At 32.2% G+C, this 115343-nt stretch carries 92 protein-coding genes and 1 pseudogene (2 of these 93 cut by a window edge); 57 read left to right on the top strand and 36 right to left on the bottom strand.

Annotated elements, in window-relative coordinates:
- The 4 genes from D3P13_RS09930 to tig all read left to right on the top strand — a co-directional run.
- Positions 1–266 carry the 3' end of a pyridoxine 5'-phosphate synthase gene (locus tag D3P13_RS09930; RefSeq protein ID WP_117881885.1) on the top strand. The gene continues 448 nt to the left of window position 1, outside the view, so 266 of the gene's 714 nt are visible here — the last part of the coding sequence; its start codon lies beyond the left edge, outside the window; it ends in the stop codon at positions 264–266.
- Positions 266–1033: an alpha/beta fold hydrolase gene (locus D3P13_RS09925; RefSeq protein WP_117881883.1), complete on the top strand. Its 768-nt coding sequence runs from the start codon at positions 266–268 to the stop codon at positions 1031–1033. Before D3P13_RS09930 ends, D3P13_RS09925 begins: the two co-directional genes overlap by 1 nt.
- A 155-nt stretch (positions 1034–1188) precedes the next feature.
- A complete protein-coding gene (locus D3P13_RS09920) occupies positions 1189–1548 on the top strand; it encodes a phage holin family protein (RefSeq protein ID WP_117881881.1) in 360 nt (119 codons plus the stop codon).
- 84 nt (positions 1549–1632) lie between these two features.
- Positions 1633–2955 carry a trigger factor gene (gene tig, locus D3P13_RS09915; RefSeq protein WP_117881879.1) on the top strand — a complete coding sequence of 441 codons (1323 nt, stop codon included), beginning with the start codon at positions 1633–1635 and terminating at the stop codon, positions 2953–2955.
- A gap of 63 nt (positions 2956–3018) precedes the next feature.
- Here tig and D3P13_RS09910 read toward each other — a convergent pair whose 3' ends face one another.
- Positions 3019–3348 (bottom strand): hypothetical protein, encoded by a 330-nt coding sequence (locus tag D3P13_RS09910; protein WP_117881877.1) that lies wholly within the window; start codon positions 3346–3348, stop codon positions 3019–3021.
- A gap of 296 nt (positions 3349–3644) precedes the next feature.
- Between D3P13_RS09910 and clpP the strand changes: the two genes are divergently transcribed.
- The 3 genes from clpP (at position 3645) to dnaG (ending at position 7661) form a co-directional block, all read left to right on the top strand.
- Positions 3645–4322: an ATP-dependent Clp endopeptidase proteolytic subunit ClpP gene (clpP, locus tag D3P13_RS09905; protein WP_117881875.1), complete on the top strand. Its 678-nt coding sequence runs from the start codon at positions 3645–3647 to the stop codon at positions 4320–4322.
- Between the two features lie 53 nt (positions 4323–4375).
- Entirely contained in the window at positions 4376–5617 is a 1242-nt protein-coding gene (gene clpX, locus D3P13_RS09900) for an ATP-dependent Clp protease ATP-binding subunit ClpX (RefSeq protein ID WP_117881873.1), read from the top strand.
- A 67-nt stretch (positions 5618–5684) separates the two neighbouring features.
- Positions 5685–7661 (top strand): DNA primase, encoded by a 1977-nt coding sequence (gene dnaG, locus D3P13_RS09895; protein ID WP_117881871.1) that lies wholly within the window; start codon positions 5685–5687, stop codon positions 7659–7661.
- Here the strand turns inward: dnaG and nadE are convergent.
- On the bottom strand, positions 7658–8449 hold the full coding sequence (gene nadE / locus D3P13_RS09890; protein WP_117881868.1) for an NAD(+) synthase: 792 nt from the start codon (positions 8447–8449) through the stop codon (positions 7658–7660). The genes dnaG and nadE overlap by 4 nt on opposite strands.
- 87 nt (positions 8450–8536) lie before the next feature.
- Here nadE and gldB point away from each other — a divergent pair, with 87 nt between their 5' ends.
- Positions 8537–9496 (top strand): gliding motility lipoprotein GldB, encoded by a 960-nt coding sequence (gene gldB, locus D3P13_RS09885; protein ID WP_117881866.1) that lies wholly within the window; start codon positions 8537–8539, stop codon positions 9494–9496.
- An 81-nt stretch (positions 9497–9577) separates the two neighbouring features.
- Positions 9578–9913: a gliding motility protein GldC gene (gene gldC / locus D3P13_RS09880; protein ID WP_117881864.1), complete on the top strand. Its 336-nt coding sequence runs from the start codon at positions 9578–9580 to the stop codon at positions 9911–9913.
- A gap of 53 nt (positions 9914–9966) precedes the next feature.
- Here gldC and folK read toward each other — a convergent pair whose 3' ends face one another.
- The gene (folK, locus tag D3P13_RS09875) at positions 9967–11109 is read right to left on the bottom strand and encodes a 2-amino-4-hydroxy-6-hydroxymethyldihydropteridine diphosphokinase (protein WP_117881862.1); all 1143 of its coding nucleotides are present in this window, start codon (positions 11107–11109) and stop codon (positions 9967–9969) included.
- Between the two features lie 255 nt (positions 11110–11364).
- On the opposite strand from folK, the gene sppA reads away from it, so the two are divergent.
- A complete protein-coding gene (gene sppA / locus D3P13_RS09870) occupies positions 11365–13125 on the top strand; it encodes a signal peptide peptidase SppA (protein ID WP_117881860.1) in 1761 nt (586 codons plus the stop codon).
- On the opposite strand, the gene D3P13_RS09865 is transcribed toward sppA, so the two are convergent.
- Complete coding sequence (locus tag D3P13_RS09865) at positions 13126–14004, bottom strand: AraC family transcriptional regulator (RefSeq protein ID WP_117881858.1); 879 nt, start codon at positions 14002–14004, stop codon at positions 13126–13128.
- Between the two features lie 209 nt (positions 14005–14213).
- Between D3P13_RS09865 and D3P13_RS09860 the strand changes: the two genes are divergently transcribed.
- From D3P13_RS09860 to D3P13_RS09850, 3 genes are all read left to right on the top strand, one after another.
- Positions 14214–14795: a hypothetical protein gene (locus D3P13_RS09860; RefSeq protein WP_117881856.1), complete on the top strand. Its 582-nt coding sequence runs from the start codon at positions 14214–14216 to the stop codon at positions 14793–14795.
- Positions 14796–15132: 337 nt separating this feature from the next.
- On the top strand, positions 15133–15714 hold the full coding sequence (locus D3P13_RS09855) for a hypothetical protein (RefSeq protein ID WP_117881854.1): 582 nt from the start codon (positions 15133–15135) through the stop codon (positions 15712–15714).
- Between the two features lie 339 nt (positions 15715–16053).
- Complete coding sequence (locus D3P13_RS09850) at positions 16054–16632, top strand: hypothetical protein (protein ID WP_117881852.1); 579 nt, start codon at positions 16054–16056, stop codon at positions 16630–16632.
- Positions 16633–16716: 84 nt separating this feature from the next.
- On the opposite strand, the gene D3P13_RS09845 is transcribed toward D3P13_RS09850, so the two are convergent.
- The 4 genes from D3P13_RS09845 to D3P13_RS09835 all read right to left on the bottom strand — a co-directional run bounded on the left by D3P13_RS09845 (position 16717) and on the right by D3P13_RS09835 (position 18147).
- Complete coding sequence (locus D3P13_RS09845) at positions 16717–17202, bottom strand: dihydrofolate reductase (RefSeq protein WP_117881850.1); 486 nt, start codon at positions 17200–17202, stop codon at positions 16717–16719.
- Positions 17199–17582: a 2TM domain-containing protein gene (locus D3P13_RS09840; protein ID WP_117881847.1), complete on the bottom strand. Its 384-nt coding sequence runs from the start codon at positions 17580–17582 to the stop codon at positions 17199–17201. Before D3P13_RS09840 ends, D3P13_RS09845 begins: the two co-directional genes overlap by 4 nt.
- 131 nt (positions 17583–17713) lie before the next feature.
- Positions 17714–17863, bottom strand: a complete 150-nt coding sequence (locus tag D3P13_RS21915) for a hypothetical protein (RefSeq protein ID WP_157972881.1) — start codon at positions 17861–17863, stop codon at positions 17714–17716.
- 92 nt (positions 17864–17955) lie between these two features.
- Positions 17956–18147, bottom strand: coding sequence for a hypothetical protein (locus tag D3P13_RS09835; RefSeq protein ID WP_117881845.1), 192 nt, complete (start codon positions 18145–18147; stop codon positions 17956–17958).
- 302 nt (positions 18148–18449) lie between these two features.
- Between D3P13_RS09835 and D3P13_RS09830 the strand changes: the two genes are divergently transcribed.
- Complete coding sequence (locus tag D3P13_RS09830) at positions 18450–18749, top strand: isoamylase early set domain-containing protein (protein ID WP_117881843.1); 300 nt, start codon at positions 18450–18452, stop codon at positions 18747–18749.
- Positions 18750–18810: 61 nt separating this feature from the next.
- Here the strand turns inward: D3P13_RS09830 and D3P13_RS09825 are convergent, their stop codons facing one another.
- From D3P13_RS09825 to D3P13_RS09805, 5 genes are all read right to left on the bottom strand, one after another.
- The gene (locus D3P13_RS09825) at positions 18811–19635 is read right to left on the bottom strand and encodes a thymidylate synthase (protein WP_117881841.1); all 825 of its coding nucleotides are present in this window, start codon (positions 19633–19635) and stop codon (positions 18811–18813) included.
- 102 nt (positions 19636–19737) lie between these two features.
- Positions 19738–21105 (bottom strand): NupC/NupG family nucleoside CNT transporter, encoded by a 1368-nt coding sequence (locus D3P13_RS09820; protein ID WP_198680011.1) that lies wholly within the window; start codon positions 21103–21105, stop codon positions 19738–19740.
- A gap of 438 nt (positions 21106–21543) precedes the next feature.
- Complete coding sequence (locus D3P13_RS09815) at positions 21544–22146, bottom strand: bifunctional nuclease family protein (RefSeq protein ID WP_117881839.1); 603 nt, start codon at positions 22144–22146, stop codon at positions 21544–21546.
- A gap of 84 nt (positions 22147–22230) precedes the next feature.
- A complete protein-coding gene (locus tag D3P13_RS09810) occupies positions 22231–23199 on the bottom strand; it encodes an electron transfer flavoprotein subunit alpha/FixB family protein (RefSeq protein ID WP_117881837.1) in 969 nt (322 codons plus the stop codon).
- 43 nt (positions 23200–23242) lie between these two features.
- A complete protein-coding gene (locus D3P13_RS09805) occupies positions 23243–23989 on the bottom strand; it encodes an electron transfer flavoprotein subunit beta/FixA family protein (protein ID WP_117881835.1) in 747 nt (248 codons plus the stop codon).
- Positions 23990–24129: 140 nt separating this feature from the next.
- Here D3P13_RS09805 and D3P13_RS09800 point away from each other — a divergent pair, with 140 nt between their 5' ends.
- The 3 genes from D3P13_RS09800 (at position 24130) to D3P13_RS09790 (ending at position 30784) form a co-directional block, all read left to right on the top strand.
- Positions 24130–25110, top strand: coding sequence for a pyruvate dehydrogenase complex E1 component subunit beta (locus tag D3P13_RS09800; RefSeq protein ID WP_117881833.1), 981 nt, complete (start codon positions 24130–24132; stop codon positions 25108–25110).
- A gap of 80 nt (positions 25111–25190) precedes the next feature.
- Entirely contained in the window at positions 25191–27674 is a 2484-nt protein-coding gene (locus D3P13_RS09795; RefSeq protein WP_117881830.1) for a DUF5686 and carboxypeptidase-like regulatory domain-containing protein, read from the top strand.
- 152 nt (positions 27675–27826) lie between these two features.
- The gene (locus D3P13_RS09790; protein ID WP_117881828.1) at positions 27827–30784 is read left to right on the top strand and encodes a DUF5107 domain-containing protein; all 2958 of its coding nucleotides are present in this window, start codon (positions 27827–27829) and stop codon (positions 30782–30784) included.
- A 76-nt stretch (positions 30785–30860) separates the two neighbouring features.
- Here D3P13_RS09790 and D3P13_RS09785 read toward each other — a convergent pair whose 3' ends face one another.
- Positions 30861–34856 carry a hybrid sensor histidine kinase/response regulator transcription factor gene (locus D3P13_RS09785; RefSeq protein ID WP_157972880.1) on the bottom strand — a complete coding sequence of 1332 codons (3996 nt, stop codon included), beginning with the start codon at positions 34854–34856 and terminating at the stop codon, positions 30861–30863.
- 315 nt (positions 34857–35171) lie between these two features.
- On the opposite strand from D3P13_RS09785, the gene D3P13_RS09780 reads away from it, so the two are divergent.
- The 7 genes from D3P13_RS09780 to D3P13_RS09750 all read left to right on the top strand — a co-directional run bounded on the left by D3P13_RS09780 (position 35172) and on the right by D3P13_RS09750 (position 45880).
- Positions 35172–36527 (top strand): Gfo/Idh/MocA family protein, encoded by a 1356-nt coding sequence (locus tag D3P13_RS09780; RefSeq protein WP_117881824.1) that lies wholly within the window; start codon positions 35172–35174, stop codon positions 36525–36527.
- Between the two features lie 37 nt (positions 36528–36564).
- Complete coding sequence (locus tag D3P13_RS09775) at positions 36565–39759, top strand: SusC/RagA family TonB-linked outer membrane protein (RefSeq protein WP_117881822.1); 3195 nt, start codon at positions 36565–36567, stop codon at positions 39757–39759.
- 16 nt (positions 39760–39775) lie between these two features.
- Positions 39776–41317: a RagB/SusD family nutrient uptake outer membrane protein gene (locus D3P13_RS09770; RefSeq protein WP_198680005.1), complete on the top strand. Its 1542-nt coding sequence runs from the start codon at positions 39776–39778 to the stop codon at positions 41315–41317.
- A 29-nt stretch (positions 41318–41346) separates the two neighbouring features.
- A complete protein-coding gene (locus D3P13_RS09765) occupies positions 41347–42018 on the top strand; it encodes a fasciclin domain-containing protein (protein WP_117881818.1) in 672 nt (223 codons plus the stop codon).
- 49 nt (positions 42019–42067) lie between these two features.
- Positions 42068–43150 carry a DUF5007 domain-containing protein gene (locus tag D3P13_RS09760; protein ID WP_117881816.1) on the top strand — a complete coding sequence of 361 codons (1083 nt, stop codon included), beginning with the start codon at positions 42068–42070 and terminating at the stop codon, positions 43148–43150.
- Positions 43151–43214: 64 nt separating this feature from the next.
- A complete protein-coding gene (locus tag D3P13_RS09755; RefSeq protein WP_157972879.1) occupies positions 43215–44549 on the top strand; it encodes a hypothetical protein in 1335 nt (444 codons plus the stop codon).
- A gap of 23 nt (positions 44550–44572) precedes the next feature.
- Positions 44573–45880 (top strand): DUF3472 domain-containing protein, encoded by a 1308-nt coding sequence (locus D3P13_RS09750; RefSeq protein WP_117881812.1) that lies wholly within the window; start codon positions 44573–44575, stop codon positions 45878–45880.
- Positions 45881–45935: 55 nt separating this feature from the next.
- Here D3P13_RS09750 and D3P13_RS09745 read toward each other — a convergent pair whose 3' ends face one another.
- The 14 genes from D3P13_RS09745 to queG form a co-directional block, all read right to left on the bottom strand.
- Positions 45936–46676, bottom strand: a complete 741-nt coding sequence (locus D3P13_RS09745; protein WP_117881810.1) for a head GIN domain-containing protein — start codon at positions 46674–46676, stop codon at positions 45936–45938.
- Positions 46677–46759: 83 nt separating this feature from the next.
- Positions 46760–47878 (bottom strand): acyloxyacyl hydrolase, encoded by a 1119-nt coding sequence (locus D3P13_RS09740; RefSeq protein WP_117881808.1) that lies wholly within the window; start codon positions 47876–47878, stop codon positions 46760–46762.
- A 1-nt stretch (position 47879) separates the two neighbouring features.
- The gene (locus D3P13_RS09735) at positions 47880–49994 is read right to left on the bottom strand and encodes an energy transducer TonB (RefSeq protein WP_117881806.1); all 2115 of its coding nucleotides are present in this window, start codon (positions 49992–49994) and stop codon (positions 47880–47882) included.
- Between the two features lie 122 nt (positions 49995–50116).
- Entirely contained in the window at positions 50117–50698 is a 582-nt protein-coding gene (locus tag D3P13_RS09730; protein WP_117881804.1) for an acyltransferase, read from the bottom strand.
- 3 nt (positions 50699–50701) lie between these two features.
- Complete coding sequence (gene deoC / locus D3P13_RS09725; RefSeq protein WP_117881802.1) at positions 50702–51445, bottom strand: deoxyribose-phosphate aldolase; 744 nt, start codon at positions 51443–51445, stop codon at positions 50702–50704.
- A gap of 95 nt (positions 51446–51540) precedes the next feature.
- Complete coding sequence (locus D3P13_RS09720; RefSeq protein ID WP_117881800.1) at positions 51541–52290, bottom strand: energy transducer TonB; 750 nt, start codon at positions 52288–52290, stop codon at positions 51541–51543.
- Positions 52291–52369: 79 nt separating this feature from the next.
- On the bottom strand, positions 52370–53098 hold the full coding sequence (locus tag D3P13_RS09715) for an energy transducer TonB (RefSeq protein ID WP_117881798.1): 729 nt from the start codon (positions 53096–53098) through the stop codon (positions 52370–52372).
- Between the two features lie 406 nt (positions 53099–53504).
- Complete coding sequence (locus D3P13_RS09710) at positions 53505–54224, bottom strand: energy transducer TonB (protein ID WP_117881796.1); 720 nt, start codon at positions 54222–54224, stop codon at positions 53505–53507.
- 63 nt (positions 54225–54287) lie between these two features.
- Entirely contained in the window at positions 54288–54665 is a 378-nt protein-coding gene (locus D3P13_RS09705; RefSeq protein ID WP_117881794.1) for a VanZ family protein, read from the bottom strand.
- Entirely contained in the window at positions 54631–55011 is a 381-nt protein-coding gene (gene gcvH, locus D3P13_RS09700; protein ID WP_117881793.1) for a glycine cleavage system protein GcvH, read from the bottom strand. The genes D3P13_RS09705 and gcvH overlap by 35 nt, the downstream gene beginning before the upstream one ends.
- A gap of 253 nt (positions 55012–55264) precedes the next feature.
- Positions 55265–62431: a T9SS outer membrane translocon Sov/SprA gene (gene sov / locus D3P13_RS09695; RefSeq protein ID WP_232829167.1), complete on the bottom strand. Its 7167-nt coding sequence runs from the start codon at positions 62429–62431 to the stop codon at positions 55265–55267.
- A gap of 4 nt (positions 62432–62435) precedes the next feature.
- Positions 62436–63017, bottom strand: coding sequence for a Holliday junction branch migration protein RuvA (gene ruvA, locus D3P13_RS09690; RefSeq protein WP_117881791.1), 582 nt, complete (start codon positions 63015–63017; stop codon positions 62436–62438).
- A gap of 259 nt (positions 63018–63276) precedes the next feature.
- Complete coding sequence (locus D3P13_RS09685) at positions 63277–65556, bottom strand: NADP-dependent malic enzyme (RefSeq protein WP_117881789.1); 2280 nt, start codon at positions 65554–65556, stop codon at positions 63277–63279.
- Positions 65557–65623: 67 nt separating this feature from the next.
- Positions 65624–66559, bottom strand: coding sequence for a tRNA epoxyqueuosine(34) reductase QueG (gene queG, locus D3P13_RS09680; RefSeq protein WP_394336457.1), 936 nt, complete (start codon positions 66557–66559; stop codon positions 65624–65626).
- 400 nt (positions 66560–66959) lie between these two features.
- On the opposite strand from queG, the gene D3P13_RS09675 reads away from it, so the two are divergent.
- Complete coding sequence (locus D3P13_RS09675; protein ID WP_117881787.1) at positions 66960–67376, top strand: DUF2141 domain-containing protein; 417 nt, start codon at positions 66960–66962, stop codon at positions 67374–67376.
- A gap of 92 nt (positions 67377–67468) precedes the next feature.
- Here the strand turns inward: D3P13_RS09675 and D3P13_RS09670 are convergent, their stop codons facing one another.
- The 3 genes from D3P13_RS09670 to D3P13_RS09660 all read right to left on the bottom strand — a co-directional run bounded on the left by D3P13_RS09670 (position 67469) and on the right by D3P13_RS09660 (position 69333).
- A complete protein-coding gene (locus D3P13_RS09670) occupies positions 67469–67696 on the bottom strand; it encodes a hypothetical protein (protein WP_117881785.1) in 228 nt (75 codons plus the stop codon).
- Between the two features lie 108 nt (positions 67697–67804).
- Positions 67805–68827 carry a Holliday junction branch migration DNA helicase RuvB gene (gene ruvB, locus D3P13_RS09665; RefSeq protein WP_117881783.1) on the bottom strand — a complete coding sequence of 341 codons (1023 nt, stop codon included), beginning with the start codon at positions 68825–68827 and terminating at the stop codon, positions 67805–67807.
- Between the two features lie 98 nt (positions 68828–68925).
- Positions 68926–69333, bottom strand: a complete 408-nt coding sequence (locus tag D3P13_RS09660) for an SPOR domain-containing protein (RefSeq protein ID WP_157972878.1) — start codon at positions 69331–69333, stop codon at positions 68926–68928.
- A 148-nt stretch (positions 69334–69481) separates the two neighbouring features.
- Here D3P13_RS09660 and D3P13_RS22500 point away from each other — a divergent pair.
- The 10 genes and pseudogenes from D3P13_RS22500 to D3P13_RS09615 all read left to right on the top strand — a co-directional run.
- A pseudogene (locus D3P13_RS22500) lies at positions 69482–69895 on the top strand (c-type cytochrome); the annotation flags it as partial.
- Positions 69887–71077, top strand: coding sequence for a c-type cytochrome (locus tag D3P13_RS09655; protein WP_232829171.1), 1191 nt, complete (start codon positions 69887–69889; stop codon positions 71075–71077). The pseudogene D3P13_RS22500 and the gene D3P13_RS09655, both read left to right, overlap by 9 nt.
- 153 nt (positions 71078–71230) lie before the next feature.
- Positions 71231–74323 (top strand): TAT-variant-translocated molybdopterin oxidoreductase, encoded by a 3093-nt coding sequence (locus D3P13_RS09650; protein ID WP_117881779.1) that lies wholly within the window; start codon positions 71231–71233, stop codon positions 74321–74323.
- 22 nt (positions 74324–74345) lie between these two features.
- Positions 74346–76097 (top strand): NrfD/PsrC family molybdoenzyme membrane anchor subunit, encoded by a 1752-nt coding sequence (nrfD, locus tag D3P13_RS09645; protein WP_117881777.1) that lies wholly within the window; start codon positions 74346–74348, stop codon positions 76095–76097.
- 2 nt (positions 76098–76099) lie between these two features.
- Positions 76100–76624 (top strand): DUF3341 domain-containing protein, encoded by a 525-nt coding sequence (locus tag D3P13_RS09640; RefSeq protein ID WP_117881775.1) that lies wholly within the window; start codon positions 76100–76102, stop codon positions 76622–76624.
- A 96-nt stretch (positions 76625–76720) separates the two neighbouring features.
- Positions 76721–77314: a c-type cytochrome gene (locus D3P13_RS09635; protein ID WP_117881773.1), complete on the top strand. Its 594-nt coding sequence runs from the start codon at positions 76721–76723 to the stop codon at positions 77312–77314.
- A 26-nt stretch (positions 77315–77340) separates the two neighbouring features.
- Positions 77341–78738: a quinol:cytochrome C oxidoreductase gene (locus D3P13_RS09630; protein ID WP_117881771.1), complete on the top strand. Its 1398-nt coding sequence runs from the start codon at positions 77341–77343 to the stop codon at positions 78736–78738.
- Between the two features lie 19 nt (positions 78739–78757).
- Positions 78758–79804: a cytochrome c oxidase subunit II gene (locus D3P13_RS09625; protein WP_117881769.1), complete on the top strand. Its 1047-nt coding sequence runs from the start codon at positions 78758–78760 to the stop codon at positions 79802–79804.
- Between the two features lie 22 nt (positions 79805–79826).
- Positions 79827–81596, top strand: coding sequence for a cytochrome c oxidase subunit I (locus tag D3P13_RS09620; RefSeq protein WP_117881767.1), 1770 nt, complete (start codon positions 79827–79829; stop codon positions 81594–81596).
- 77 nt (positions 81597–81673) lie between these two features.
- Positions 81674–85429, top strand: a complete 3756-nt coding sequence (locus D3P13_RS09615; protein WP_198680004.1) for a transglutaminase domain-containing protein — start codon at positions 81674–81676, stop codon at positions 85427–85429.
- A gap of 218 nt (positions 85430–85647) precedes the next feature.
- On the opposite strand, the gene D3P13_RS09610 is transcribed toward D3P13_RS09615, so the two are convergent.
- Positions 85648–86340 carry a hypothetical protein gene (locus tag D3P13_RS09610; RefSeq protein WP_117881763.1) on the bottom strand — a complete coding sequence of 231 codons (693 nt, stop codon included), beginning with the start codon at positions 86338–86340 and terminating at the stop codon, positions 85648–85650.
- A gap of 161 nt (positions 86341–86501) precedes the next feature.
- On the opposite strand from D3P13_RS09610, the gene D3P13_RS09605 reads away from it, so the two are divergent.
- The 8 genes from D3P13_RS09605 to D3P13_RS09570 all read left to right on the top strand — a co-directional run bounded on the left by D3P13_RS09605 (position 86502) and on the right by D3P13_RS09570 (position 98868).
- Positions 86502–88883, top strand: coding sequence for a penicillin acylase family protein (locus D3P13_RS09605; RefSeq protein WP_117881762.1), 2382 nt, complete (start codon positions 86502–86504; stop codon positions 88881–88883).
- A gap of 355 nt (positions 88884–89238) precedes the next feature.
- Positions 89239–90912 carry a dihydroxy-acid dehydratase gene (ilvD, locus tag D3P13_RS09600; protein WP_117881760.1) on the top strand — a complete coding sequence of 558 codons (1674 nt, stop codon included), beginning with the start codon at positions 89239–89241 and terminating at the stop codon, positions 90910–90912.
- A 10-nt stretch (positions 90913–90922) separates the two neighbouring features.
- Positions 90923–92662, top strand: coding sequence for a biosynthetic-type acetolactate synthase large subunit (gene ilvB, locus D3P13_RS09595; protein ID WP_117881758.1), 1740 nt, complete (start codon positions 90923–90925; stop codon positions 92660–92662).
- A gap of 12 nt (positions 92663–92674) precedes the next feature.
- Positions 92675–93196, top strand: coding sequence for an acetolactate synthase small subunit (gene ilvN / locus D3P13_RS09590; RefSeq protein WP_117881756.1), 522 nt, complete (start codon positions 92675–92677; stop codon positions 93194–93196).
- 175 nt (positions 93197–93371) lie between these two features.
- Positions 93372–94847 (top strand): ketol-acid reductoisomerase, encoded by a 1476-nt coding sequence (gene ilvC / locus D3P13_RS09585; protein ID WP_117881754.1) that lies wholly within the window; start codon positions 93372–93374, stop codon positions 94845–94847.
- Positions 94848–95009: 162 nt separating this feature from the next.
- The gene (gene ilvA / locus D3P13_RS09580) at positions 95010–96272 is read left to right on the top strand and encodes a threonine ammonia-lyase (RefSeq protein ID WP_117881753.1); all 1263 of its coding nucleotides are present in this window, start codon (positions 95010–95012) and stop codon (positions 96270–96272) included.
- A 105-nt stretch (positions 96273–96377) separates the two neighbouring features.
- Positions 96378–97955, top strand: a complete 1578-nt coding sequence (locus tag D3P13_RS09575) for an NADP-dependent glyceraldehyde-3-phosphate dehydrogenase (RefSeq protein ID WP_198680003.1) — start codon at positions 96378–96380, stop codon at positions 97953–97955.
- A gap of 43 nt (positions 97956–97998) precedes the next feature.
- Entirely contained in the window at positions 97999–98868 is an 870-nt protein-coding gene (locus D3P13_RS09570) for a cation diffusion facilitator family transporter (protein WP_117881749.1), read from the top strand.
- 135 nt (positions 98869–99003) lie between these two features.
- On the opposite strand, the gene D3P13_RS09565 is transcribed toward D3P13_RS09570, so the two are convergent.
- The gene (locus D3P13_RS09565; RefSeq protein WP_117881747.1) at positions 99004–99450 is read right to left on the bottom strand and encodes an FKBP-type peptidyl-prolyl cis-trans isomerase; all 447 of its coding nucleotides are present in this window, start codon (positions 99448–99450) and stop codon (positions 99004–99006) included.
- A 545-nt stretch (positions 99451–99995) separates the two neighbouring features.
- Here D3P13_RS09565 and D3P13_RS09560 point away from each other — a divergent pair.
- From D3P13_RS09560 to D3P13_RS09550, 3 genes are all read left to right on the top strand, one after another.
- Positions 99996–100613: a class I SAM-dependent methyltransferase gene (locus tag D3P13_RS09560; RefSeq protein ID WP_117881745.1), complete on the top strand. Its 618-nt coding sequence runs from the start codon at positions 99996–99998 to the stop codon at positions 100611–100613.
- A gap of 136 nt (positions 100614–100749) precedes the next feature.
- Positions 100750–101169 (top strand): hypothetical protein, encoded by a 420-nt coding sequence (locus D3P13_RS09555; protein WP_117881743.1) that lies wholly within the window; start codon positions 100750–100752, stop codon positions 101167–101169.
- An 11-nt stretch (positions 101170–101180) separates the two neighbouring features.
- The gene (locus D3P13_RS09550; protein WP_117881741.1) at positions 101181–101747 is read left to right on the top strand and encodes a DinB family protein; all 567 of its coding nucleotides are present in this window, start codon (positions 101181–101183) and stop codon (positions 101745–101747) included.
- A 6-nt stretch (positions 101748–101753) separates the two neighbouring features.
- Here the strand turns inward: D3P13_RS09550 and D3P13_RS09545 are convergent, their stop codons facing one another.
- Together D3P13_RS09545 and D3P13_RS09540 are read right to left on the bottom strand one after the other, a co-directional pair.
- A complete protein-coding gene (locus D3P13_RS09545) occupies positions 101754–104264 on the bottom strand; it encodes a hypothetical protein (protein WP_117881739.1) in 2511 nt (836 codons plus the stop codon).
- Between the two features lie 28 nt (positions 104265–104292).
- On the bottom strand, positions 104293–105276 hold the full coding sequence (locus D3P13_RS09540; RefSeq protein WP_117881737.1) for a hypothetical protein: 984 nt from the start codon (positions 105274–105276) through the stop codon (positions 104293–104295).
- A 96-nt stretch (positions 105277–105372) separates the two neighbouring features.
- Here D3P13_RS09540 and D3P13_RS09535 point away from each other — a divergent pair, with 96 nt between their 5' ends.
- From D3P13_RS09535 to D3P13_RS09485, 11 genes are all read left to right on the top strand, one after another.
- On the top strand, positions 105373–106146 hold the full coding sequence (locus tag D3P13_RS09535) for a creatininase family protein (protein WP_198680002.1): 774 nt from the start codon (positions 105373–105375) through the stop codon (positions 106144–106146).
- Positions 106147–106277: 131 nt separating this feature from the next.
- Positions 106278–106733, top strand: a complete 456-nt coding sequence (locus D3P13_RS09530; protein ID WP_117881735.1) for an FKBP-type peptidyl-prolyl cis-trans isomerase — start codon at positions 106278–106280, stop codon at positions 106731–106733.
- Between the two features lie 6 nt (positions 106734–106739).
- Complete coding sequence (locus tag D3P13_RS09525; RefSeq protein WP_117881733.1) at positions 106740–107186, top strand: hypothetical protein; 447 nt, start codon at positions 106740–106742, stop codon at positions 107184–107186.
- Positions 107187–107280: 94 nt separating this feature from the next.
- Positions 107281–107817, top strand: a complete 537-nt coding sequence (locus D3P13_RS09520) for a DUF1697 domain-containing protein (RefSeq protein WP_117881731.1) — start codon at positions 107281–107283, stop codon at positions 107815–107817.
- A 139-nt stretch (positions 107818–107956) separates the two neighbouring features.
- Entirely contained in the window at positions 107957–108637 is a 681-nt protein-coding gene (locus D3P13_RS09515; RefSeq protein ID WP_117881729.1) for a head GIN domain-containing protein, read from the top strand.
- Positions 108638–108935: 298 nt separating this feature from the next.
- On the top strand, positions 108936–109661 hold the full coding sequence (locus D3P13_RS09510; RefSeq protein WP_198680001.1) for a sterol desaturase family protein: 726 nt from the start codon (positions 108936–108938) through the stop codon (positions 109659–109661).
- A gap of 1 nt (position 109662) precedes the next feature.
- Positions 109663–111519, top strand: coding sequence for a beta-ketoacyl-ACP synthase III (locus tag D3P13_RS09505; RefSeq protein ID WP_117881727.1), 1857 nt, complete (start codon positions 109663–109665; stop codon positions 111517–111519).
- 128 nt (positions 111520–111647) lie between these two features.
- The gene (locus D3P13_RS09500) at positions 111648–112544 is read left to right on the top strand and encodes a DUF6999 family protein (protein WP_117881725.1); all 897 of its coding nucleotides are present in this window, start codon (positions 111648–111650) and stop codon (positions 112542–112544) included.
- 12 nt (positions 112545–112556) lie between these two features.
- Positions 112557–113087, top strand: coding sequence for a hypothetical protein (locus tag D3P13_RS09495; protein ID WP_117881723.1), 531 nt, complete (start codon positions 112557–112559; stop codon positions 113085–113087).
- A gap of 6 nt (positions 113088–113093) precedes the next feature.
- Positions 113094–113726 carry a hypothetical protein gene (locus D3P13_RS09490; protein WP_157972877.1) on the top strand — a complete coding sequence of 211 codons (633 nt, stop codon included), beginning with the start codon at positions 113094–113096 and terminating at the stop codon, positions 113724–113726.
- A 7-nt stretch (positions 113727–113733) separates the two neighbouring features.
- Entirely contained in the window at positions 113734–114135 is a 402-nt protein-coding gene (locus tag D3P13_RS09485; protein WP_117881719.1) for a hypothetical protein, read from the top strand.
- A gap of 116 nt (positions 114136–114251) precedes the next feature.
- Here D3P13_RS09485 and D3P13_RS09480 read toward each other — a convergent pair whose 3' ends face one another.
- A protein-coding gene (locus D3P13_RS09480) for an efflux RND transporter periplasmic adaptor subunit (protein ID WP_117881717.1) crosses the window boundary here: on the bottom strand, positions 114252–115343 show its 3' portion. 15 nt of this gene lie beyond the right edge of the window; only the last 1092 of its 1107 coding nucleotides appear in the window; its start codon lies off the right edge, out of view; its stop codon occupies positions 114252–114254.

Raw genomic sequence — 115343 nt, 5'->3', positions numbered from 1 at the left:
TAGAACTTTATACAGAAGCGTTTGCAACGGAATATGAATTGGGAAATAAAGAAGCAATAAAGCCATATGTAGCATCTGCAAATTTAGCTACAGAATTAGGTTTAGGGATAAATGCGGGTCATGATTTAAGTCTAGATAATATTCAGTTTTTTGCTAAAAACATACCTAATTTATTAGAAGTATCAATTGGGCATGCTCTAATTTCTGAAGCCTTATATTTAGGATTAGAGAATGTGGTAAACTTATATTTACATAAATTAAAATAATGGAAGTATTGTATTCTAAAATTCAAGGCCAGGGAGCACCATTAATTATATTGCATGGTCTTTTAGGGATGAGTGATAATTGGAAAACCTTAGCAAATAAGTTTGCAGAAAATTATGAAGTTCATTTAATAGATCAGCGTAATCATGGTAGAAGTTTTCACTCAGATAACTTTAACTATGAAGTAATGGTTGAAGATTTATCGAGTTATATTGAATATCACAAACTTAGTCGAGTAAATTTAATTGGACATTCCATGGGCGGAAAAGTGGCTATGTTATTTGCGGTAACCTATCCCGAAAAAATGAATAAATTGATTGTTGCTGATATTGGTCCCAAGTTTTATCCTAGGCATCATGATGTGATTTTTGACGGATTGTTGGCGATTGATTTTTCAAAACAAAAAACGAGAGGTGCCGTTGAGGAAGTTTTAAAAAAATATATTTCAGATTGGGGCACACGTCAGTTTTTACTTAAGAATGTGTACTGGATAACAAAAGAGCAACTTGCATTTAGATTTAATTTGGAAGGGCTAATTGAGAATATTGATGAAATAGGGGCTCCTTTACCCTCTTTATCTGTATTTGAAGGTGATACCTTATTTTTAAAAGGAGAAAATTCGGGTTATATTGCAGATAGTGATATTTCATTAATCACAGCTCATTTCCCCAAAGCAGCAGTAAAAACTGTCAAAAATGCAGGACATTGGCTACATGCAGAGAATCCTAATGATTTTTACAGCTATGTTGTCAGTTTTTTAAACGAATAGTGTTTTGGCATATATGTTGACTGTTTAGTTTGTTCTCGTTAGGAGATTTTAGGGTGCACATAGATTTGGTTTTATAGGACTCTTTTTTTAAAAATTAATTAAGAAATGGAAAAACGAATGGTGTACTTTTATATAAATATAAAAAACAAATCAATATGAAATTAGTTTTAAAAATGTTACTGACAGCTATTGCTGTCGTTATTTTAGCAAAAATTTTACCAGGCATTTATGTAGATTCGTATTCAACGGCTGTAATTGTAGCGATAGTGTTGGGGCTTTTACGTGTTTTTGTAAAACCGTTAATTATACTTTTTACACTACCCTTAACAATATTAACTCTTGGTGTTTTTCTATTTGTAATAAATGCAGGTATTATATTATTGGCTGATAAGTTGGTGGATGGTTTTGCAGTATCAGGTTTTTGGTACGCTTTACTATTTAGTTTACTGTTATCCTTTTTTCAATCAATACTTTATTCCTTTTTAAAGGAAGATCAACAAAAACAGATGTCTTAACTTGTTATATAGTAGAAATTTACTAATTTTGCACTCGCTAAAGCGATTTTGCATTATTCCAACATTAAAGAAAAGAAATATAAGATGAATATTACCAAAGAAAATATTGATGATTTAAATGCTGTTGTAAAAATTAATATTACAGAGGAAGATTATCAAAACAAAGTAGCAGAAATTTTACAAGATTATCGTAAAAAAGCAAATATTCCAGGTTTCAGAAAGGGGCACGTGCCAATGAGCTTGGTTAAAAAGCAATATGAAAAGCCTGTTCTTATTGATGAGGTAAATAAATTATTGCAAGAATCTTTAAGTAAATTTTTGGTTGAAGAAAAATTAGATATTTTAGGAAATCCATTGCCTAAGACTCAAGAAGATTTTTCTTGGGATGCTGACCAGTTTTCTTTTGAATTTGAATTGGGTCTAGCACCTCAGTTTGAGGTGAATTTACAACCTAAAAAAGCGATAACAAGTTATAAGATTATTGCTGATAAAAAGATGTTGAATGATCAAATAGAGAATATTCAAGAACGTTATGGTAAAATGATCTCTCAAACTGAAATAGCTGAGAATTCAAATATAACAGGTACGTTTGTTAATGAAGAAAAAGAGATTGAGAAAAAATCAACTTTTAAATTAGATAAAGTAAAAGGTAAAACCAATAAGAAATTATTTGTTGGAGCAAAAGTAAGTGATGTTATTACTTTAAAAACAAAAGGACTTTTTACTGATGATCATTTATTGCAAAACCATTTAGGTGTAGCTCATGATGATGCTCATGGATTAGATATTGAAGTTCAATTTACAGTTGAAGAAATTTCTGAAACGGAACCAGCGGATTTGAATCAAGAATTATATGATAAATTATTCGGAGAAGGAGTAGTTAAAGATGAAAAAGAATTCAAAAGTCGTTTAAAAGAAGATGCTGAAAAGCAATTTGAACAACAATCAGATCAGCAATTACTAAATGCAGTAACTGAAGGTTTAATTGAAAGCACAAAATTTGATTTACCTGCTGAATTTTTACAAAAATGGATTGCAGTAGCTGGTGAAAAACAATTAACTGAGCAAGAAGCTGAAGAAGAATATACGCGTTCTGAAAAAGGATTACGTTACCAACTTATTGAAGGTAAAATTAGTAAAGAGAATAATTTACAAGTAACTTTTGAAGAATTAAAGGAGTTTGCTAAAGGCTTTATTAAAAGTCAAATGGCACAGTATGGTAATGCAAATCCTGAAGAAAAAGAATTAGATGAAATTGCAGGTAGAATTTTGGGTAATCAAGAGGAAGCTAAACGTTTATCTGAACAATTGATGAGTCAGAAATTATTGACTTTCTATAAAGAGAATGTAAAGTTAAAAGCGAAAGAAGTAAGTTTTGACGACTTTGTAAAAGAGGTTTATAAATAAACACAGTAGCTTATAAAAATAAAAAATCCCGAAATTTTAATTTCGGGATTTTTTTTATGCTTATTATTTTTTTATGGGTACTTCAGTCATTGTAACGATGTGTTTGCCCGCTTGAGTTTCCCCAGTAGGGTCACCGTTTTCGTCGGTTAATTCTATAGTTATGTCTTTCCATGTTATTTCAAACTTTTTACCAATAGCTTGCTCGTCAAACAAGTCAACTGTAACTTCATTATCTATTTCGTTAAAAACAGTCATTTTATTGTTATTGTCTTTAAATTCAAAATAGTAATCTTCAGTTAAACCAGAAAAGGTTCCAGTAAAATTATGAATATCTTGTGCGAAACTGTTGGTATAGGATACTAGTGCAAAAACTAGAATTGCAATTTTTTTCATCTTTTTAATATTTTATGTTAAATTTTTTCAGGTAAATTTTTTTCGAAAACATGCTGTAACTACAGTCATGTTAAAAGCTATAAAAAAGACTTTTGTTCAAAGTTAAATAGCTTCGTGCGGAAGTGTTAAAATTAGTCCTTCATAAATATTAAAATTTGCTATAGTAAAAGTAATTAAATTTATAATTCAAAAAACATTCAGTGTAAAATATTTTTAGAGCCTATAACTATTAAATAAATTCGTAATTAGTTAGTATATTTACCGTCTTATTCAAGAACCATTTAAAATAAAGCATAATGAATTACGGAGAAGAATTTAAAAAATTTGCTATAAAGGACCAAGGAATTAATAGCATGTACTATGATAAGATGATTAGTGCAATGTATCCTACGAACCTTACCCCAAATATTATTGAGGAACGTAAAATGAATATTGCCATTTTTGACGTTTTTTCACGTTTAATGATGGATAGAATCATCTTTTTAGGAACAGGTATTGACGATTATGTTGCTAATGTTATTCAGGCTCAATTGTTATTTTTAGAAAGTACTGATGCCTCAAAAGATATTTCAATTTACATAAACTCACCAGGTGGAGGTGTGTATGCAGGATTAGGTATTTACGATACTATGCAGTTTATTAAGCCAGATGTATCTACAATTTGTACTGGTATTGCAGCTTCTATGGCAGCCGTATTAATGTGTGCAGGTGCAAAAGGGAAGCGTTCAGCTTTAACACACTCACGTATTATGATTCATCAACCTTTAGGTGGAGCTCAAGGGCAAGCATCTGATATTGAGATTACTGCAAGAGAGATTTTGAAATTAAAAGATGAATTGTATCAAATAATTGCAAGTCATTCAGGACAAGACATTAAAAAAGTGCATGACGATTCTGATAGAGATTATTGGATGAAAGCAGACGAGGCAAAAAAATATGGTATGATAGATGAGGTTTTAATTAGAAATTCATAACAGATCCTATTTAAAGCTGTTTAGTAAAAAGATTTGAAGTAAGTAAAAAGATTATGGCAGAGAAGAAAGAGTTAGAGTGTTCATTTTGTGGGCGTAAAGAATCGGAAACCGATATGCTGATTGCAGGGTTAGAAGGTCATATATGTGATAGATGTATAGAGCAGGCACATGGTTTAGTAGTAAAAGAACTTTCTGAATCTAAAAATTCAGGATTGTCGGCTGAATTAATACTAAAAAAGCCACAAGAAATAAAAAGTTTTTTAGATCAATATATAATTGGACAAAATCAGGCAAAAAGAGTTTTGTCGGTTGCTGTATATAATCACTATAAACGATTGTTACAACCAGCTTCAAAAAATGAAGATGATATTGAGATAGAAAAAAGTAATATAATGTTGGTGGGTGAAACAGGTACAGGAAAAACATTAATGGCTAGAACCATTGCTAAAATGTTAAATGTACCCTTTGCTATTGTAGACGCAACTGTGTTAACAGAAGCAGGATATGTTGGTGAAGATGTAGAAACTATTTTAACACGTTTATTACAAGCTGCAGATTATAATGTTCAAAAAGCAGAAAGAGGCATTGTTTTTATTGATGAAATTGATAAAATTGCTAGAAAAAGCGACAATCCTTCAATAACTAGAGACGTTTCTGGTGAAGGTGTTCAACAGGCTCTACTTAAATTGTTAGAAGGAACAATAGTTAATGTACCACCAAAAGGGGGTAGAAAACATCCAGATCAAAAATTTGTAGAGGTTAACACTCGTAACATTTTATTTGTTGCTGGTGGAGCATTTGATGGTGTAGACAGAATCATAAGTAAGCGTTTAAATATGCAAGCTGTAGGTTACAGTGCGTCGAAAAATGAAGAACGTGTAGATGATAAAAATTTGTTGCAATATGTAATTCCAAAAGATTTAAAAGATTTTGGGTTAATTCCTGAAATTATAGGTCGTTTACCAGTGTTAACTTATTTGAATCCGTTAGACGCTAAAACTTTAAGAGCTATTTTAACAGAGCCTAAAAATGCCATAATTAAGCAATATGAAAAGCTTTTTGAAATGGATGGTATTGATTTTTCTATAGATGAAAAAGCGTTAGATTATATTGTTCAAAAAGCTGTTGATTATAAACTTGGAGCACGTGGTTTACGTTCTTTGTGTGAAGCTATTTTAACCGACGCCATGTTTGAATTGCCTGGTGGCGATGAAAAAAAATTAAGAGTGACCAGAAGTTATGCCGAAGGTAAAATGGAAAAATCTACCTTAAGTAAATTAAAAGCGGTTTCTTAATCATATCAAGACCTCACAGATTTAAAATTTGTGAGGTTTCTTTTACTTATTATCTACCCAAACTTATATGATAACGCAAAACACCATAGACAAAGTTTTTGAAACGGCTCGGGTCGAGGAGGTTATTGGTGATTTTGTTCAGCTAAAAAAAGCGGGAAGTAACTTTAAAGGGTTAAGCCCTTTTGTTAATGAAAAATCGCCATCTTTTATGGTGTCTCCTGTAAAGCAAATCTGGAAAGATTTTAGTTCTGGTAAAGGCGGAAATGCTATTTCCTTTATAATGGAACATGAGCATTATACCTATCCGGAGGCCATACGTTACTTGGCAAAAAAATACAATATAGAAATTGATGAAACGGAGCAGTCTGACGAGCAAAAAGTGCAGGCAAGTGAACGTGAAAGTATGTATTTGGTTTCTGAATATGCACGTAATTATTTTCACGATGTTTTATTAAATACGCAAAAAGGAAAGGCTATTGGGTTAAGTTACTTTAAAGAACGTGGCTTTACCGATGAAACCATTAAAAAATTTGAATTGGGTTATGCTTTAGATGAATGGTCTGCTTTTACGGATGCTGCTTTAAAGAAAGGATATCAATTAGATTTTTTAGAAAAAACAGGACTAACCATTGTTAAAGAAAATCAATTAGACCCTACACAAAGCAAAAAATTTGACCGTTTTAAAGGACGTGTACTTTTTCCGATACACAGTATGGCAGGTCGTGTGCTAGGTTTTGGAGGTAGAATTTTAACTTCCGATAAAAAAGCAGCTAAATACCTTAATTCACCAGAAAGCGAGCTATACCATAAAAGTAAAGTTCTTTACGGTATATTTAATGCCAAGCAAAGTATTGCCAAAAAAGACAACTGTTATTTGGTGGAGGGATATACAGATGTTATTTCTTTTTATCAAAGAGGAATACATAATGTAGTGGCTTCTTCTGGTACGGCATTAACGTCAGATCAGATTCGTTTGGTAAATAGATTAACGCCTAATATCACGGTGCTGTTTGATGGTGATGCAGCAGGTCTGAGAGCCTCAATTCGAGGTATTGATTTGATTTTAGAGCAAGGCATGAATGTTAAGGTAGTCATGTTTCCTGATGGCGAAGATCCTGATAGTTTTGCAAAGAAAAATTCTTTAGAAAAATTAGAAGCCTATTTAGATGCGAATGCTCAAGATTTTATTCGTTTTAAGGTATCTATACTGATGGATGAAGTTAAAGATGATCCGGTAAAAAAAGCAGGATTGATTAGAGACATTGTCGCTACTATTTCAAAAATTCCGAATCAGATTCAACGAGAAATATATGTCCAAGAATGTGCTAAGATTATGGACATTTCTGAACGTGTTTTGTTTAGTGAATTGGCACAGTTATCAAAAAATGAAGAACGAGAAGCCTCCAAGCGTCCTAAAGATAATCAACAAGAATCTTTTACGGTTGTAAAGACGGAAGCTGTAGCTTTTAAAAAAACAGATCAATTAAATAAATTAGAAAGGCAATTGATAGAAATTCTCTTGCTTTATGGTAATAAAGAAATTGATTTTGAGGATTATGTAGAGGTTGAAGATGAAGAGGGTAGAATAAAATTGGTTAAAGAGAATTATCAAAACAAGATAGCGAGTGAAATCTATTTGCATTTACAAGATGATGAGATTGAGTTTAGCAATGCTACTTTTAAAAAAATATATTTTGACGTTATTCATCAGTTGAATCAAGATGAAAAGATAAGTTCAGACGGGTTTATAAATCACGAAGACCCTGAATTGGGTAGAGTGGTTACTGATATTTTAATGGACGATGAGAAATATGCATTAAGCGATTGGGAAAGTAAAGAAATATACGTTCGTACAAAAGAGAAAAGCCTTTCTAAATTGGTTATGGATGCCATTTTAAATTTGCGTCGCATCTTAATTGAATTAAAAATTAAGGAGCTTATCGAGGAAACTCCTGATGACGACCGACATTCTATGTTAGAGATGATCGTGAATTATACAAAGCTTAAAAAGCTTCTTTACGACAGGTTGAATAGGGTAGTTTAATCCATTAACTCCTCAGGGATCTCGCAAACTGGTATTGCCACCATTTTATGTTTATTAGCTCTGTGGCGTTGTAAGTAAATTTCAACAACTCGTTTTGCTCGTCCGTCAAAATCCTTTAACGTTTTACCTTGAGCAATCATTTTCATAGCCCATTCTAATTCATCATAACTCGCTCCAATTTGGTCTTCATCAGTTCTAGAGTCGCCAAATAAACCGTCTGTAGGTTTTGCAATTAAAATAGATTCAGGTACTTTTAAATGTGCTCCAATTTTATAAACTTCAGATTTCATTAAATCAGCTATTGGACTTAAATCTACACCACCATCACCATATTTTGTAAAGAAGCCTACACCAAAATCTTCTACTTTGTTACCTGTACCACATACCAAAAGACCATGTATACCTGCAAAATAATAAAGTGTACTCATTCTTAATCGTGCTCTAGTGTTTGCCATAGATAAATCCACTTTATCATTAGCGGCTTCATCAGGTAGTAAATCATCAAAAGCATCAAAAACAGAGGATAGGTTTATGTTCTTAGAACGTACTTTTGGGTAACGTACTTTAAGTTGTGCAATGTGCTCTTGAGCTCTTGTAACTTGACTTTCAGCTTGGTGTATGGGCATTTCTAAGCAAAGTAACTCTAAACCCGTTTCGGCACAAAGTGTAGAGGTAACAGCAGAGTCAATTCCACCAGAAATTCCGATTACAAATCCTTTAACTCCAGCTTTAGTCGCATAATCCTTTAGCCAATTAACAATATGTTTTGTTACTTTTTCTGTTTGCATTGTAAAACAATTTAGTAGTTTTGTCGCACGTAAATCCTTACGCTATAATGATAAAAACGTTTTAGCGAAAATACTAAATTTTAATAAATGTATAAATACGTTTCTTTCTTAATCTTACTATTAACTTTAATAAACTGTACAAAAAAAGAGAAGTCAGACATTGACGTTTCTGATATTTCAGTTAAAGTTGATGTAAACCGCTTTGATCAAGAGTTTTACACATTAACTTCAGAAAAGTTACCTCAGTTAAAAAGTAAATATCCTTATTTGTTCCCAGCTCAAAACCATGATAGTATTTGGTTACATAAAATTGAAGATAAAGATGAGCAGGAATTATATACAGAAACGCAGAAAGTATTTAGTGATTTTTCAACTGAAAAAGAACAAATAGTGGAGTTATTCAAGCATATTAAATATTATTATCCAAATTTTAAATCACCCAAAGTAATAACTTTACTATCTAATGTTGATTATGAAACTAAAGTAGTTTATGCAGATAGTTTGTTATTTGTTTCGTTAGATGTTTATCTAGGAGAGGATAGTGAAATATATCAGGATTATCCTAGTTATATAAAACAAAATTTCACAAAAGAGCATTTAATTGTTGATGTAGCAAATGCAATTACAAATGTTCAAATAATGTTTTCAACAGATAGAACTTTTGTTTCTAGAATGGTACAGCAAGGTAAAAAGTTGTATTTGCTTGATGCGTATGTACCAGAAGTTAATGATGCTGAAAAGATAGGTTATACCCAAGAACAAATAGAGTGGGCGGAGTATAATGATGAAGAGGTTTGGAAATATTTTATTGAAAACAAAATATTATTTAGTACTGAGCAAGAACTCTCTCGACGGTTTATTGATAATGCTCCATTTTCAAAATTTTATAGAGCCAATGATAATGAAACACCCGGAAGTATTGGAGTGTGGTTTGGCTGGCAAATTGTAAGAGCATTTATGCAAAATACGGACACGTCTTTACAAGATATGTTAAAAATGAAAAACGAAGAGATATTTAAAAAATCGAAATATAAGCCAAGTAAATAGTATTCATTTGGGTGTTTTTAATTACCTAAACGTAATAGATCATAAATACTATTAAATTACTTTCACTAATATACTAATCCTATGTCAAAACATAATTCCGAAATAAAATTTACTGTAGAACTAGACGAAAATAAAATTCCTGAAAAATTATCTTGGGATGCCAAAGATGGAGGAATTGATAATGAACCTACAAAGGCGGTTTTAATTTCTGTTTGGGATGATAAAAAGAAGGAAACTTTGAAAATGGACTTATGGACAAAAGATATGCCTCTTGATGAAATGCAACACTTTTTTCATCAGACATTACTTTCTATGTCAGATACATTTTATCGTGCTACTAATGATGAAAAAATGACAGCAACAATGCGAGATTTTTGCGACTATTTCGCTGAGAAATTGGAGTTATTAGAGAAATAGTATCCTTTTTATGATACTTACGTCTTATTTTTTTGAGATAGTAAACGGTATGTTTATTCTTTGACAGTGCTTTTGTCATTATTGATTATATCAATAACGGTGTGGTAATCTTCACTGTTTTTCTCAAAATTCATTTCAGAGACATCAATTATTAATGTGTTTAAATTTTGCTCTGTTTTAATAAAGTTAACATAGCCCTGATGTATTTGTTCTAAATATTCAGGTTTTATGTTTTGCTCATATGCTCGTCCTCTTTTTTTAATATTTTCTAGCAGGCTATCAATACTCTGGTAAAGATAAACATACAAATCGGGCTTGGTAATTTCTTTATACATTACATCAAAAATGCGTCTATATAATTTATATTCTTCGTTAGATAAAGAAACTTGTGCAAAAATGAGAGATTTGAAAATATAATAGTCGGAAACAATAAAGTTTTTAAATAAGTCAAACTGAGCTAAATCATCTGAAAGTTGTTGATATCTATCTGCCAAAAAACTCATTTCTAAAGGAAAAGCATATTTTTCCATGTCTTCGTAATACTTGGGTAAAAACGGATTGTCAGCAAAACGTTCTAATACTAGTTTTGCATTAAAGTCATCACCAATCATTTTTGCTAATGTTGTTTTACCAGCACCAATATTTCCTTCAATAGCTATGTAATTGTATTTTTCAATAATTGATATAGGTCGTGTTAGAGTTAGATTGGTCTTTTTAATTTCCAAGGCATCATCACAATGGGCCAAACATTTAGTTATTGTTTCTTTGGCTATAGGGTGTTTAAGTAACGGAGCAATTTCAGCCAAAGGCACTAAAACAAATTTACGTTCTAACATACGTGGATGCGGTACCGTCAAATTGTTGTAAAAAATGACTTCATCATCAAATAGTAGCACGTCAATGTCAATTATCCTAGCTTTATATGCTGTTGAGGTACCTCTATTTCTACCAAGTTCTGTTTCAATTGTTAAAACACGTTCTAATAAATTTTCAGGATTTAAGTGACTAGAAACTGCAATACAAATATTTAGAAAATCATCACTATCAAAACCCCACGAAGCTGTTTTGTAAACAGAAGATATTTTGGTAACTCTACCTACGTTTTTAGCAATTGAATTAATCGCTAATTGTAGATTTTCTATGGGATTTCCAACGTTACTACCCAATGATAAATATGTGGTTCTTTGAATTTTCATGAAAGTGGTACAAAGAAAAATAAAATCATTAGATAAAAGATTATCTTTGCCGCTCAATTTATAAACATTTTAAAATGTTAATAGTATTTTGTTGTAACATTTTAAATAATAACAAGACCTATTAGGGAAGTAAAATAGTTCATTTGGTTTCGATGTAATTAAGAAAAATGAACCAGCATGTTGAAAATTATGATTTCATGAGAATGATAAATTGTAAAGCACATGTTATAATTGAAAAAATAAATATATAGATACATGAAATTTTTAAGGGAATTATTAGCAGCAATATTAGGAGTTTTTATTGCAGTAGGTTTAATGTTTGTAATATTGGTTGTTATTATATCGGCCTCTACCGAGGATACAGCTGTTTCGGTTAAAAACAACTCTGTGTTGGAGTTAAATTTAGAAAGTCAAATATTAGATTATGCACCTAAAAGTAGTGATCCATTTGCTGAAATATTTGATATGGAAGAAGGGAAAATTGGTTTGCAAGAAATTTTAAACGCTATTGAAAATGCTGAAACAGATGACAAAATTAAGGGAATAAATATTAATACATTATTTGTAAATGCGGGGACAGCTCAAATACAAGCCATAAGAGATAAATTATTAGATTTTAAAAAATCAGGTAAATTTATAACAGCCTATGCTGATTATTATTTACAAAGTAATTATTATTTAAGTTCAGTGGCAGATTCTATTTTTGTAAACCCTGTTGGGGAAGTTGATTTTAGAGGGTTGTCAACGGAGATTTTATATTATAAAGACTTACAAGAAAAGTCAGGAGTTAAAATGGAGGTTATTCGTCATGGTAAATATAAAAGTGCAGTTGAACCATTTTTAGCCAATGAAATGAGTGAAGCAAACAGAGAACAGGTTTCCTCTTTTTTGAACTCTATTTGGAATGAAATCGTCGTAGATATTGCCGAAAGTAGAAATAAAACAGAAGAAGAAATAAATGCTATTGCTGATGACTTATTAGCAAGAACTCCACAACTGGCCATAGAAAATAACATGATTGACGGTGAGCTATACAATGATGAATATACAGATAAATTGAAGAGTTTGGTTGGAATTGAAAAAGATAAGAAACTAAATAGCTTGTCTATTTCTGATTATATATCAACAGGAAAGGGGAGGATAAAATCATCAGCATCTGATAAAATTGCCATAATCTACGCACAGGGTGAAATAATATACGGTAAAGGAACACTAGAGGTTGTTGGACAAGAAAAAATTATTGAAGCCTTAACAAAAGCAAGAAAAGATGATAAAATTAAAGCGATCGTTTTAAGGGTGAATTCGCCAGGTGGTAGTGCTTTAGCCTCTGATTTAATGTGGAGAGAGTTAGAATTAACCAAAAAAGAAAAGCCTCTTGTGGTTTCTATGGGTAATTATGCTGCATCTGGAGGATATTATATAGCTTGTAATGCTAATGAAATTTTTGCAGAGCCCACTACAATTACAGGGTCTATAGGTGTCTTTGGAATTATACCCAATTTTAGTGAATTAACAAAGAAAATTGGTGTTAATGCAGAACAAGTTGGTACTAATAAAAATTCGTTTGCTTACAGTCCTTTTAAACCGATGACTGACGAATTTTATAAAGTTGCTAAGGAGGGTGTAGAAGGTATTTACAAAACTTTTGTAAGCCGTGTTGCTCAAGGTAGAAATATGACAGAAGCAAAAGTTGATAGTATTGCTCAAGGAAGAGTTTGGACAGGGGTAGAAGCTTTAGAAAATGGTTTAGTAGATAAGTTAGGAAGTTTAAATGATGCCGTTAATAGGGCGGCAGAGTTGGCAGATATAACTGATTTTGGTATTACCAATTACCCACGTTATAAAACTGATTTTAAAGATGCATTTAATCCACTTTCATTTATTAGAATGAGTAAAGAAAGTATTTTAAAAGAAGAATTGGGAGTTGAAAATTACCAAATTTATAAAAACATAAAAGCGTTTTCAACTCTAAAAGGTGTACAAGCGAGAATGCCATTTGAGCTAAAAATTAAATAATTAGCCTTGCTTGATTAAGTGTTTTATCTCACTTCTATATTTAGAAGCACTTTTTCCTGTAATCTCATTAAATAATTTGTTGAAGTGTGAAAAATTATTAAAACCACATTCAAAACAGATATCTGTTATGCTTGACTGACTTTCTGAGAGTAATTTGGTTGCGTGTACAACGCGATATTCATTAACTAGCTTTGTAAAAGTCTTACCCGTGGCTTTTTTAAAATATCTACAAAATGCGGGTACAGTCATACTTACTTTATCTGCTATTTCGTCTAATGGAATCGGCCGTTGAAAATTGGTGTTGATATGCTTAAAAATCATATCAATTTTCGCACTGTCTTGAGCTTCTGTTTCAAAAGAGAAGCCATCTACATTTAATAATGTATAATCTTCTGCTTTGGCTAAATCATTTAAGATTTCAAGCAATAGGCTTATCCTCTCAAACCCTTTTAAATCAATTAAGTGTTGAATTTTGGGACCAACAACCTCTTTTGTTTCCGGTCTGTATAGCAATCCTTTTTTAGCTTTTTCTAGCAATAAATCAATCGCATTCATTTCTGGAATCTTAAAGAAGTTTTCTCCTAAGAAATCAGGCTTAAATTGCACAATTGTTTCTGTACCTCTGGTGGTAAGACGATCTGCAAATCCGTTATGTGGTAGGTTAGATCCAATTAATATGAGTTGACTGTTATTGAAATATGACAAATGGTTACCTATATGTCTCTTTCCTTTTCCTTTATCAACATATACTAATTCTATTTCTGGGTGAAAGTGCCAAAATGCGGAGTTCTTGTTTTTTATCTTTTTAGTATGCTGCATTACCAAAACAGAACTTCCAAAATTTGGACTTATCTTTTCAAAAGTTGGTTTCTTAATCATTGTCATATTATATATTATTGTTACAAAATTACGAGATATTATCCGGTAAACCTATAGACATTTAACAACTTTATGTTCTAAATTAACATTTTTAAATGGTGTGTGGATTAATTGTGTTAATATACTATATAAATGTATTAAAATTGATGTTTTCTAGAGTCAAAGGTAGCTATACATTTGTAGCATAAATATTTCTAAAAAAAGAAAAGATGAAACAAGTAATAAAAAACAGTTTAGTAATAGTAGTATTATTCGCTACTATGATTAGTTATGCAAATGAAATTGCAACTAACGAAAATGATGATGTAACTAACGTAACATTAAATGATGTAACAGAAGGTTCTGTATTGAGTATAAAAGATGTTCATGGTTTAATTCTTTACAAAGAAACTATAAAAATTAATGGTGATTATTCAAAGAAGTTTGATTTAACTTCATTACCTGATGGAAAATATATTTTTGAGTTGGATAAAGATTTTGAAATTAATTCTATACCCTTTAATGTAAAGCGTAATGTAGTAGATCTTAATATTGAAAATAAGTCTGTCGTTTTTAAACCAGCTATGGTTCTTGAGAATAATATGTTAAGAATTCAAAAAACCATTCTTAATTCTGAAAAAGGATTGAACATAAAAATTTATTTTGAAAATGGAGACTTAGTACATTCAGAGAAATTTAACAATGAAAAGTTAGTAAATAAGACGTATGATTTTTCGAAAAGTTTAAAAGGTAAGTATAAAGTGTTGTTATCAACTGAAGATAGAACATTTGTAAAAGAGATAGATCTTTAAAAGACATTTGTGATATAAAATTCATAAATATTTAATTAGTTAGTTTGAGTAAAAAGTGAGTGTTGTGGCTCACTTTTTTTTTTGTTTTAGAATTAACTAATTATTTTATTGAATAGGATCATGTTTTAGGTATAGTAGTGTATATGAATCTATTTCTATTCAAGTCTAGTTTTATGAAACTACAGAAAGTTAACCAAAATATACACTTAATTAACCCTGTTATCAGTTTGGTAATTATATTTTGTTAATATAACATATATATGTATTAATATTGATGTTTTCTAAAAGTAGAAGTCCCCATACATTTGTAGTATAAATAATTCAAAAAAAAGAAAAGATGAAACAAGTAATAAAAAACAGTTTAGTATTAGTAGTATTATTCACTACTATGATTAGTTATGCAAATGAAATTGTAACTAACGAAAATGATGATGCTACTAGCGTAACATTAAATGATGTAACAGAAGGTTCTGTATTGAGTATAAAAGATGTTAATGGCATAATTCTTTATAAAGAAACTATAAAAGTAAGTGGTGATTATTCAAAGAAGTTTGATTTAACTTCATTACCTGATGGAAATTATATTTTTGAATTGGATAAAGATTTCGAAATTAAATCTATACCCTTTAATGTAAAGCGTAATGTAGTAGATCTTAATATTGAAAATAAGTCTGTAATTTTTAAACCAGCTATGGTTCTTGAAAATAATAGGTTAAGAATCCAAAAAACGATTCTTAATTCTGAAAAGGGATTGAACATAAAAATTTATTTTGAAAATGGAGACTTAGTGCATTCAGAGAAATTTAACAACGAAGAGTTAATAAATAAGACGTATGATTTTTCGAAAAGTTTAAAAGGTAAGTATAAAGTGTTGTTATCAACTGAAGATAGAACATTTGTAAAAGAAATAAATCTATAAATGACATTTGTGATATAAAATTCATAAATATTTAATTAGTTAGTTTGAGTAAAAAGTGAGTGTTGTGGCTCACTTTTTTTTTGTTTAAAAGTCAACACTTTGGTTTAATAGAATTTGAATATGCTTTAGGTTGAGTAATGCATAATAACCTATTTCTATTCAGGTCATAATTTTATAAAACTACGGAAAGTTAACCTAAATATATTCTAAATTAACCGGTAAAATTAGCTGTTAATTGTATTTTGTTAATATACTATATATATGTATTAATATTGATGTTTTCTGAAAGTAGAAGTCCTCATACATTTGTAGTGTAATTAATTCTAAAAAAATAAAAACATGAAAAATGTGATCAAAAAAAGTTTAGTATTAGTAGTATTATGTACTACGATGATTAGTTATGCAAATGAAATTGTAACTAACGAAAATGATGATGTTACTAACGTAACATTAAATGATGTAACAGAAGGTTCTGTATTGAGTATAAAAGACATTAATGGTTTGATTCTGTACAAAGAGACGATTCAAATTAATGGAAATTATTCAAAGAAATTTGATTTAACAGCATTACCAGACGGTAATTATATTTTTGAATTAGATAAGGAGTATCAAGTTAAATTAATTCCTTTTGATGTAAATAAGAATAAGGTTGTTTTTGATAAAGAAAATGAATCTATCTTTTTTAAGCCTTCAGTAGTAAATAAAGATGGACTCCTAACAATTCATAAAACAATTCTAGACTCTGAGTTTTTAGGCTTAAGTATTTTTTATGAGAATGGAGATTTGGTTTATTCTGAGAAAATTGAAAATGACCAAATATTTAATAAAGTATATGACTTTTCTTCAAGTATGGCTGGGAAATATAGAGTTATACTCTCCAATAAGGATATGTCATTTGAAAAAGAAATTAAAATATAAAGACATTTATGATAAGTTAAATCATAGATATTTGATTAGTTAGTTTGAGTAAAAAGTGAGTGTAGTGGCTCACTTTTTTTTTGTTTATAATTTTTTTCTTTTATAAAGAATAAAGCTATAATTGAATTCATGTTTATCATCTGCTAAAAAATCTTCACGATGTTTTTCTTTCCAAATATTAGCGTCTATTTTAGGGAAAAAGGCATCGGCTTCAAATGAAGCATCCACAAATGTCAAATCTAGTTCATCTGCTATTTTTATAGCTTGAGAATATATTTGAGCTCCACCTAGAATATAAGGATTAGTATCAGAAGTACTTTTAATAGCTTCTTCTAATGAGTGAACAATTACACAATTTTCCGCTTTGTAACCCTTGTTTCTAGTAATTACAATATTGGTTCTATTAGGTAAGGCTTTACCTAAAGATTCAAAAGTTTTTCTACCCATAATTACATCATGTCCAGTGGTAACTTTCTTAAAACGTTTTAAATCGTCGGGTAAGTGCCAAATAAGTTCATTATTTTTACCTAGTTCACGGTTCTTGCCAATGGCAGCAATAATAGTAATCAATGGTTTAAAGTTTTTTTTTCTGAACCAGAAATTTTATCATTTGGAGTGATAACTCCTTTTTTAATAAGTTCTCTTTCTAATTTATCAGATTTCAGTTCGTGTTTGTCCATTAATTTCTCAGTTTCAATACGTTCCCATTCTTTACCAAAGAATTTATTGGTAACAAAAACATTAATAAAATGAAATATCCAAATTAAAAGCCAAAAAGCAACGGCATATTTAAACCATTCGCCATACTGATTTCCCACCTTAAAAAAGGTGTTTAACACTATTAAAAAAAATGAACCCACTAAAAAAACAATAAAATGGTAGTATAACCTCTTTTTTTGTTTTACGCGTTTTCGTGCTTTTTCATATATTTCAATTTGTTCCTTTTCCATTAATTTTGATTAAGCTTTTTGGCTGGTTTATCAACCAACAAAGTAATTGGTATTGTGTATTTTACTCCTACAGGTTTACCTTTGAGGTTTCCAGAAGTCATTTTCGGTAAAGAATTAATTACTCTAATAATCTACCTTTCTAACATCTCATGTTCCCCTCTGGCCTTAACATCTATTATATTACCATCGTTTTCAATTTCAAAAATAACAAATAATTTTGTTTTGTCTAATTTTTCACATTCAGGAAAAATTGGCACATTTTCAATAATCTCTAATGGCATAGTTTCTGATACTACCTTCTCTTCTTGTTAGAATACAATAGACGAGCAAAAATCATATACTAAAATTATTAGTTAATTCTCCATACTTTTAATTACATGCTTTTTAACCATTCTTTAATATAACCACCAAAATCTTCAGGCTCTAAGGCGTTGTTTTTATTGTCAAATTCAATGTGTTCACTTTCAAGTGTATTCAAAATCGTCTGAATGGCGGTCAGCTTATTTTCATCATCAATTTGATTGATACGGTCAATTAAATCTTTTTTTAAATCTTCTTTTTTCATGATACTTTATTATTTAGAGTTTTTCTTATGCAATTATTTAATGCCTTATTTATCAAATAGGTAGGTTATAACTATTTAATAAGGGCATTTTTATAGTAAAATGTTTATAAATTTACAATTTTTATTCAAAAAAAAGAATTTAAAAATAATAATTATATAATATTTAACGATGAATTTTGAGTTTTTCATTTTTTTGTTATTTAAAATTAAATTATTGTTAAATCGACTTAATAATCAGTGGATTAGCGATGAGATGTAGAAAAACTTAATTAATTTTGCTCTAATTTAAAAAACACAAAATTATGGCAATTACTAAGAATTATTTAAAAACAAAACCAGTTTGTAAGGTAACATTTACTTTACCTGAAGCTGACGCTGAAAAAGTTGCAGTTGTTGGAGATTTCAACAATTGGAAACCTGCAAAAAAATATGAGCTAAAAAAACTAAAAAATGGTAACTTCAAAGGAACTATCGATTTAGAAAAAGGTACTTCATATCAATTTAGATATTTAGTTGATGGAGCTTACAAAAATGATGAGCAAGCAGATAGTTATGCATTTAACGAATTTGCCGGTACTGAAAATTCTGTTTTAGAATTATAGTAAGTAACTATTAAAAATAATAAATCCCAAAATCCTTCGATGGATTTTGGGATTTATTATTTTATACAGCTACGGCACCTTTTATATGCGGATGGGGATTATAATTTAATAATTCAAAATCTTCAAATTTAAAGTTAAAAATACTTTTTACTGCGGAGTTTATTTTCATTTTTGGAAGCGGTCTCACATCTCTAGATAATTGTAATTCTAGTTGTTCAACATGGTTATTGTAAATGTGTGCATCTCCAAATGTATGAATAAATTCTCCCGCTTCATATCCGCAAACTTGTGCAATCATCATCGTAAATAAAGCATAAGAAGCAATGTTAAAGGGTACGCCTAAAAAAATATCAGCACTTCTTTGATAAAGTTGACAAGACAATTTACCATCGGCTACATAAAATTGAAAGAACGCATGGCAAGGCGGTAAAGCGGCTTTTCCATTAGCTACATTTTCGCTAAATGATTTTGATGTATCTGGTAAAACGGAAGGGTTCCAAGCGGAAACCATCATTCTTCTACTGTTAGGGTTATTTTTTAATGTGTCTATTACATCAGTAAGTTGATCAATTTCATCACTATTCCAATTCCTCCATTGATGTCCGTAAACAGGTCCTAAATCACCTTTGTCATCCGCCCAAGCATTCCAGATTCGCACACCGTTTTCTTGTAAGTATTTTATGTTAGTATCTCCATTTATAAACCAAAGTAATTCATAAATAATCGATTTTAAATGCAATTTTTTAGTAGTCACCATTGGAAAGCCATCTGATAAATCAAATCGCATTTGGTGACCAAAAACACTTTTAGTACCCGTACCCGTGCGATCACCTTTTTCGTATCCATTTTCTAAAACATGTGTTACTAAATCGTGGTATTGCTTCATTTTTATCTATTAATTTGAATCAGCAAAATACTGAAAAGTGTTATAATTAAATGTAATTGAATTTCTATTTTATTAAAAGTTTATTAACGAAGGTTTGGTTTACTATCCAATAATCATCCCTGCAATGGTAGCAGAAATTAAGGAAGCTATGGAACCTCCAATTAAGGCTTTCATACCGAATTCAGACAATGTTTTACGTTGTCCTGGGGCCAATGAACCAATACCACCAATTTGAATCCCAATAGAAGCAAAGTTAGCAAAGCCACAAAGCATATATGTAGCCATAATTATTGACTTTTGATAAGTTAAATGTGTTGCATTAGCAATATTTTTTAAATCTGCTAATTGAATATAACCAACAAATTCACTTGCTGCTAATTTAATACCCAAAAGCTGACCCATTAACATCATGTCTTCTTTGGCAACGCCTATTAACCACATTAATGGGGCAAAAACGGTACCCAAAACAGCTTCTAAAGAAAATTTAGGGTAAGGGGTATTTACAGCCATCCAATTATTAAGTGAAGTAATATCACCTAACCATCCAAACACACCATTAATCATTGCAATAAAGGCTACAAAAACTAAAAGCATTGCTCCGACATTTACGGCTAACCTTAAGCCTTCTGTTGTACCATTTGCAATAGCATCTAATATATTAGAACCTATTTTTTCTGAAGACACTTGTACGTCAGTATTTATAGCTTCAGTTTGTGGATACAATATTTTTGAAACAACGATGGCTCCTGGAGCTGCCATTACTGAAGCTGCCAAAAGGTGCTTGGCATACATTAATCGTAACACGGGATCATCACCACCTAAAAAGCCAATGTAGGCTGCTAACACAGCACCAGCAACAGTGGCCATACCACCAATCATAACAAGCAGCATTTCAGATTTATTCATTTTTTCTAAATAAGCTTTTATAAGAAGCGGAGCTTCTGTTTGACCTAGAAAAATATTACCTGCCACCGATAAGCTTTCAGCACCAGAAATGCCCAAAAACTTCGTTAAAAGCATGGCCATTAATTTTACAACCTTCTGTATAATGCCTAAATAGAATAATACAGAAGTAAGTGCAGAAAAGAATATAATTGTTGGAAGCACTTGAAAAGCAAAAATAAATCCGAAAGTATCCATATCAACCACGAGGCCTTCAAATAAAAATTTACTACCTGCTCTGGTAAAATCTAAAATACTTACAAAAATTCCGCCTACAAATTCAAATCCTTTTTGAATAAAGGGAACTTTCAATACACCTATAGCTATAATCAATTGAAAAAGGAGTCCAATACCGACTGTTTTCCATTTAATTCCTTTTTTGTTAATGCTAAAAAGGTAGGCGATAAATAGTAAAACTATCATTCCAAGAACTCCCCTCCATAAAGAGTTTATAGAAAACCCTTGGCTTGGAATTAATTTATCTTCGGTTACTTGTTGGTTGATAAAATTGTTATGTGTATCAGCAATAAAAGTAAAAACCTCATTACCGTTTTTTAGCTTTAAATGATTGTCAGAATTTTCTATAATTTGATAATAAAAATCAACTTTTGATGGTGTTTTCTGCTGGAATAATAATAAGTCTTGATTTATTAACCAAAAACCGGAACCAGAACTGTTGTTTAATTTTGAAGTATATTCACCACTTTCATTTAAAGACAAAAACTCTTTACTCTTTATAAATTCAACATCTGATTTTATACTATCAGGATATTTTTGATATAGAATATGACTAGATAATTGCCAGTATTTTATAATAGAATCTTGTTTGGGTTCAGCACTTTTTGTTTCCGCGAGTGAAATTGAATCTGTTAGTGTTTCTTGAGCTGATATATTAGTATTTAAACTAAATAAGACTAAAATAAAAATAACGAAATTACGAGTCATATGCTAGTGCGGGTTGGTCTTTTATTTTTGTCTTTTAGAGATTTCATCTCTTAATTTGGCTGCCAATTCATAATCTTCATTTGCAACGGCCTCATTCAACTGTTTATTCAATTCTTTTATGGAAATTTCTTTTAAGGAAGATTCTTCGGCAAGTTCAATAGCCATTTCTTCAACTTCTATTTTAGTTTGTGTTAATTTAGGCTCATCTTTTATTTTTAAAAAGATACCTGCTTTGTCTAAAATATTTTCGTAAGTAAAAATTGGTGCATTAAAACGAGTTGCCAATGCTATGGCATCAGAAGTTCTAGCATCAATAATTTCTTCAATTTTATCACGTTCACAGATAAGGCTAGAATAAAACACGCCATCAACTAATTTATGAATGATAACTTGTTTCACTTTAATGTGAAAACGGTCAGAAAAAGTTTTGAAGAGGTCATGTGTTAGCGGTCTAGGTGGTTTTATTTCCTTTTCTAGAGCTATGGCTATAGATTGTGCTTCAAAAGCACCTATAATAATAGGTAAGGTGCGTTCGCCTTCTACTTCACTCAAAACCAATGCATAAGCACCGCTTTGTGTCTGACTATATGATATACCTTTTATGTTAAGGCGGACTAAACTCATAAATTATAATATAAAAAAACTGTCTAATAAAGGACTTATGTATCCAAAATATAGACAGCCTTTGAGTGGCACAATTTACTAAAATTATGCGTTTTGAGCCTTAAATTCTTTTAACTTTTCTATTAATTTTGGTACAACTTCAAATGCATCACCAACAATACCATAATCGGCAGCCTTAAAAAACGGTGCTTCTGGGTCAGTATTAATAACAACTTTTACCTTTGAAGAATTGATTCCGGCCAAATGTTGTATCGCACCTGAAATTCCTATAGCAATATATAAATTGGCGGCTACGGGCTTTCCTGTTTGACCAACATGTTCGCTATGTGGTCTCCAACCTAAATCGGAAACTGGTTTAGAGCATGCCGTAGCTGCACCTAAAATATCAGCTAATTCTTCTATCATTCCCCAGTTCTCAGGACCTTTTAATCCACGACCACCAGAAACAACAATATCTGCATCTGCAATTGTAACTTTACCTTTTGCTTTATCAATTGAGGTAGAAGTGATGTTAAAATCTCCTTCAGCAAGAGTCGGAGTGAAATCTTCTTCAGTTGCAGAAGTTTTACTTTCTACCAAACCAAAAGAATTTTTTGCCAATCCAATTAGTTTTCTAGCCGTTTTAATTTCTGTATTATCAAAAGCTTTATTAGAAAAAGCTTTTCTTTTTACTGTGAATGGTGAAATAGAGCTGGGTGCGTCGACAACATTTGAAGCATACCCTGCTTCTAAATTTACTGCCAATAGTGGAGCTAGGTAAATACCATCATTACTTGAGTCAATAATGATAACATCAGCATTTTCTTTTTCTACCCCTTGCTTTATTACATCAGCGTAGGCTTTTGCATTGAAATTACTGAGTTTTTCATTGTTTACTTTTAAAATTTTTTCAGCACCATAGTCTGACAACATTGAAGCGTTCTCAGCATTTATAGTAAGCACACATAAATTGGTTCCTAATAGTTCGGCAACTTTTTTACCATAAGAAACTGCTTCAAAAGCGATTTTTTTAAATTTTCCTTCAGAGGATTCTGCGTATACGAGTACAGACATATTTTTTTATATTAGATATTAGACTTTTCTTGATTCCGTGACCTTAAATCACTTTAGCTTCATTGTGTAATAAATCAACCAACTCACCAACATTGTCGGCATCAATTAATTTAACAGCACCCTTTGCTTCTGGTTTTTCAAAACTTTTTGATTCTGTTGTTGCCTCAAATGAGATCGGTTCTACAACAGTTAATGGTTTTTTTCTAGCCATCATAATTCCTCTCATATTCGGAATTCGCAGATCTTTTTCTTCTACAACTCCCTTTTGACCTCCAATTACTAATGGTAAGCTTGTGCTTAATGTTTCTTTACCACCATCAATTTCTCTTATAACTGTTGCCTTATCACCTTCAACTTCTAAACCAATACAAGCATTTACGAAGTTAAAATCTAAAATACCAGCCAACATACCGGGAACCATCCCTCCATTATAATCAATAGATTCTCTACCAGCGAGTATTAGGTCATAATTGCCATTATTTGCTACTTCAGCCAATTGCTTAGCGACGAAATAACCGTCAGATGCATCAGCATTAATACGAATAGCTTCATCGGCTCCTATGGCCAAGGCTTTACGCAAAGTTGGTTCCGTAGAGGGATTACCTACACTAACAACAGTTACAGATGCTCCCTGTTTTTCCTTAAACCACATGGCTCTTGTTAAAACAAATTCATCGTATGGATTAATTACAAACTGAACACCATTAGAGTCAAATTTAGAATTACCATCGGTAAAATTAATCTTTGAGGTTGTATCAGGAACGTGACTTATACACACTAATATTTTCATTTTTTAAACTATTTTAATTATTTAAGGCGAAGTTACTACTTTTTTTTCATTTTACTATGCACGCATAGTAAAATATTTGATTGATAATCTTATAAACTAGCCTTAATTTTCTATTTTTGCATAGTAATTTTATAACCAATATGAGAACAATTCAATTTAGAGAAGCTATTTGCGAAGCAATGAGCGAAGAAATGCGTAGAGACGAATCTATTTATTTAATGGGTGAGGAGGTCGCAGAATATAATGGTGCTTACAAAGCTTCCAAAGGTATGTTAGATGAATTCGGTGCTAAACGTGTTATAGACACACCAATTGCTGAGCTTGGTTTTGCAGGGATTGCTATTGGTTCAGCGATGAATGGAAACAGGCCTATTGTAGAATATATGACCTTTAATTTCTCTTTGGTTGGTATAGACCAAATTATAAACAATGCGGCAAAAATCAGACAAATGTCTGGTGGCCAGTTTAATTGCCCTATAGTTTTTAGAGGACCAACGGCTTCAGCAGGTCAGTTAGGTGCAACACACTCTCAAGCTTTTGAGAACTGGTTTGCAAATACTCCTGGTTTGAAAGTAGTTGTGCCATCAAATGTATATGATGCTAAAGGTTTATTAAAAGCTGCCATTAGAGATGATGATCCTGTAATTTTTATGGAATCTGAACAAATGTATGGTGATAAAGGTGAAGTGCCTGATGGTGAATATGTTTTGCCAATTGGTGTTGCTGAAATTAAAAGAGAAGGTACAGATGTTACGATTGTTTCTTTTGGAAAAATCATAAAAGAAGCTTATAAAGCTGCAGAAGAATTAGAAAAAGAAAATATTTCAGTAGAAATTATTGATTTACGTACGGTAAGACCGATGGATCATGAGACAATTATAAAATCTGTAAAGAAAACAAATAGATTAGTAATTTTAGAGGAGGCTTGGCCTTTTGCTAGTGTGTCATCAGAAATTACATATCAAGTACAAGAACAAGCATTTGACTATTTAGATGCTCCAATACAAAGAATAACTACTGCAGATACACCAGCTGCATATTCACCTGTCCTATTAAAAGAGTGGATACCTAACTCGGAAGATGTGATTAAAGCAGTTAAGTATGTTCTTTATGTAAAATAATGGCATTAAATTTGTAATAATCAAACCTTTTACAACAAGTTGTAAAAGGTTTTTTTTATTAATACTCTAAATTTTAACTATTGAAATATTTAATAATATTTTTTTTATTAATCACCTCGTTCGCTTTTTCGCAAGTTAAAGTAGGTGGTAATATTGTAGATGAGCAAGGGGAACCTATACCGTTTGCTAATATCATTTTTAAAGGCTCCACAGAAGGTGGTGTATCTGATGAGAATGGAAAGTTCTATATTGAATCAGAAAATACGTATACAGAATTAATGATTTCTTTTCTTGGTTTTGAAACCAAAATAATCCCGCTAAAAGCGAGAAATTTTGATCTTATAATCGTACTGAAAGAAGATGCTGCTGCCTTAGATGAGGTGCTGCTTTATTCTGGTAAAACAAAGAAAAAAGGAAACCCAGCAGTTGAAATACTAAAGAAAATATGGGCAAAAAAACGTCAAAACGGATTACGTTTATATAAGCAATATGAGTATGACAAGTACGAGAAAATAGAGTTTGACTTAAACAATATTGATGAAAAGTTTAAGAAAAAACGACTTTTTAAAGGAATGGAGTTTGTTTTTGAGAAAATTGATACCTCTAACATCACAGGGAAGCCTTATTTACCCATTTTTATAAATGAAGCCTTATATAAGGTATATGGTAAAAATAAACCTTCTCAAAAATCAAATGAAACCTTAATTGCAAATAAAAACTCAGGTTTTGATAGTAACCAAGAACTAATTGAGTTTGTAAAACAATTATATGTAGACTATAATATTTACGACAATTATCTGAAATTTTTCGATAAAAGCTTTACCAGTCCAATTTCAAGAACAGGGGTTTCGGTTTATAATTATGTATTGGCTGATAGTGCTTATCTTGGTAATAAATGGTGTTACAATATTGTTTTTTATCCAAGACGGAAAAATGAACTTACTTTTAAAGGTGACTTTTGGGTGAACGATACCACGTTTGCTATTCAAGAAATTGAAATGAATGCAAGCCGAAGTGCAAATATAAATTGGGTAAAAGAAATTTATGTAGCTCAAGAATTTGAAGTGTTAAGTGATTCTGTTTTTCTATTAAAACGAGATCATATGATGTCTGACTTTTCTTTTAATTCTAAGGATAAGTCAAAAGGAGTTTATGGTCGAAGAACCACACTATATAACAATTACGAATTCGAAAAAGAACGCGATGATGATGTATATAAAGCAAAAGTAAGTTCTTACGAAGAAGAAATATATAATAAGCCTGATGATTTTTGGAGTGAAAATCGAATGGAGAAACTGAATAAAGATGAGGTAGGGGTATATAAGATGTTAGATACCTTAAAAACGGTTCGAAAATTTAAACAGTTATATAATGTTGGGGCCACATTAGCCACTGGGTATTGGCAAATTTTTGATGGGTTTGACTATGGGCCACTTTTTTCCTCTTTTGGTAGTAATGATATAGAAGGTTTTAGGGTTAGAGTAGGAGGGAGAACCTATTTTAGCCAGAATGATACATGGCGTATTCAAGGATATGCAGCTTATGGCTTTAAAGATGATAAAGTAAAGTATGGTATATCAGGTAAGTGGTTAGTTGATAAAAGAAATAGAATAATTTTATCGCTGGGTAATAGGCGAGATATAGAACAAACAGGGGTAAGTTTAACAACGGCAAATGATGTTCTTAGTCGTAGTTTTGCCTCATCCTCATTCTTTTCTAGAGGCGATAATTATAGTTTAACCAATGTAAATCTTACCAATTTAGCTGTTGATGTTGAACCCATAAAGAATTTAAACTTTAGACTTGGAGCAACTTACAAAACATTGAGTTCTGCTGCACCAGACTCCTTATTTAATGTTAGCTATTTTGATAAAAATGGTTTTGAACAAGCTAAAATAAAACAAACAGAATTGGATGTCGGTATTACTTATACTCCTGGACGTAAGACAGCGGGATTCGGAGTGGAACGAAATGTAAGTAATGAAGGTAGATATCCTACCGTATATTTGAGTTATACCAAAGGCTTAAAAGGATTTTTAGACAGTGATTTTGATTATGATAAGCTCCAGTTGTATTATAGACATAGGGTTTTGATGGGTGGTTTTGGTAAGTTAAAGTATTTTCTAGAAGTGGGTAAAACTTTTGGAGAGGTGCCATTGACCATGTTAGATGTAGTTCCTGGAAATCAAGCCATATTTACAGCACCACGAACTTTTGATTTACTTAATTATTATGATTTTGTAACAGATGAATATGCTGCATTGCACATAGAGCATAATTTTAATGGTAGAATCTTTTCGAGAATACCATTACTACGTAAACTTAATTGGAGAGAAATAGCGGGAGCTAGAGCCGTTATAGGAAATTTATCTGACAAAAACGTTGCCTTAAGTGCGTTTGATTTACAAGGTAAGGCACCAACAAAACCGTATTACGAATATTTCGTTGGTGTAGATAATATTTTTAAGTTTATAAGAATTGACTTCGTCTTTAGAGGAAATTATTTAGACATGCCCGGAGCAACGAAGTTTGCTGTAAAAGGAGGGTTTGGATTTTATTTTTAATGAGGGGCTTCGAATAAAGAATCATTTTAAGATTTCATGAGCTTTCTCCAATTGTAAGAACGTAGTTATACTAATAATTATATTTTTAGTTAATAAACTATTATATTTAACAAAATTAATTTTTTTGAATTAATGTTAATTATATAATAGCCATGTTTAAAATTTGCCTCTTTATTAGTGCATCCTTATTTTCCAATCTTGTTTTAAGTCAAGAAATTGCTACAGTTAAGGAAACTACAAAAAGCTATATTACGTATCCATTTTCTGATCCGAATCCAATTCCTGAAGACAATAAAATTTATCCATATTTTCGTTTTGACGGATTTTCTGATAAGGGGTTGAAAAAAGAATGGAAAGTAGTTGAACTTGAGAATGAATATATAAAAGTCCAAATTATGCCGGAAATAGGGGGTAAAATTTGGACGGCCTATGATAAGAAAACTAGTAAGGATTTTTTATATAATAATGGCGTAGTAAAATTTAGAGATATTGCGATGCGTGGGCCATGGGTAAGTGGAGGTATAGAAATGAATTATGGAGTTATTGGTCATACTCCAAATAGTGCTACTCCGGTTGATTACTTAGTGAAAAATAACGGTGATGGTAGTGTCAGTTGCTATGTATCTACATTAGATTTGCTAACTCGAACCCGTTGGGTTGTTGAGACTAAACTAGAAAAAGATAAAGCCTATTTTACCACAAGGTCCTATTGGTTTAATGCAACAGGTGTTGAACAACCTTATTATACATGGATGAATGCAGGGATTCCTGTTGGGCAAAAATTAGAATTTTTATATCCTGGAAATCATTATATCGGTCATGATGGAAGTAAGCACAATTGGCCAATAGATAGTAAAGGACGCAATCTATCTAATTATGAGGAAAATAATTTTGGATCTTCAAAATCATATCATATTATAGGTTCTCAGCGTAATTATTTTGGAGCTCTATGGAAAAAAGATGATTTTGGTATGATTCATTTTGCGAATAGAGATGATAAATTGGGGAAGAAAATATTTCTTTGGGCACAATCAGATTCGGGTAAAATTTGGGAAGAATTGCTTACCAATGATAGTGGGCAGTATGTAGAAATACAGAGTGGTAGATTATTTAATCAAAATGTAGTTGAAAGTAGTTTAACCCCTTTTAAACAAGTTGGCTTTATGCCATACAATAGTGATCAATGGATGGAATATTGGTACCCCTTCAATGGATTGGGTGGATTTAGCCATGCCAACAAAACGGGTGCGTTTAAAATTGAAACGCTACCAGACAATGTGCTTTCAGTAAAGATAAGTCCTGTACAATCTATTAGGGATACGTTACGTGTTTATAATGCTAATAGATTACAGATTGGAAGTGCAGTTGTAAATGCTAATCCTTTAGAGCTTGTTCGGATTGATATAAAATTGCCTACTGATGAGGTGGTTGCTAGTATCAATTTAAATGAAGAAAATATTGATTTTGTTTTGGAAGTAGCCGAAAAAAACATAAGCAGACCCATGCAAATTCCTGAAAATTTTGATAGAGAAAGCTCCTTTGGACTTTATTTACAAGGACGCGATTTGAATAGGTTTCGCCAATACGGTGAATCTGAGGTGACAATCAAAAAATCTCTAACAAAAGATGCTTTGTTTCTTCCTTCTTTAGTAGAGATGACCAAATTAAAAATTTTCAGAATGGATTATGATTCTGCATTTTATTATGGAAAAAAGGCGTTGAGCATTGATACTTATAATGGAGAGGCAAATTATTATTATGGATTGACAGCGTCAAAACTTGCGAACCATATTGATGCCATAGATGGGTTTGAAGTTGCTGCTTTAACGCCAAACTATCGCGTTGCTGCATATACAGCTTTGGCACATTTATATTTATCTAAACATGATTATTTAAAAGCTAATGAATATGCATTGCTGAGCGTAACAAGTGATTCAAACAATATTGAAGGATTTCAGATTTTACATGTTTTAGCAAGGATACAGAAAAATGACGAACAAATAAAAGTAACCCGAAATAAAATTGAAAAATTGAATCCATTAAACCATTTTATTCGGTTTGAGGATTTTTATAGGTCGCCAACTGATACTAATCTTGAAAAATTTCAATCGCTTATAAAAAATGAGCTACCCATAGAATCATACTTAGAATTAGCAATTTGGTATGCCAATAATAATAGATTTAAGGAAAGTATTGAGGTGTTAAAATTATCACCTAAAAATAGCGAGGTGTTCTTTTGGTTAGCATGGTTGAATAAGGGTATAAATAAATCTGACTCCGATTTATATTTAGATAAAGCAGAAAATTCAGATCTATCGTTTGTTTTTCCATTTAGGGAAGAAACAGCAGAAATTTTAGAATGGGCTAACGTTCAAAAAGAGTCATGGAAAGTACATTACTTATTAGCATTAATTCATAATTTTAGAGGTAATAAAGAGAAGGCATTAGATTTGTTAAACAAATCTCTTGGCCCTAATAATTTTGCTCCTTTCCATTTTTTGAAGGCTAAACTGGACATTAATGGAAGTGTTGATAAAAAGATAAAGTTGATAGAAAAGGCAATTCAAATAGAGCCTAAAGAGTGGCGTTATTACCGGATGGCTGCAAAATTAAATATTCAATTAAAGCATTACAAAGACGCTGTAAAAATATTGGAAAAATGTTATAAAAATAATACTAAAAATTACATTGTTGGATTAGATTTAACTAAGTCTTATATGTTAAATAGCCAATACAAAAAAGCGGAACATATATTGTCTAATATTAATGTATTACCATTTGAGGGAGCTACAGATTCGTATCGATACTATAGACAAACGAAGTTAATGTTAGCATATAATTTAATGAATAAGAAAAAATACACCCAAGCATTAAGTAAGATAGATGAGGCGGAAATACGTCCTAGAAATCTCGGAGTAGGTAAGCCTTTTGAGGAACTGATTAATAATGATTTAGAAAATCGAATGAGAGCGAGTGTTTACAAACAAATGGGTGACGAAAACAGGTATCAAAAATATACTGATAGCATTAAGCGTGAAGTTAAACTTGGTCAAACATTATTAGAAGCGATTAACGATATATCATTCAAGTCTGACCAAAGAATGTTTTAATAGTGTATTTGCTGGGTTTTTAATGGATAAATTATAATGTGTAATTTTCAAAATAAATTAATTAAACAATTTAGAGTTAACCTATGTTTTCTAATTTATAATTTTTTAAGAAACTATCAATTCCAGTCTTATTTGCTTCTTTTTTAAAAACACCTGGTGTTTTTTTAAAGTAGGCTTTAAAACATTTAGAAAAATATTTAGGATCATTAAAGCCAGTAAGGTAGGCTGTTTCGTTTATTGAATATCCGTATTTAGCAATTAAAACTGCCGCCTTTTTCATTCGTAAGATACGTACAAAATCAACTAAACTATGCCCCGTAAGTGTTTGACATTTTCTGTATAAACTAGAATAGCCCATATTTAGTGATTCAGCTAATTCTTCAACTTTAAAATCTGTATTATCTAAATTCTGATTTATCGTTTTTACAAGACTTTCTAAAAACAGTTCATCCTTTGTCTTTTCAATCTTTATTTCTGGAGAGCTCAAGACTTCTTTTCTATATTTAGAAATAATTTGTTCTTTAGAAGCAAGAATGTTTTTTATTTTTAATAATAACTCTGACGTGTTAAAGGGTTTATTGATATATTCAATAGCACCTGACGAGAGGCCCTCAATTTTTGCACTGATTGAATTTTTTGCGGTAAGTAATATTATCGGTATATGGGCGGTTGAAGTATTTTTTTGTAATTTTTGACACATCTCAACACCTCCTAATTTAGGCATCATTACATCGCTTAATATGATGTCTGGTAATTTGTTTTTTGCAATATCATATCCTTCTTCTCCATTACTGGCAATAATAATAGTGTAGGTTTCATATAGTAAGTCCTTTAAAAGTTGTTGTAATTCAACGTTATCTTCAACAACTAAAATTGTTTTATGATGAAAATTAAGGTTAGAGGGGTCAATTATATCCTGTTTTTTTGTTATTAATTTTGGTTCATCCTCCTTATCAGTGGTTATTCTATCATTTTTATCATAGGCATCTTCGGTAATAGGTATCAGCACATTAAATGTAGTACCTTTATTGGGTGTGGAGTCTACGCTGATTTTTCCATTATGTAGGTTTACCAATTCTTTAGTTAGTGCCAAGCCTATACCTGTACCTTTGTATTTTTGTGTAGAATGTGATTGATAAAAGAGTTCGAATATTTTTGTCAACTCCGCTTTTGGCATTCCAGAACCTGAGTCAGAAATGGATAGTTTTATAGATGTATCAGATTCAATATAAACAACATTAAGATTAATAGCTCCACTATCTGGGGTAAATTTAAATGCATTGGATAATAAATTATAAATAACATGCTCTATTTTATCTTTATCATACCAAGCATAATATAATTGATTAGGGCAATTTATGTTAAAATCAATATGTTTAATCCTCGCCATTTCTTTAAATGATACAGCAATATCACTAATATGTTTGCACAAAATATTTTCTGAAACATTAAGTTTAAGTTTACCTAATTCTTTGTTTCTTACCAACGTTAATTCTCTTGCAATTTTGGATAATCTTTCTGTGTTATTCGAAATGATATCTAGTCGTTGTTTTAGTAAAAGATTACCGTCATCTGATGCCCTTTTCTTCATGTTATCAAGTGGACCTAAGATTAAAGTGAGTGGCGTTTGGATTTCATGTGACATTTTGGTGAAAAAATCCATTTTTAGTCGATGTAAATCTTGTTCTTTTTTGTGTATTACTTTTTCTAAAAATAATCTTTTCCTCAAGTTAAACCACCTTTTAATAGCTAATGCGATAATACATAAAAAAAGAGCATAGATAATATATGCCAAACTTGAATTCCAAATAGGGGGTGTTATTTTTATATCAATTTGTTTTGGAGCGATGTCCCAAATTCCTTTTTTTGTGCCTGATTTTACCTCAAAGGTGTATTCACCTGGTGGTATGTTAGTGTATGTAGCAGTACGTTCAGAGTGGCTTATGATCCAATCTTTATCAAATCCTTTAAGTCTATAAGCATAAGAAAACGCGGGGTTTAAAATGTTATCTATAGCAGAAAATTTAAAAGAAAAAGAAGATTGATCATTTTTTAGTTCTAAGGATTTTATATTAAAAATACCTGATGTTGTTTGATCAGGAACAATTGTTTCAACGGGTTTATTAAGAACTTCAATAGAATTAATAAATAAATTGGGATTTGATTTTTTCTCAGTTAAATTCTTAGGGTTGAAATAATTAAACCCTTTGATTCCACCAAAGTACAACAATCCATCTTTGTCCTTATAAGCACTTCTTGCTAAAAACATATTATCTTGTAATCCATCGGTACTATAATATGTTTTTATAGAATCATTTTTTAAGTTTAAATGATAAAGACCATTGTTTGAACCCATCCAAATATTGTCTTTATCTTCAGCAACTAGACTTACAAAACGATGCTCTAAGCTATTTTTTAGTTGTTCATAGTCCGTAGAAGTATTATCTTTTATATTGTAATTTATAAGCCTCCCGTCCGCGTTAATTAACCATATGTTGTCTTGTGTAGTTACAGTTGCTGATCTGATTGAGAATAATTTATGACTTTCTTTGGTGGGAAGATTGGTATGTCCAATAAATGTCGAAAACTTGATATTTGAAGTGTTTTCACTGAATTCAGTTAGATCATTTTTAAACATACCTAACCAAATAGTACCCTCTTTATCTTCGTTGATACTTTCTGCAATTGTACCTTTTAGCCCATTAGAATTATTCTCAAAAGAAGCAATCAATTCAAACGCTGCGTTATAAACATTTAAAGAAACATTAGAGCTAACCCAAATTCTGTTTTTAGAATCGTTAAAAACAGTTCTTACATCGGTGGCTTCATGTTTTTTGGAATTGAAAATATTTATTTTTTTGAAACGATTACTTTTTGGTTTATACATCCAAAGCCCATTTTTATAGGTACCAAACCAAATATTTCCATTGCTATCTTCAGTAATAGATTGAATATAAAAACCTTTGGTTAACTTGTTTTTTTTGAAGTACTGACTTTCCTCGGTAGACCCATCTGTATTAAACTTAATTTTTGTGAGTCCGAACCCATCTGTTCCTACCCATAGCGTATTTAGAGAGCTTTTGAATATGCTCAAAACTCTTACGGGTTTATTATTCTCTGATCCAGAATGATAGTTTATATTTTCACTTGTATGCGGCAACACATTCAGTTTACCATAATTTGTCGAAACCCAAATGTTTTTATGGCTGTCTTCACTAATATTTAAAACGGTGTTACTACTTAGTGAAAATTCATTAGCATCTTGTTTTGTAAAAACATCTATTTTACCATTTACTGGATTTATTTTATATAAGCCAGCACCATCCGTTCCAGCCCATATAATACCGTCGCTATCCTTAAAAAATGTAAAGAAGAGTTCTTGGTCAATATTATAAGTATTGCCTTTAAAAAGAGATTCTTGAATAAATTGTTTCTTCTGTAAGTCATATACAAATAACCCGAAAGTCTCTGTTCCAATCCAAAGTCTATTAAGTGCATCGGTGGTTAAAATGAGGGCTCCTGGGAAATTTGAAAAGGGACCAACTAATTCACTTGACCTTTTGCTTTCTAAGTTGTAATTATAAATTTTACCATCATCTGTGCTTATATACAATTGATTTTCTGTTATTACTTCGATGTCAAACACATTTTTAACTGCAATACCGTTATTGTTAACAGTAGTAATACTATCAAGAGTTGAATTTCTATATCTAAAAATACTTCCATTTTTAGAAGCCATCCAAACGCTATTCTGAGTAGTGATAATAGCAGAGATCATATTGTTTTTTAATACACTAGTAGTTACATTTTGATAGTTACACTTATCGTATCGATATTTTGTTACCAATCCTAAATTTGATAAGATCCATATGCTATTATCGGCATCTTTTACAATTGTTTTTATGCGATCATTTTTACTTCGTCCAGGAAAAATAATTTCATTTTTTACAAGAGTATAATCATACCCGTCGTAAAGTAAAACTCCACTATTACAAACCATCCATATTGTACCCAAAGGGTCTTGAATGGTCTCTGAAACATTTATTGAGCTGTTGTCAATAGCAGGTGACAAGTGTTTGAAGTTTGCGTTGTTTTGAGCTACTGTTGAACCCAGAGAAAATAAAAGAGAACAAATTAATATTGGGAGTTTTAATCTTATCAAATTTTTTTAATTATTAAAGTCTATCGAAGTATAGTTTCTATAAAGGTAAATATATATAAAATTCAATCAAAGTGTAAATTTTCTGCAAAAAAGTGTAAAAATTGAGCTTAGTACATGTTTTAATCTTAATAATGGAGCTATTTGCTTAAAATTTCCACCAAAAATGGTTTTGAAATCCTAATATTTGACAATGTTAAAAAAAGGTTAAAATAACTTTACAATATTATGAATTCAAGAAGAAACTTTATCAAAAAAACAGCCATAGTAGGTGCCGGAATTTCCGTATTACCAAATATGACATATGGTTTTAGTCTAAAAAAAGACAAACTAAAAGTTGCATTAATAGGTGTTGGACTGAGAGGTACCAACCACTTAAATAATTTACTGCAACGAGAAGATGTTATAGTTACAGCTATATGTGATATAGACCCCAATAGAATAAAAATTGCGGAAGAGCAGATAAAGAAACATAACCATCCAAAAGTGAAAGTTTTTGGTAAAAATGATAATGATTATAAAAATTTATTGGACTTAAAAGAAGTTGATGCAGTGATTATTGCGACCCCTTGGTTATGGCATACACGCATGGCAGTTGATGCTATGAAAGCAGGTAAGTATACAGGGGTAGAAGTGTCAGCAGCCAACACAATGGAAGAATGCTGGGATTTGGTAAACACCCATGAGCAAACAGGCTCGCATTTAATGATTTTAGAAAATGTAAACTATCGTAGAGATGTGTTAGCAGTACTTAATATGGTAAAGCAAAATGTCTTTGGCGAAATGGTACATTTTAGATGTGGTTATCAGCATGACTTGCGTTTTGTAATGCTAAATGATGGAAAATCTGCTTATGGTAAAGGGGTAGAGTTTGGAGATAAAGGAATTTCAGAAGCAGCTTGGAGAACACAACATTCTGTGTTAAGAAATGCAGATGTCTATCCTACACATGGTGTTGGGCCAATAGCGGTTATGTGTGATGTCAATAGAGGTAATCGACTTGTTTCACTGACTTCTCATGCTACCAAAAGTAGAGGGATGCATAATTATATAGTAGAAAATGGAGGAGAAAATCACCCGAATGCAAAAGTAAATTTTAAAATGGGTGATGTAATTACATCAACCATCGAAACTGCCAATGGCGAAACTATTATCGTAACACATGATGTGCACTTACCTAGACCCTATTCATTAGGGTTTAGGGTGCAAGGAACAAAAGGACTTTGGGAAAAAGATGGAGACAGAATCTATATAGAAGGACAAGCAAAAACACCTCATGCCTGGGATGATTCAAAAGAATGGTTAGAAAAATATGACCATCCATTATGGAAAAAATATGGTGAACATGCCTTAGGAGCTGGTCATGGTGGTATGGACTTTTTTGTGATCAATTCATTTATTGAATCTGCAAAAGAAAATATTGCACCACCAATGGATGCTTATGATGCAGCAGCATGGAGTGCTATTACACCACTTTCAGAATTGTCAATTGAAAATAATGGAGAACCACAAGACTTTCCAGATTTTACAAGAGGAAATTGGATTAAAAGAAAACCATATAACTGGATTAAAGATACTTATTAACTAACCTTAAAATGAATACTAACTTAAAAACAAACTTATGAAGAAACTATTATTTTCCTTATTCTTATCGCTGTTTCTCGTTTCTGCTTATGCACAGCAAGCTAAAATAGAGGTGACTGGAACAGTAACAGATGCCGATACCGGAGATTTAGTTCTCGGAGCGACTATTTTAGAAAAGGGTACTTCTAATGGAGTAGTGTCTGATTTTGATGGAAATTTTTCCATTAAAGTGGCAGGGCCAGAATCTATTTTACACATTACTTTTATTGGTTTTAAAGACCAAGAGATAAAAGTTGGCGATAAAACTGAATTTAAAATTGTATTAGCATCAGAAGCTACAACTTTAGATGATATTGTATTAATTGGTTACCAGAGTGTTCGTAAAGAAGATGTTACTGGGGCTATAACTAGTATAAGTGCCGAAAAAATTGAAGGTATACCAGTAGTAACGGTTTCCGCTTTATTAGCAACACAATCTACAGGTATTCAAAATGTTCAAATGAGTGGGGCTCCTGGGTCTAGACAATCGCTGGTAATACGTGGAAATACGAGTATTGGAGGCAATTTAGATGCAAATACCGCATTTAGTAACCCTTTATATGTAATTGATGGTGTACAAACTTCTTTAGAAGATTTAGCGGGATATAATGTTTCGAATGTCGATTTTTTGGCGTCGTTAAATCCTAGTGATATTCAAAGTATAGATATTTTGAAAGATGCCTCTGCCGCCGCCATTTATGGTTCACGTGGTGCTAATGGAGTAATTATCATTACTACTAAAGGGGGTAAAGCAATGGATAAACCTGAATTTTCATTTTCAGCAAGTGTTGGTGTGCAACCTAAACCAGAATTAGTACCTATGTTGGTCGGTGCCGCTGAGCGAAGAGAAAAATGGAATATGATTGACCGATGGTGGCAGCCAGCAGAAGTACAAAATGGTAATGTACCTATGGTACTTTCAGATAGTTTAAACCCTGCTTTTAATAATAATGTAGATTATCAAGGTATGTTTTATAAGGCGGCCATAACACAACATTATAATATGAGTGTTCGTGGTGGTAGTGAGGAATCTAATTATAGATTGTCATTAGGTTATTCTGATAATGAGGGTGTAATAAAAGGTACCGGTTTTACAAGGTATACATTGTCTGCAAATATGAACTTTAAAGTAGGCTCTAGATTTAAAAATCAATTTAGAATCAATGCTTTTTTTACTGACAATCAAACGGGGCAAGGTAATCCCTACCAAGGTTCCTTCAGTTTAAACTCTGCTCTACCCGTTGATCCAGGTTCTTTGAACTCTTCCTTATTTTATATTAGTGATGACAAGATAAAATCTTTAAGTGGTGAATTAACAGACAAATTGAATACAGATAAAGCTTTCTCTACTACTTTTTCAAATTTTGCAACCTTGGATCTTATTGACGGCTTAACGTTAAATTCACAATTAACCTTTGTGTATAGTAGTAATAAAAAGAATTTTTATGAACCGTCCACTATTCGTTCTAATAGTGATGGTTTTGCAAGTTATGCACTGTATACTAGAAAAAATTTATCTTCTGATTTATACCTAAGTTATTTTAAAAATTTTGGAGAAGACCATGAAGTAACAGCAATTTTAGGAAACAAGGTAGATTATAATCAGTATGAAGATATGGGTATATCTGCGATTGGTTTTGGTAGTGATGCTATTCAAGTCATTAATGGTAGATATAGTCAAGAAGAAACTTCGGGTTATACCGATATAAGTGCTAATGCATTGTTATCTTATTTTGCACGAGCCAGTTATAAATATAAAGACAGGTACATATTTAGTGGTAATTTTAGTATTGATGGTTCTTCAAGATTTGGTACAGATGTACGTTGGGCAAAGTTTCCTGCCTTATCAGCGGCATGGATATTTTCAAAAGAACCGTTTTTAGAATCTATCATTGGTGACTTTGTAGATTTTGGTAAGCTTAAATTTACGTGGGGTATCAATGGGAAACAATTTCCTGAAAACTATTTAAGATTTGGTTCTTATAATTTAGGTTATGGTGGTGCTTCACCAAATTGGTATTGGACTAATCAGATGAACGTTTCTTCATATGGTGGTGTTACGGGTGTTATACCAAATTACGATGCTATAGGTAATGATAAGTTATCATGGGAGAATTCTGAACAATGGGATATTGGGTTCGAATTAGATATGTTTAAACGACGTTTAAGTATTAGTTTTGACGCTTACCATAAACAAACGGATAAATTATTTTTTGATGTTTTATTTCCAGGATATTCTGGTTATAATGCCGCAAAAACCAATGTAGCAGGTATTTTAAATTATGGTTGGGAAACTTTTTTAACCTATCATGTTTTTCCTAGAACGAACGACTTTCGTTTATCATTTGATGTTGGTTTTAGTCAAAACAAGAATTATGTTACCAAATTACCTAATGGAAATAGAGATTATACTGGGGCAGGGTATGGTTACGTAGTAGGTAAACCAATTAACATTTACCAATTATTTATTAATGACTATATCATAGATGATTTAAGCCAACTGCCTGTTAATCCATATACAGGTGAAGCCTTAGCAGGTAAAAGTGCATGGGCAAATATACGACCAGGCTTTCCTATTTGGAAAGATTTAAATGGTGATTATATTTTAAATGAGACCCACGATCTTCAATTGGCAAGAGATTTTTCTCCAACACCAGATGTACAGGGTTCGTTTAACTTAAACGTAAAGTATAAAGGATGGTATTTACAAGCCTATAGTCAATTTTCTTTCGGTGCAGATATTTTAAATACTGTACTAAATAGTTATATGGATTCTTATGATAGAGGTGGTGATGGATGGGCAACACAAGGATTGGCTGATTTAAGTGGTTATTCTTTTTGGGATCAACCGGGTGATGGTGCTGCTGGAGCACGTTATCCAGCATTATATCCTTCAGTAGGTAGCTTAGGTGCATTTTACGGATTTAGAGGCAATCAGTCCCTGTGGATAGAAAGTGGTGATTATTGGAAAGTGACCAATGCATCAGTTGGTTACACTTTTGATAAAGGCACCTTTTTAAAGAACATCGGGTTGAGTAGATTACGTGTGTATGGTTCTGTATTAAACCCATGGATGTGGCAACGCTCTAAAGCTGTTGTTGATGCTTCTTTGGTAGATGCTACAGGGCGAACGTTGGGTAATGGATATCCTCAGGCGAAGACATTTTCAATAGGTATCGATGCAAAATTTTAATTTTAAAAATAAGAAAATGAAAAACATAAAAAAATATACATTTTTTACCATGATCATATGTTTATTCAGCACTTATAGCTGTACCGATATATTAGATCAAGAACCTGTAAGTATTACACATCCAGCTGTTTTTTGGGACAGTCAACCAAATGCAGAACAAGCGTTAGCCGGGAGCTATGGTTTATTCAAATATGCCATTACCTATCAAGCTAATTTTATTTATTGGGGTGAATTACCAGGCATGACTTTTATGAATAGCCGTAACTGGATTTCAGATTACATAGAAGGTAGTGGTAATTATGTGCTAGCCTATAGAGATAATAGTCGTAACTGGAAAAACTTTTACAGAGCTGCCAACTGGGCATTAACCATTGAGAAATATGTTACAGATATGCCTGATAATCTTTTTACTTCTGTTGAAGAAAAAAACAGAATAATCGGTGAGGCCGCATTTGTTAGAGGGCTTTCTTATTATTGGATGGCTCGTATTTGGGGAGATGTACCTATTGTTACGGAGTCGGTAGAGTCATCAGACCAATTACTTGGTGAAGATGGGTTTATTGTGAGAATTCCAAGATCTAACGAACTAGAAGTATTAGATTTTGCTTTAGAAGCAACTAATAAAGCTATAGGGTTATTAGAATATTCAGCTCCAGGCAACACAAATTGGGCTATTACGGCTAACAAAGGTAGTGCAGAGGCTTTAAAAGCAGGTTTAACCCTTTGGTATGCCTCTCGAGATAATAACAATTCAGATATGGTTCAACAATCTATTGAAGCTGCAACATCTGCAATTAATAATAGTGGTGCTGAATTAATCGATTATGTTACTGAAGGCAAGGATGGTTTTGATGCCATGTGCATCGGTCAGTCAAAAACAGGTTTGTTTGAAATTAATGTGAGTGCTGATATGAACGAATCGTTTAGAATGGAAAGTAATGACGGTCATTATACTGGACTTACATTGAATTACCCTATTTGGAAAACAGAAAACACAGGAGTAGCTCCAACTATAGATCCAGATTTTTATGGAAAAGAAATGATGAATGAGGATGCTGATAGAGAAAATGATATCCGTAAAGAGTTATTTTTCTATGACTATGAAAGTAGCAGTAATTCATTTCCGTTAAAATATTCGCATTCATCTGCTGATCCTAATTCTGAAGATGCTTATGCACTTTTTTCTGAGTCTAACATTGTTTTATTTCGTATGGCTGATATGTATTTGTTAAGAGCAGAAGCACAAGCAAGGTCAGGTGCAACAGGTCTTGCGGTATCTGATTTAAATATGGTTAGAAGTAAAGCGAATGTGCCTAATTATACGGGTGCTACCGATGATGACAGCCTTATGAAAGCCATTTTTGATGAGCGAGCCATAGAATTTGTAGGGGAAGGTAAATCGGCTTATGATCGTATAAGAATGAATTATTATGAAGGTGTACCATGGATGAACCAAAGTAGGATTGCTAAAAAAGGATATTTTTGGCCAATTGACCCTTCAATTATTACAAATAATCCATCTATTGTACAAACAGAATATTGGAGAGGAGCTTTATAATATAAAATAACATTATAAAAAATAACAAGATGAAATATCCATTAAATACATATAAAAAAATGAAAAACATAGGCTTGATAATCTTAGTTTTTGTAACGCTTTATGCGTGTAATAGTGATGATTATTTGGTAGATGGTGGTATTAGTGACGAAAATGTAAATGCTACCACTTTCGATTTCATTAAATCACATAAGCAGTTAGACACCCTAGCTATTCTTATTGAAAAAGCAGGTATGACCACAGAAGTAAACGGAGAAAACACTCTTTTTGCTCCTAACAATACGTCAATTAAACTTTATGTAAATAAGGTATTAGAGGTAATGAGAAACGAAGATCCGCAAGCACAGTTTACAGTAAATGATATACCCGTTGACACATTGAAAAAGTATATGGGTGGCTTTATTTTTCCTGGTAAAATTAAACGTGAAAATATGACCAAAGAAGGTGAAGTGCTAACCGCTTTAAACGGTGAAGAAAGAAAAATATCCTTAGAGCCCACTGATGAATACTCAGACCAATTAGAAACTTTTCCTGAATACGTTTATTTTACCTATAAAGTAGGAGACGATTGGGAAGCTTGGAATGATGGAAATAGTGATGATAAGAAATATTTAATTAGAACTTCTAACATTTCAACCACTAATGGAGTAGTACATGTACTTCAAGGAAGTTATGTGTTGTTCAATTATGACCCTAAATAATCATAAAGATTAATAAGAGTTTCAATTTTAAATCTTAATAAAATAACAAATGAAAAAAATATTAACTACTTTAATAATTGCTATTGCGTTTGCTTCTTGTACTCCACCAGAAGTAGGCTATATAAGTGATGACATACACGCTCTTGAAGATACTATTTTTGTGCCACGCGGTGTCTTTAAACTAGCGGCAGCACCTGCTGCAGAAGGTTCTACCTATCCTTTGGAATGGGAAATTACAAGTATTACAGATGCTCAAGGTAATGCCACAGATGATTTGTTTGCAGAGCATGAAATTACAACTTGGACTTCTGCGTATAATCCTGAAACGGATACAACCTTAGAACTAGCTCAGGCCAAAATTGAACAAACCATGCAACCTTCTATTTTGATTAGTTCCGTAAGTGGTGAAATAGCCTTTACACAAGCTACCAAATTTGTTGAAAATGATATTTTCAAATTAAATGTTAAGGTAAAAAATGTTAAAGGTGAACGCGAATTAAATGATTTCGTAGTTGTAAAACTTTTACCTTTTGAAGCAGTAGAATTTCCTACAGAAATGAGGGCAAGGTTAAACTTGACGAAAAATTCAGGAGGGAATGATATTTTATATACTTCATCAATCACCAATGGATTTGATGATGAAGTACCAAGTGTTTTAGATGGTACCCACCCTTATATAACCGTATTAAAAACCAGTAATGAACCTGCCGTGGGTATCAATGTTAAGATGGTTATAGCAGACAGTTACGGTGCACCCCTAAATCCAGAAAAAGTGGTATTTTATCCTACTGGATCAACGTATTTACAAAATTATCATGACAATTCAACAGAAACTACCTCGGATGCCACGAGTACAACTTTTTCATTACCTGCACCACCATTTCCACAGTACGGGAGGTCGTATTCAGGTACTAGTTCTTATTTGATGTATTATTTAACCACTGGAGATGCTTTTACTGTAGATACCGCTGCTTGGGAAGCTGAAAATGGTGCTAAAGATTGGTCTCCTTACACAGACCTAGTTACGGGTAACATAAATAATAGTGCTTATATACGATGGGGTATTAAAATAAACGATTCCGGCACTTGGGAGATTAAAATGAAAATTCCGTATTCAAAGCTTAAAGAATAAAAATTTCACCATAAGTATACCCTTTGAATTCTGATATTCAAAGGGTATTAAACAATTGAAAATAATGCATAAAAAAATATATTTTAGTTTAATAACGCTGCTTCTTGTTAGTTTAATAAGTGTTGCACAAGAACAAAGTGATGTGGTTAATCAAGTCGTTAAGCCTTCACGAACAGAGGTTGTAGTACCTATTCATAAAGCTGTTTTTAGAGATTCACTGTGTAAACAAAGAGTGCAAGGTGGCAATCCAAGAATACAAAATGGATATTTGCAATTTGATGGTTCTTTAGACGGTAATAGACAAGTAGATCCACAAATTGCCGTTGGAGGAGGTTTTGTTTTTCATGGAACTAATAGTGGTTTGGTTATTTATGACAAACAAGGTAATTATATAGATGGTGCATCACAAAAATGTTTTAATAATGGAATAGACCCGAAATTGTTTTACGATGCTCATAATAAAGTATTTGGTTTTGACCTTTGGGTATATTGGGATAAAGCTAAAATAAAGCCAGTTAATATTGCCATTTCAGAAACAAGTGACCCTAGAGGTGCTTGGAATATTTATCCGGTTTCTGCATCAAAAGGTGTTGATGGTGGAGGGATTGGTTATAGTAAAAAATGGATTGGATATTCTTTTCCAGGAGGTGAAGATAGAACTTTTGTGTTGAAGATGAGAGAAGCTAAAAGCGGAAAAACAGCTACTGTTTATCATTTCCCTGGTACATTAGGCCATCCAGTATTTACACAAGACAGCACAGACGATCTCTATTTTTTTAAAATTGCTAAAGAGTATTTTGTAATAACCAAAGTTACAGAAGATGAAACAGGTTCGCCAGTAAGCCAAGTAGTAAGTAAAAAGAAACATGGTTTAAAAAATATTGGTTACCCTCCAAAATCACCGCAAAAAGGAACTGATCAAGTTACTTCTTCAGGTGATAGAAATCCTAAAAATTTAGTATTACAAAATGGATTTTTGTGGTTTTCGCAAGCAATTAATTACAAAGGAAATTCGGCAGTGCAATGGCATCAAGTAAAGTTAGATGGTTCCATAGTTCAAACAGGTTTAATTTATGATAAGAATACCAACTATATCCAAACGACCATAGGTGTAAACAAGAATAACGATGTTTTAGTTGGTTTTCAAGAAACGAACGCCAATATGTTTATTAGTCCAAGAATGGCTTTTAGATATGCTAAGGACCCAGCAGGTCAATTAAGAGAAATTGTAAAGTTAGGTGAAGGTACTGGGGCCACCGATGGAGTTGCATGGGGAGACTATAGCGGTACTGCCATTGATGGTGATAATGGAATTGACTTATGGACAATACAAAGTAGAGCGAATGACAAGGGAAGGGGCGAAACGGTAATCGTAAAAGTGCCTTTTAAAAACAAATAAATTTTAAGGAATAACTAATACTCATGAGATTCATTTATTTTGTAACACTTTTTGTACTTATTTCTTGTCAGTCAAAGTCGGCTGAAAACCAAAGTACTCAAAATGAAAAGTTAAGTCTTTCAATTGAAATTCCTGCAAGTGGTAATAGTTGGATACATAACAATAGTTCTGAAAATTCCAACATGCTTAGAGATTCAGTAATTAATAACTGGACAAATTTAAAAACTGTAGTTCGTACATATTTTAAAACGGATACATCTGGTAAGTTACATCTGGGTTTGAATGCAAATGTACCTGATGGTACTTCCACAATTAAAGTTACCATTGGCAATAAATCAGAGACTGTGACATTGAATAGTTCTGAATATATGGAGATTGCAGTGGGTGTTTTTGATATAAAGAAGGGATATAATTATGTTGAAATAGAGGGGGTAGGAAAGTCTGGAAAATATATTGCAAATATAAATAAGGTACTAATTGGGGGACCGGCCACAGAAGGCAAGGTTTATTTTATAAAAGACGATTTTTATTTTGGACGTAGAGGACCTTCAGTGCATTTATCTTACAAAATACCTGAAAATAAAGATGTTGTTTGGTTCTATAACGAAATTAAAATACCAAAAGGAGAAGACGCATTAGGATCCTATTTTATGGCGAATGGTTTTAAAGATGGTTATTTCGGAATTCAAGTGAATTCAGAAACGGAACGGCGTATTTTATTTTCTGTTTGGAGCCCATACGAAACGCAGAATCCAAAGGAAATACCGGATGATTATAAAATTATTTTATTGGGTAAAGGCGAAGGAGTTACTTCAGGTGAATTTGGCAACGAAGGGTCTGGAGGACAAAGCTATAAAGTCTTTAATTGGAAAGCAGATAAAACCTATAAGTTTTTATTAAAAGGAGTTCCTTCTGTAAATAATTCAACAGATTATACAGCTTATTTTTTCGATCCAGAAAAAGATTCATGGAATTTGATTGCCAGCTTTCGAAGACCACATACGAGTAGATATTTGCAAAATGTATATTCTTTCTTAGAAAACTTTATACCAGACACTGGTAATATTTCTAGAAAAGGGAATTATCAAAATCAATGGGTATATACAAAAGATGGTGTGTGGACTGAGTTAACCACTGCGAAATTTACAGCAGATGCAACGGCAAGGAAAGAAGCTCGGTTAGATTATGCTGGTGGAGTTGAAGGCAGTGCGTTTTTTATGAAAAATTGTGGATTTTTTAGTGAAACCACACCTATAGATTCTGAATTTACAAGAGAAGCAAATGGAACAGCTCCGTCAATCGATTTTTCGAAATTAGAAGTTCCTAAATGATATAATATTTGAATTAGTTTTTAAAAGCCTTTATGTAGTATTCGTGAAGGCTTTTTTATTTAATAATTAATTCACCATTATAAAAGGTTTTTACGTCAACTAAAGGCGGTTTGTTTAATGAGATTAGGTCGCCTACACTTCTTATTTCTCCAGTTAGTTTTTGAATAGGATTAACGGTCATGGTATTAATTCCTCTGTGAAAAACATCCACATTTTGAGCTTCTAAGTTCTCACCGTTAAACTTACCTTCGCCCGCATAAAATCCTACAAACAAATTATTTGTTTTACCTTTTATTGTGAAATTAGATACATTATTAGATATAATATTTAAATGGTTATTGTCAATAATAAGGTCAAAATCACCAACATTTTTGGTTGGTAAATAATAGTCTTCAGAAAACAACGTAATAGAGTTGAACTTTAAAATTTCTGTACTTGAAATTGTAAATTGTGATGCGTTTCTAATTTCGGTAATATCATTAGCAGTCAATATTAATTGAGCAGGGCTGGTATCTCTAAATAAGTTACAAGTACTATTTTCAATAGATAATACACCATCGGTTATTGTTGTCGAAATGTTATCAATTAGGTTTTTGCCATACTTTATTTGAAGTGTGTTTTCTAACCCTTGCTTTATTTCTAAACGAATTCCTTCATGGACAATTATCTTTCTAAAGCTCGATAAACCTACCAATTTTTTAACTTCCGTTCCTGACGATGATAAACAGTCAGAAGTATGATCAGAGCATCCTAAAGTCAGTAGAGAAATTACAATACTTAAAATCTGTTTTTTCATTCTTTATTCATATATCAAACTTGAGAACTCATTTATAACCTCATTAAAAAATAACATTCATAAACTTTTTTTAATTCTAAGAATTAAAGCCTTATACCAATACCTAAATCAATTGATTCTGCTAAAAATAAATGAGCCTTAATGGATGCGGTTGCAAACCATTTTGGTCCAAAATATTTTTTTACACCTATACGCTCATAATATCTAGTTTCGTATCTGTAGGGATAATAAACATAGTATCCTAGCTGTGTAATTATAGAAAAATTATGGATATCTAATTCGTGGCCAACCAACAAACTAACACGCTTGTAATCTGATTTCCCATCTTCTTCTGGGAATTCAGGAAAAGCCACTGCGTTATAGGCAATCAATTCTTTTAAAAATTTTGAAATAAATAGTTCACTACCAAATTGGAGTATACTTTTTCTATTAAGCCTTTTGTCTACATAAACAGTTCCAACATAAAACGGGAATTGTTTTGTGCCTAAATTTCCTGCACTATTTATACCACCACTCAATTGTAAATTAAGTTTAAGACTTTCATTAGTTTCGTTATTGTTCGCTGTAATGGGTTGACTATAATCAATAGGATTATTTGCGTCAAAATTATAACTAATTCCTGTTGTGAACGAAAGTGTATTAAGTCCTAAATTAGGAGACTTTATGGTTCCATTAGAATAATGTGAAAGCATTAAGCCAAAGGTGGCGTCAAAGGCATTAAAAACCTTTTTATGTTTATAATTAATACCGAGCGTTGTGTTCGCTAATAAATGAGAACCAAAAGCGATATTTTTATTATTGGTTTCTAAATCAAAAGGATTTGTATTATACGCAATGCCTTGGCCTAGCTTTATATAAAATAGATTTTCACGAGTTCTATTACCAAAATATAACGAATAATTAAGTTGAGTTGTAAATGTTTCACCTAATACCGCATTGTCAAAATTGTGATAGATAAAAGAAATACCCCAATCAGGAAAGTTATACGCTGCCAAGTTGTTGTTCTTCGGAGTTGTTTTATGATTGTAACTTAAAATAAACCCATCTGGATTGGTAATTGCCAGGTGTGAAACCTTATTTTTGTGCTTAAGAATAGTACCGTAGAAATATTCGAGATGCAAAGAAGTGTGCCCCTCATTTTGAGGCCACAATGTTAAGTTGATAGTAAAAAATAGTATACCTGTTACTATTTTATACTTCATCTTAAAAATCGAAATACCAATTAAATAAATCTGCTTTTAATCCAAAAGTAAACCATGTTGAATTATCAATGGCAGTATCTGTTATAGCCTGAGCCGGATTGAATTTTCTAAAGGTGATTCCTGCAAATAATTTCGTGTTTGTTGCGGGATTCACTAAGTATCCACCTTGAAAATCTGCAATAAAGATTCTGGTATTATTACCTTGTAACAAGTCTATTCCGGTATCACTAGTTCTATCTTCATAACTTTGATAAATGTTGCCTCCATAGTTTAAACCATTAATATCAAAACCTTTATTACCCATGTTTATTTTAGCACTACCAAACCATCTGTCTTTTTTATAGCGTGCAATGGCCACAAACTCCCAAAAATTGCTTCCCCAAGGATGTCCCAAGGGTTGATTGTAATGGGCATAGTTTAAAATAGGGTCTTTATGAGAAAAAGTATATGGTCTAACTACGTTAAATTCTCCTTGTAAGTATAAATTATCGACATTAAAGGCATTATAATACTTTGCACCCATTTGTATACCAAATTTATTAGCCCAATAACCACTTCCATCAAATATTTTTCCAATCGTTAATTCATCCAATACGAATTGTGTATAAGTAGAAAAATTATCAGAAACTTTATATTTTGTACCTAATCCGATAATGGCGTTACCACCTCGTGATCCTCTTGAAAACTCTACAGCTCTGTAAAAAATAATAGGATTAAAATAGTTGATGTCAAACCCGTTGTTTTCACCTTTTTTAGTAATCGCAGCTTCAAATAAGCTCACGTTTAATCTTTTGGTAACATTATAACTTAGATGATGCATGGCTACAAATTTCCTAGCACTTAAATTATCTACATTTACTGAAGGTCTTACATCTTCAAGCCACATCCATGTATTAGTGTATTTTATTTTCCAGAATTGTGTGCTAATTTTTAAATGAGGATAAGAAGATGCCGCATCTGATAACATTAAGGAACGATATCCATCACCTACAAAATTTTTACCATGACCAAATTGGAAATTAAAAAATTTACTCGGTGTATAGGTTAAATAGGCTTCTGCAACAGGATAGTCAAAACTATTTGTTTTAAAAATCTTAGCCTTACCACGGCCTGGCACTAAGCCATAGGATTCAGTAGGCTTGTTGGCTCTTGCAAAGTCGTTTATATAATCAGCAAAGCGACCTTGGCTTTCGTAAATAGAAGCTGAAAAGTTGAAGTTTTTACCCAAACCACCCTGAATTTGAATGGCTCTCGTGTTGTTGTAGGTATAATCAACATCGTTTGAATTGTCTTTACCAATTTGCAAATCAAAAAGTGGGTCAATAGTAAACCAATAATCCTCTTTTTGTACTTTAAAAAAATGTTCATTCCACAACTTTTTACCCCATTTTGAGGATTTATCCTTAAACAAACTCGTTTTTTGCAGGTCTAAGTCTACATATTTGGAAGTTTCGCTATATAAAAATGGTTTAAAACCTGTATGTGAGTTTTCGTTTTGATCATAGTAATAACTTAACTCATCATAGGTGCTATGTGAAAATGGAATGTTAAGTTCACTTTGATGTTCTGGAAAATAAGTACTAACAACAGCCGTTTGTATGTCTCTCTTTTGAGTATTTGAATTAAGAGGAGTAGGAGTTGTTGGCGGAGTTACTGGTGTTATTGGTGTATTTACTACGACATTTTCTTCAGTACTTTCTTTAGTTATTTTTCCAGGGGTTGGCTGTGAGCCTAGTGGTATTTGAATTGGTAGTCCAAATCGCATATCTATAGGTCTACCGTTATAAGTCGCTGGCTGAGCTTTTGGTAAAAGAGCAAAAACTCTTTTCGCTTCGGCTTCTAATTCTTTATACGCAGAACGAACATATAAAACTTCGAATTCTCCTGTTTTTGTAACTAAAAATATAACGCTAACTGTACCTTTATAGTTATCGGATTTTACATTATTAGGTACTTCAAATGCTGCTAATACATCTTTAGTCAAGTTTTGATTAAAACAAGAAGCTAAAGTAGTTTCGCTTGCAGCATCGCAACCCTTATAAATAGGATAAATATCTTCTTGTCCAAGCAAGACGTTTGAAGAGATAAGAAGGATAATTATAAAGAGATATTTCATTTAAATTTATTTTCACCAACCTATTTTTTTATTAATGCTCTGGGTTGGAATTTGTAATTTTAACTAAGTGTCCTTTCCGGACTCTCATTCGATACTAGTTTTGTTAAATTTTGGCAAAGGTATTAATATATTTTGGCTACCTTATTATTATTTAACTGATATTTCTCTTTACTCTCAGGGCAGATAGCAAAACCTTTTGCATCAAAATTCAATCGATGACCATATTCGCTCACCCAACCAATTTGTTTAGAAGGATTGCCTACCACTAAAGCATATGCGGGAATTTCTTTAGTTACAACACTACCAGCTCCAATAAGTGAGAACTCACCTATAGAATTTCCACAAACAATAGTGGCATTTGCTCCAATACTAGCTCCTTTTTTTACTAAAGTTTTTTTGTATTCATCTTTTCTGGCAATTGCACTTCTAGGGTTAATAACGTTTGTAAATACCATTGACGGACCTAAAAAAACATCATCTTCACAAATAACACCGGTGTAAATTGAAACGTTATTTTGAACTTTTACATTACTACCTAAAATGACATCTGGTGATACCACTACATTTTGTCCAAAACTACAGTTTTCTCCTATAACACAATTAGACATGATATGACTAAAGTGCCAAATTTTTGTCCCCTTACCAATTTTACAATTGTCGTCTATTACGGCAGTCTTATGAGCAAAAAAATCTGATTTTTCCATAAATTAATAATTATCGTTAGTTGAGCCTCCATCTGCAATACTTTTCGCAGCGGAAGTGCCTATTCTGTTCACACCTAAATTAATCATTTTAACAGCATCTTCATAGTTCTTAACTCCACCCGCAGCTTTACTTTGTAAGGGTTTGGCATTTTCTACAATCAATTTCATACCTTCAAATGTAGCTCCAGAAGTTTTATTATCACTTGTTTTAAAAAAGCCAGTTGACGATTTTACATAAACACTTGAAGCCTTTTCTTCACCGAAATTACTTAAAATCACATCTCTAATAATTTGAGTAATGGCAACAATTTCATTGTCCGATAAGGCCGCTATTTCAATAATCCACTTTACAATTTTACCATTTTCTAATCCAATTTTTGAGCATTTAAAAACCTCACTTTTTATCAGATTGATATTACCATTTAAAAATGCTGGATAATTAATTACAAAATCTAATTCATCAACATCATTTTTAATTGCTTCTTTGGCTTCAGTCAATTTTTCTTCAATAGTAAAAGTACCTTCATGAAACCCTATTACCGTACCCACTTGAACATCACTGTTAGCTTTAGTAATCAATTCTTTTGCAAGGGAAACAAACGTTGGTCTTATCATGACTAATTTGAAGTTTTCAGTAATAGCTTCCTCAATTAGTTTAATTACGTTTTTACGTGTTTCATCTTCTGAAATACCTGCTTGTACGGCAGTTTTAAGATAGGTAGAGTCTAAGTGTTCATTAATGTTCATTTGTCATTTATTTAATATGCAAAAATAGCGATTTTAATACAATAATAAATCCCACAAGGTTGCGGGATTTGTTATTGTATGTTTTAAAAGAATAATTATTCAATTTGGAAAATAATAGGTAACGTATATTTTACAGGAACTGCTTTTTTACGTTGTTTTCCAGGGATCATTTCGGGTAACTTTTCTATTACGCGTAACGCTTCTTTCTCTAAGCTTTTATGAGGTGCTCTAATTTGAATATCAGTTACTAATCCATTTTTACCAATAGTAAATTGAGCATAAATTTTTTGTTTACCAGATAAGCTCAATCCCTCTGCAATACTTGCATCAAAATTTCTATTTACAAATTTGGTCATTTGCTTGGTAAAACATGTTTTTGCAGCTTCGTTTTTCAAGTCTTCACAACCAGGAAATATGGGTGCTTCTTCTAAAACTGTAAATGGTATTGGTGCTATGTCACTTTCTTTGATAACGACTTCTATTATACCATTTATTTTTTCTGTAGTGGTAGTTTCATCAGGAGGTAAATCAATAAAGGTTTCAGTAGGAGTTTCATTAGGAACTATTTTTGGTTCTACTAATTTCACCTTTTTCATAATCGGAGGTTCTTGAGGTGCTGATTTTCTCTCGATAATTATTGCTTGTGGTGCATTAAATACATATGTTGTTCCTTCTTCATGAACTACATCATCTAAAATAAATACAGTTTTGGTTGATGTGTACTCTAAAGAGAGGTAAACAATTAATAAAGCTAATACCAAGCCTAGCTGCATAAAAAGAGCTGAACTGCGGTAGAATTTCTCGGTTGGTGGTTGATTTTTGTTGGTTTGTTTTGAAAAATTCATAATGGTATGTTTAAAGTGTTAAAACTATGTTAACATCAATAAACATACCAAGATTGAAATTATGTAACTAACGAATGATTTATATTCTTACTTCTAAAGTAATAGGTAATGTATATTTTACCCCAACAGGAATACCACGTTGTTTTGCGGGGATCATTTTAGGTAGAGAATTTACAACTCTAATGGCTTCTTTCTCTAATCTTGCATGAGGACCTCTTGCTTGTACTTTACTTATATTTCCAGTACGGTCTATACTAAAAAGTACAATTACTCTTTTTTTACCTGCTTCTAATCCTAATTCATTTGTAAGATTGACGTCGAAATTTTTACCAACATGTTTCATGATTTTTTCCTGTAAGCATTTTTTTAATGCTGCTTTATTGCCTTTACATCCAGGGAAAATTGGGGCGTCTTCAATAATTGCAAATGGAACATCATCTAAAATTACTTCCTCTTCAACAACTTCTTCAACTTGATCCAAAGTAACTTCAACCTTGTCGTCTTGGTCAATTTCAGTTGACTCAAGCATTGTTTCTTCAACTTCTGCTTCATCTGTTACAACTTCAATAACTTCTGGGGCAGGAGGTGGAGGTGGAGGTGGTTTTATTTGTTCAATTCTTTCTGTAATAGGTATATCTTCTACAATTTGTTCTTCCATTATAAGACCTGCGAGGTCTGATACCGATCTTTCATATACTCTATGTTGTATGGAAACATATACAATGAGTAAAGAAAGTGCTAAACCTAATTGCAAAAATAACCCACTGTAATTTTCTAATTTAGCTTTGGGATTCTTTTTAACTTCCATAATATAAATATTTAAGTTTAATACTAATTTTTAAGTGGATATGATTATCTACTTCTTTATAAGAGTACTAAGGTCTTAATTCTGGAGTGAAAAAAGAATGATAAATATCATATAGGATACTAAAATTCAGTTTGGTTAAATATTTATAAGAAAATCCAAAAGAAAAAAGATATATCAATGTTTTAGGGAATTCTTTGAGAAAAAGTTTGAAATGTAAATATTATGTTGAATATGTTATTTTTATTTTTTTAACAATTAAGGGTGTGTTTTTGCGAATTACACAAAAATAATAGTCTAAAAATGCTAAAATGAGTTTAAAATTCAACTAGGATGAGCTTTTAATAATTAAAAAAAGGACCATCTTTTATAAAGATAGTCCTTTTTAATAAATCTTTTTTTGGATTTCTTACTCAACTAATAAAGTAATTGGGAGTGTGTATTTTACGCCTACTGGTCTACCACGTTGTTTTCCAGGAATCATTTTAGGTAATGAATTAACTACGCTAATTCCTTCTTTTTCTAATCTAGCGTGAGGACCTCTTGCTCTAACATCAACAATATTACCATTTTTATCTATTTTAAAAACGACATATACTTTCTTTTTACCAGGATCTAAACCTAAATCTCCAGCTAAGCTTGTGTTAAATTTTCTACCCACATGTTTTTCAATAGATTTTTGAAGACATTTTTTTAATTCTGCCTTACTTCCTTTACATCCAGGAAATATTGGTGCATCTTCAATAATAGCAAAAGGAACATCTTCAGCTACTTCTTCAGCCTCAACAACTTCAACAATTTCTTCAACTTCAACAACTTCATTTTCGTCAGTTTCTGTTGATTCTAACATGGTTTCTTCCACTTCTTTTTCATCTTCTACAACTTCAATAACTTCAGGAGCTGGTGGAGGTGGTGGAGGTGGTTTTATTTGTTCAATACGTTCTGTGATTGGAATGTCTTCTTCTATTTCTTCACCCATGTTAAGAACGCCTAAATCGTCGATATCTCTTTCAAACGTTTTATATTCTATACCTACATAAACAATAAGTAATGCTAATACCAGACCTAACTGTACAAACAGTTTGCTGTAATTTTCTAAATTTGCTTTTGGGCTTTTTTTAGTTTCCATTGATAAATAGTGTTAATTTCTTTGCTAATTTAATAAATAAATTTACTTATACAAGAATTATTTTTAATTCTCTCGTTTTATAAACCACAAATAAGACACTAGATATGCCAAAATCACACCTGAAGCATTTGCAACTTCGTCATGCCAGTCAGCAGTGCGATATGTGGTTAAAGTTCCCTGAAGTACTTCAAGAACCATGCCGAAAACAATAAGCGATGCAACAATATAAAGCCATCTGTTAAAACGTGACCTGTAAACATATAACCAGCTTGCTCCTAAAGTGAAATAGGCTATAAAGTGACCATATTTATCAGAATTACTTACATTTATCTTAGCTATCCCATTTAAAGATATTAGACTTAAAAGGGTAACTAGAAGGGTTATAAAAATGGCAACGGCTAAAGCGTTACGCTCCAATAACTGCTTTATACGCTTCAGCATCTAATAAATTATCAATCTGCGAAGAATCGCTAATTTTAAGTTTAATCATCCACCCATCTCCATAAGGATCTGAATTTACACTTTCAGGGCTGTCTTCTAAGTCTTCATTAAATTCAATTACTTCACCAGATAAAGGCATAAACAAATCTGATACCGTTTTTACAGCCTCAACAGAACCAAAAACTTCGTCCTTATCAACAGTTTCGTCTAGTGTGTCAACATCAACATAAACAATGTCGCCTAACTCGCTTTGTGCGAAATCGGTGATACCAACGGTGGCAATGTCACCATCAATTTTAACCCACTCGTGGTCTTTAGTGTATTTTAATTCTGCAGGAATATTCATATAATGTATATTAATTAGAAAACAAAGTTAGTAAATAAATAGGGTATCCTAAAATCATTTGTTTAGTAAAATTACTCCTTCAAATTTTATAATGTTTTTGGCACTAAATATTAAACATCTTTAGCGTTAAAAAATGCGATAATTATTTACTTAGAATAACAATAAGAAGAAGATGACTTAAAATGGTAAGAGCTTATTAATTATTGAGTTTTCTTTGATTTTTTATGTGTGTTGATTAAGTTTAGTCTTGTGATTAGTTCCCAATAGTGTAACGAATTTGAATACCGGCACTAACAGATTTTCTTGGAAAAGTAGTTGATATTAAAAAACGAGAACTATTCTGGTCATAATAAAATGAGGCTAATAAATTCTTGTTTAACGCATAATCAGCTTTAAATTTAAATGAAAGTAAGCGTTGTCCTCCCGTTACTTGGTTGTTTAAAACATCGATAGAACGAATGGTAGTAGAATTATTACGGATGCTAACATCTCCTGACAAAGTAATATCACCTTTAAAACTAGTGATTGAATTACCTGTTCTCATTTTTAACTTCACATCTTTTAAACGGTAACCCAAACCTAAGACATATTCTTTACCTCTTATCTCTGTGATGGTATTGTTGCTAACATTTAAGTTCAATGTTTTGTCCTGTTTAAGTTCTGCCCTAACAGAGAAAGAGTTTTTCATACGCATATCCACTTTTATTAATGGATTGAACTCTTCAACTAAGTTTATTCCAGAAAATATTTTTTCAGGTCTATAGTTTCCATTATCATCTAATTCTGAATACTTGTTGGTCTCAGTACGTAATAGATTATTATTAAACCCTATAACTTGATAGCTTGAATTGTATTCATGCTCAACAATAAAACTTCTAAAGTGTTTTTTAAACCATTTGAATTTCATGAACCCCTTATAACTTAAACGCCAATTCGGAATAGGAATATCTCTAAATGCACTTAGTTTGACTTTACTAGCATCTCGACCGGAATACGTTGCTAAGAATGCTGGAATTAGAACTTGTTGGCTGTTTTCTCCAAAGCCTGAAACATTTGCTCCAGATTGCTGTGCCAATCGTTGTTGAATAATAGCCCTATTAGCTTTAAATTCATCGAAAGTAGCATCGCCATCGCCATCAAAAGCTTTACCTAACATAAAATGACTGATACTAAAATTACCAACTTCATTAAAAGGTTGATCTGTTAGCTCTCCATTTATAACATCTATTTGTTGCGATTTGTTACTTGTAAATATTTTATTTGCTGATAGTTCTATGTTAAAATCTTTAAAAGGTCTAACATCAGCATTAATATCTAGTTTGCTTAAATGTGTATTGGTAAATGTTTTACTGTAATAGGGATCTGCTACACGTCCGCCAGCAGTTGAAGTGTCTCTTGATACTAACCAGGCATTAGCGGCAGCTAAGTCTTTTATGTCACTTTGGCTACCAAATACAAAACCAAAAGTAGGAGCGAGGCTACCATTATATCTGTCTCTTCCAAGAAATCCTATTTCAGGTGTATAGCCAGGTAAAACAGTACCATTTTGTTCTGAATATGCAATTCTAATTTTCTTAACAGAAGTAACCACATCTACAAGTCCTTGTAGAGCTTTTTGCCCTCCAGTTGTATTTTTAGTGTTGATAACCTTTCTTCTTGTTCTTGGAGCAGCTATTTTCTTTGTCGTAGAATCTCGTTTTTTAGCGTTTTTAACTCTTTTAGGTCTCTTCGTCTTTTTCTTAGCCAAATCTAATAGACCTGTTCTTTTATATAACTTGGTCATGTCTAAATCTGCAGAAAAAGTATGTGTATTGGCATTTTGAACCGTATTCCCTATTTCATCTACATATTCTTGAGCAGACGCTTGCCAATCAAAATCAGCGGTATAACTATAGGTTCCGTTTAAAAAGTCGAACCAAGAAATTTTACTTAATGGTATTTTATAAGTAGCGTCTAAGGTTTGATGGTATTGATTTGGTCTTCCTATACTAAAGAAATTATCAAATAAGCGGTCTGTAAGTACCTCTTGTGTGTCATCATCTTTTAAATCATTAATATAACTAGTGGCCGCTCTAAAGCTAAATTGTAAAGATTTGGTAAGGTCATAAGCAATATTATAGTCCCAATCAAATAGAAATCTTCTTTGTGTAAACTCTATAGGTTCAAATCCAGATACTAGAGCCCTTGAAGCTTGTTGGTTATAGCTTCTTATGATGTTTGAATTTACAGATATTGAAGTTGGCAATGGATTTAGATTAAAATCTTTTACAAATTTGAAGAGGCTATTTTTTTCTAAATATTGTGAATTTTTAAAAGGTTCAAATTCTATTGGCTTAAATGCATAATTATAATTAGCTGCAGCTCTTACATTTTGATCTAAGAATTTTTCTACTACATAATCTTTGTGGTAGGTGTCATTATATGCATATGAAACGGATAAATTCTCAACATCATAAAAACGTGTTTTCTTTTCAGGATTTGTGCGTTCTTTTCTAACATTAATAAGATTTAAACTTCTACGTTTGGTATAATCTCTTGAGCTTTCAGCTTCCGCATCATTTTTACTGAAACGAACGTCTTGATATTTCTGATTCCATTTTGGATCTGCAAATTCTTCTCCATAGCTCACATTTAATGGAATTTTAATTCCTGCAGATTTAGGTAATAATTGGCCTACGTTTATATTACTGATAACGTCGTATTGTTTTGCATCTTCTTGACTTCGTTCATTTACTGTTTGCTCGAGTGAACCAAAACCTTGAGAGTTAGCTCTACCTGAAACCGAAAAGTCTGCAAAATCTGCAAAATTGGCATCAGCATTTACAACAGCTGCCCAACCGCCTTCATTATCATAATCAGTAACTCGTAATTCATTAAACCACAATTCTGCACTTTTAGACATGTTTGATCTGTTTTTTAGACCTATCATTATGGTTTTAATATTTCCTAAATTTGGATTTCCTTTCATACGTAACCTAGCATCAGGTTCCGCAGTTTCACTAGGGTACACATCTGTTACTGAAGTAGATGTTGATACCCGCTCAATTTTTAATTGTCCAAACGCTTTTAAGTCAGCGATTATATCATTTTCTTCTGGCCAAATTTCTTCATCAAAACTAGCACCAAAAGGTGTTATTTTTAAAGGTAGTTCATATTGATAAAAGTTATCATCGGTGTCACTACCCATTCTAATTATAGCTACGATGTCATCATCGTTAAGGCCTAACTGTCCAGCAATAGCTTCTGCATGCACAAACATTTTTAACGTATTAAACATTCGCATGTCAAACTGAGTATTTTTATAAACAGCCCTTGTTTCTCCAGGTAGTAAGTCCTTTATTCTAATTAATAACGACTGTTCGTTTTGTTCTTGCAAAGTGGTTGTACCTTGTAAACGCTCACGTTGTAAGCCCGGAGGTAAAACATAAGGAATAGGTGTTTTTCCTTCGTTTTCTTGAACATTAACTACGCCTACCTCAAAGTTTCTATTTTCCGCCTCAGTTAATTCTTGAGGTGGGTCAATAGCATCATCTAAGGTTTTAGTATATCTTCTCCAATCACCACGAACCAATTCTAATTCTCCAAAACGCAATACAACAGGCACTTTAAATTTTGTTAAGAACATCCTCATAAAGCGGATGGAATTAAAATCTGAAATATTACCTACTGTCTCGTCAGGTGTCGATATTGGGATTCTAAATTGGTACCACTTTGTTTGCTGTTGTGTGCCATCAGCTAATGTAACTGCTACAATTTTTTCATCTACAATGTTATTTTGACCAACAATAAAGTTAGATGGATCTATATTTACCTTGTATTGAAAATAACCTTCAACCGTACTCATGGTCTGATCTTTATTAATGTCTTCAATATCAGGAAAAGAACTTGCGGCCGTTGGGTATGATTCTGTTGAGTTATTTATAGTAGGTGAATTGCCTTGTGTTTTATTGAAATTTCTATAACGCGTTATTATGGATGCATCTGAAGCATCTAAATCACTACCTCTAAAAAAGTTGTAATTATCGTTAGCGGGGTCAGGGCCAAATTGTGTTCCAAAACGAGTAGCTTCTTCATCGTCCTTTAATCCATCTAATCCTAAATCTTGATTGGGTCTTTCGTTATCTTTTTCTGTAAAAGCATAAATTAATGATTGTTTAACGGGAATATCTGACCAAGCTGTTTCGTCAACATTTGCTCCAATATTAGGCTTAGCAATTTTAACGCCATCTTCAGGTAAACCGTTTTCATACATTCTTCGGTTATCTGTTAAAATATCTTCAGAAATATTACCTAAGTTGAAATACAACTCCCCACCAAAGTCACCTGAGTTTACATTTGTAGGTCCACCTTCTTCAGGTTTTATTGAATAATTTTCATAAGGATCCATTAACCAAAATTGAATATATTCTACATTGGCTTGTTGAAAATCTGTAGTATTTAATGATCGCATAATCCCAGCCCAACGATTTTCAGGATCTGTAAATTTTCCGTTGAGTACATTTTGAGTATCGAAATTATAAGAGCCACGCTCTTCAGGGAAATAAGCTAAATCTAATGTATTAACAATATTTGATTGTGTAATGTCTAAGTCTAATTCAGGGAATAATTCGTTGTAACCTACTTGCCGAACTTCTGCTCTTGATAGCTCAGATTCGTCAATGTTATTAGGTTTTAATGAGTTACCATAAAACAATCTATCAATGGTGTACCATGATAGTTGTGATCTTTTTTTACCATATTTTAATTGATCTGTATCAGCATCATTATAAAATTGCAAATCAGGTGAATTCTGATTTTGAGGTACACTGGCTAAAAACCACTGTCTGTAAGAACTAATATCTAATGGAATTTGTGAAGCTTCAAAGTCATCTATATAGGATGCATTTTCGCCTTCAATACCACCATTTTTATTTTTTGCGGTACCTGGCATTAAATAAGCAGCATCTGCACGAATAGAAAAATTAGAAGTTACATCAGTATCAATATTTGGTAGTTTGTTAACCCACTTTGTAAATTGAGGAACTTCGGTTTGATAGCTTAAATTAAATCCAGCAAGTGTATTGTTTACAGATTCTTGACCAAATTGCATTTTACCATAAGGTTTTTCACTCATATTAATAAGCGTACCACCTATCGCAAAATTATCTGAAAAAACATGTTGAATGTCAACTCCTAAATAACTACGTTGTTGTTGATTAAATCCGTTATTGTTTTCTACTGATACGTTAATTGGAGCATTAGATGCGGTCAAATTCGGGTTGATAATTTGAACAGAACCTGAAATGTAGTCTACCACATAATCAACACCTTCTAGCAACTCTCTTCCTCCTGAAGTAACAGTAACAGAACCTTTTGTTACGTTAAAGGCCCCTAAAGGAATTCCTCTATCATTTTCTGTTTTAAAATAACCTTTAATAACATATTTATCTTTGTATTGAAAGTCGTTTTGTGCTTGTGATTTTGTTCTGTCATACAATTCTGTAAACACATACTGGTTGTCGGCTGCGTCAGTTAGTATTTCGCCTAATTCGCCAGGGTTGTTAGCATTAGAAGTATTACTGTTTCCAAAAGGTTCTACAGTTGGAAAAATAACATACCCATCTTGAGAATTTATAGTAAGACTTTCAATAAAATCAAACAAACCATCACCATTAGGAACTGGGTCATTTGATTGATCTAAACGATCAAGTCGTGTTAAGTTTAGTAATGTTTTATCATTTACACCTGGAGTAGTTGCATGTTGTAAGATATTTAAAGGAACACCTTCTTCATCATCTTGATACATTAATTCAAGTCTAAACCCATCTGCGTTTAATTGATATGCCCCTGGTAATGCGTATACATTTTTCATCATTAAATCCCACATCGGTATTGTGGTATTCACAATTTCACTACGCAATAATTTTACCACTAAATTGGCTGGAGCAGTAACACCATCGGTAGAGAGTTCACCAACACGGAAAACATTTTCACCTGCTACACTACTGTCTGAATATTCAAAAGCTACAGCTAATATTTCACTATCTGCCAATCTTCTGTTTAACGTAATATATCCGAGTTGCGGATCTAATGTGAAATCTATACCTAGAACTAACTTTCTAGCATTTTCTAAAATGGTATAATCGGTTCCTTGTTGATAGCCAGCTAAAGTAGAACTTACGGTTGAAATATCTCTAATACCTCCATTAGGTGTTAAAAAATTAATAATACTGTTGGCATCATTGGAAGGGTCTTTTTTACCCGCTGCAGAACTTACTAAACTAGAGTGAATATTTGTAGGGTCATTTTCACCTAAATCGGCCAATGCAACTATACTACGGACATCTTCAGTTGTGTTATTCTTGTTGGTAACCCAAACTTCAATTTGTGTAACTTGTTTTGAGCTACTTATTAATGGTACCCTAGCCATAGCACTATTGAAGTCGTCACGAAAGCGTTGCGATAGAAAGAAATGTCGGTTGTCATCATAATTACTAGCACTCATTTCAAACTCAGAAATGGTAGCACCACCTTCGGCTGCAACCGAGGTGGTTTGTGATTTTTGTTGTGAGAAGACGCCTGTTACCATTGTTTTACCAAATTGTAACTGAGTCTTAAATCCAAAAAGATTTTGTGCTCCACTTACTAATGAATTTTGAATAGGCATACTAATATTACCAACTTCAATTTTTTGAATAATATCGTCTTCAGTAGGTGTATATTCTAATTTTATTTGATTTTGAAAGTTAAATGTTGATTGCGTATCAAAAGCAGCGTTTACACGTAATCGCTTACCTACTTTTGCATTTAGACTTGCATTAATTTCTGCATCAAAATCAAACGTAGTGCTTTGACGGTTGCGTTCAGACAATTGAGGGTTTTCAACTTTTTGAAATAAAATACCCATCTTAACCAAGACAGAACCTTGTGGGTTTACTTCGATTGTGTTTCCGCCAAAAATATTTTCAAAAAGATCTGATTTCACATAATACCTTGGCATTAAGTTCTTTTGAGCGTCACTATCCTTATTTCGACCACTCACTGCACTTACTTTTTCTTTAAAGTAATCTATCATATCTTTCTTAAGACGGTACTCTTTGTACTCATCTTCAGTCATGTATGATGGGTGCTTTACATAATAATCACCAACTTTTTTTACAAAAATGTATTGTTTGGATTCGGCGTCATAAAGAATTTCGTATTCTGATAAGTTATCAAGGAAAAGACTGCCTTTCTGATCACGCTTAAAATTGTAAGGCAAATCAGGTAAAGTATCTCTATTTACCGTTTCGACATTTTTAGTAACTGGTTTTGAGACGCTTACTTTAGTTGTGTCTTTTGGGTTTGGGGCAGAAGGGGGTGTTTGAGCAAAAATGGGGGTTGATGCAAAAAACAGTAATAATAAAAATAGACTATATGTCTTTTTTAAGTTGATTTTCAAAGTTTTACAAGATTTTTAACGCTTGCTTAATGATGTTTTCAAGAGAGGTGTTAGGGGCTTCTTGAATTATTTTTTGTACTATTTTTTCCACTTGTTTTCGCGAAAACCCGAGTACTTCTAAAGCAGATAACGCTTCATCTCTAATAGTATTGTGGTTGAATGCAGAATCTTCTGAGATTTCGTAAGTTTTAACAATTTTGTCGCGTAAATCTATGATTACTCGTTGTGCCGTTTTGGCACCTATTCCTTTTACAGATTGTATGGTGGCAACATCTTCAGAAGCAATGGCGTGCTGTATTTGTTCAGGCGTCATTGAAGATAGCATTGTTCTACCAATACTTGGTCCGACACCAGAAACAGAAATAAGAAGTTTAAATATTTCACGTTCAACTTTATCAGCAAAACCAAACAGCGTATGAGAATCTTCTTTAATATATAAGTAAGTATATAATTTTAAGGCTTCCGCATCGGGAATTTTGGAATAAGTGTTCAAAGAAATGTTTAGAAAATAACCAACTCCATTACATTCAATTATGACATAAGTGGGGTTCTTTTCTACTAATTTTCCATTAAGATGAGTAATCATTTTAGATTGAGTAGTTAGAGTTCTTAATTCAATCCGTAAATGTAGTTTTTAAATTTTGAATGGCGAAAAAATTGTTGAAACGATTGTGAGTTTAACGTTTAATGATCTTAGAATTTTAGGTTTTGAGATTATTTTAGGCAACGATGCCTAAAAAATTTTATTCTTAATAACCCTAATGTAAAAAAAGACTGATTTCAATAAATAAAATCAGTCTTTTTACTATTTGTGTTTTAAAAATTTGCTATTATTTTTCAGTCAATTAGCATTTCCTTTTCTCACATTCTTGTGCGTCAATAACAGCAACCGCTGCCATGTTTACCATTTCGTCTACACTGGCTCCCAATTGAATAATATGAGCAGGTTTTTTAAGGCCTAACATTATTGGACCAATGGATTCAGCATCATATAATTCTTTCATTAATTTGTAGGTGATGTTTGCAGCGTCTAAATTCGGAAAAATAAGTACGTTTACTTTTTTATCTACTAATTTAGAAAATGGAAATTCTTTTTTAAGCATTTCTGGGTTTAAGGCAAAATCAGCTTGTATTTCACCATCTATAACCACATTAGGATATTCTTTGTGAATGTATTCAATAGCCTTTGCTATTTTCGTCGCATTTTTATTGTCAGACGATCCGAAATTTGAATACGATAACATGGCAATGTTGGGTTTAATATGAAATATTTTAGCTAGTGATGCTGTTAGCTGCGATATTTTTGCCAATTGTTCAGCAGTTGGGTCTAGATTAATAGTGGTATCCGATAAAAATATTGGACCCCTTTTGGTCAACATCAAATTAGTTGCAGCTACTCTGGTTACACCATCTTTCATTCCAATTAACTCTAATATCGGTTTTACAACAGAAGAGTAATTTCTAGAATAACCGGTAATTACGGCATCTGCTTCACCTTCATTTACCATCATGGCGGCAAAATAATTTCGTTCTCTCATTAATTTTTGAGCATCTAATAATTTTATACCATTTCGTTGCCTTGCTTTCCAATAACTTTTGGCAAATCTATTTTTTCTCGTTACTTCTTCATCAGTTTTAGGGTCAATAATTTCAACATCACCTGAAAAACCAATCTCTCGTTTTAGACCTAAAATGGTTTCTTTTCTTCCTAAAAGAATAGGGGTGCCAATACCTTCATCGTATACAATTTGAGCCGCTTTTAAAACATCTAAATGATCAGCTTCTGCAAATACTACTTTTTTAGGATTGCTTTTTGCTCTGTTGTGTAATAAGCGAATAACTTTGCTTCCTGTTCCTAAGCGTTCCATTAATTCGTCTCTATACTTATCCCAATCTTTAATAGGTTCAGTGGCAACACCACTATCCATTGCAGCTTTAGCAACTGCCGGTGGTATTTCATATATTAATCTTGGGTCAAAAGGTTTTGGTATTATATATTCTTTACCAAAAGTTAAGCTAACTTCATCATAAACAATATTTACTTGCTCAGGTACTGGGTGTTTGGCTAAATTAGCTAATGCATGTACTGCCGCCAATTTCATTTCTTCGTTAATTTTAGTGGCACGTACGTCTAAAGCTCCTCTAAAAATAAATGGGAAACCTAAGACATTATTTACTTGGTTCGGATTATCAGATCTACCCGTTGCCATAATAATATCCTTACGAGCTTTTACTGCTGAGTTGTAATCAATTTCAGGAATTGGATTTGCTAATGCAAAAACAATTGGGGTCTCTGCCATTGATTTAATCATAGCCGCAGTTACAATACCTGGCTGAGACAAGCCGATAAATACATCGGCATCATTCATAGCTTCTTCTAAAGTGTGTATGTCTCTTTCTGTAGCAAATTCTGCTTTTTCAGTAGTTAGTGTTCCTCTATCTTTACGAATAACTCCTTTACTATCTAACATTACTATATTTTTAGGGTTTGCACCTAATTTAATATAGAGTCTCGTACATGAAACTGCAGCTGCACCAGCTCCACTAACAACAATCTGTATTTTCGTAATGTCTTTTTTAGCAATTTCAATAGCGTTTTTTAATGCTGCGGCAGAAATAATTGCGGTTCCATGCTGATCATCATGCATTACTGGAATGTCCAGTTCTTCTTTTAATCTTCTTTCTATTTCAAATGCTTCTGGAGCTTTTATGTCCTCTAAGTTAATTCCTCCAAACGTTGGAGCAATAGCTTTTACGGTTTCAACAAATTTATCTACATCTGTAGCGTCTACTTCGATATCAAATACATCAATATCTGCAAAAATTTTAAAAAGTAAGCCTTTACCTTCCATTACGGGTTTAGAGGCTAAGGGCCCAATATTTCCTAATCCTAAAACTGCAGTTCCATTAGTAATAACCGCAACTAAATTTCCTTTTGATGTATATTTATAGGCGTCAGATGGATTTTTTTCTATAGCTAAACAAGGTTCAGCAACGCCTGGAGAATATGCTAGTGATAAATCACGTTGTGTAGCATATTTTTTTGTTGGTACAACTTCTATTTTTCCAGGTTTTGGGTAAGCATGGTATTTTAAAGCTTCATTTTTTTTCTTGCGACTATCCATAAAAAAAGATTTGATTAAACTAATAAACTGGATTAGGCCAGTTTGATATAAGCTTACAAATTTAGCACTATTCGTCTAAAAATCTAATATTGCGTTGCAAACCTGTAAATTTTGTTCGCTTAACTGCCGATTTTTTAAATACTCTTTTAAATACATCTTCAGTGAGTTCAGTCCAATCTTTTTTTGTCATTTCTAGAAGCTCTGGATGCGGATTAAATAGTGGTTCTTGGTGTGATTTTGAAAAGCGATTCCATGGACAAACATCTTGACATATGTCACAGCCGAACATCCAATCGTCAAATTGACCTTTAACAGAACTGGGAATTTCATTTTTCAATTCAATCGTAAAATAGGAAATGCATTTACTGCCATCGACAACATATGGTTCAGTAATTGCTTGAGTAGGACAAGCGTCAATACATGCTGTGCAGGTTCCACAATGATCAGTTGTTGGAGCATCATAATTTAAGTCTAGATCAATAATAAGTTCCGCAATAAAGTAAAAGGAACCCACTTGCTGGGTTAATAGGTTGCTGTGTTTGCCAATCCAACCTAAGCCACTTTTTGCAGCCCAGGCTTTATCTAATACAGGGGCAGAATCTACAAAAGCTCTGCCGTTTACTTCTCCAATTTCAGTTTGAATAAAGGTTAGTAAACTTTTTAGTTTGTCCTTTATTACAAAATGATAATCTGTGCCATAGGCATATTTAGAGATGTTAAAAGAATCATCAACTTGTTCCTTTTCGGGATAATAATTAAGGAGTAAAGAAATTACCGATTTTGAGCCTTCTACCAGTTTTGTTGGGTCAAGCCGTTTGTCAAAATGATTTTCCATATACAGCATTTCACCGTGCATATTTTGGTTTAACCATTTTTCTAATCGAGGTGCTTCAGCTTCTAAAAATTCAGCTTTGCTTATGCCACAAGAAAGAAAACCAAGACGTTTAGCTTCTGTTTTGATGAGGGATGACCACTTTATAGTACTATTTTTAATTGATATCAAATTTGAAAATCAGTTTTTATTAATTCGATGTTAAAAAAGGTTTCACTCAAGTCTGTTTCAAGTTGTTTTACTCTACTTTCAATCAAAGTTATTAACATAATATTTTATTATGTTCTTAAAGATAGTTTATTTTTTAAAATTGCAATTTAAAAATATAAATGTAGGTTCTGAAATAGCAAAATTTATATCTAATACTATAGAAATAACGGAATAAATAACTATTGAACAAGCACAATGGACATTGACTAGAGCATACTTATTAAAAATTTAAGAAAACGGGTTCCTTGGGGTGTTTTTAATACCATAGATATTGAATAGTTCAGGTATTAATAAAAATATCAAACTTTTATTAAGTATATTGCATAATAAATTGACTTTTTATAATTTAAATATTACAATAATGAACTACTTACTAATTTGTTTTATCCTTTTGTCAAGCAATGTTTCCTATGAAAATCCCCAGTTGACTATTCAAATAGAAAATATTGGAATACTTGAGGGTAGAATTAGAATTGGAGTTTTTAATAAAGGTGAAAATTTTTTAAAACGAGAAGCCGCTATCAAGCATTATTATATAACGGTTAAAAACACTACTGAAATTATAAAAATCAACGATTTACCAAAAGGTGACTATGCCTTTTCCATGTTTCATGATGAAAATTCTGATGATGAATTTAATCTTAATTTTCTAGGAATTCCGAAAGAACCTTATGGGTTTTCAAATAATGTAAAACCAAAATTTTCGGCACCTTCTTATGAGTCTTGCAAATTTTCATTGGCAGAAGACCGCTTAATTGAGGTTACACTGAGTAACTAGAAAAATGATACTGAACAATTTGTTTTTATAATGGTCATACATTATATTTTGAACTAGTAAATAAAGAAGTTTATCAAGCCAAAATTTTCAATTTATTTTTTAGATTTTGTGACAAGTAAGTTTAAATCGTTACAGTCAAAATCGAATGTTTGTCTAATTTCTTTTATTGTTTTATTGAAATAATAGCCGAGTAAAAGTAATATTTCTAAGGCAACAAATAGCCATGGATTTATATCCCTTACTACATGTGAAATTGATTCTGAAAGTAATGCAGAAGTGTTGCATAAAATTAAGATAATAAGTAAAACAGAAGTTTTCATAGTTTTTGTTGTAAAACTACAATGCTAATTGTCAGTTGTCAAGGGGTTTAACCCTTAAATAACAAAGGGGTTTATACCCTTTTTTAAAAGGGTATAAACTAATTATGGTTAAAAAAGACCACCTTGAACACTTCCTTTAATTTTGCCTAAATGTTTGTAAGCATGCTCAGTTACTTCTCTACCTCGAGGAGTTCGCATAATAAAACCTTGCTGAATTAAAAAGGGTTCATAAACTTCTTCAATAGTTTCGGCACTTTCACTAACTGCAGTAGCTAGTGTTGTAATTCCTACAGGGCCTCCTTTAAATTTATCGATAATAGTGATAAGAATTTTATTATCCATTTCATCTAAACCATGAGCGTCTACATGTAATGCTTTTAGAGCAAATTTTGCAATACCTATATCTATAGTACCATCACCTTTTATTTGTGCAAAATCTCGAACTCTACGTAAAAGTGCATTTGCAATTCTAGGAGTACCACGACTTCTTCCTGCAATTTCAATTGCGGCTTCCATAGATATAGGTACATCTAAAATAGTAGCACTTCGTTGTACAATTGTAGTCAGTAAATCAGTTTGATAATATTCTAAACGGCTGTTAATTCCGAAACGAGCTCGCATTGGAGCGGTTAATAAACCAGACCTTGTTGTTGCTCCTATTAATGTAAATGGTTCTAAGTTGATTTGAACAGTTCGTGCATTTGGCCCAGATTCGATCATAATATCAATCTTATAATCTTCCATGGCAGAGTAGAGGTATTCTTCTACTATTGGACTTAAACGATGTATTTCGTCAATAAATAAGACATCGCGTTCTCCTAAATTGGTCAAAAGACCCGCTAAGTCACCTGGTTTGTCTAAAACAGGGCCAGAAGTAACTTTTATGTTTGCATTCAGTTCGTTCGATAAAATATGAGCTAATGTAGTTTTTCCTAATCCAGGAGGTCCATGGAACAACGTATGGTCTAAAGCCTCATTTCTTAGATTGGCGGCTTCAACAAAAATTTTCAGATTCTCAATAACCTGTTCCTGTCCTGTAAAATCGTAAAAATTTAACGGTCGTAATTGTTTTTCAACGTCTATTTCTTCATTAGAAAAATTTTCATCGGAAGGATTTAGGTTTTCATTCATTAAACAAAAATAAGTTATTTTGATTCACAAATTATAAAAATCAAAAATCGTTAATCATTTTTTTTCTAGTAAATAGAACTATATGTCGTTTAATAACTTTAGTCTCTCTGTACATCAATTAGCTCGGCTAACACAATTGCTCCACCAAAAGTTTCTTTAATTTCGATTAAAGCTCTATCCGCTGCTAGTTGTGTTTTGTAGTTTCCAACACGCACTTTCCAATCCGGCGGAAAATTTTCAATTTTTAAGAAGTCATCAGGAAATAACGTGTTAAATTCCTCACGAGCCCTATAAGCCCCTTGTTCGCTTCCAAAAAATATTTGAATTCTGAAGCCTTTAACTTTTGTAGTGTTTTTGTTGTTTGCTCTTTTTTTAGCCACAATATTTTTTATATTTTCACTACTTTCTATTTTTAAGTTCCCTTCTTGCTGTGCTGCGATTAAGTTAGTACTTAAAAGAGAAATTATAAAGATTGCTATGCTGTATCTGTTTAAAAATGATTTCATTATAAGTTTTTGTTTTGGCAAATTTAAAATTTTGTTTTTAGGTTTAACATATCGTTCGTTATTTAGAACCATTATAAATTGCATTTAACATTATTTTTAGATTTTGCTTGTATCCAAATAATGTTATTTTTGTCAAATCTTTCTAAGAATGTGTTTTCATTTTAAGAATAGAAAAAATCGTACCAAAACGACACCTGATAATATATTTTATAATATGAAAAGTGTGAATCAACACCGTAAAATCTTAAGAATACTCGTTTCTAGTCTTACTTTTGTTTTACTTTTTACATCACAGATCTTTGCTCAAGAGGCTAATCTTGATAATGGTAAAAAAATATTCAATGCAAATTGTGCTGCTTGTCATAAATTGGATACTAAGTTAGTAGGACCGCCTTTAAAGGGTGTTACTGAAAGAAGAGAACAGGATTGGTTAATAGCTTGGATAAAAGATAATGCAGCTTTAAGAGCTACTGGAGATGCTGATGCAATTGCAATCTATGAAGAGTATAATAAAATGCCAATGGTGGCGTATCCACAATTTTCAGATCAAGATATTAAGGATGTTTTAGCGTACACAGATGATAAGCCTGTTGAGAAGGTTGAAGGTGGCGATGCTGCATTTGTAACTGCAGCTTCTTTAGGTATTGATTCTTTAGAAGTAGTTAAGGGTAAAAAGACATTTAATGCCAATTGTGCGGCGTGTCATAAATTAGATTCAAAATTAATTGGGCCTGCATTGGCTAAGGTACAAGATAGACGTTCAGATGAATGGTTACATTCATGGATTAAAGATAATGCTGCTTTAAGAGCTAGCGGTGATGCTGATGCTATTGCTATTTTTGATGAATACAATGGCTCTCCAATGACTGCTTTTCCGCAGTTGTCAGATGCAGACATCGATGCCATTTTATTATATACAAAACATTCATCAATTTTAGAGGCTAAAAAGATAGGTGGAGAAGAAGTTAGTTCAGTGGCGGAAACAACGCCAATTCCTTGGGCAACCTATTTGGTGATGCTTGTTTTGGCTGTAGCGGTAGTTTGGGTTTACTTTATGAGTAAAAACGAATTCCTAAAATTGGTTACTACGATTGCTTTACTTTTAGTAGTAGGTTATTTAGCGTACTGGGGTATGATGAGTATTGGTAACGACCAAGGGTATAAGCCAGTGCAACCAATTGCTTTTTCACATAAAATACATGCCGGAGATAATAAAATTGATTGTCAATATTGTCACTCTTCAGCAAAGCATAGTAAAACTTCAGGTATTCCTTCAGTAAATGTTTGTATGAATTGTCATAAAGGTATATCAGAATATAACGGTCCTGTAACTGTTGAGAATGATAAGGCGTTTTACGATGGTGAAATTCAAAAAATTTATGATGCCGTAGGATGGGATAAAGAATCGAATGCTTACATAGCAGGTTATGAACAAAGACCTATCGAATGGATACGTATTCATAATTTGCCAGATTTTGCATATTTTAATCACTCACAACACGTAACTGTTGGAGGTGTAGCTTGTCAAAAATGTCATGGACCGGTAGAAGAAATGGAAGAAGTAGAGCAATTTTCTCCATTAACAATGGGATGGTGTATCAATTGTCATAGAGAAACTGAAGTTAAAGTTGAAGATAACGCATATTATGCTAAAATTCATGATGAGTTGTCTAAGAAATATGGTGTTGAAAAAGTTACCGTAGCACAAATGGGTGGTATGGAGTGTGGTAAGTGTCACTATTAATTCCGCATGTAGACATAATAATTTATGTGTAAATGAGAGTGGATTTAGAAGTAGCTGATACGAAGTAAAAAAAGAAATAAAATTAAAAATTTAGAATTGGTTTCAGAGTTAATCAAATAACCATATCTAAATAACAAATAACTAAAACAAAGAATGGCGTCAAACAAGAAATACTGGAGAGGTGTTGAAGAGCTTAATGAAAACAGCTCTATTGTTGAAAAGCTAAAAACATCAGAATTTGCTGAAGATTTACCAACAGATGAGTTTCTTGGTGATAAGGAAGCATTAGAATCTTCTTCAACTTCAAGACGAGACTTTTTAAAATATGTTGGTTTTACAACCGCAGCAGCGTCATTGGCAGCTTGTGAGGGGCCAGTAGTTAAGTCTATTCCTTACGTAATAAAGCCTGATGAAGTTACACCTGGTGTAGCTGATTATTATGCGACATCAATGGCAAATGGATACGATTTTGCCAATCTACTAGTGAAAGTTCGTGAAGGACGTCCTATTAAAATTGAACCTAATAAATTAGCTGGAAATCAAGGTGGTACCAATGCAAGGGTACAAGCTTCTATTTTAGCTTTATATGATAATAACCGTTTACAAAATCCTAGAGCTAAAGGTGAGCCTGTAAATTGGAGTACTTTTGATAAAGCTACAATGGCTGAGTTAAATACGTTAAAAGCGAATAATGAAACTATTGTATTTTTAACAGGTACTACAGCGAGTCCAACAACAAATCAACTAATACAAGATTTTAAAGCATCTTATGCTAATGTTAAGCATATAGCTTATGATGCAGTTTCAGAATCTGCTGCTTTAGATGCGTTTGAGACTTTATATGGTGAAAGAGCCTTACCAGACTATGATTTTTCAAAGGCTGAGGTAATTGTTAGTGTTGGTGCAGATTTCTTAGGAGATTGGCAAGGTGGAGGTTTTGAAGTAGGGTATGCAAAAAGCAGAATTCCAAATCACGGAAAAATGTCTCGCCATGTACAGATTGAGTCTAACTTATCTCTAACGGGTAGTAACGCAGATAAGCGTTATATGGTGAAGCCATCAGAACAAAAACAAGTATTATTAAATGTTTACAACGCTATAGTTGGTGGAAGTTCAACAAAATCAACTTCAATTGATGAAGGGTTAAAGCAAACGATAAAACAATTACAAGCTGCTGGTAAAAAAGCTGTTGTTGTAACAGGTATACAAGATAAAAGTGCTCAATTATTGGCATTGGCCATTAATAAGGCAATTGGTAGTGAAGCTGTAAATACAGTGGCTCCAAAATATGTAAGAAGTGGTAGTGATGCTAAAGTGTCTCAATTAATTGGAGATATGAAAGCGGGTAAAGTTGGTGGATTAATTACCTATCTTACCAATCCAGCTTATACATTAGCCAATAGTGCTGACTTTGTTGAAGCACTTAAAAAAGTAAAACTCTCTATAGCTTTTTCTATGGGAGATGATGAAACCGCATCTGCAGCTCAGTATGTAGGAGCAGTTCCTCATTATTTAGAATCTTGGGGTGATGTAAGAATCAAAAAAGGTCATTTTGGTTTAACGCAACCAACAATCAGACCTTTATTTAATACACGTCAGTTTCAAGATACATTGTTAAAATGGAATGGTAGTTCACTATCATACCACGATTATTTAAAATCATATTGGAAATCTAACGTATTGAAAGGACTCTCGTGGAATAATACATTACACGATGGTGTTCGTCATATTGGTACGGTAGCTGATGCTGTTGAAACTGCTATTTTTGATGAAGAAATTCCAAGTCAAATTTCTCCGGAAACAGTTTCAGTTCAAGGAGCATTAACGGCTTTGGCCGCATCTATAAAACCAGCTGATTTAGAGTTGGAATTATATACTAAAACGAGTATGGGTAATGGACAAATGGCTAATAATCCTTGGTTACAAGAATTGCCAGATCCAATTACTAGAACTTCTTGGGATAATTATATTACCATCTCTAGAATTGATGCAATAGCAAAAGGGATTACCAATAGAACAGTTTCTAATGGAGCCTTAAATGGTGATTTAGCCAACATAACTGTAAATGGAGTAACCTTAGAAAATGTACCAGTATATATTCAACCAGGACAAGCACCTGGTAGTATTGGTTTGGCTCTAGGTTATGGTAGAAAATCTGCCGCAGTTCAAAAAGATTTACAAGTAGGTGTTAATGCCTATCCTTTATATCAAAATTTTTCAAATCATCAATCAGTAACTATTGAGAAGGTGGCTGGTGAACATGAATTTGCATGTATTCAGTTACAGCATACCTTAATGGGTAGAGATGAAATTATTAGAGAAACAACTCTAGATGATTTTGTTAATAAGCCAAGACACGATTGGAACCCTAAACCACACGTACAATTAGATCATCAAAATGTTTCGTTGGAGAAAGTAGATTTATGGGAACGATTTGATGATTCTTTAGGTACAAAATTTAACCTTTCAATAGATTTAGCAACTTGTATTGGTTGTGCTGCATGTATTGTAGCATGTCATGCAGAAAATAATGTTCCTGTTGTTGGTAAAGAAGAAATAAGAAAGAGTAGAGATATGCACTGGTTGCGTATTGATAGATATTACTCTTCTGATATGACTGAAGAGAGAGGAAAGGAAGAAGGTATTTTTGGTACGGGTACATATTTTAATGCTCAAACACACCCTTCTGATAATCCTAATGTTACTTTCCAACCTGTAATGTGTCAACATTGTAATCACGCACCATGTGAAACAGTTTGTCCGGTTGCAGCAACATCTCATGGACGTCAAGGTCAAAACCAAATGGCATATAACCGTTGTATTGGTACTCGTTATTGTGCAAATAACTGTCCTTATAGAGTACGTAGATTTAATTGGTTTAAATATTTTGATAATAACGAGTTTGATTATAACATGAACAATGACCTAGGTAGAATGGTACTTAACCCAGATGTTACAGTACGATCTAGAGGGGTTATGGAAAAATGTTCTATGTGTATTCAAATGACTCAAGCTACCATATTAAAAGCTAAAAAAGAAGGAAGACCTGTTAAGGATGGTGAATTTACTACAGCGTGTGTTAATGCATGTAGTACTGGTGCCATGGTGTTTGGAGATGTAAATGATAAAGATAGTAAAGTAGCACACATAAAAGAAGATGATAGAACTTTCCATTTATTGGATTTTGTAGGTACACAACCTAATGTATTCTATCAAGTGGATATTAGAAACACAAACGAATCATAATAATAATTAAGAATAGTATATAATTATGGGTCATTACGAAGCACCTATTAGAGAGCCAATTATCACTGGAGACAAAAGTTACCATGATATTACTTTAGATGTAGCCGCTCCAATTGAAGGTAAAGCCAATAAAAGTTGGTATATAGCTTTTACAATTGCATTGATAGCCTTTCTTTGGGGTATTGGATCAATCGCTTATACCATAGGTACAGGTATTGGTGTTTGGGGTCTAAACAATAGAATTAACTGGGCTTGGGATATTACCAACTTTGTATGGTGGGTAGGTATCGGTCATGCCGGTACATTAATTTCTGCGGTACTTTTGTTGTTCCGTCAAAAATGGAGAATGGGTATTAACCGTTCTGCTGAAGCAATGACAATCTTTGCGGTTTTTCAAGCAGGTTTGTTCCCGTTAATACACATGGGTAGAATCTGGAATGGTTTTTATACCTTACCAGTACCAAACCCTTTAGGTTCGTTATGGGTAAACTTTAACTCACCATTATTATGGGATGTATTCGCTATTTCTACATATTTATCAGTATCATTAGTATTCTGGTGGACAGGTTTATTGCCTGATTTCGCTATGATTAGAGATAGAGCTACGAAACCATTCCAAAAGAAGATTTACAGTTTAGTAAGTTTTGGATGGAGTGGTAAAGCAAAAGACTGGCAACGTTTTGAAGAAGTTTCTTTAGTGTTAGCAGGTTTAGCAACTCCATTAGTACTTTCTGTACATACAATTGTATCATTTGACTTTGCTACTTCGGTAATACCAGGTTGGCACAGTACGGTGTATCCACCTTACTTTGTTGCAGGTGCGGTATTCTCTGGTTTTGCAATGGTACAGACGCTATTATTAATTATGCGTAAAGTGAGTAACTTAGAAGATTATATTACAAGAGTACATGTTGAAAACATGAATAAAGTAATCTTAGTTACTGGTGGTATTGTTACGGTTGCTTATTTATCAGAACTTTTTGTGGGTTGGTATACAGGTAGTAGTTATGAAGATTTTGTGTATTTATCGGTAGGTGCTGCAACAGGACCATATTGGTGGGCATTTTGGTCATTGATAATTTGTAACTCTATTATCCCTCAATTATTTTGGTTTAAGAAAATTAGAAGAAATTATATATGGACATTCATAATCGCTATTTTTATCAATATTGGTATGTGGTTTGAACGTTTTGATATTATTGTGATCAACTTGAGTAGAGGACATCTACCATCATCATGGACACAGTTTTCACCAACTTTTGTCGATATCGGTATATTTGTAGGAACCATAGGATTTTTCTTTGTACTGTTTTTATTGTATGCTAGAACCTTCCCAGTTATTGCACAAGCTGAGGTTAAGTCTATTTTAAAATCGTCAGGTAATAATTTTAAAAGAGAAAGAGACAATCCTAGTACTGTAAAAACTGAAGTTAAAAAAGAACCAATTATCATCAAAGAAGAGATTGTTAAAGAAGAAAAAATTGTTGAGAAACCAATAGTTGATGTAGATGATAAACAGGCTAAAACAAATAGCTTACTTGAAAGTTTAGGTACCTTTGATGCTTCAAAAGATACGGCAGATAATCTTAAAAAAATTAGCGGTATTGGTCCAGTAATGGAGAAAACGCTAAATCAAATAGGTATTTACACCTTTGCACAGGTTAGCAAAATGACAAATAAAGAATATGACTTGTTAGATTCAATCACGGGTTCTTTCCCAGGAAGAGCACAAAGAGATGATTGGGCAGGACAGGCTAATAAACTTAAATCGTAATTATGAGTTCTAAAGTAATACATGCATTATACGATGATGATGATGTGCTTTTAAATGCCGTAAAAGAGGTAAGAGCAGCACACCATCATATTGATGAGGTTTATACACCTTTTCCAGTACACGGTTTAGACAAAGCAATGGGTATACCACCAACTCGTTTGGCTATAATGGCATTTATATTCGGGGTAATGGGTTTAGCCTTTTCGATATGGTTTTTAAATAATATAATGATCGTAGATTGGCCACAGAATATTGGTGGTAAGCCTAGTTTTAGTTTTTTAGAAAACATGCCGGCGTTTGTGCCTGTAATGTTTGAGATGACGGTATTCTTTTCGGCTCACTTAATGGTGATAACTTTCTATATGAGAAGTAAAATATGGCCTTTTCAAACAGCTGACAATCCAGATCCTAGAACTACAGATGATAAGTTTTTAATGGAAGTGGCTGTTGACGGAAACGAAGATGCAATTATTGCATTATTAGAAAAAACAGGTGCTGAAGAAATATCAGTAAAAGAAAAACATTAATATATGATGAAACGAGCATGTTAAAAATTTTATCCCTCAAAAGAATGATTATTTGCGAACAGCATGTGACCGTTAAAAAATAATAAATATAAATACATGAAAAGCTTTATAAAATATACTTCAATTGTAACTCTACTAGTGCTGATGGTTTCTTGTGCTGGTGATAGTAAGAGAAGTAGACAAGTTCAATATATGGGTGATACTGACATGTATAATGCGGTATCATACGAAACCTATTCTACAAACCCTGTGTTTAAGAATGGAATATCTGCTCAGTTACCAGTGGACGGAACTATTGCAAGAGGTAAAAGTACTTATGATGTTCCAAATTCTGAAATTGGTTACCAGTATGCAAAAGATTCTGTACGCTCTCCATTATGGGAAAAGGCATCTACAGATTCAATTGCACGTATTTCTGAAAATAATATGAAACAAGGTAAATATCTATATGGTATCTATTGTGCAAGTTGTCATGGAACAAAAGGTGATGGTCAGGGTGTACTTGTGCAAAATGAGAAGTTTTTAGGTGTTCCAAACTATAAAGATAGAGAAATTACAGAAGGAAGTATTTACCATGTACTTATGTACGGTAGAAACTTAATGGGATCTCATTCTTCACAATTAAATGAGAAAGAGCGTTGGCAAGTTACAGCCTATGTTGAACAATTAAGAAAAGATTTGTTAAAATAATATTGATTTAGCAAGAATTAAAAGATATGTACACATTTTCAAGTAGATTAAAGACCTTTTCATTAGTACTAATCATTATTGGTGCTTTAGGTATAGGTTATGGCTTTTTCACAGCACCAAAAACCGTTGACGACGTAAAAGCAATGATGCATGATGCGGAAGATTCGCATGGAGCAACCGCTGCAGAGCATGCAGAAGTAGACGATCATGCTTCCAAAGTTGTTCACGAAGTAACAGGTGCGATAAAAGGCGAACATACCACAGAGAATGATCATGCAGCTGCAAGTGAACATGGTGATGATGCTGGACATTACGAACATGTACTAATGCAGGCTCAGAACAGACCTTGGACTGCTATTTATGTACCTATGATTTTCTTTTTACTGATCAGCGTTTGTGCGTTGGTTTATTATGCCATACAAAGAGCAGCAAGTGCAGGTTGGTCGCCAGTATTGTTTAGAGTTATGGAAGGTGTTACAGGCTATATAGGGATTGGTTCTTTAATAGTACTTGCCTTTTTAGTGGCATCAGCAATGCATGGTAATCACATGTTTGCATGGATGTATGCTAGTGCAGATCCAACAGCAGCAAATTTTGATTTTGCTATGGAAACAAAAGATTGGTGGTTAAACATACCAGGATTTTTAATTCGTGCTGTTATTTACGTTTCAATTTGGATTGGCTTTAGACATTTTATCCTTAAAAATTCTAGATTACAAGATGAGTCTGGTGATTTAAAATATTTCAAAAGGAGTTTTAATCTTTCTGTAGTATTTCTAGTTGTATTCTTAGTATCAGAATTATTTATGGCATTTGACTGGTTAATGTCTATTGATCATCACTGGTTTAGTCAATTATATTCGTTCTACGTTTTTGCTAGTATGTTTGTTTCAGCAATCACAGTAATAGCATTAGTGACGATTTATCTAAGATCTAGAGGGTTTTTACCTCAAGTAAACGATAGTCATATACACGATTTAGCAAAATATATGTTTGCCTTTAGTATTTTCTGGACATACCTTTGGTATGCACAGTTTATGTTACAGTGGTATGCAAATATCCCAGAAGAAGCAACCTATTTTTATCCTAGATTATTAGGCGAATACCAACCCTTATTTATTGGTATGTTAATTATGAATTTTGTATTTCCTATATTAGTATTAATGAATAGTGATTACAAAAGAATCCCATGGTTTGTTGTATTGGCAGGTTTAATTATATTAACAGGTCATTATTTAGATGTGTTTGTAATGGTTGCACCAGGTACAGTAGGTAGTCATTGGCATTTTGGCATTCCTGAAATAGGAGCATTATTATTCTTTGCAGGATTGTTTATTTTTGTAGTGTTTAATTCACTCACAAAAGCACCATTGCTTCCTAAAGAGAATCCATTTATTAAAGAAAGTAAAGTTTTCCATTATTAAAAAATATCAAGCATAACAGATGAAGGCACTATTTTTTATTATCATTTTTGTAGTTTTAATTGTTGCTTGTTGGCAATTTGTAAAATTATTAGGCTTAACGAAAGTTGATAATCAAACAGCTACAGAAAAAGAAAATAACATTAACGGATGGTTAATGTTAGGCCTTATGGGCTTTATTTATGGGTTAATGATATATAGCATGTATGGTGCTAAAGATGTATTGTTACCGAGAGCATCAGCATCAGAAGAAGGTTATCATATAGACAACTTGTTTGTAATGACCATGACGTTGATTTTGGTTGTTCAATTTATAATGCAATTTTTGTTATTTTTCTTTAGCTTTAAATATAGAGGAATTGATGATAGAAAAGCTTTTTTCTTTGCAGATAGCCATAAATTAGAAACTATTTGGACGGTAATACCAACGATTGTACTATCTGGATTAATCATCTACGGTATTTGGACATGGAATAATGTTATGGATTCGTCAGATGCAAAAGACCCAATATTTATAGAATTATACGGTAAGCAATTTCAATGGGATGCACGTTATGCCGGAGAAGATAATCAATTAGGATCTGCAAATGTTCGTTTTATCGAAGGTACAAACACCATGGGTGTTGATATGACCGATAAGAATTCTGCTGATGATATTCCGTTGGTTGTAAATGAAGGTAAGTTTGTTAAAGAACTTCACGTACCAAAAGGAAGAAAAGTAATATTCAAAATTCGTTCTCAAGATGTATTGCATTCTGTTTTTATGCCTCATTTTAGAGCTCAAATGAATGCAGTACCTGGTATGGTTACAGAAATTGCTTTTACGCCAGTAATAACAACTGCTGAAATGCGTTTGAACGAGGATACTAAGGCGAAGTTTGAAGCAATCAATGAACTTAGAAAGGAAAAAGGTGAAGAAGCTGTAGAATTTGATTATCTAATTTTATGTAATAAAATTTGTGGATCTTCGCATTACAATATGCAATTGAAAATAGTTGTTGATGAAGAGGCTGATTTTAATAAATGGTTAGCTACTCAAAATACTTTTGCCCAAATAAACAATAAATAATAAAAAATAAATATTTTAGAATATGTCAGATCATCATCATAAAGAAACTTTTGTAACGAAGTACATCTTTAGTCAAGATCATAAAATGATTTCTAAGCAGTATCTAATTACGGGTATTGTTATGGGTTGTATAGGCGTGTTTATGTCTATGTTGTTTCGTTTACAATTAGCGTATCCTGAACAATCTTTTAGCATAATAGAAGCTTTTTTGGGTAGAGCTGGTGAAGGTGGTGTTATGACACCAGATATGTATTTATCTTTGGTTACTATACACGGTACCATTATGGTATTTTTTGTATTAACGGCAGCGTTAAGTGGTACATTTAGTAACCTTTTAATCCCGTTTCAAATCGGTGCTAGAGATATGGCATCTCCATTTCTTAACATGTTATCGTATTGGTTATTCTTTTTATCAAGTGTAATCATGTTGTTGTCACTGTTTATTGAAACAGGGCCTGCAAATGCAGGTTGGACAATCTATCCACCGTTAAGTGCATTACCTCAAGCAATTTCAGGTTCTGGTTTAGGTATGACCATGTGGTTAGTATCTATGGCTATCTTTATTGCTTCATCATTAATGGGAGCATTAAACTATATCGTAACGGTATTAAATTTGAGAACTATTGGAATGAAAATGACAAGGTTGCCATTAACAATTTGGGCCTTTTTCGTTACTGCAATAATTGGTGTGGTTTCATTTCCTGTATTACTATCTGCAGCATTATTATTGATAATGGATAGAAGTTTTGGTACTTCCTTCTTTTTATCAGACATATATATAGCAGGTGAAGTATTACATTACAAAGGAGGTTCACCAGTACTGTTTGAACACTTGTTTTGGTTCTTAGGTCACCCTGAAGTATACATTGTAATTTTACCAGCAATGGGTATTGTATCTGAAGTATTAGCAACGAATTCACGTAAACCAATATTCGGATATAGAGCAATGATTATTTCTATAATTGCTATTGCATTTTTATCTACAATTGTTTGGGGTCATCATATGTTTGTAACAGGGATGAATCCATTCTTAGGGTCTGTGTTTACATTTACAACCTTATTAATTGCAATTCCATCTGCTGTAAAAGCATTTAACTGGATAACCACTATATGGAAAGGTAATTTACGGATGAATCCTGCCATGTTATATTCTATAGGTTTTGTTTCTACCTTTATTACTGGAGGGTTAACAGGATTAATTCTTGGTGATAGTGCTATTGACATTAACGTACATGATACTTATTTTGTAGTAGCTCACTTCCACTTAGTAATGGGTGTATCTGCTATTTTCGGAATGTTTGCTGGTGTGTACCATTGGTTCCCGAAAATGTATGGAAAAATGATGAATAAAGACTTGGGTTATTTACATTTCTGGTTAACAGCGATATCTGCCTATGGTGTGTTTTTTCCAATGCACTTTATTGGTCTAGCAGGTTTACCAAGACGTTATTATAACAATACCGCATTCCCAATTTTTGATGATTTATTACACATTAATAAAGTAATGACCATCTTCGCTATTATTGGTGGATTGGCACAAATCATATTTTTAGCAAACTTTTTCTTTAGTATTTACAAAGGAAAACGTGCTCCTAAAAATCCTTGGCATGCAAATACATTAGAGTGGACTACTGAAGTAGACCACATCCATGGTAACTGGGCAGGTGAAATACCAGCAGTGCACCGTTGGCCATATGACTATAGTAAAATTGATGAAAATGGAGACCTATGGGGTGGACAAGATTTTACACCACAAACCGTTCCAATTCGCGATGGTGAAGAAGAATTTTAGAAATAAATATAATATATAATTATATAATCAGCCTTAGTTTTTACTAGGGCTGATTTGTTATAAATAACCTTATGAGAATGAAGAAATATTTTAGTATAGTCATATTCTTACTTTCGATATCTATCAATGCACAAGAATTAGAGCTTTCTACGGAATGGAAACAAATATTAAATAATAAGAGACAAGAAGCTTTAAAAAGTTATAATAAGGGCATTAATGTTAATAGTATTGAAAGTTTGTTGCTAAAAAGAATAATTTCCCTTGAGAATGGAGGTTTAGAGAATGACGAAGAATTCTTAAGTGAAATTTTAAAGAAAAAAAATTATGAATATTATCTCTATGCTTTTTGGAATAAAAATTTTTTCTTTAAAAATTATTTACAATCTGGATTTGATAGTTCCACAAGAGGATTTCTGAAAGAAATTAATACTACCACAATTAAAACACCTACAATTAAAAATGCAGTCAATTATTTAAAAGCAGTTGTTAGCAGAGAGAAACGAGATTTTAATGCATATCAAAAGTATATTGATGATATACCAGCTTTAAAAAGATGGCAATATTGCGGTGTTTTTGAAAATTTAAATCAAAGTGGTTTAGATGTGATTTATTCTCCTGAAACAACTCCGTATAGTGAAGTGGAATTTGATGCGAACAGTAATGGAAAAATTAATTGGTATACGCCTAGAAATATTGGGAAAGAATCTTACCAGTTTATGTCTAACCACTCAGAGTATGGAGCTGGAGTTCATTATGCTCAAACATTTATTATATCTGAAATTAATCAAAGAGTAGTATTGAAACTGGGTAATTCATCTGCCTTTAAAGTATGGTTAAATGATGTCTTAGTTCTTGAGAATACGAATGATGTTAATACTGATTTGGATGCTTATAATATTGAATTTAATTTACCAAAAGGAGTAAATAGACTTTTGATAAAAAATGCAGAAAGTTCTTCTTCGACATATTTAATTGCTCGAATTACTAACATACATGGGAAAACATTAAGTACTATCACAGATAAAAGTGATTATAGTAAATACAATAAATCGACTTTAGACAATTTAGATGTAAAATTAGTGGAGCATCCCGTAGAAGCTTTTTTTAAGAAAAAAATAAAGGAACATCCTTCTGATTTTCTTTATAAATATGCATTAATGTCTTTATATATTAGAAACGGGAAATACACTGAGGTTAAAAAAATGTTACTCCCACTTAATGAAAAGTATTTGAAAAGTTCTTTTATAAGAAAAGAACTTATAGATGCGTATACACTAGAGAATGATATTACCACAGTTAATAATATAAAAAAGAACATGATCTTGGATGATCCTGATTATTATATGTCGTTAATGTTTGATTTGCAAGACAACAATAAGCTTTCTAGTTTATCTATGGACGATTTACAGGTGTTTTTAGATAAATTTTCAAAGGCTACTAATTACGAATTATTAAAATTGTCGAGTAATTTAATATTTGAGTCAAGAGAAATGGACAAAACTGCGATTAGAAGTTCACTTGATGGAATAATGAAAGTTTCGAATGACTGGGTTTATATTCAACGGCTTTATGGAAGTTTTTATTCAACAATTTTAAGCGATGATAAAAAAACTATAAATATTTTAGAGAATATTAATACAAACTATTTTGATGATGCAACTATAACTTTACTTTCTAATAAATATGAAAAATTAAACCAGAAGGAAAAGGTAATTGCATTGTATGAAACTGTTTATAAAAATTTTAGTTTCGAAAATTATTCAATCATCAAACTTGTAAAAAAGTTAATTAGTTATCAAAAATATGATAAAGCATTATTTTATGTAAATAAGGCTATAGAGAATTATAATTATTCATTTGAAGCTTTAAGGTTAAAGGCAGATATTTTAGTACAACAGGGTAAGAAGGATGAAGCCGTGAGGTTTTATAAAAAATCCTTGTCCTATGATAGTGGTAATAATAGTATTCGTAAAAAGATACATGATTTGACCAATACAAATGATGTTATAGAAGAATTGCACATAAAAGATATTTATAGTTATATCGCTTCAAACAGGAGTAAAATAGAGACTAATAATTACGGATATAACATCTTGTTAGATGATGCCATAGTTTTAAGATATGCTGAAGGTGGAGGTAAACATAGACTCACTTTTATTTATGAAATTACAGCTGAAGCTGGGGTAGAAAGATTTAAAGAATATGATTTAGGTTTAACTGGAAATTATAGGTTTATAAAAAATGAATTAGTTAAGAAAGATAAAAGTTTAGTACCAGCAGATAAAAAAGGAAGTAGTTTAGTTTTTAAAGGTTTAGAGGTCGGAGATGTCGTTTATATAGAGTATGAGAATTCGGATGAAGGTACAGGAAGGTTTTATAAAGACTATACTGATTACTATCAATTTGATTCGTTTCATCCTTGTTTAAAAACGAGTTATACAATCCTAGTACCAGAAAATATCAATATCAATTATACAATTGCAAATGGTAATTTAGATTTAAATAAAGAAAATGTTGGTGAGTATACCAAATACACATGGGTTTTAGAAAACGACCCTGGTATAAGTCAAGAAGAGAGCTATATGCCTAATAATGTTGATATTGTGCGGTATCTTCATATAAGCACAATAGAAAATTGGAGTAAAATATCAAATTGGTATTCTGATTTAGTACGTTCTCAAAAAATTGTAAATGCTGAAGTTGAAAGTGCATATAATAGGATGTTCCCCAAGGGTATTATGGGGCTATCTCAAGAAGAACGTGCAAAGAAGATCTATTACTACATTATGAATAACTTTAACTATAGCTCTATTTCGTTTCGCCAAAGTGGCTTTGTTCCACAGAAACCGTCAAAGACAATTTCGACTAAGCTAGGTGATTGTAAAGATTTTTCTACTTTATTTGTAACGTTGGCTGAAAAAGCTGGTTTGGACTCTAATTTAGTATTAGTATTAACCAATGATTACGGACAAAAATCAACAATTTTACCATCTCAAGATTTTAATCATTGTATAGTCAAAGTTATGATCGATGATAAAGGACATTATTTAGAATTAACAAATAAGAATTTGCCTTTTAAATCATTACCGACAAGCCTTATTAATGCTACAGCTTTAGAAATTCCGAACAAAACTGAAAAAGATAAGAATAATAATATATTTAAATTACCTGAATCTGTTGATAACCCGTCGACAATTGCGAGTAAAGCAACAATCCATTTTGTCGATAATAAGATAAAACTTGACGTTAATACGAAAATATCTGGTGCTGCCAGTTCCTATTACGTTGGTTTATTTGAAAACCCAAATTATGAGAACATAAAAAAAGATCTTCAAAAAGATTTTAAAAATAATTTAAATAGTAACATTATTATTGATACTATTCAAAATATTAATGCGAAAAGAGGCTTGTCTAGTATTAGTTATACTTCAAAGATTTTAATTGATGATGAAAATAAAACAATTGGATCTATTATTGTTTTTCAACTTCCAATTCTTTCGGTTGTTTTCGAAAATTCTATAATTAATTTACAAAAAAGAAGTTTCCCAATTGAGTTTACGCAATATGAAAACATTAATAATTATAATACATCATATAATATAATACTTCCAGAAGGTAAAAAATTCGTTGAAATACCGGAGAGTATTGCCTATAATTTTAAGTCTCATTCATATGCAATTACGTACAAGGTGATAAGTGATAATGAGTTGAAAGTTGATGTTAATGCGATTACTGATATTAAAAATAATATTTCTACTGAAGATTATGAAGAGTTTAAACTATATGTATCTAACATCATAAAGGCTAAAGAAGCATTTATTGGCTTTAAATAATAAGACGGCAAGGTTTTTCCTATATTTGAGAAAACAATCTTAACCTATTCCAAAGGTCAAAAAACTACTTGAATATTTAGTATCACTTTTTTTTAATAGGGATTACTGTTTTCTTTTTTGTTCAAAACTTAGAATTATGCCTAATCTTATTATCAAATAAAGTTGTAGTCATAACATGTTATCATCAATGATTGAACCCTTATGATGTGAGAAAACAATTAATTAGATTTAAAGTTGGTAGTGAAATTTAATTCTTCCTGTAAATAGATTAATAAGGTATATATAAAGAATGCTATTCCAAGCATTTCTAGTGTTTCCTCAATAGTGTATAATGTGGAAATCATAGTTTCGGTTGGATTTTGAATATCTGATACAACCATTGATCCGAGCATTTCAAAACCAATAGCTCCAAAAACATATATAAAACCTGATATTATAAATAGATTTCTTATTTTTATTGGTAACTTAAGTAGAAAGTATTTAAAATAGATAAAAGCAAAAACGACTGCAAATATTCCATATGGAATTACCCATGCAAAGTAAAGTGCTCCTATAAATTTAAACTCATTTTCTAGAAAATCTCCAATCCGCTCATGGATAGATGTAAATTCATCTACAGACAAAAACAAAAAACAAATTGACAAAATCATCCATAACATATACTTGTTATTCTTTTTTTTATGGATAAAAGAAATTAATGCAAGTAAAAAAGCACTAAAAAATAATATTAATGTGGAGAAGTAAGTTGGTAAATTGGTTTCTTGATCTAAATTTAAAATCTCATAAATAAATTTGTTGTAATATTCAAAATTTATTTTCGCTATAATTACTATACAGTTAGCGGTAACAAAAATAAGAATACATAGTATTAATAATTTAAAGGTTTTGATTGGGTTGATTTTTAGTTTCATTAATTCTTAATTTTTGAAATAAAAAAAATACTTACGGATGTTCATTTGCTTTTATAAACCTACAATATAGATAATTAAAAATTAAATTTAAAGAATATCATATTTTATGAGGAGCCAAATAAACACTAATTTGGCTATCTTTGAGAAAACAATCTTAACCTATGCGGATCTTCAAAAAACTACTTAAATATTTAGTATTACTTATTGTTCTACTAGGGATTGCTCTTTTCTTTTTTGTACAACACTTAAAACCTACTTATGATGGAGAATTAAACTTAAGCTCATTATCTGATAAAGTAGAAGTTTATTATGACGATTATGGAGTGCCGCATATTTACGCTCAAAATGAGTTAGATGCCCGAAGAGCGTTAGGCTATGTGCATGCCCAAGATAGATTATGGCAAATGGAAGTCATTAGGAGATTAGCCGCAGGACGACTTTCAGAATTGTTTGGAGAAAAATTAGTCAGAACTGACAAGTTTTTTTCAGGATTAGGTATTGAAGAAGCATCGGCAAAAACCATTGCCAACTTAAACAAAGACTCAGAAGCCTATAAACAGACCATGGCTTATATAGATGGTATAAATCAGTTTATAAAGAACGGACCAAAACCGATAGAGTTTTATTTAGTTGGTTTAGACAAAGAAGAATACACTTTAAAGGACGTTTATAATGTGTTTGGTTATATGGCCTTTAGTTTTGCAATTGCTCACAAAACAGACCCCTTATTAACGGAAATAAAGGAAAAATTAGGTGCAGATTATTTAAAAGAACTGAATATACCTATTACCGAAAATTCAACACTTATTAAAAATGAAGTAAATCCTATCTTAGAAAAAGGATTGGCCAATGCGGTAAATGATATCTATGAAAATTTACCCATCTCACCCTTTATCGGAAGTAATAGTTGGGTAATTGGAGCTGATAAAACAAAAAGTGGAAAAGTTATTTTGGCAAATGATCCACATATTGGTTTTAGTCAACCTTCGGTTTGGTACGAATCGCATATAAAAACACCAGATTATGAGTTATATGGTTATAATTTAGCCCTAACACCATTTCCATTACTTGGTCATAATAGAACGTATGGCTATGGTATTACCATGTTTGAAAACGATGATGTTGATTTCTATTTCGAAGAAAATAATCCTCAAAATGAAAATGAATATAAAACTCCTGATGGATTTGAAACTTATCAAGTAATTGACAAAGAAATAAAAGTTAAAGATGCTGAATCTGTTAAGTATAAAATAAAAGTAAGTAAGCACGGTCCATTAATGAATGGTATTATTGAGCACATTACAGATGAGCGACCAATAGCTATGGATTGGATATATACCAAATTAAATAATAAGCTTTTAGATGCTTGCTATGGTATGTCTCATTCAATTTCACTTTACAATTTTAAAGAGGCCGCGGCATTAATTCACGCTCCAGGTTTAAATATTATGTATGGTGATGCTGATGATAATATTGCGTGGTTTGCAGCAGCAAAATTATATAAATTGAATGATAGTGTAAATCCAAAAGTCATATTAAACGGATCTAGTGGAACAAATGAAAAAGTTAAATATTTAGACTTTTCTCAGAACCCTCAAGCTATAAATCCGAAAAGCAACTATGTGTATTCCGCCAATAATCAACCCGATTCTATTGATGATAGGTTGTATCCTGGCTATTATTTACCAGAAGATAGAGCGAAACGAATTGTACAATTGTTAGAAGCAAAAAGCGATTTCACCAAAGAAGATGTAATGATTATGATTAATGATGTTACGAGTGCTGTAACACCGTCAATAGTGGAAAATGTATTATCAAGTATAAAAGCAGATGATTTTAATGATAATGAAAAAAAAGCCATTCAAATTTTACAAAATTGGGATGGTAATTATAAGTTAGAAAGTACTGCTCCGACAATCTACAATCGCTTTATGTATGCCTTTTTAGTCAATACTTTTAGGGACGAAATGGGGTCAAGTTTTAATCAGTTTATAAATACCCGTTTACAAAAGAGAATGAATGCATTTCAAATGGCAAAAGACAATTCCATTTGGTGGGATGATATTTCTACGAAAGGCGAGGTGGAAAGCAAACATGCTATTATAACAAAATCAATAAAAGATGCGGTTACTTTTTTAGAAAATCAATTAGGTAACTCGATTGATCAATGGACGTGGAATAAAGTGCACACTGTAGAACACAAACATCCCATGGGAGAAGTCGCGGTTTTAAGAAAATATTTTAATGTTGGGCCTTTTGAAATTAATGGAGGTTCAGAAGTAATAAATAATTTGGGGTATAAGCTTGATAGTACAGGGTATTATCAAGTCACATTTGGCCCATCAACACGAAGGGTCATTGACTTTTCTGATATAGAGAATAGCATGAGTATTTTACCTACAGGGCAATCGGGTAATGTACTTAGTAAACACTATAAAGACCAAGCTAAAAAGTATAATAAAGGCGAGTTTGTGCCGATGCTTATGAATGAAAAGGTGATTAAAGGAATTAAGCGGAAGTTGGAGTTTAAACCAACCAATTAATTATAATTCAATAATTAGGAATTTTAAAATTATTTAGTAACATTTGTGTAGAAATGAAAACAAGAAATTTAATCAATAATACTATTCTTAATGTCGTGATTATTCAATGGCAGTAATTGGGAATGTCTTATTATTTTAAAATATAATAACCTTCCTAATTTTAGGAAGGTTTTTTTTTGAATTGAATATAATTTATTTTAGTAATTAAAATACTGACAATCAATTAATAATGTAAGAAATAGTCAATTGAATTTAATGTAGTATTAAGATAAGACATCTAAATAAATCATGTAAAAACTACTTTCGTAGGTGCATAGTAAAATTTCAGTAGTACCCAAATCGATAATAACATTTTATGATAAATAAATACAGTAGAGTCGTAACTCAAGATGATACCCAACCAGCTGCACAGGCCATGTTACATGCTGTGGGATTAAGTGATGAAGATTTTAATAAAGCTCTGGTAGGTATCGCTAGTACAGGTTATGAGGGGAACCCTTGTAACATGCATTTAAATGATTTGGCCAAGCTCGTCAAACAGGGTACAAAAGAAGCAGATATTGTTGGTTTAATTTTTAATACGATTGGTGTAAGTGATGGTATATCTATGGGAACACCTGGTATGCGTTTTTCATTGCCTTCTCGTGATGTTATTGCTGATTCTATGGAAACAGTAGTACAAGCTATGGCATATGACGGAATGGTTACGGTTGTTGGTTGTGATAAAAATATGCCTGGAGCCTTAATAGCAATGTTGCGTTTAAATCGTCCATCTATTTTAGTGTATGGAGGTACAATTGCATCAGGTTGTCATAACGATAGAAAATTAGATGTTGTTTCTGCATTTGAAGCTTGGGGCGAAAAAGTTGCAGGTACCATGGGGGAGGAAGAATATCAAGCAATTATTCATAAAGCAATTCCAGGAGCTGGTGCTTGTGGAGGAATGTATACAGCAAATACTATGGCTTCGGCTATTGAAGCGTTAGGTATGGCTTTGCCATATAATTCTTCAAATCCGGCTATTAGTGCAGAAAAAGAAGCAGAAAGTATTGCAGCAGGTAGTGCCATGCGTCTCTTATTAGAGAAAGATATTAAACCTTCAGATATTGTAACACGCAAGTCTTTAGAAAATGCGGTGCGTTTAGTAACTATTTTAGGTGGTTCCACTAATGCAGTATTGCACTTTTTAGCAATAGCTAGAGCAGCAGATATTGAGTTTACCTTAGCGGATTTCCAAAGAATTAGTGATGAAACACCATTTTTGGCAGATTTAAAACCAAGTGGTCAATATTTAATGGAAGATGTACATCGTGTAGGAGGTATTCCTGCAGTATTAAAATATCTTTTGGTGAATGGCTTATTACATGGTGATTGTTTAACCGTAACTGGAAAAACATTAGCCGAGAATTTAATGGATGTTGATGACTTATTAGAAGGTCAAGATGTTATTAAATCGTTGGAAAATCCAATAAAAGCTACAGGACATTTACGTATTATGTTTGGTAATTTGGCAGAAGAAGGGTGTGTGGCAAAAATAACAGGAAAAGAAGGCTTACGTTTTCAAGGTACAGCACGAGTGTTTGATAGTGAATTTGAAGCCAATGACGGTATTAGAGATGGTATCGTTAAAAAAGGAGATGTAATCGTCATCCGTTATGAAGGTCCAAAAGGTGGTCCAGGAATGCCAGAAATGTTGAAGCCAACAGCAGCCATTATGGGTGTTGGTTTAGGTAAAGATGTGGCATTGATTACAGATGGTAGATTTTCAGGTGGTACACACGGTTTTGTGGTAGGACACATTACACCAGAAGCTCAAGAAGGAGGCACAATTGCCTTGGTTGAAAATGGTGATGAAATTATTATTGACGCAGAAACAAATAGTATTACTGTAACAGTATCTGATGAAGAGTTGAAGCGACGAAAAGCCAATTGGAAACAACCAGATTTAAAATTTAATAAAGGAGTATTATACAAATATGCAAAAACGGTTTCGTCAGCATCAAAAGGATGTGTAACAGACGAGTTCTAATATATAAATTATGAGTACAGAAACACAAACTGTTAAAACAACAACAACAAAAACTTCTAAAATGGTAAATATTTCGGGTGCAGAAGCCGTTATCAAATGTTTGTTAGAAGAAGGTATTGATTTAATTTATGGCTATCCAGGTGGAGCAATTATGCCTGTTTATGATGAGCTTTATAAGTACCAAGATAAGTTGCATCACGTATTAACACGTCACGAGCAAGGTGCTACACATGCTGCTCAGGGTTACGCAAGGGTTACGGGTAAAGTAGGTGTTGCCATTGCAACTTCAGGTCCAGGAGCAACCAATTTGGTTACGGGTATTGCAGATGCTCAAATAGATTCTACACCAATGGTCTGTATTACAGGTCAAGTAGCAAAACAATTGTTGGGTTCTGATGCATTTCAAGAAACTGATATTATCGGCATATCAATGCCAGTTACCAAGTGGAGTTATCAAATTACTGATGCTTCTGAAATTCCAGAAATTATGGCGAAGGCATTTTATATTGCTCGTTCTGGAAGACCTGGTCCTGTATTGATAGATATTACGAAAAATGCTCAGTTTGAGAAATTTGATTTCGAATATAAAAAATGTACTTCTGTACGCAGTTATAAGGCAATACCAGATGTAAATGAACATGCTATTAATGCTGCAGCGGAAATAATAAATGAAGCTAAAAAACCAATGATCGTTTTCGGTCAAGGTGTTATTTTAGGTAAGGCAGAAGAAGAATTTAAAGCTTTAATTGAAAAAGCAGGAATTCCTTCGGCTTGGACTATTTTAGGTTTGTCAGCATTACCAACAGACCATCCTTTAAATGTTGGTATGGTAGGTATGCATGGTAATTACGGACCAAACAAGTTAACAAATGAGTGCGATGCTCTTATAGCAGTTGGTATGCGTTTTGACGATCGTGTTACTGGAAATTTAGATTTCTATGCTAAACAAGCAAAAATTGTTCATTTTGAAATAGACCCTGCCGAAATTGATAAGAATGTGAAAACAGATGTTGCGGTATTAGGAGATGTTAAGGAGACTTTAGCTAGAATTTTACCAAAAATCAATAAGAATTCTCATTCAAGTTGGATGCAAGAATTTAAAGATTATATGGATATTGAATATGATAAAGTCATTAAAGATGATTTATATCCTGAAAAGGAAGGTTTAACCATGGGTGAAGTTATCAAACATATTAATGAGGCCTCAAAAGGAGATGCTATTATTGTATCTGATGTTGGTCAACACCAAATGATAACCTGTAGGTATGCCAAATTTAATAAGTCTAAAAGTAATGTAACTTCTGGTGGATTAGGTACAATGGGCTTTGCTCTACCTGCTGCCATTGGAGCTAAAATGGGACAACCTGATAGAGATGTGGTTGCCATCATTGGAGATGGAAGTTACCAAATGACAATACAAGAGTTAGGTACTATTTATCAAACAAAAGTGCCTGTAAAAATTGTAGTATTAAACAACGAGTTTTTAGGGATGGTACGTCAATGGCAACAATTATTTTTTGATAAAAGATATGCCTCAACGGAAATGGTAAACCCTGATTTTGTAACCATTGCAAAAGGGTATCATATTGAAGCAGAGCAAGTATCAAAAAGAGAAAATTTAGCGAGTGCAGTTCAAAGAATGATGGACTCAAAAGATGCTTTCTTTTTAGAAGTATGTGTAGAAAAAGAAGGGAATGTGTTTCCGATGATTCCTTCAGGGGCAAGTGTTTCAGATGTTAGATTAAGTTAATTATATAATTACATGGAAGATATTCAAAAATTTACATTTTCGGTTTATACTGAAAATAATATAGGTATATTAAATCGCCTTTCGGCAATATTTTTAAAGCGTCATTTCAACATTGAAAGTATGACTGTTTCTAAGTCGGAAATTGACGATGTACACAGATTTATTTTTGTGGTAAATATCACAAAATCACAATCTGATAAATTGATTGGTCAATTAGAAAAACAGATTGAAGTCATAAGAGCTTATTCACATACTGAAGATGAAATTATATACCAGGAAACAGCATTGTTTAAAATTTCTTCAAAGCACCTTTATGATGAGGAGATTCAGAATAAACTAAAATTTAGAAGGGCAAATATCATTGCAATTACACCTCATTATTTTGTGATTGAGGCTTCTGGTTTAAAAGATGAGATAGACAATATGCATGATAAATTGAAGCCTTATGGTTTGCTACAATTTGTACGTTCTGGACGTATTTCAATTTCAAGACCTAAAATGGCTATTTCGGAATTATTAAAAGAATATAGTTAATAGTAATGATAGTCCCTTTTCTGGATTTTAAGGGGGAGTATCTCATGGCGTCACTTTAAGTTTTTTCGAAGTGATAGTAGTGAAGAAAATGTATCGAGAAGAGGTTCTCGATATCCCAAAGTATTGAATTAAATTATAAAAATAAATAAATCAAACAATAATAAAGTATCAAAAAATGACAAATTATTTTAACACACTACCATTAAGATTGCAATTGGAACAATTGGGTCAATGTGATTTTATGGACCAATCAGAATTTACAGTTGGCGTAAAAGCTTTAAAAGGTAAAAAAATTGTAATTGTTGGTTGTGGTGCACAAGGATTGAATCAGGGTTTAAACATGCGTGATTCAGGTTTAGATATTTCTTATGCCTTAAGAGAAGGTGCAATTAAAGAAAAAAGAGCTTCTTTTAAAAATGCATCTGAAAATGGATTTACTGTTGGTACCTATGAAGAATTGATTCCAACGGCTGATTTAGTTTCAAACTTAACACCAGATAAGCAACATACTGCTGTTGTAAAAGCGGTGATGCCTTTGATGAAAAAAGGAGCAACATTATCCTATTCTCATGGCTTTAACATTGTTGAAGAAGGTATGGAAGTGCGTAAAGATATTACTGTCATTATGGTTGCACCAAAATCTCCAGGATCAGAAGTAAGAGAAGAATATAAGAGAGGATTTGGAGTACCTACTTTAATTGCTGTACATCCAGAAAATGATCCTGAAGGAAAAGGTTTTGAGCAAGCAAAAGCATATGCTGCTGCAACAGGAGGAGATAGAGCAGGAGTGTTAAATTCTTCATTTGTAGCTGAGGTAAAATCAGATTTAATGGGAGAGCAAACTATTCTATGTGGTTTGTTACAAACAGGTTCAATTTTGTCATTTGATAAAATGGTAGCAAAAGGAGTTGATGCTGCTTATGCTTCAAAATTAATCCAATACGGTTGGGAAACTATTACCGAAGCTTTAAAGCATGGTGGTATTACAAATATGTTAGACAGATTGTCAAATCCTGCTAAAATTAAAGCCTTCAAGTTAAATGAAGAATTAAAGCAAATAATGCGTCCACTTTTTCAAAAACATATGGATGATATTATGAGTGGTCATTTTTCAAAAACGATGATGGAAGATTGGGCTAATGGAGATAAAAATTTGTTAACTTGGAGAGAAGCTACAGGTGAAACTGATTTTGAAAAAACAGAAAATACAAGTCAAGATATTCCAGAACAAGAGTATTTCGATAATGCAGTTCTAATGGTTGCTTTTGTACAGTCAGGTGTTGAATTGGCTTTTGAAACTATGACAGAAGCAGGTATAAAACCAGAGTCTGCCTATTACGAATCATTACATGAAACGCCATTAATTGCGAATACTATCGCAAGAAAAAAACTGTTTGAAATGAACAGAGTAATTTCTGATACTGCAGAATATGGATGTTATTTATTTGACCATGCTTGTAAGCCATTATTAACTGATTTTATGAAAGATATTGATATCGATGTAATTGGTACGGCTTATGGAAAAGGTAAAGATACTGGCGTTGAAAATCAAGAATTAATAGCAGTGAACAAAGCGATAAGACAACATCCAGTTGAGAGTATTGGAGCAAGCTTAAGAGCTTCTATGACGGCAATGAAAAAAATTGTTTAATAGTAAGATTGAGATATAGTATGTTTCTGGCTTCTAGATAGTCATTGAAAAGAAACTTTTACGGTACTATATTTTTAAATTTTAACACAATATAATAATTTTAAAACCTACACTTCCATTAAGATGGAATTGTAGGTTTTTTTACTAATATTGCACTTATAAATGAGTCAAAATACATCAACAAATATAACTTTAGAATCGGTAAAGCAAGCTGCTGAAATTTTACAGGAGGTGGCCATAAGAACACCTTTGCAAAAAAATCTAAATTTATCGTCAATATTTAATGCAAATGTTTTTTTAAAACGAGAAGATTTACAACAGGTTAGAAGCTATAAAATTAGAGGAGCATTCCATAAAATTAGCTCTTTAACTAAAAAGGAAACTGTAAACGGAATTGTATGTGCCAGTGCCGGTAATCACGCTCAAGGGGTTGCATTTGCATGTAATAAGTTAAAGATACATGGTACCATAGTAATGCCCACTCCAACACCCAAGCAAAAGATAGAGCAAGTTAGAATGTTTGGTGGAGATTTTGTAGAAGTTTTGCTCACTGGCGATACTTTTGATGACGCTTCAACCGCTGCTAAAAAACTGTGTTCCGATCAAAATAAAACATTTGTCCACCCTTTTGATGATATTAAAATTATAGAAGGCCAAGCGACAATCGCATTAGAAATAATTGAAAAATCAAAGAAACCGATTGATTATGTATTTCTTCCTGTAGGAGGTGGAGGATTGGCCTCTGGAGTATCAAGTGTGTTTAAATTATTATCTCCCGAAACAAAAATTATTGGTGTTGAGCCAGAAGGAGCTCCTTCCATGAAAACAGCAATTGAGCAAAACAAAGTGGTAATTTTAGACACTATTGATAAGTTTATTGATGGTGCAGCTGTAAAACAAGTTGGGCAATTAACGTTTGATATCTGCAAAGAAAACTTATATAAAATGACCACTGTTGCTGAAGGTAAAGTCTGTCAAACTATTTTAGATCTTTATAATAAAGATGCTATAGTAGTAGAACCTGCTGGAGCGTTGTCAATTGCAGGATTGTATAGTTTTAAGGAAGAAATTAAGGGTAAAAACGTTGTTTGTATTGTTAGTGGAAGTAATAACGATATTACCAGAACTTCAGAAATTAAAGAACGGGCTCTGTTGTATGCTAATTTGAAACATTATTTTATCATTCGTTTTCCGCAAAGAGCTGGAGCGTTAAAGGAATTTGTAGTAGAAATTTTAGGCCCAAATGACGATATTACACATTTTGAATATACAAAGAAACACAGTAAGGAAAATGCACCTGCGGTAGTAGGTATAGAATTGAAAAATGAGGATGATTTAGAGCCTTTAATAACCAGAATGAAAGCTCGAAATTTCTTTGGAGAGTATATAAATGATAAGCCTGACTTATTTGATTTCTTAGTATAGTGTCAATCAGCAATTTGTAGATGCAAACCTTTTCGTTGTTTTCTTAAAAACGCAACGGTCTTTATTTCTTAATATAGTATTTTTACTTTTTAAAATGAACTCATTATGAATATCCCAAGTCAATATCAAATTACAAAACCATTACATCAAAACACTTTTTTAGTAAATGGTGAATTAAAACCATGGACAGGAAAAACTACAGAGGTTTTTTCGAGCATTTCTTCAACGGAGGAATATAAACCAACACTGTTGGGTACAATTCCATATATGGAAAAGGAAACGGCTCTCGAAGCTCTTGATGCAGCATGTGATGCTTATGATAAAGGACAAGGCTTATGGCCAACCATGAAGGTGGAAGGACGGATTGCCTGTTTGGAGAAATTTGTGGAGTTAATGAAGAAGGAGAGAGATGAAGTTGTAAAATACTTGATGTGGGAAATTGGTAAAGCCTTACCAGATTCTCAAAAGGAGTTTGACCGTACTGTAGATTATATATACGATACTATTGAAGAATATAAGGAGTTAGACAGAGACAGTGCTCGATTCTCAAAAGAAGGAGGCGTAAATGCACATATTCGTAGAGGTCCTTTAGGTGTAATTCTGTGCTTAGGCCCATACAATTATCCGTTAAATGAAACTTTTGCGTTGTTAATTCCCGCTTTAATCATGGGAAATACGGCTGTTTTTAAACCTGCAAAGTTCGGAGTATTATGTATTTCACCTTTATTAGAGGCATTTCAAAAAAGTTTTCCAAAAGGAGTAGTAAATATTATTTATGGTAGAGGCAGACAAGTGGCAACACCTATTATGCAAACAGGTAAAGTAGATGTGCTGGCCTTAATAGGTAATAGCAAATCGGCCATTGCTTTACAAGATGAGCATCCAAATAAAAATAGATTACGTTTAGTATTAGGTCTAGAAGCCAAGAACCCAGCTATTATATTGCCAGATGCTGATTTAGATTTAACTATTGATGAATGTATTGCGGGTTCTTTATCCTTTAACGGACAACGCTGTACAGCTTTAAAGTTAATCTTTGTTCATGAGGATATTCGTGAAGAATTTAATAAGCGTTATGCAAAAAGAGTAGATGAATTAACATATGGTAATCCTTGGGAAGATGGCGTAAAGCTAACACCATTACCAGAACCTGATAAGCCAGCTTATATTCAAGAATTAATTGATGATGCAGTGGCAAAAGGAGCAAAAGTGCTTAATAAAAAAGGAGGAGAAACTACTGAGAATTATATTTTTCCAGCGGTTTTATATCCTGTAAATAAAGATATGAGAGTATATAATGAAGAGCAATTTGGACCTGTAGTGCCAATTGTAATTTTTAAAGATATTCAAGAGCCATTGCACGCTATGGCTGATTCTAATTACGGACAACAAGTAAGTTTATTTGGTGAGGATGTGAGCTCATTAGCACCATTAATTGATACGTTGGTAAATTTGGTATGTAGAGTAAATTTAAACAGCTCTTGTCAACGTGGTCCAGATGTTTTTCCATTTACTGGTCGTAAAGATTCAGCGGTATCAACATTAAGTGTTCATGATGCATTAAGATCATTTTCTATTAGAACATTTTTAGCTTCTAAAGACAACGACTATAACAATAAAATTTTGGAAGATCTATTAACTTCTAGAAAGTCTAATTTCATTAGTACCGATTATATTTTGTAAGCGGTGTTAACAATATAAAAATTGAAGATTAATCTTTTTTAAATTGCAAATCGAAAAAACTGCAATACGAACAGCATACTTTAGTATAATAGGGAACATCAGTTTAGCTTTAATTAAAGGAGTTGCAGGGTTCTTTGGTAATTCTTATGCTCTAATTGCAGATGCTATTGAATCGGCAACCGATGTTGTGGCGTCACTATTGGTCTTGTTTGGTTTTAAATATGCGAAGCGACCAGCTGACGAAAACCATCCATATGGACATGGCAAAATAGAACCTATAATTACTTTTGCTGTTGTCGCTTTCCTAGTTATTTCTGCTACCATAATTGCTTTTGAAAGTATTCAGAATATTCAGTCACCTCAAAAAGTTCCCAAATCGTGGACCTTAATTGTATTAGGGGTAATTATTATATGGAAAGAAGTTTCATATCGCGTTGTAATCAAAAAGAGTAAAGAAACAAATAGCACATCACTTAAAGCAGATGCGTGGCACCATAGGAGTGATGCCATAACCTCTGTAATGGCTTTTATTGGGATTTCAGTAGCTATTATATTTGGAAAAGGTTATGAAACGGCAGATGATTGGGCGGCCTTATTTGCTTCAGTTATTATTTTGTATAACAGTTATTTAATTTTAAGACCTGCCTTAGGTGAAATTATGGATGAGCAAATTTATGGTGATCTTATAATTTTAATTAGAGAAAAGTCAACTGAAGTAGAGGGGGTTTTAGGAACGGAGAAATGTTTTATTAGAAAAGCGGGAATGAAATATAATGTAGATTTACATGCCATCGTAAATGGTGATATTTCAGTCAAAAAGGGCCATGATATTGCTCATGATTTAAAGGACTATTTGAGAGCTCAATTACCTAACTTAGGTCATGTATTAATTCATATTGAACCCAATGAGTAAATAGAATTAATTTTCGGTGATTTATGAAGCGTCATGCTTGTAGTTTGAAGAAGGAGCACCAAAATAAGCATAAAAATACCTGACACTCCTTGTTAACCAAGTGCTGTCAGGTATTTTATAAATAAGTAACTTATTTTATTTTGTAAGCTCTGAATCTTTAATGTCTACCACTTCAAGATCAAAAATAAGGTCTTTACCCGCTAATGGATGATTTCCGTCTATAACAATACTCTCATCTTTAACTTCAACTACCATCAAATTCATTTCTTGTCCATCTGGTGATTTAGAAACTAGTCCCATACCAACTTTGGGTTCCATATCTTGTGGAAGCTCCGATTTATTTACTTCTTGTATCAATTGCTCATTGACTTCGCCATACGCTTCTTCTTTAGGAATTGTAATGGTTTTCTTTTCCTTTAACTTCATGTCAATTAAACCTTTTTCAAAACCAGGTATTAACTGTCCTTGTCCTAATGTGAATTCTAAAGGTTCTTTTCCCTCAGAACTATCAAAAACTTGTCCATCAGATAACTTACCTGTGTAATTTACTTTAACTGTGTTGTTCTCTTTAACTTGAATCATACTGTGTTTCTTAATTTTAAAAAATACTTGTTATCCAATTTTTAGATAGCAAACATTTTAGTTTAAACTTATTGTTGAACAATGTGCCAAAATCAAGCCAAAAAACTAAAAAAAACACAATGAATGTGCATAAACTTATTAATTGACAAGAATATTATGCAGAAATTGTGCTGTAGTCCTTTAATGATAGTGAATCGCAACTTTAGTACTACAATTAAAATAATCTTAAAGTGAAATAAGTTAATCGGTAAATATGTCAGTTAAAGTTAAATTCAGCAAACTATTTGTGCCAATTTTACAAAAAATATTCTAAACAATTTATTTCAATTATTTTATTCAACTTGTATATCTGTTTTTGTTTTGTTATCAATAGTACTATGCTTGCATCACATTTAATAAAAATAAAAACGTTTTCTAAGATCGAGATAAGAGAATTGTATAGTTTTTACCTGTTTTCAAAAATTTTAATGGTTTTTCTATTCCGTTTGTATTGATTAAATTGGTTGATTAAAACATACGACAAATCATAAACAAACAAAATAAAAATGAAGTTAGACAGAAAGAAACATTGGGAAACAGTTTATGAAACTAAAAATCCAGACCAAGTGAGCTGGACACAAAAAACGCCGAAATCTTCACTTGAATTTATGCATTCGTTCGGACTAAAGAAAACAGCAAGAATAATAGATGTTGGTGGTGGAGATAGTAAACTTGTGGATTGTTTGCTTGATGAAGGATATGAAAATGTTACTGTACTTGATATTTCAGCTAAATCACTTGAAAAAGCTAAGAATCGGCTTGGAGAAAAAGTAGATAAGGTAACTTGGATCGTAAGCGATATTTTGGAGTTTGAACCTAACGGTACATTTGATGTTTGGCACGATAGAGCTACTTTTCATTTTCTCACAACGACTAATCAAATAAAAAAATACATAAAAACGGTAAGGCAGTCTGTAAGTGGATTCTTGGTAATTGGAACTTTTTCACAAAATGGACCTGAAAAATGTAGCGGCCTCGAAATCAAACAATATAATGAAGAGCGGTTAATATTGGAATTTAAAGATGGGTTTGACAAAATGAAGTGTATGTCAGAAGACCATTTAACACCATTTGGTACAAAACAGAATTTCTTGTTTTGTGGTTTTAAAAGACAACTGAATTGAAGTCATAAAAAAATGTCTTGTGTAATTTGGTAGAAGTATAGATGTGCTAGTAAAATTCTTGTAGATTTTCTATTTCGTTTCTATTTACTAACTTAGTTCCTTTACTAATTAATTAACAGACTTAAAATCAAGACCTATGAATCCAATACTAAGAAATGTTTTAGTAGTTATAGCCGGGTGGCTAGGAGGCAGTATTGTTAATATGGGACTTATAAAAACGGGAAATAAGTTATTTCCTATTGAAGGTATTGACGCGAATAGTATGACAGCTTTGGCCGAGATTATGCCTAATTTAGAACCTAAGTATTTTTTGTTTCCTTTTTTGGCACATGCCTTGGGTACACTTATCGGAGCAGTTGTAGCCGGTTTTATAGCTGTCAATAATAAAATGAAATTTTCATTAGCTATTGGAGGATTATTTCTATTAGGAGGAATAGCGGTAAATTATATGCTACCCGGCCCAACATGGTTTGCTGTGGTTGATATATTACTGGCATATATACCAATGGCATGGATTGGTGGTAAAATAGCTTTAAAAGGCTCAAAAACGAATTAAAATTTAATCTCATGATTTATAAACTTCAACTTATTTCAATCTCAATACTATTTATTATAATATCTAGTTTTACTAGTCAAGCACAAACCATCAAAGCAAAAAAAGGGTATACCCAACAGATAGGGAATATGGTAGCTATGCTAGAGGACTTAAAAAGTAGAGTAACACGTAATGTTAAAAATTTAAGCCTAGAGGAAATAGATTTTTTACTAGATGCCGATGCTAATAGAATTGGAGCTTTAATATATCATTTAGCAGCTACTGAAAAATACTATCAACTATACACTTTTGAGAATAGAGGTTTTAATAAAGAGGAAGAAAAATGGACGACAGCTTTAAGTTTAGGAGACAATGCAAGAGGGATTTTAAAAGATAAGCCTATATCATATTATCTCGATATTTGCGATGAGGTTAGAAAGGAAACGTTACAATTATTAAAAACCAAGAATGATAAATGGTTTGAATCCGGCGTAAAAAATAGCAATATGAACAATCATTTTGCGTGGTATCATGTCATGGAACATCAAGCCAATCATATGGGACAAATAGCATTAATAAGCAAAAGGGTTAAGAAATAAAGTCGTTTAATAATTATCTACATAATGAGAAAAGTACAAGCAATTAGAAATAACTTTATCATAAAAAGAAGTGTTGTCAAATTCCTTTAATTTCTTAAAATAGGTTCTCTTGTACACATTTTTGGCATTGACTAAAGCAATTTGATATTCTTCAAAATTTAAACTACCATTATGGTATTTTTCTCTAATAGAATTGTTTTCGATAGTATTGGCCCATCCATTATAAGATTGACCTTGTTCACATTTAGCAGCAGCAAAAAGTGCTTTTGCAGTCAATTCCTTATCTTTACTTATCAGAATAGCCTTGTCTAAATGGATTAGAGGTAAACTGAAGTCATCAGTATAATTAGCATACCAGTTATAATCTTTAAAATAATATTTAGAAGAAATTGTCATATTTAACTTCCTTTCAATATCTCGATATTTTTCGGTATAATAATTATTAACTTCGTAAGTCAAAATATGTCTGTAATAGCCGTAAATAGAGGTGTTGAAAAAGAAATTGCCAAGAAGATAACTTGCTTTAGCAGCTAAAAGGTTCTTTTTTCTAGACAATTGCTCTAATTTAATTAAGGATTTGGCAAGGTTATGTTTGTCCATCAACCTTGGAATGAATTTAAAATCTTTCAAATAATCTATCACCATTGTTGTAGATGCAGGGCATTCAAAACATTCAATTTGGTTGTATCCAAAAACGGTATTAGGGATGTTTGCATAACCATCAAACTCAGAAGTCGAAACGGAATAAGGAACTACTTGTTTAAGTTCATTTTCAGCTCGTTTAAATTTGCCTTGTCTAATATAAATGGTACCCTTCATAATAGCTGCATATTCAGGAAAGTTAAAACTTTGAAGTCGACTATTTCTAGGTTCCTGTTGCAAATGATCTACAGGTACAATGTTTTCAACTACAAAATTTTCAAAATCACTTTTGTCTTTTTTATAGTAAAGCTTTTCAATTGCTTTTAAAATATTTATATCCGGACCATATTCCAACGCTGTTATATCATTATGCAATAGAAATGATTTTGCAGTGTCACCTTGTATTAAATAGCGATTCGCTAATATATCAAGTATAAAATCACGAGTGCCATTTCTGTTCCAGTACAATTCATCTTTTGTAGGTATTAAATTGATTTTGTATTTATTCATTAAAACCTCTTCAAACTCTGAAGTTATTTTAGGTTGCTCTGTAATGTGTATTAACATTTCGAGCTTATTTTTTTGAGATTCGTAATTGGAAGTCGTCGAAGCAACTTTTGCAAGGTAAGAAGTGGCCATGTCGTATTTTTTTTGAATAAAATAAAGATATGCCGTCGTCAAATTCCAATAATCCTTATCTGTAACTTTAGCATTTTCAGCTTGCTTTTTAGAAGCATCTAAGGTTTGGTTTAAAAAAGGAATGGCATCTTCAGCAGTTGATACTGGTAATCGCTTGGAAGCAATTTGTTCACCACAATCATAATAACAGTCATAATTCAATTTCAAAATATCACGTTCGAGTTGGTTTATTGCTCGAGCCATTAAAACTTTAGCTTGTACAGCATTTGGCGATTGTGCTATTATTTTTTCAAAAGAAGAGATGGGGTTATTAAATGCTTTTCTGCCTAAAATGAGATATATGTCATTTTTTTCATCTTCTGTTTTAACTTGTTTTAATATGTTTTCAAAATCTAAATCTTGCGTAACCATCATAGAGTTATAAGCCTGCTCTTTTAAATTTTTGGTATGTGAAAAAAATTGAAAAAAGTCGTAATTGGCTTGTATAAAATTGCCTAATCCTCTTTCAGCACCACCTTTTTGGTCTAAGGCATAATAATACATGATACCTTTATAATTCAAACTTTCAACATATTCCTTAAAATAAGAAATAGCATCAGAGAAATTTAAATTGTAATGTGCTAGACGTACCATTTGATAGCCATAACGAAGTTTTAATTCTTTGTCTTTTTCAGCTTTCCAACTATTCTTCAAAACAGTAAATACTTTTTTGTAGTCAAGTTCAGCAACAGTGTGTACTGGTTTTTCGCCCCAGTAATACCCTTCATTTTGACTGATAACAGCCATGTAAGGTTCTAAATATTTAGCGTATGATAAATAGAGTAAGGCCTGTTTTTGTTTTTTAATGAATTTGCTGGTAACAAAAGCTAGATTTTTATCTTCAACAGTATTCTTATTTAGTAAACTTTGTAAATCTTTTCGAGCCGATTTAAAAACTAAATAGTGAGCTTCATCATAAGAAATATTTAAATATTTCTGCCAATCCTCAATGTTTTCATTTTTTAAATTAGAGATGTTTTTAGAACTATAATAGAAACTATCATAAGATAATAAAAATGGATTATAACTAGGAGCATCAATTACTTCTTGAGCAAAAAGGTTATAATATTCATGGTCTGGGTAATAACCAGGGCCGCAAAAGGAAGCTTCTTCTGTAATAATATCTTTGTTAGTTCTATTTATGGAAACCCATGAGCTGAGTATGACTATTAGTAAAAAGAGAATGGTTTTTTTCATAGTTGTAATGTAGATACGTCATAAAGACCTATTGCAAATCTTTTAATGAATATCGGTTTGTAAATATACTATCTAGGTGATAATATACGATGTCATAAGGCTGATTAATTTTTGATTTTAGAAAAGCCTTAGTTTCATTTAATAGCTCTGGAGAAATGGTTTCCACTTTAATTGTAAACCCTTTATTGACATAAAAACCTCTTAAAAATGTATCGTCAATAGCTGTAAAATTATTGTTATTTTCTTTTTTAAAATTAATAGTACTTAAATCACTTTGGGTTACTGCATTTATCAATTTAGATTTACCTAAATGATTGGTAACAATTGCCCAAGAATAAATTGGTAGTGCAATGTCAAAGGAGATTGGGTAGTCGTTAATTTTCTGTAAATAATCTTTTAATAAATCTAAATCTAAAATTGAATTTTCGCCATTATTTTGAATAGGGTTAGAGGTGGCGTAACACATTAAATATACCTTTTTTACGGGAGGGATTCCTGTGGTTTTTTTAAACTTTACTTGATGTAATCTTAAAGTGCAGGTTATATTTTTATTGGTAATTTTTTTTAATGTTTCCAGAAATAAGAAGTATTTTTCTTTGGTAGTTGCGGTCCAATCGCAATCAATTTGAATTTCTTCAAAATTAAATATTTTAGTGTCTGAAGTTATTCTAGATATCAATATAGAAACATGCTCAGCAAGGATGGCAATTTCATTTGGAGTAGTGTTTGTAAAAGTTCGATTGGTAATAAATATTACAGGAATATAGTCTGCGGAAAGTGTTTGGCTATCAAATTTGTTTATGGCTCCTATTGGCTCTACGATACCATTTTTAGTATCGACATCAAATAAGCGGAGGTATAATTTATCGGAGTGTAAATTTTTAAAAAGTAGAACTTCTGTATCATTAAAATCTACATTACTTTTCCAATGATAAAATTGAATTTTTGGTCGATTTTGTTGTGTACAGCTAATCACAAAAAAACAAATAAGAAGTGAAGAAACAAATTTCATTTTGATAATTAATTAGATGGGAAAAGCATAAAAATGTAACTGAATTGGGCAAAAATACAACATCTTTTAGTAGCTTAGCTAACTAATATTTATGCAATGACACCACAAATCAGACCCTACATTTTAGCTGAAACCAATTGGAAACACCTTAAAGATGCTCATATTGAATTGGCTATTTTGCCATGGGGAGCTACAGAAGCCCATAATTATCATCTGCCTTATGGTACCGATAATTTTGAGTCTCAATACATTGTTGCTGAAGCGGCAAGAGTAGCTTATAATCAAGGAGCAAACTTAATTGTATTACCCACTATTCCGTTTGGAGTAAATACGGGACAAAGCGATATCTATTTAGATATAAATATGAACCCATCAACACAGATGGCTATTTTGGGAGATATTATCGAAGTGTTGAATAGACAAGGAATTCATAAATTTTTAATACTCAATAGTCATGGAGGTAATGACTTCAAAACTTTACTGAGAGAATTGGGGCTTAAATATCCAAATATGTTTTTATGCACTTCCAATTGGTTTCAGGCCATGGATAAAGAGGCTTATTTCGATAACAAAGGCGACCATGCTGATGAAATGGAAACAAGTTTACTAATGCATTTAAAACCAGAGTTGATTTTGCCTAAAGAAGAATGGGGAGACGGGGCAGAAAAAAAGCATAAGGTAAAAGCATTTTCAGAATCTTGGTTATGGTCGGAAAGACCATGGTCTTCAGTAACTAAAGATACGGGGATAGGTAATCCTAAAAAAGCGAGTACAGAAAAAGGGGCTCAATTTTTTAAAGATGTTACTGAGAAAATAGGAAATGTGTTTGTAGAGATATGTGCCATGGATAAAGAAGATATGTACCATTAGAATTAGCATATTGAATGTCAAATTATTACTATTGGATTTGAAAAAATTGGTTCTAAATAAATAAGTGAATTTTATAATACTGTTTACCACGTTGCTTTTCTTATATTTGACGCTTTAAAAAACAAATTTTGATGAAAAAATATACCATTGTACTTTTAGTAATAACATTATTATCAGCGTGTAATAAGAATGATGACACGGTAGATTATACAGTGAAAAATGAAGAAGAAATTGTAGCCTATATTGCGGCTAATGATTTAGATGCACAAAAAAGTAGTTCAGGTTTGTATTACGTTATTGACGAACTTGGAGACGGAGAGCAACCTGTAGGAACTTCCAACGTTACTGTGGCATACAAAGGCTACTTTACGGATGGTGGTACTTTTGACGAAAGTGATGCTGATGGAGTTTCATTTGGTTTACAACAAGTTATTAAAGGATGGACGGAAGGTATTACCTATTTTAAAGAAGGTGGTAGTGGTTTGTTGTTAATTCCTTCGGCTTTAGGTTATGGGAGTGATGGGCGTCCGGGTATTCCTGGAGGTGCTGTACTTCTTTTTGATATTAATTTGATTTCCGTAAATTAGTTCGATATGGGGTTCTTTAGTAAGGTAGATAAGGTGTTGGCTGGCTTAGGTAATATGAAAGCGATGAAGCGTGTGCATGTAGACACATTTACCGAAGGATTGATGGAAAGTGTAGAAGGTGAAAAACTATCCGCTTCTGAACATGGAGAAATTTGGGCTCACATTCAAGAATTGGGTGGTTATTATTCTTTAAATACGACCATATTGAGTGGTGTAAATATTAAGACTATAAAAGGTGGAAAATTATCATTTTTAGGGTCAAAAGACACCTTTGTTTTAGACACAGATGACAATCAGTTGGAGTCTGATTATTCTAATGTTTCTAATAGATGGATGACAAAAGCAAATTATAATATTGATAAAAAAGATATTGACTATATCAGAGGCAAAGGATATACGGAATTACAATTCGTGTTTAAAAAGAAAACGCTAGTTTTTGACGTCATCAAATAAGTTTTAGTTTAGTGTAATAATTTATTACAAAATTAAAATAAGCACTGTGATTAAGTGTACTTTTAAGCAGTAAAACTGTTTTTAATAAGCTATTATGAAAAAACATATCGCAATTTTAAGAGGGATTAATGTTGGCGGTAAACGTAAAATTTTAATGGCCGACTTAAAAGAACTATTAAACAAAAATAGCTTTAAAAATTGTACTACATATATTCAAAGTGGTAATGTTATTTTTTTAACAGATAAGCCTGTAATTGAAATAGAACAAAAAATAAAACAAATTATTTTTGAAAAATACGGATTTGATGTGCCCGTGTTGGTTCGAACAGCCAATGAAATAGAAAATATCTTTCATAACAATCCTTTTTTGCTAAAACAAACGGATATTAATAAATTATATGTCGCCTTTTTAGCGGAAATTCCTTCAGATGAAAATCTAGAAAAACTGACTGCTATTCATTTTGATAATGCGAACTATGAAATAAATGGTAAGCATGTGTTTATGCAGTATAATACAAAAAGTAGCGATTCAAAACTTACCAATAATCTCATAGAAAATAAATTAAAAGTGACTGCTACCAGTAGAAATTGGAAAACAGTGACTAAGTTATTTGAACTTTCTTCTACTTGAAAAATTAACACTTTTTTAAAAATCTATATCTCTCTTAATAAGTACCTTTGTTGAAATATCAAGGGTTTAAATGTAGTACATTCTAATCTATTAGAAGTTCAATTCAATCTGTAATAAACGGATTTAAAAAATATATAAAATGAAAAAAACAGCAATGGTAATTGTTTTGTTTATGCTTGTCGGAGCTCATCTTTTTGCTCAAGAAGCGACCATAGACTTGCAAAAATTTAGTCAAATTAAAGGATATGATCAATTAAAAATTACGTTGGTTAAAGCTACCTATAACAAGGCCGTAATAACTGGTGATGATATTGACAAAGTCGCCATAGACAATCAAGGTAATTTGTTAAAAGTACGTATGGAGGTTGAGAAAATTCTTGATGGTAATGAAACGAAAGTCACTATTTATCATACTGAAAATATAGTTATGATCGATGCGAATGAAGGCTCTAAAATTACATCAATTGATGAAATAGATGCCGATTATATAACCTTACGGACCCAAGAAGGTGCAAGCATAAATGTGAAAGTTAAAACTAAAAATATGAATGTAAAATCAGTAACAGGTGGTTTAATAACTGTTAGTGGTACTACAGATAATCAAGATGTATTAATAAGAACAGGTGGTGAGTTTTATGGTAAGGACTTAGAATCTAACCGTGCAGATGTTACTATTTTTGCTGGAGGAAAAGCGTATGTAAAAGCCAAAGATTTGGTTGATGCAACGGTGAACGCTGGTGGTACTATTGAAATTTCAGGAAATCCTGATAAGGTAAATGAAAATAAAAAACTTGGAGGTAAAATTATTATCAAAAAGTGATGTAACTTCTCAGTTTTGTAAAAAAGCCGAAAATTTTCATTTTCGGCTTTTTTTTACACTAAATGCAATGTGCAATTGCATATCTATAAGAGTTCATATAGATTCCTTTTGGTCAATAAACGAAAGCAAAGGGTAAGTTGTTATAGTTATTTCGAGTACGGTTTTTTGTTAAAATAAATACAATAACTGAATACAGGGGTCTTTGCATTAATTCCACAATCTATATTTGTAAGGGTAATTAAACGGAACTGAAGACGTTTGAGAGTTAGATTCATTTTCAGTTTATCAACCTAAATAAATGCAAGAGATTATTGAAAACATAATTTATAGTACATCTTATTTTAGTCTTTACGGACTAACATTTGCGTATTTTATGATTTTGTATTTTGTAGTAGCACCTGTATTTTTAGGAGTTTGTAAGCTGTTACATAAAAAAGGATTGCTTCATAAGATTATCAATAAAAAGGTAAAACGAAAGCAGTTAAGTTTTGAAATCAAACATTCCTTGCAATCTATTTTTGTTTTTGGATTTTCAGTATTACCTATTATTTATTTAATTAGAAATGATAAAATTACACTACTACCCGATACTTTTTTTAATGTGATATTGGCAGTTGTGGTGTTAACGCTTTGGAATGAGGTGCACTTTTTTATAGTACACAGAATAATGCATTTGCCTTTTTTTATGAAACGCGTCCATTTTGTACATCATCAATCTAGAATTCCTACCGTGTGGTCAGTATATAGTTTTCATTGGTTTGAAGCCTTATTGTTGAGTACTGTTCCGTTGATCATTATGTTATTTGTGCCATTTTCAATTGTTGGCGTATTTCTATACCCTTTGGCGAGTGTCTTGTTGAATTATGCAGGACATTGTAATTATCGCTTTGGGGATGGTTATGGCAATTCATGGAGGCTTTTTGGTACACATCATAATGAACATCACTCAAAAGGGAGAGCCAATTATGGATTTGCCTCAAATGCATTAGATAAATTTTACAATTGCTATATAAAAAGACATTAATATGATAGAGAAAGAAGAAGTATATATTACAGGTATAGGTGTGTTTTTACCGAATAAACCCATTGAGAACAACCAAATGGAAGATTATTTGGGATTGATTAATGGTAAGAAAAGTGGGGTAAAAGAACGTATTCTTAAACAAAACGGTATAAAATCGAGGTATTATGCCTTGAATAAGAATCAAGAAAGTACACATAGTAATGCTGAATTGGCAGCCAATGCAATTGAAATAGCGTTGGATAAAAGTGGAGCTAACGTTACTGAAATAGAACTGCTATCAACAGGAACAACTCAAGGTGATTTACCAGTTCCAGGTTTCGCGAGTATGGTGCATGCCTTAACGGATTTTAATAAATGTGAATTGGCCAGTTTTCAAAGTGTTTGTGCGAGTGGAATGATGGCGTTAAAAACTGCTTTTTCCCAAATAAAATACAAAGAAAAGCAAGAGGCCGTAGCGGTGGGTAGTGAGTTTGCTAGTCGCCTGTTTAAAGGTTCAAGATTTGATGGGCAAGAACAGAAGTCAGTACCTTTTGATACAGAATTTTTACGATGGATGCTTTCTGATGGGGCAGGAGCGATGGTACTTTCTAATAAAAAAAATACAAAGGGTTTATCATTAAGAATTGATTGGATGGAGTTAAAGTCTCATGCCAATGAATTTCCAGTCTGTATGTTTACAGGTAAAAATGATAATAAAAATGAAAAAGAACCAACTTGGTTAGATTACCCAGATTATGAATCGGCTTCCAAAGCAGGAGCTATCAATCTAAAACAAGATATCCGACTACTGGATAAAGTAATTCAAGTTGGCGTAGCTCATTATTTTGAATTGATTGATAAAGGAATGGTTAATCCTGATAAAACCGATTGGTTATGCTGTCATTATTCATCTGAGTATTTTAAAAAGCCGATTAAGGATTTGATGACCAAAGGTGGTGCTTTAATTTCTGATGAAAAATGGTTTAGTAACCTAACTACAAAAGGAAATACAGGTGCGGCTTCTATATATATCATGTTAGAAGAATTGTTGTATTCTGGTAAGCTAAAGGCTGGTGAAACCATTTTGTGTATGGTGCCAGAAAGTGGTCGATTTATCACATCTTTTATGCAATTAATAGTTGTTGGTCAAGATGAAGACGTAAAAGTGTATCCAAAAAGAAAAATTGAAGCCCCTGAGTTAGTAGTGGATAAAAATCCGACATCTGAATGGTTAGTGCGTCAACTCACGCAAATTTGGATCGATTTTGAAACGAAATTATTACAAGTTCCAGTGGTGTCCAAAATTCATAGTGGTAAGTTAAGTCTGTCAGATTACAAATTATTATTACATGATTTACGACAACAAGTAATTGATGGTTCACAATGGATTTCGAGAGCCGCTTCAAATATTGATATTGAGTTGTTCGAGTTACGCTCTGCCTTTATAAAACACACGGCTGCAGAACATAAGGATTTTCAAATCTTAGAACGAAATTTTGTAGCTTTAGGCGAATCTTTGGAAGACATTCAAACAGGTAATAAAAATATTGGAAGTGTAGCCTTAACTTCTTTTATGTTTCAACAAGCCAGTAAAAACAATCCGATTGATTTACTAGGAGCCATGTTTATTATTGAAGGTATTGGAAAGCGATTGGCAGGGTATTGGGGAGATATGATAAAGGATCAGCTGGAGTTGGACAAAGAGCAAGTGTCCTTTTTTACGTATCACGGTGTTGCAGATGAAAATCATTTCCATCGCTTAGAAGAAGCCCTAAATCATCCATTTATGAATATGGATTTAGCCAAACAAATTGCCAAAACGGCAAAAACGACGGCGAAATTATATGAAATGCAATTAGAAGAATTAGGTAGTTATTAGTGAAACTCAGTTTTGAGAATCTCGTTTTTTTGCGAGAGAACTTAAAATTGTAAGTTGAACTAATCCCGCTATTTGAGCGGGATATAAATAGTGTCAATTTTTAAAACAGAACAGAAAAACACAAAAAAATGTCAAACGAATTAGATATTTCAAAACATGATGATCGCGACCCAAATCCATGGTTAGCGATGTATTTGGATAGTAGTATTCCTATCAATGAAAAAACAAAACAGGCATTGATGCGAGATAACAATTCAAAGTCCGCAAGATATTTAATGCCCTTTGTTCAGTTATGGTCAAAAATCACGATGTTTTTCATCCATATTTTTAAGTTTATTTTTCCAAAGCTATTCAACTCGTCTAAAATATTACACCGAATGTTAGCTTGGGGTTTAAAGACATGGGTGAGTCCTGATGCCAATTTATTAATCTTTAGACATTTTCATGTAGGTAGTGATATTTTATCCTTTATCTGGGCTAATATAGATGGTGTAGAAACCAAGTCAAGTCCGTTGCGACCGAAAAATTTCGAAGATGTTAAAGATGATTTATTTCTATTACACGATTTGAATTTATACAATTTTGTTATTAATTTGAATAGTGAACTGAAGACAAAAAATCTCACCATAAAACAAAAGAGTGATTTGGATTTATCAATGATTACTGAAGATCAATTTGATCATATTCAATTTCCAAATAAATGGACCAACATCTTAGATTTGCGTTCAGCTATTGAATTGTTTACACCATTTTATCAGTTGTTTTTAACGGCTAATGATTTTGTAAGAGCTTCAAATTCTTTACAGTTAGATGAAACCATTGCTATTTATACAGCACAAATTTTAGGTACTCCTGGGCATTTAGGTTTGGTAAATAACAAGCATCCAATGGTACCCGCAACAACTTATAGTGCGGCCTACAGGTTGGTGCTGCATGGCTTGGCATCAGAAACATTACATGAAATATTGGTCAATTTAAAATTAGGGAAGTCTAACGATGGCATAATGACGCCAAAGTCTGCATAATAAATACAAGAAATGAGAAGTAGCGTATATTTTTTGGGGATAGCCTTTGCATTCTTTTTAACGAGCTGTAGTTGGTTAACTTCTGATGTAGAAATAAAAAAACAAACATACTTTGTTGAGGTTATAGATTCAGTTCAAACAAACCAATCAAAAAAGATAATAGCAGAAGCTTATTCTCAATTACAAAATAAGGAATTTGTACTCTCTTTGAAGAAAAATGACTGGAATGGCATTCTACCTTATAACGCTGAGGTTGATCTTTCTGATTTGTCTAAATATTACCCTGAAATACATGCTTTTAAAGCATTAAAAAGTGATTCAGATATTGATGAATATATGGTAAAAATAGAACTCGTTTACAATAAGCCATTGACAGATAACACACCTAATTTTACCGTAAAGATGTATCTTCGAAATTCAGATAATAAAAGTTGGAAACAATTTGGAAATCCAGGAAATTTCAGATTCAACACAGAATACTACAAAGAAAACGAACAAGTGGAGTGGATTAAAAGAATCATTGTTGGTTTAACTTTTAAATAGGAAAATATGAAATTTAAAATACTGTTGTTTTGTATAGTAAGTAATTATGTAATGGCACAAAATAAAAACATGTCAAAAAAAGAAGTAAAAAATACCATAAGTTTAGGTAAACAAGCAATTGTTAACCTGGCATTAAAACAATTGGATAAAAAGGTTGATACTAGTTATTTTAAAAGTATAAAGGTTATGGCATCTGAAAATGATATTTATGTTGCTTTTCAAAATCCTATAACGTTTATACCAGAAAACACTGTATATTTTTATAATGTAACCGTATTTTTAAATGGTTCAAATTATTTACAGCCTCGTAAAAACCCAGAAACTGTAAAATACAATTTAGAGGAAATTCAATTTTTTAAATATGATGATGCTGTTTTAGATCAAATCAAATTTGTGATAAAGGCTTTAGATAAACAAGCAGTTGTTGAAACAATTGATTGGGAGTATTATGCAAATTATAATGGTATGATTATTTATGACAGAGGAGATCATTATTATGTCGAAAAATCATACGGAGAGTTTAACGAAGCTGCTTATATTATAAATAAAAGTACGGGCATTGCCACAGAAGAGTATCATGCTGAATTAGCACCAGACCCAATGGGAGATACTGTTATATATGTTGAAATAAAGAATTAAATTGATAATGTTTGAAAAAGATTATTTAATGCGATTGTTTACAGATTTTATGAATGGTATAAATAGAATTGTAAATAGTATAGATAAAGAAGATATAGAAGGAGCTAAAACTCAAATACAACGGTCCTATGGATTTTTAGGTAATGATTCTGATTATTTTATAAATACAGATGTAGATGACCTTTTAACTTTTTTTAAAACAAAAGAGGGCGATTATTTAAGAAGAGTTCAGATGCTTGCTGAATTAATCAGCTTGGATGCAGAACTACAAACGGACAGAGAGAAAAGAATTAAACTTGTAAAAAAAGCCATCCAATTACAAGAATATTTTATTGAGAATTCTAATGAATATTCGTTGCAAATGGCAAAAAGGGTAAAAGAGATGAAAATTCTTTTATCGAGTGATTAATTATGACTTTATTCAACTCAGCATATAATTTTAAAATCTCTTTTACTGTCACATACTCTAAATAAATTAGGTTTAGAATTGATATCATTTTTGATTTACTCAATAGTTAAAATTCACTAATTATCATCTTCCTCAACAAGCTGATTCCAAACTTTAATTTCGTCATCTTTAGATATACCATCTTTAATCTCAACTTGAATTCCGTCACTTACACCTAGCGTAATGTTTTTACGTTCAAAGCCATTACCATTTTTTATTTCAACAAACGGAGCTTTTGTGTCTTTATCAAATTGTACCAATGCCTCTTTTATAGCCATTACACTATCCGCTCTGGCTAAAATGATAGAAGCATTCGCACTTAAGCCTACTCTGATAAATATACTATCTTGTTTTTTTAGTATCCCTTCAATTTCAAATTGTATGGCACCATTTTCTAAATTTCCTTTGGGTGCTATATAATCTAATGTTGCCTCAAAAATTTGATTTTCTACAGCTCCAATAGTAATTTCTAAGGGCAATCCTTCTTTAACTTTACCAACATCAGATTCATCTATTTTTCCTTCAAAAATCAACTTGTTTACATCTGCCAAAGAAGCTATAGTTGTACCTTCATTAAAATTGTTACTCTCAATAACTTGGTTTCCTACTTCAACAGGAACTTCCAATACCATTCCGGAAACGGTAGATCTTATCAAAGTATTTGCTGAATTCCCTAATCCACGGGTAGATCCTGTTTTTACAATTTCATAATTTTGATTCGCTGCACTGTATGATTGTTTGGCTTGGTTGAAAGCCACTTCAGCCTGCTCTAATTCCTGTTTTGAAATAACACCTTTGTCAAATAAACTTTTTTGACGGTTGTAATTACGTTGTTGATCATCTAATGCAATTTTATTCGTTTGAATGGTGTTTTTAGCATTGTTTAAAGATGATGAATTTGGTATTACTTTAATTTTAGCAATTAAATCTCCTTGTTTTACATTATCACCTCCTTTTACATAGATTTCTTGAATAACTCCAGAGATATTGGGTTTTATTAAGACTTCTTCCACAGGAAGAATACTACCTGTAGCCACTGTTTTTTTAATAATGGTTTGTGTAGTTGGTTTTTCGGTTTCATATACAACAGGGTCTTCAGCATTTTTGGTATATAAATAATACATTGCTGCCGAAAATGATATAATTATAAAGAGCAATATAATTACGGT

The sequence above is a fragment of the Aureibaculum luteum genome, from assembly GCF_003449015.1.
GTDB lineage: Bacteria > Bacteroidota > Bacteroidia > Flavobacteriales > Flavobacteriaceae > Aureibaculum > Aureibaculum luteum.
Note: the sequence above shows the minus strand (reverse complement) of the source record. Positions and strands in the feature narration are given on the sequence as shown.

Excerpts from the sequence above, each read along its gene's own strand:
- D3P13_RS09925 (WP_117881883.1), top strand. The coding sequence starts at position 266 with ATGGAAGTATTGTATTCTAAAATTCAAGGCCAGGGAGCACCATTAATT.
- D3P13_RS09920 (WP_117881881.1), top strand. The coding sequence starts at position 1,189 with ATGAAATTAGTTTTAAAAATGTTACTGACAGCTATTGCTGTCGTTATT.
- tig (WP_117881879.1), top strand. The coding sequence starts at position 1,633 with ATGAATATTACCAAAGAAAATATTGATGATTTAAATGCTGTTGTAAAA.
- D3P13_RS09910 (WP_117881877.1), bottom strand. The coding sequence starts at position 3,348 with ATGAAAAAAATTGCAATTCTAGTTTTTGCACTAGTATCCTATACCAAC.
- clpP (WP_117881875.1), top strand. The coding sequence starts at position 3,645 with ATGAATTACGGAGAAGAATTTAAAAAATTTGCTATAAAGGACCAAGGA.
- clpX (WP_117881873.1), top strand. The coding sequence starts at position 4,376 with ATGGCAGAGAAGAAAGAGTTAGAGTGTTCATTTTGTGGGCGTAAAGAA.
- dnaG (WP_117881871.1), top strand. The coding sequence starts at position 5,685 with ATGATAACGCAAAACACCATAGACAAAGTTTTTGAAACGGCTCGGGTC.
- nadE (WP_117881868.1), bottom strand. The coding sequence starts at position 8,449 with ATGCAAACAGAAAAAGTAACAAAACATATTGTTAATTGGCTAAAGGAT.
- gldB (WP_117881866.1), top strand. The coding sequence starts at position 8,537 with ATGTATAAATACGTTTCTTTCTTAATCTTACTATTAACTTTAATAAAC.
- gldC (WP_117881864.1), top strand. The coding sequence starts at position 9,578 with ATGTCAAAACATAATTCCGAAATAAAATTTACTGTAGAACTAGACGAA.
- folK (WP_117881862.1), bottom strand. The coding sequence starts at position 11,109 with ATGAAAATTCAAAGAACCACATATTTATCATTGGGTAGTAACGTTGGA.
- sppA (WP_117881860.1), top strand. The coding sequence starts at position 11,365 with ATGAAATTTTTAAGGGAATTATTAGCAGCAATATTAGGAGTTTTTATT.
- D3P13_RS09865 (WP_117881858.1), bottom strand. The coding sequence starts at position 14,004 with ATGATTAAGAAACCAACTTTTGAAAAGATAAGTCCAAATTTTGGAAGT.
- D3P13_RS09860 (WP_117881856.1), top strand. The coding sequence starts at position 14,214 with ATGAAACAAGTAATAAAAAACAGTTTAGTAATAGTAGTATTATTCGCT.
- D3P13_RS09855 (WP_117881854.1), top strand. The coding sequence starts at position 15,133 with ATGAAACAAGTAATAAAAAACAGTTTAGTATTAGTAGTATTATTCACT.
- D3P13_RS09850 (WP_117881852.1), top strand. The coding sequence starts at position 16,054 with ATGAAAAATGTGATCAAAAAAAGTTTAGTATTAGTAGTATTATGTACT.
- D3P13_RS09840 (WP_117881847.1), bottom strand. The coding sequence starts at position 17,582 with ATGGAAAAGGAACAAATTGAAATATATGAAAAAGCACGAAAACGCGTA.
- D3P13_RS21915 (WP_157972881.1), bottom strand. The coding sequence starts at position 17,863 with ATGCCATTAGAGATTATTGAAAATGTGCCAATTTTTCCTGAATGTGAA.
- D3P13_RS09835 (WP_117881845.1), bottom strand. The coding sequence starts at position 18,147 with ATGAAAAAAGAAGATTTAAAAAAAGATTTAATTGACCGTATCAATCAA.
- D3P13_RS09830 (WP_117881843.1), top strand. The coding sequence starts at position 18,450 with ATGGCAATTACTAAGAATTATTTAAAAACAAAACCAGTTTGTAAGGTA.
- D3P13_RS09825 (WP_117881841.1), bottom strand. The coding sequence starts at position 19,635 with ATGAAGCAATACCACGATTTAGTAACACATGTTTTAGAAAATGGATAC.
- D3P13_RS09815 (WP_117881839.1), bottom strand. The coding sequence starts at position 22,146 with ATGAGTTTAGTCCGCCTTAACATAAAAGGTATATCATATAGTCAGACA.
- D3P13_RS09810 (WP_117881837.1), bottom strand. The coding sequence starts at position 23,199 with ATGTCTGTACTCGTATACGCAGAATCCTCTGAAGGAAAATTTAAAAAA.
- D3P13_RS09805 (WP_117881835.1), bottom strand. The coding sequence starts at position 23,989 with ATGAAAATATTAGTGTGTATAAGTCACGTTCCTGATACAACCTCAAAG.
- D3P13_RS09800 (WP_117881833.1), top strand. The coding sequence starts at position 24,130 with ATGAGAACAATTCAATTTAGAGAAGCTATTTGCGAAGCAATGAGCGAA.
- D3P13_RS09790 (WP_117881828.1), top strand. The coding sequence starts at position 27,827 with ATGTTTAAAATTTGCCTCTTTATTAGTGCATCCTTATTTTCCAATCTT.
- D3P13_RS09780 (WP_117881824.1), top strand. The coding sequence starts at position 35,172 with ATGAATTCAAGAAGAAACTTTATCAAAAAAACAGCCATAGTAGGTGCC.
- D3P13_RS09775 (WP_117881822.1), top strand. The coding sequence starts at position 36,565 with ATGAAGAAACTATTATTTTCCTTATTCTTATCGCTGTTTCTCGTTTCT.
- D3P13_RS09770 (WP_198680005.1), top strand. The coding sequence starts at position 39,776 with ATGAAAAACATAAAAAAATATACATTTTTTACCATGATCATATGTTTA.
- D3P13_RS09765 (WP_117881818.1), top strand. The coding sequence starts at position 41,347 with ATGAAATATCCATTAAATACATATAAAAAAATGAAAAACATAGGCTTG.
- D3P13_RS09760 (WP_117881816.1), top strand. The coding sequence starts at position 42,068 with ATGAAAAAAATATTAACTACTTTAATAATTGCTATTGCGTTTGCTTCT.
- D3P13_RS09755 (WP_157972879.1), top strand. The coding sequence starts at position 43,215 with ATGCATAAAAAAATATATTTTAGTTTAATAACGCTGCTTCTTGTTAGT.
- D3P13_RS09750 (WP_117881812.1), top strand. The coding sequence starts at position 44,573 with ATGAGATTCATTTATTTTGTAACACTTTTTGTACTTATTTCTTGTCAG.
- D3P13_RS09745 (WP_117881810.1), bottom strand. The coding sequence starts at position 46,676 with ATGAAAAAACAGATTTTAAGTATTGTAATTTCTCTACTGACTTTAGGA.
- D3P13_RS09740 (WP_117881808.1), bottom strand. The coding sequence starts at position 47,878 with ATGAAGTATAAAATAGTAACAGGTATACTATTTTTTACTATCAACTTA.
- D3P13_RS09735 (WP_117881806.1), bottom strand. The coding sequence starts at position 49,994 with ATGAAATATCTCTTTATAATTATCCTTCTTATCTCTTCAAACGTCTTG.
- D3P13_RS09730 (WP_117881804.1), bottom strand. The coding sequence starts at position 50,698 with ATGGAAAAATCAGATTTTTTTGCTCATAAGACTGCCGTAATAGACGAC.
- deoC (WP_117881802.1), bottom strand. The coding sequence starts at position 51,445 with ATGAACATTAATGAACACTTAGACTCTACCTATCTTAAAACTGCCGTA.
- D3P13_RS09720 (WP_117881800.1), bottom strand. The coding sequence starts at position 52,290 with ATGAATTTTTCAAAACAAACCAACAAAAATCAACCACCAACCGAGAAA.
- D3P13_RS09715 (WP_117881798.1), bottom strand. The coding sequence starts at position 53,098 with ATGGAAGTTAAAAAGAATCCCAAAGCTAAATTAGAAAATTACAGTGGG.
- D3P13_RS09710 (WP_117881796.1), bottom strand. The coding sequence starts at position 54,224 with ATGGAAACTAAAAAAAGCCCAAAAGCAAATTTAGAAAATTACAGCAAA.
- D3P13_RS09705 (WP_117881794.1), bottom strand. The coding sequence starts at position 54,665 with ATGCTGAAGCGTATAAAGCAGTTATTGGAGCGTAACGCTTTAGCCGTT.
- gcvH (WP_117881793.1), bottom strand. The coding sequence starts at position 55,011 with ATGAATATTCCTGCAGAATTAAAATACACTAAAGACCACGAGTGGGTT.
- ruvA (WP_117881791.1), bottom strand. The coding sequence starts at position 63,017 with ATGATTACTCATCTTAATGGAAAATTAGTAGAAAAGAACCCCACTTAT.
- D3P13_RS09685 (WP_117881789.1), bottom strand. The coding sequence starts at position 65,556 with ATGGATAGTCGCAAGAAAAAAAATGAAGCTTTAAAATACCATGCTTAC.
- D3P13_RS09675 (WP_117881787.1), top strand. The coding sequence starts at position 66,960 with ATGAACTACTTACTAATTTGTTTTATCCTTTTGTCAAGCAATGTTTCC.
- D3P13_RS09670 (WP_117881785.1), bottom strand. The coding sequence starts at position 67,696 with ATGAAAACTTCTGTTTTACTTATTATCTTAATTTTATGCAACACTTCT.
- ruvB (WP_117881783.1), bottom strand. The coding sequence starts at position 68,827 with ATGAATGAAAACCTAAATCCTTCCGATGAAAATTTTTCTAATGAAGAA.
- D3P13_RS09660 (WP_157972878.1), bottom strand. The coding sequence starts at position 69,333 with ATGAAATCATTTTTAAACAGATACAGCATAGCAATCTTTATAATTTCT.
- D3P13_RS09650 (WP_117881779.1), top strand. The coding sequence starts at position 71,231 with ATGGCGTCAAACAAGAAATACTGGAGAGGTGTTGAAGAGCTTAATGAA.
- D3P13_RS09640 (WP_117881775.1), top strand. The coding sequence starts at position 76,100 with ATGAGTTCTAAAGTAATACATGCATTATACGATGATGATGATGTGCTT.
- D3P13_RS09635 (WP_117881773.1), top strand. The coding sequence starts at position 76,721 with ATGAAAAGCTTTATAAAATATACTTCAATTGTAACTCTACTAGTGCTG.
- D3P13_RS09630 (WP_117881771.1), top strand. The coding sequence starts at position 77,341 with ATGTACACATTTTCAAGTAGATTAAAGACCTTTTCATTAGTACTAATC.
- D3P13_RS09625 (WP_117881769.1), top strand. The coding sequence starts at position 78,758 with ATGAAGGCACTATTTTTTATTATCATTTTTGTAGTTTTAATTGTTGCT.
- D3P13_RS09620 (WP_117881767.1), top strand. The coding sequence starts at position 79,827 with ATGTCAGATCATCATCATAAAGAAACTTTTGTAACGAAGTACATCTTT.
- D3P13_RS09615 (WP_198680004.1), top strand. The coding sequence starts at position 81,674 with ATGAAGAAATATTTTAGTATAGTCATATTCTTACTTTCGATATCTATC.
- D3P13_RS09610 (WP_117881763.1), bottom strand. The coding sequence starts at position 86,340 with ATGAAACTAAAAATCAACCCAATCAAAACCTTTAAATTATTAATACTA.
- D3P13_RS09605 (WP_117881762.1), top strand. The coding sequence starts at position 86,502 with ATGCGGATCTTCAAAAAACTACTTAAATATTTAGTATTACTTATTGTT.
- ilvD (WP_117881760.1), top strand. The coding sequence starts at position 89,239 with ATGATAAATAAATACAGTAGAGTCGTAACTCAAGATGATACCCAACCA.
- ilvB (WP_117881758.1), top strand. The coding sequence starts at position 90,923 with ATGAGTACAGAAACACAAACTGTTAAAACAACAACAACAAAAACTTCT.
- ilvN (WP_117881756.1), top strand. The coding sequence starts at position 92,675 with ATGGAAGATATTCAAAAATTTACATTTTCGGTTTATACTGAAAATAAT.
- ilvC (WP_117881754.1), top strand. The coding sequence starts at position 93,372 with ATGACAAATTATTTTAACACACTACCATTAAGATTGCAATTGGAACAA.
- ilvA (WP_117881753.1), top strand. The coding sequence starts at position 95,010 with ATGAGTCAAAATACATCAACAAATATAACTTTAGAATCGGTAAAGCAA.
- D3P13_RS09575 (WP_198680003.1), top strand. The coding sequence starts at position 96,378 with ATGAATATCCCAAGTCAATATCAAATTACAAAACCATTACATCAAAAC.
- D3P13_RS09565 (WP_117881747.1), bottom strand. The coding sequence starts at position 99,450 with ATGATTCAAGTTAAAGAGAACAACACAGTTAAAGTAAATTACACAGGT.
- D3P13_RS09560 (WP_117881745.1), top strand. The coding sequence starts at position 99,996 with ATGAAGTTAGACAGAAAGAAACATTGGGAAACAGTTTATGAAACTAAA.
- D3P13_RS09555 (WP_117881743.1), top strand. The coding sequence starts at position 100,750 with ATGAATCCAATACTAAGAAATGTTTTAGTAGTTATAGCCGGGTGGCTA.
- D3P13_RS09550 (WP_117881741.1), top strand. The coding sequence starts at position 101,181 with ATGATTTATAAACTTCAACTTATTTCAATCTCAATACTATTTATTATA.
- D3P13_RS09545 (WP_117881739.1), bottom strand. The coding sequence starts at position 104,264 with ATGAAAAAAACCATTCTCTTTTTACTAATAGTCATACTCAGCTCATGG.
- D3P13_RS09540 (WP_117881737.1), bottom strand. The coding sequence starts at position 105,276 with ATGAAATTTGTTTCTTCACTTCTTATTTGTTTTTTTGTGATTAGCTGT.
- D3P13_RS09535 (WP_198680002.1), top strand. The coding sequence starts at position 105,373 with ATGACACCACAAATCAGACCCTACATTTTAGCTGAAACCAATTGGAAA.
- D3P13_RS09530 (WP_117881735.1), top strand. The coding sequence starts at position 106,278 with ATGAAAAAATATACCATTGTACTTTTAGTAATAACATTATTATCAGCG.
- D3P13_RS09525 (WP_117881733.1), top strand. The coding sequence starts at position 106,740 with ATGGGGTTCTTTAGTAAGGTAGATAAGGTGTTGGCTGGCTTAGGTAAT.
- D3P13_RS09520 (WP_117881731.1), top strand. The coding sequence starts at position 107,281 with ATGAAAAAACATATCGCAATTTTAAGAGGGATTAATGTTGGCGGTAAA.
- D3P13_RS09515 (WP_117881729.1), top strand. The coding sequence starts at position 107,957 with ATGAAAAAAACAGCAATGGTAATTGTTTTGTTTATGCTTGTCGGAGCT.
- D3P13_RS09510 (WP_198680001.1), top strand. The coding sequence starts at position 108,936 with ATGCAAGAGATTATTGAAAACATAATTTATAGTACATCTTATTTTAGT.
- D3P13_RS09505 (WP_117881727.1), top strand. The coding sequence starts at position 109,663 with ATGATAGAGAAAGAAGAAGTATATATTACAGGTATAGGTGTGTTTTTA.
- D3P13_RS09500 (WP_117881725.1), top strand. The coding sequence starts at position 111,648 with ATGTCAAACGAATTAGATATTTCAAAACATGATGATCGCGACCCAAAT.
- D3P13_RS09495 (WP_117881723.1), top strand. The coding sequence starts at position 112,557 with ATGAGAAGTAGCGTATATTTTTTGGGGATAGCCTTTGCATTCTTTTTA.
- D3P13_RS09490 (WP_157972877.1), top strand. The coding sequence starts at position 113,094 with ATGAAATTTAAAATACTGTTGTTTTGTATAGTAAGTAATTATGTAATG.
- D3P13_RS09485 (WP_117881719.1), top strand. The coding sequence starts at position 113,734 with ATGTTTGAAAAAGATTATTTAATGCGATTGTTTACAGATTTTATGAAT.